This window comes from Shewanella sp. SM69 (assembly GCF_025653985.1).
In the GTDB taxonomy this organism is placed as follows: domain Bacteria; phylum Pseudomonadota; class Gammaproteobacteria; order Enterobacterales; family Shewanellaceae; genus Shewanella; species Shewanella oncorhynchi.
Genome location: NZ_JAKKRV010000018.1, coordinates 1 through 104,556, shown reverse-complemented (window position 1 = coordinate 104,556; position 104,556 = coordinate 1). Strand labels below are relative to the sequence as shown.

Below are 104,556 nucleotides of genomic sequence, written 5' to 3'. Positions count from 1 at the left end.
ATCATCATTGAGGTCATCGGCACAGATCCCCGGGCCAATCAGGCGTTCTACAGGCTTGTTGGCAAAGAATTGCGGGAACATGTGCAAGGTCGAACTATGAAAGCCAAGACCGTTCAGTATCATCGCCACCAACGCTTCACCATGTGAGACTTTGTAGGGCGGCGTTTTGGGTAGCACCGCATCAATCATGCGAGCAATGCCGAGTTCTTGGCAAAGTGCAGCGACCAAACCAAGGTGGTCGAGGTTACGGATAGAGATAGCGGGAGCGGCCATGATGAATTACCTGCAAAAGAGAGTAATAGATCAGAATGACCGATCGCCGTCAAGTTTTTTAAATCGAAAATTAGGTGCGGAATGACGGTTTCACGCGCCCAGTCGTAGGCTTGGCGATGATTGTCTAACGAGACTAGGCTGACTGCCAGCTCAACAAAGCCAGCCGCTCGAAGTGCTTCACATTGTTCAAGGTATTTGTCCATTTCGCTTGCGGCAGCAAGAAACGCATCCTCAATTTTTTCGTAGTCTGAAGAAGTGCAGTTGCTAACATCTGACTCGTCAGTGATTTCTTTAACAAACGCTTCTCTTGGGTCTACTGATTGAGTTTCCATCTATTTTTCCTCATTGGGTTATCTACTGTGAATAGGCTACCAATGATTGAATTTCTGGCAAATTTCAGATCTGGTGGATTAGACCTTCGGGAAAATATAGGTGCGTTCTATCTCGAAGCAGTGCAACGGTACTTTGTTAGCGCCGTACTCAGAATTAAAGTTGACCGTGGCTTCAAAATACCTGACGCGGGATACCCCAGCCTGCTTGTAAAAGTAATCAGCGGTTTGAGAGCGGTCATCGTTGTAGCCGCTCAACAAACTAAACTCTCGATGGATCCCCCCAAAAGCCTTCACGAAGGGATAGTACAATCTTGAGCGACTGCCATCATCAAAATCAGACTGATAACCGAGCTGTTTACCTACAGGCGAAGTCTCAGAGCAATCCAATTGGGTAAAGGATTTTTTCTGTTCTATTCCACCGTCTGCGTAAACACAGAGTGAACACGCTAGAGCTACTGAACACAAAAATCTGACTTTCATTTTAACCTTCCTTTTATCCACAATTTTTGTGAATAACGCTTGGATATGCTTAATACAAAATTAGGTTTCATCTGTTTCATCAGCAATTTAACACAAAATCCCCAGATAGAATCAAATCTATAGGGGCTAAATTACATCTTAGGCAGCTTCTTAGGTGCCTTGATGAAACAGAATATAGGCTGCGCCATTATCAATGGCCTCTAGGACCGCACCCCTGATTTCCTGCGGCACATCATCTATTGATACATCACCATCTTCATCGGAAATGCAGCAGGTGTTCACAACGAACTCCCAAATGCCGCAGTTATCCGCGTCATGGTTCTTGCGATGCGTATACGTCGCGATTTCTTCAATCCATGCCCAGACAGGCGTTTGCTCTGGCGTATCGTATTCAACGTATTCAGCCACATTGATGTCAGCAATATTCAGTATTTCCACTACCCTTTCCTCTCAGAATTATCGAGCCATTTGACTCATGCTCATTAACTCATATTGGGAAATTCACGCAAAAATTCGGGGTTCCCAGGCACGAATCAACTTACTCTGTTAACCTATTACTTTAATATTTTTTCGGTCACCATATATGGTTGTAAATTACGCACAAAAAACCGCTCATTGGGAGCGGAAACTCACTTGCGTGGATTGCGCCTGCAAGAGAGACTGTGATGGCCAGTGATAACATCTTGTATTTCACAGAAACATCCTTATATAGCACTATTGAAAAATTTAAGATTAATGTTTGCGGATAACATCGATTTCTTTCGAGCAAGCATAAATTCGCTTTGCCTTTCTCCCGAATCCATTAAACCCATATTTGAAAATATTTTGGCTCCGACTTATTGGGATCGGCCAGTTAAAGGCATGGCGCCGCAGGCTTTATGAGCCCCAGTGGACAGAACAAAAGCCGCTAAAAAGCGGCCATTTGAATAATCCCTACGAGTTATCGACGATAGTTATAATTCTGTTTCTGTGTATTTTGTGGGTAACCGCCCTGTGGTTGAGGCTGGTAACCGCCCTGTTGCTGTTGCTGTTGCTGTTGCTGTGGAGCATTTTGCTGGTAACCTTGCTGCTGCGGGGCATTTTGCTGGTAACCAGAGCTTTGGCCAGCACTGTCCTTTTGTGAGCTACCTAAAAGCTGTACCTGACCATCAAAGTCCACGACTACCTCTGTTGTGTAACGGTCTTGGCCGTTAGCATCTTTATATTTACGAGTCTTTTGCTTGCCTTCAATATAGACCTGACGGCCTTTACCACCGTATTGATTAATAATCTCTGCCAGCTTGCCCCAGACAACAATCTTGTGCCAATCGGTCACCTCTTGCTGAATACCCGCTTGGTCTTTCCAAGTGTCACTCGTGGCCACACTGAAATTTGCTACGCTTGAACCACTAGGAAGTGTTTTAAAATCAATATCCTGACCGATATTACCAACGATGATAACTTTATTAACTGAACCCATTTAGCTCTCTCCAAAGAAGTAATTAACGAGTATATTAAAACACAGACTCATAATCGCACAAATTTTGTATATTTAAATATTACTTGCCACCAGTTCCACACAGAACGTTGATACCGCCCTACCTACTCGCTTAGAAATCGCTTTCATTAGCAGAGTAATCTGCACGTATGCGGCAATTAGCTTGCTACGGCTCGGATCTTCTAGTCGTATCCAAAGAGAATGAAATGGATCGTTTACGTTGTTGCTTAGACAACCGTTGGCCAGCTGTAACAGATAACCCTGCACGTCCAGCCCAGTACCGGACTTCAATGACGAATACGATTTCACAGTTAATGGCTGACGATCACCAGCATGGATACACAAGCGGAAATCCTGCTTGTCGTGAGTAAGCACTGCATCGGCACCATAGAAACTAAATGCTTTACCAATTGGGTCGAGATTGCCGCTCGAAATCTCTGAATAGACAGCGTGAACAAACAACGCCTTTTGAGCGGGAGTAATATCCGGCGTTGGCTGCTCGCAAACTCTGGCACCGTGGTTAATTAACGTGTCAAACAATGAAAGCAGACTGTGTAAGGCGTTAACTTCGTTATCGGGCCACAACGAAGACAGTAAATCGGTTAACTGACTAGAGCTGGATAGTTTCATGAATGCCTCGCAATCAGGGAAAGATGGCCCGATATTCGCACCTGAATCAATTCACGCAAATTTGCTATCCCCTCCCCTGCCACGATTCACCGCAGAATTTCAATATAAATACCGTGTGACCACCAGAGTTTACTCGTCTACTCATAGATTTTTCTCGTCTGCTCTGGAGTGGCTTTCACAGTTTGATGCTAGAAATCAATACTGATACACAAATATATAGATCAAAATCTATCTGTTCCAGAAAATTACATTTAAAATCAGCAACTAACGCAAATTACAAATCATTTTTCCTCCTTGAAAAAATCTGAATCAAAAACTTAACAAAATTGCGCAAAAAAAATACAGATTTTTAATTGAAAGATCCTGTTGTTCAGCATGGAAAATAAATATATATAGAACAGCAGTTTACACTTGAATGACGAATTTTAATCACATTTTAAGACGAGTAAACTATATGGATTACACGAATAAAATATTGGTGTATTACGAGTAAAATATTGTGCAAACACGAAAACAATATTGAGAAACACGAATAAAATATAGGAGTCAACTTGTAAAAATTGGTAGGACACGAAAAAAATATGGAGTAAACACGAAAAAAATATGGAATAGCTATTTGGTGACCGTTATATTGATGCTACGGGAGGATGCCATGACAGATAAAACAAACAACACGCAGATTCAAAATGGTTCAGATGGGGTAACAACAACATCGAAAAAGGTCAAAACTGACAAATTTGATGTTCATCCTGAAGCGCAGCTGCCTCAGACTTATAGAAAGAACCACAATTTAATCTACAGTCGCATTTCAATGACGACTCATGAGCAAAATCTACTAGCTCTATTTCTGATCCAGATGCAAAAGACAGAATGGAAAGAAGATACCCAGCTCGAAATTTCTATCCCAGCTTCAAGATTGGCTGATTGGCTGGAAGTCGAATCCAAAAGCCTAGCTGCAACAATTAAACCTGTGGCACTTCGGCTTCAGAAACGAACTGTTCTAGCAGAGCACCCAACAACTCATGAATTTGAATCATCCGTGCTTTTTCCTACAGTGAAATACGCTCGAGGAAAGTTAACAATGGTTCCAAACTATGATTTGAGAGATTTCTTCCACGATGCTTCTAAGGGTTATGCTTCGGTCAACGTAGCAAGATTCCTACGACTGCGAGGTAAATACTCTAAACCGATGTATGACCTATTATCTCGGTTCAAAACACCTGACAAGCAGTTGTATAAAACAGACGTTATAACGCTCAAAGGTGTTTTCGGGTTAGTTGACGACAAAGATAACTATCTTCCAGGCAAGAAAACGATGAAGGACACATCGGTGTTCGTTAATCAGGCACTTGTAAAGTCGATTGAAGAAATAGAAGAAGCCTGTGGTGACGAATTGATGTTTTTCAACACAGATGCGTCGGGCAAAAAACGTCATGGCATTATCGAAAATAAAACTGGCAACAAAATCACGAGCATCGAGTTCGAGTACCTTTGGATAGATCAATTCATTAAATTGCATCCAATGGATCTCGAGGCGGCAGCGGAAGTCGCAATGAATGCAGAAAATCGCCTCCGTTTGAAGAAAGAAAAGATTACACAGGAAGAGACCGAGCAGCTGGCCGTCGCATACTACGTACTTTCAACACACTATGAAAAATACAGACCCCGCTGTAGAGAGTTATTTTACGATATCTACAAACACTACCGAAAAATTTCAATTGAAAAAGCGGAAAACTATACAGAATCGGAACGGCCCAAACTAAAGAGTTCAGCCCTCGATAAATTAGACTTCTTGTTAAACGTCGAAACCGACAAATAACTCCTCCCCTATCACTCCCTAGATCTATTCCAGTAGTTTACTCAATTGCGAGTAAACTACTGGGTTGCACACGAATAAAATACACAGAAAGTCACGAGTAAACTGCTGGTATATACACTAGCAAACTACATGAGTATTTAGTCAAAAATCTTAAAACCTATGTATCAAGGACTTACATTGAAAATATTACGAGTAAACTACATGTCTCGACACGTATAAACTCTATGAGTCACACGAATAAACTAATTGTTTAAGTACAAAGTTTATTCAATTTAGGGAGTCAACCCTATTTTTAGTACAATAAATAAGCTAATTTTTAGGTTGTGGATAAGTACACTAATAAACTCTATGGGTAACACGAGTAAAATCAGGGTATTACACGAGTAGACTCAAGTTTGATCACGAATTAGATCTGGGTGTAAAACGAGTTAGATCTGGGTAATCGACGAGTTAGATCTAGGAGTAAAGCGAAAAAACTATTTAAAAAACTATCTTAAGTTGCTGAAAAATTAAGGTAATACTTTCCTTATAGATCTTTATATCTTTCATAGTTCTTAATAAAAAGATCATATTTTTTTATAATCCCAAGCAAATAGATCGTTTATTTGATCTTCTTAAGATCAAAAGCATCAACCCCCTCATTAAGACCTGAACCAATGCACTAATGGGCATTACGATCATTTTAGACAATATCACTAAAAAACCCCCTACTAATCATAATGAAAATCTCTCTGGGATTATTCAGTGGATTTATCTCATGCAGTCAAAAACTAGCTACAAGGTGCGGAAAATAACTCACTCAATATGAGGTGTGTATTTTTACGCACTTACTATTGAAATCCACACCTTTTAGCAGTAGTCTTATACGCAATTGATAAATGGAGTTAAATTTCGATGAATGATCACTTCAGAGACAAAATGCAAATCACTGCTGACAGAGCACGTAAAATGCTCAATACAATGTCAGACTCTATTTCTAAGCACAAAATCGAATTTGGTTTAGACACCTTTCACCAGCGTTACTCAAAAGGCGCATTAGCCAACTTGAGAGGCCTTACACGTAAAATCGTGGAAAAGTCGATTAATGAGATGGAAGCTGCCGGTTACAAATTCGATAAAAAACTAAACGGTAGTGTTGAGGTTTATGATCTCACTGTTGAACAGGTAATCGATATTTACAAGCATCGTGGACACAAAGCGTTAAGAGAAAAATTTGAACGCGGCTATGTAGTATTCCTTTGTAACCTCAAAGGCGGTGTAAGTAAGACAGTTTCTACAGTGAACATTGCCCAAGCGTTACGTTGCCACTCTGAAATGATCCAGCATGACTTAAAAGTGTTAGTGCTGGACATTGATCCTCAAAGCTCAGCCAGTATGTTCATGAGCCATAAAAACTCTATTGGCACTATTGATAACACAGTTGTACAAGCGGTGTTTCAAGACCTGACCCGTGAAGAGCTATTAGATGAGTTTGTCATACCTACTCAAGTTCCAGGTGTAGACATCATACCTTCAAGCATCGCAGATGCGTTTATTGCTTCACAATGGGAAGCTCTATGCGTTCAGCGTTTTGGTTCGGATATTAATCCGTTTGAGGCTTTATCTCGCAACGTGTGTGAAAAGCTGATCAACGATTACGATTTTATCTTTATCGACTGCGGCCCACACTTAGACTCACTTTTAAAAAGCGCATTGTGTGCAGCTGACGTCTTAGTTACTCCGTTACCACCATCAACTGTCGATTTGCATTCAACATTGCAATATGTGACTCGTATTCCTGAAATGCTAGATCATTTAGAAGCAGAAGGCGCAGCAACAAATCTAAAAGGCCATTTGGCATTTATGTCTAAGTATTCGCAGAGCGAACAGGATATTAACAGCTCAATGATTGCTAACGCTGTTTTTGCTGAAGACATGATGATGGCTAGCATTCCTGAATTATCTGCTTTCAAGCGTTGTGCAGAAACATTTGATACCGTTGTGTCAGTACATCCTGGTAGCTACACAGGGGACTCAAAAGCCCTTAAAAAAGCTAGAGAGTCACTAGACCAATTTACCTTGGCGCTATTCCAACACATTTCAAGAATTAGAGGATCAGAATATGGTTTCTAATCCTAAAGAAGCACGTAAACGCGTACCCTTCGGAAGATCCTTAATTGACTCTGCTGGTTTAAATAGCCAATTACATCCAGAATCTGCTGAGTCTGCACTCGTTGCTAATACTGATGTACGGAACGAATCAGCCGCTGCAATTAAAATTAAATTGTCCAGTGGTCGTACTCTTACATTCACTCGTAAGCACTTAACGGCAGAAGAACTCAAAACAAAGTCTTTTGTACACCCATTTAACCCGCGTCCCGCTGCCGATGTAACTCCAAATTCATTGCTGCTCATCCGTGAAACAATAGCAAAAGTGCAATTTTCAGATGCATTGGCAACACGAGATTCTACTGGCTATCACTTGTTTGATGGTCAGCGCCGCCGCATGGCAGCAATCTTAGAGGGTTCCGGTCTAAATGTGCTGTTTACTGATTTTGAGCTCACGGAAGAAGAAGTTCACGAAATCGTTAAATACGTCCAAACCTCAGAAAAGTACAGTTACCGAGATGCTGGTTTTCAGATGAAAAAAGCACTCGCTAAAAACGAGATTGAGATTGCTAACAATGACGAAAAAGAAAAGCCTCAAAAACTCTCCCTAAGAGATCTAGCTGTTCAATTCGACGTTTCTTATTCGTATGTAACGAGAGCGCTGAAGGCCACAGAAATTCCAGATGAAATTATTGAGTTGTTCCCCTGCCCTTCTGCTTTAAGTTCGACACAGATTATGGCTCTTTATGACATTACTCAAAAGCATCAACTTTCCGTTTTATTGAACGAGCATTTACTATCGGCAATAGAAAACATTCGCATAGATGCAAATGAAAGCGGAACATCGGTAGCGGGATTATTCGATGTTGATGGCCTGAAAAACAGTCAGATACTGAAGGTGTTTGAAGATTTCGATAAGCAATTAAAACCCAAGAAGTTGGCAAATGATAAAATTGCAGAGGGTAATGACCGCAATCGTTGGGCTAGATTATCTACTCAAAACCGAAAGACAAAGGTGGAAGTGACAAGGTTGTCGGAGCAAGAGATTGAGAAGCTAAAACAATTCTTAATTGATTTAGTAGAAGCTAAAAACCAGTAGTAAAAAGAAACTGACAGGCCGACCGCCAAGCCTGACCTGTCATGCACCAACAAACATACTTATTCGGAGTATTTATGTCAGCAGAAGTGATGTTAACACTAGCCACGGCCTTAAACAACGCGATTACCAATAAACAACCATTCAGACTTCCTGCAATGAAGTTCTATGAACTGGCGGAACTTAATCGTTGTTGCGCGAAATTGAGACAGAGGGCCCATTAAGAAAATGAAGCCAGCAGTGATGCTGGTTTTTTTGAGTGATTCGGTGGAATCAAGCGTTAAAATATTGGATATATATTTTAAATACAACAACTTAAGAGATTTTTAGTTTGGTGCGTTTTTTAGATAGAACCTAAATATCTGCACCAAGCAGCCTAGCGCGTAAGGTGTTGATAGTAATATGTATTTTAATTTTTTATATCAGTGATTCCACCGAATCAAGCCCGAGTTTTCTGCCCAGCCCTGGTATAGTGTTAAGCTCTAACTGATTTCGTTCCGCCCAGTCCCGCAATATTTCAATCAATGCTGGATTGTTTAGCTTAAACGCTGCTGCATAAGCCTCCCCTTTTAGCACAAACCCGTTTGCTCCGGCATCTAGTATCGCCTTAGCAATCTCAGGCTGATTTGAAGTAATTGCCGCACGCAGCAAAACACCATTCCTAAAGTTCAATAGATTACCCGTGAGCCCTGCTGAGATGTACTTGGCCACCAAGTGAGGTTTTTTATCGTAAATGGCCTTAAGTGCTTTGAGTTGCAGATTCATGTTCCTTCTCCTCCCTATCGAGTTGCAGCCAGAGAAGATTTACGTCTTGCCAATTTGATAACAGACTTGCCTTGTTCGGTGTAGCCTCGGTACTCGTTTTTCTTAATGCTATTTTTCATATTCTCAAGAATTATTGGCAGATCTTGCTCAGCGATAGTCCAATCATCATCGTGAAGCTCAAACACTTCACAAATTGCACAATCTCCCGTTTCTACGGTAATGAGTGGGAATAGACGCTCTGCATACTCGGTTTCTTTCAAATGTGGCTTAATCACTTTTAAGTAAAACACAGCTTGCAAATCGTAGCGTAAGTCTGCGAACTGGTAGGCAGCTAATGCTGGGTTAGCACTGCGCGTGGTTTTCAAATCGCAAGGAACAATGAATTTTTTTACGGCAGTTAACCAATCCACTTTACACTTAAGCATCAATCCGGTCTCAGGATCTCTTGTAAAGAATGCGACCTCCGCCATACCGTTTTTACGATTTAAAAATTTGTTCGCGTGAGCGTTGCGTTCAATGGCTTGATTGAGTCCGATAACACTATCAAACATCTCCTTTGACACTGGCAGCTTAAGCGCCTTAAGCGCGATGTGTTGATTATCCTGAAGTAATTTAATGATTGCAGCACAGGTCACCGTAGACTGAAGTTCGGTATCGCATAACGCAAAACACTCGTCACCAATATTCGCTTTTATCCACTCCAATTGACGAGACTCGAACGGTTTTTGCGGAGCGTTGGCTTGCTCAAGACGTTTGATTAATTCGGCAATTGTGCCGCTGGTTGTTAGTTTGTTGGCTGTGCAGGCATCTTTAAGCTCGGTTAATGATTTTGGATCATCTGGGAATTGCTCTGAGTCGAGCAGAGCAAATCTGCGAGCATTAAATACATCGGCTCCCTCTAGTGTTAATTCATGGCTTAGAACACCGGACTCGCGGGATTTAGCGCTGAAATTTTTACCTTTACCGTTGATATACGCTTGTTCGTATTTCATTGGGCTATCTGCATAGCACTTAACCTGACTTGAGCTAATGGCATCTAATGAGTGATACACATCGTTTGGAATATCTGAGTAAACACCTTCGATAAGTTCACCGGTGTCAGATAAGAATTGTGCTTTGCCGTCCACATAACCAGGCTTGACTAAATGCGTCAGGCTTGCGGGGATGATGCTTGAGGTTTGCTGGCTGGTGATGGTAACCGTGCTCACGCTGGCAGGATCAAAAAATGCGTTCATAGCAGAATTTAACGCATCTAAATCAAAATCAAATGAACTCATGATACTCACTCCAAAAATCTAAATCTTCAATTGCAACCATCATTACACGGCTTCCAAATGAGGCAAATTTTTAGAAATGGAGCAAAAAAATGCCCGCAAGAGCGGGCTATTGGAGTGAGCTTTTAGCTAATAGCTATAAGTTCTAGTTGTTTTAATAATGACTGCATCATACCAATCAAATTTTATTGCGCAAGAAATTCACGAAAAATGACTTGAAAATTGACTTGTGGATGCAAAACTGCTGAAATGCACAACACACTTTTTGGATTGTAAGCGCTATGAGTATCAAGAAAAGGATAACCAAAATTGCGTTAGCAGTATCGCTTGGTTTGTGTCATCCGCTGGCTATGGCCAACAGTGGCTTAGATGCTTTGTTAGAGGCTAACAAATCAGCTAAGCAGTCACAAACACAACCAGAGAAAATGCCGGAAGGAGAGGGTAAGGAGCTTATCAAGAATGCTTTCTCGATGTTAAACGACATCGTATGGTCTCAAGCGCTTCCCGTGAAAGGTATGGTGATGATGGTCTCTCGAGATGGTACTCAAGTGCTCGCCTCCACGGATGGAAGGATTCTCGTTAAAGGCGGCGAGGTATTCGATGGCTGGAACCGTTCACCTATAGCAACTGAAGCCAACGCAAAGGCGGCATGGCTTGCCAAGATTGATAAGGTCTTAGGGGTTTCTGTGAAGGATATGGCTGCATATTACATTGGTGATTTAGCAAAAACAGAGCCCGATCTAGTTGTATTTGTAGATCCTTTATCGAAGTTAAACGCTGACCTATTTAACAAGCTCCTTTCGATTAAAGGTAAGCAAATCGCGTTACTGCTTACCCCAATAGTGAATGGTAAAGAGGCTGCGATCAGAGCTAGGGAGCTGTGGTGCGCCAAAGACCAAAGTGAATCCCTACGATTGCTAGTTAACAGTGGTTTCACCACAGCCCCAGAAACCCTCGAAAACTGCGACATTAAAAAGCTATCCACCACGATTGGGGTTACTCAATTTCTACAGATCCGTCGTTTACCCTATTTCGTTAACGGACACGGACTGCACAACGTCGGATTACCCGATTCATTAACTGATTTCATTTCCCAAACGGAGAAATAATGATTACTCGAGCATTAAAATTAGGCATGGTCGCAGTTAGTTTGGCAACTCTTTTTGGATGTCAGTCGATGTTCGAAACGGGTGAAGAACCTACGGTTTGTGTGAACACTCAAAACAGCGGATTACCCTGTACCACCACTAGAGAAATTCTGAAACTGGCTGATACACCAGGCGGCATTGAGGCAGAAAAAGCGCGGCGAGCAGCTGCAAGCGATGAAGATTGCCCTGACTGTAACGTACCTAAGAAGTCAGTGGCTACCTCCGGCGCAATGGCCAATCAATCCGGCTATGGCTTGGACGCTAACGGCCAACCAATTACCCTGAATGACGTCAGTAATGCTTACATGTTTAGGGCTGATAACAACCGTGCATTACCCGCACCAGAGCCTATCGCTGTTCGACAGGCGCCCAAAATGCTTCGTGTTGCATTTGCTCCATGGCAAGACGACAAAGGCCGTTTACAGAACGTCGGTTATGTCTATACCGAAATTGAAACCCGTAAATACACCTATGGCCGTGAAGCATTCAACATGCCTGCTCAAATCACTCCGCTTTATATTCGTCAGCAATCCATTGAAGAAGAGCGAAGGGGTAACCCAAGCGAAATTAACGGAGTTGGCATTAAGACAGGTAAACCTGGGCGTAATAATTTCAATGCTGATCTAGAAGCGGCAAAGGCCACTTTGGACCAAGCGCCAAAAGCAGTTCAAGAAGCGTTACGCGCTAACGGCAATTAACACGGGTGCGAAATGACAACTGTAAATAACTGGAAAAATAGTCAAGGCATTGAGAAATATTCCTCAATCATCCCAATCTTAGATGAATTTGTGAGTGAGGAAGGGGAGCATCTTGGTTACATCTTAGAAGGGGGTTACCTTGGCGTAACGTGGCTATGTCCACCGTCAGGTGGTTATGGTGCAAATACGATTTCCACGCTGGATTCGATTTTCAAAAAAGTCTATCCAGAAGGGACTGTGCTGCAATTCTCGCTAGTGGCTTCAGACGACTTAGTAACAGTGTTAGACAATTACCGACATTGCCGTGGCAAGCGTAATCGGTTCGATACGGTCATTGATAATGACAATATGACCGAATACATGGTTGATTATTATAAAGCGCTTGCTGATACCTCAATCCCTTCGCGAGATATGGAAGGTGTACCGCTTCGCAACTTCGAGGTATGGGCCTCAATCAAGGTGCCTATCAAGAAAGCCATGCCGACTACAGAGGAAGTCGAAGATTTTGTAGATATGGCTAACAACCATGAAGCGTCATTACAACAAATCTTTGGTGTAGCGACCAAAATGCAACCTGAGATCCTAATTAACCGATTGCAGATGATCCACAACCCATCCCCGAATGCAGTTTGGCGCCGTGGAATTAAAGTAGATGGTAGACAAGGCTGTTACCGTTCTACTCAGCCCATCCGTGCGCAGTTGCTTGAACCTGGCACTGAGGTCAAAGTCGATGGTTCTGATTATATGGCGATTAAAGCGGAAGATGGTTCTACACGATTTATTCAAAGTGTGAGCATTAAAGAGTTCCCAGATTCCATTTACCAAGGCACGTTACATTTAATGACTGGCGATTGGTTGAAAGGGGATGATGGCGCTATTCCCGGCAATTTCATGATCAACCTTGTTGTTGAAATGAGCCCTAAGAAAGTCGCTAAGGATTACTCCAAGCGCCGCCTAATGGCCAAACAGATAGGTGAAGGTCCGTGGGCTCGTTGGATTTCGTCTTTGAAATACGGCCTGCAAGATTTTGAATACTACGAGCATTATCTAGAGCGAGAAAAGGCTCAGCATTGCCGCTTTCATTTAAACTTTCAAATGTGGGGACCGACTTTAAAGTCAGTTAAGAACTGCACTAAAAAACTAATCACGCGCATGGAAGGCTTTAGTTGGTCAGCTGGCGTGGATAGCTTGATTGGCCGTTTCACTTGGCTAAATGGTCTGCCAATGTGTACCTCAAGTGAAGTCAGTAGTTTCATTGAACGCTTTGACTTTCTCCCTAGTAACTTGGTCAAGTTCTTCGTTCCTATGGTGGCATCGTGGCCAGGAAACGCAGTGCGACACCCTGTGCTGACATACATTGCCCGTGATGGTCAGTTAATCACCTTTGACCCATTAAAGTCAGACTCCAATTACAACATCTTTATAACCGCAACCTCTGGCGCTGGGAAGTCGGTCTCTGCTAACTATTTGATTGAAGGTCTACTTTCAACCGGAGAAAACCGTTATCCAGATGCACTTGGTAATATCCACGGTGATCCTGATGGTGGCCGCGTATTCATCATCGACTCAGGTCGCTCATACGTTAAAACAACAGAGTTGTACGCAGGACAGTTCGTAGAGGTTATTCCGGACAACCGCTTTGCGTTTAACCTATGTCCTTTTAAGAGTATCGACGAATCTCAAAAAGATACTGATGAAGGCGTTGTAGATAGTGACGCTAACAACTATTTAGGCGCTCAAGGTGAAATGCTGTTGAACATCCTGAAGTTGATGGCTTTCCCACTTGGAGACTGTAACAGCTATCAATACTCTGCAATGTCAGTATTGCTCATGCAACTGTGGAACGAGAAGGGTAGGGAAACCAGTATTGACGATTTCGCTGATGCTTGTGCTAAACATCCCCGAGAAGAAGTTCAACAAATCAGCGACCAATTGACTCCTTGGTGTTACTTACGCGGTGGCCAAAACAGTTGGATGTTCAACCCTAGCAAGCCGCCCATTCAGTTTGAGAAGGATTTAGTGGTGTTAGAGCTAGACGGACTTAACGGTTCAGACCAGCTCAAAGCGGTGTGTATCATGCTGTGTATTCAACGTATTCAGCAGGAAATGTTTAGGCATGATCAACTGCATATTGTGAAAGCCTTTATTCTCGATGAAGCGTGGGAGTTCTTAAAGGAAAACAAGGGTGTAGATGAGCAGACCCGTCAGGTTCTTCAAACTCTGGCAAAATTCCTCGAATCTGGTTGGCGTCGTTTCCGTAAGTACAACAGCCTGGGTGTGTGTATTTCGCAATCGATGAAGGATGCCAACGAGTCGCCTGCGGGTATCGCGATGGCCAGTAACTCGGCTCACTTATTCTACCTCATGCAAAACGGTGAGGAACTGGCCCGACTCAATAAAGAGGGTAAGTTCATTGAGCAGGATTACCTTTTACTGAGGAATATCAAGACGGTTAGGCCGTTTTTCAGTGAAGTTCTGTTATGCAGTGGCGGCACAAAATCTGTAGGCAGGCTATATCTGCCAAGGGCTAAAGCACTGACTTACTCTACCGCTCCAGACGAGAAAAAACAGATTGAAATCATGATGAAAGACAAGGGGGTCGATATGTTTACCGCTTGCCAGATGATTGCTGAAAGGGAAGGAAAAGATCTAGTCGGGACATGGCGACGTCGATTCGACGCCAAAAATGAATCTTAGGCCTGCTGCTCGCAGGCCTCGCGTTCTTACTTAAAAGAATTGATTAGCGTTGATACTGGAAACAACTTCTTCAAGCTGTCTCTCAGGGAGGCTCGAATCTACCCCAGGGAAGGGGGATAACAGATGTTTATGGGCAACAGCGGAAATCGCTAATGTGATACTCGAATGTTCATTGGCAAGATACAGCTCTATTGCTTGCAGTGTTTCTTCAGGGAATGACCAGTGTCGAATGAACACAGGAAGTAGTTCTTGGTTGAGTGCTGTGCATTCACCAATTGTGACATTAATACCCATGTGATCAGCGTAACCAGCTACCAGCATAGCTCCACCGAATAACGCAATGCCTGTGATATACGAACTGGGTTTGCGCTGAATGTAGTCGAGTGCGATGGCGGTGTCGATTGAATAGTTTATGAGTTGAGTACTGACGTCATAAGCGGAGCTAGGCAACAGTTGTCTTAGCATGTAGGTAATGATCAGATTGACACTTCTGAGCGTTCCTAGTTTGGTGATTGCACGTTTTAAATCATCAAAGTTTTTAATGACGGGTAATGCAGCTGAATTGGCTACACGAAGGAACAACGCAGCGAGAGCAGCATCATTACCAACAAGTCGGTAAAGTTCATTAATGGGATCGTCGTGCTTCAAAATTTCCCTGATCTCCGGTACGGGGACATTTTTGATAAGTAAATCAAACTGAGCGCTTTGGGTTGCGTCAGTTATTGATTTAGCCGATATGGTGTAGTTAGCCATAAATCATCCATTAATTAACCGCTTAGACGCTTAGACGCTTAGACGCTTAGACTGAAGAGTATCATGAAACACCTGTTGAGTGTAATCGTACATCAGTATCTATGCCGTACAAAAAAATTAATTAGTATAAACTACTTTAACTATGGGGGTCGCATGTTGAGAAATATAAATTGTATGGTGTTAGGTTTGATGTTGGCTGTTTTTTATTCGTTCACGGCGCCAGCATTCGCATCACCCGCGCCTAATGAGGCTGAAAGCTGTGCTGTTGCTATGGCCCAGTTTCGCTATTACGCACATGGTTATGAGACTGGGGCTAAATGGATCCCAGGCAGTTTAGAGGCACCTAAGTACGCTGAAAGCGAAGTCAATCCAGAAGGGGTGATTATTGATTATTATATTGCTAAAGAGTACACCGAGGGTAGCAATCAGATCCCTGTTGAAATTACTCGTCGATTAATTCACACGGCATATAACAACTATCAATCGGGTCATAGCGCATCGTTTGGGAGCTACTGGACGTTGGCCTCGTGTATGGGGGTTATTAATAAGCCAATCGAGTTCCTAGGACGCTGTGACGAAAGAGAAGCGCAGCCGACGAAAAGGGGATTCCAAGAATTCGTGCAGTGTGCTAGTCCCAACAGCTAATTCTCAAAATTTGCCTCAATCAAGAAGCGTGATCTAATGGAGACATAGAACACGAATCGGATTGGGGCATGACAGACACGTCTTTAGAGCAATTATCCAAGTTTGGCATAACTGAGTTATGGCAAGTTGGACTTGTAATGCCTCTGCAATACAAAGATTTACGCCTTGTTCAATATGACTTGAATCCCTATCAAGGCTTCTCTGGGATGACGCTTTTCGGCGGTCATATTCACTCCGTATCTGACATCAAGTTAGGACGCACTAAAAAACGCAGTCCCTTCATCATTGTTGAGCTGACAGACCAACAGGGGTTCCGACTGAAAACCTTCGTTTACGACACAGCTGAAAACCTAAAATCGTTGAGCAACGGGCTCGCGATGGCTAATCAGCATCACCCTATCTATGTCTATGGCTTACCGGAATATCAAAACCAACAACTGATTTTAAAAAATCAGGAGTTTATTGCCCCCGATGATTTAGGGCGGTTGCATGTGTGCTATGAACTGGCCAAGGGAAGGAGCAAAGCGGAACCCAAGGTAATCGATTTCCTCAGCCGCTTACTGTCAGAACGTGATGTTATCAAGGAGTGTGCTGACAAGATTAGAGAGCTGCTTTCAGCTACCGCTGTAAGTAACAAACGACTAAAGCAATTTCTGGGTGCAGCCCCGAGTGACAACATCGAGCAGATGTTACAGGAGATCCATTTCCCCGATTGTGTTCAACGAGGTTACGCACGGATTCGGCAAGTTAGTAAGTTAGCAGCAGTCCTCATTGGTGCAGAGGCAAAGAAATTGGCGTCACAGTGGGGAGTAAAGCGTGTCCCGTTGCAGTTTGAGTCAGAGGCGATAGATAACCGCATTAAATCGTTACCATTCCAAATGACCGAGGAACAAAAATCCGCGGCATTAAGTATGGTCGCGCAAATGACCACGGCAGTATCTCAACACATGATGTTAATTGGTGACGTTGGCACCGGAAAAAGCTGTGTGATTGGCACCTGTGCCGCCTCAGTTGTGGATGCTGGTGGGCGAGTGGCCATTATGCTGCCTACTTCGAATTTAGCGCGTCAGTTACATCGAGAGTTCTCTGAGTATTACCCTGACATCAGCCCGACGTTAGTCATTGAAGGGGAGATCATTGAAGAGATTTCCCAATGTCGAATGTTGATTGGTACAACGGCGATTATACACAAACAGTGGCCATTCACATTTGATCTGGCCGTCGTGGATGAGCAGCACAAGTTTTCAGTAGAACAGCGTGAGCTTTTTTGCGCTGACGGGGCGCATTTACTGGAATCGACAGCAACCCCAGTACCGCGAACAGCGGCTTTGCTGAAACATGGAGTGCTGAAGGTATACGAGCTAAAGCATTGCTTCGTAGATAAGCGTATTGAGAGTCGTTTGTTAGAGCATTACGCAGGTCGAGACTTGGCAATAAGAGCGTTAAAAACGCTTCAAAGCGGCCAAAAGTTATTGATCGTTTGCGCCCTTAAAGATGAAAGCAAGTGTGAGGCATTTGCGGATATTCAGAATGCGACAGAGGCATACGAGAAATGGTGCCGATTCATCCATAGTAATCGTCACGTCCTGCCGGATGGTAGCGGGGTAGTTCTGGCGCATGGAGGGCTAACAAACGAAGAAAATGCTGCGGCAATCGATGCGCTCAATACGGGTGATGCAAACGTGCTGGTAGCGACGACATTAGTTGAAACTGGGCTGACGATTAAAGGGTTAACCCACTGCATTGTGATGAATCCAGACAGGCTAGGTCTCGTCCAACTCCATCAGCTTAGAGGGCGCTTAGCAAGGCACGGAGGGGTAGGGTACTTTGATTTACTGTTACCCCTTGAAATAAGCCCAAAATCAAAGGATAGGCTTGAATTAATTTCTCAAATTTCACATGGCGTGACGCTAGCGATTGAGGACATGAAACTGAGAGGATTTGGCGATTTAACCAAATCAGGTCGCTCGCAAACGGGAGTTAATCAGCGATATTTGTTCGGTTACAAAATCAATCTTGATGATTTAAACGATGCAATTGAGTTGATTGATACCTCAAGTTAGGTCAGAATCAACACAATTTTATTAACTCAAGAGCTTTATGGTTTATGGGTAAGGTATGAAACTACAATCGTTAAGTAAAAAATCGTTCATCGCATTTATTGTTATCTTGGCTCTTGCCCTTCTCGTTTGGGTAGTGAGCCAGTTCAACAGCTATAAAACATCACTACCAACGGGTGTCGCCAAAGATGGCCCTCCGGCCCTAGCAACTTTGTTAAGCAGTAACGCCAATAACAAAGTGATCCAGAAATGGAGTGTCACCGACGGTTCGCAAAATATCACGGGTTGGCTGGTGGATCTGAGTGGTCAAAAACAAATTTATTGGAGCACGGGCGACTTTGTTATTGCTGGTGGTCTGGTGGATGCGAATGGCGTCAACTTAACGGAGCAGTGGGCGACGACGCTGGGCATCTCCGAAGCCGATAGGAATCAGCCACAACAAGCAGGTCGAGCACAACGCGCACCTGTTGCTCAGCAAACTTACACTGAGCAGGATTGGCAAAGTCTCACTGCGGCGAAATACATTCAACTGGGCTATGAACAAGCGTCAGCTGAGAAAGCGATTTATGTATTCTTTGAACCCTTCTGTAGTGCTTGCAGTAGCTTACTCGCACGTTTGAAACCCGAGATTGAAAGCAAACAGTTGGATGTGCGCTTGGTGCCGTTAGCGTGGATCAGCGCCAACTCTGTCCCAGCAATCCAAGCCATGATTGATGGCGGTAAGGAGGCGGTGTGGAAGCACGAAGAGGCGAAGCAAACTAAAGCTGCTTATGCCACTGCAACACCAACCCCAGAAACTAAGATGGCCATCATCCAAAACTCTGAGCTCATGGGTACACTGGGCATCCAAGGTACGCCAACGCTGTTTTATCGCAATGGTGGTGAAATGGTCAAAGTTGTGAATAACTTTGCCGCAATCTCCCAAGCCATAAACTCGCTACAACTCTCCGCATCAGTCAATTAATTTCCCATCTCCATAAGGAGATCCCAATATGGGATCTCCTTGGTATCATAAACTCATTTGATTAATTTAATGTGCATTTATTCATCGCAAAATTCCCGTTAATTGCTTAAAAAATGGGTAAATAAATATATCCATTTATATAATTCTGATAACCTATGTAATCATAAAAAAATGTTGGATTCAGAATGAGCGACTTAATTTTCAGTAAATCCGCCATAGCGCTACTTATACTAGCGCAATCGGCGTGGTCATTTAACGCTTTAGCTGTATCCGGTGTAACCATCACTGGTGAACTGTCTGCAAAAATGCCCGAAATCGTCTTGACCCCACCTTCAGGAGTGGTGGCTAACGTCCAGCAGGTGCAAATCAAACCAACTCAAGGAACCGGTGCGGGTTGTAGCTTAACGACGGATGTAGCGGCGGCAAAAGCCTTTACGCAGTCCCAAGGTAACATGCTCTGTTTACTGGAGTGGAGCTTGCCATCAGGGTTAAGCACTTACAGCGATGGTATTCAGGGTTACTTTAATAACTCTGGCAATAACATCATCGGGTATACCGTAAGTATTTATTCTGGCAGTGGCAGTGAAAAAGTGCTGGTTGAAACAGGCTCGATGACTGTGGAAGCGGCGCAAGCTATTTCCCCAAACATCGTTGAAATCGTAAGTGACTTAACCACTGGTATCCAGTTAGGCTCGGACGTAACCAGCAACAGCAAGGGAAACATCCTCAAAACCGTCCAAGTTAAGACCGATTCAAGGCCATATACCCAAGTAGTTAATGCGCCGAGTCTCGGGGCGTGTACCATCCCGATTGGCAGCACATCATGTACCATGTCCACAGCTGGCACGACTATTGTCACCGACACAAGCAGTTCGACGGGCTCAACCAACTACAGCATGAGCGTGGATTCGGATAATGGTTATTTCAAAACCATCAATGGCCAATATCAGTCGCAATACAATCTCGCGTGGGACTTCAGGACCGCGACACTCGACGATTATATGATGCAAGCGGTGGCCTCGGGTAACGAGGTGCCAATCACTAAAACATTTACAGACGGCACGACACTAACTATCGAGAACGAAAAAGCGCTATTAACAGTAGCTACCCCTCACGCGGGTAAATCCGGTACGTGGTGGCATCCACAGGCGACTATTACGTTAAAACCAGATCCACAGTATTCAATCAAACAACCAAGCTATAACCTGGCAGGAAATGACATTCTCTCTACCGATGTTATTACCTTACCTACGGGAGAACTTAAGCTGAGCCCTAAGCTCGTTGAGCAGCATTCCGATGTATGGGCATTCGAGTTTAACCTGTCTTCGCTTCCAGATGGCGTTTACATCCCATACGCGACGTTGACGGACGCTTACAGCAACACCTGGGAAGGTGTCGTAGGTGAGTCCAGTAACATCGATAGAAATCCTCCAACTATCAGGATTTACAACACTAACGGCGGCATTGTTAACGCTGCCGACCCTATTTATTTCTTTGATGATATTCTCGTTGCGGCTGTTGATTCCATGTCTGGTGGGGGGAAGGTGATTGCTGCGTCAGTGGATGGCCAATCAGTTCTTGGAGATGGTATTGATGAAGGGATTGAGTATTTAAAAATGCTCAAAACTCCAGATACTCCATTAGAGCCCAATACTGATAAATTACTATCTGTGGTAGTCCAGGATAATGCTGGTAACACATCAGTACAGGAAGTCTCAATTCGATATATGCCAGTAAAATGGCAGATAGATGACAGAAGCCAGACCTATCGAAGAGGTGTTCAAGCGGTCTCTATGCCACTCAAAAACACCGAGGGGGTTGGTTGTCGCATGTATGCGTCAGCTGAGCAGGCACGTAAAGCTGGTGGTCAGTTAAATTATCGCTGTTTTATTGAATGGCTACAATTCCCTGATGGCACAGGCTCTCAATGGTCTAACTCTCAGCAAGTGCTCGCGGGTACGTTCCAAAAAGCGACCAGTACATCCTCACTTAACGAGGCTAAGTACAAGGTTTGGATGATCAACCGAAAAAACTCAGAAGCGCTCAGCTTTGTGGGTTCGCAAGCATTTAAAGTGACTGAGCCGGAGCCGCCAGTAGTAACTGTTGCTAAATACCGTGAATTTAAACCTGACATTTTTACGACGACAGTTGATGGTGGGGTGATTACCACCACGTCAGCTGAGTTTATTAACGGTGATTTAACTTTTTCAATCACTAGCAGTGATGGCACTCAGGTGTTATACCCTTACACACAATCAGGCTCAGCTCAGTCTAAAAAGCGAATTGGTAAAGTTTTAAGTGTGGGGGCATCTGCCTTGTGGACCACAAGAGATATTGAGCTAAAAGCTCAGTACACTGGGGACAAAACCGCGTTAGGCACTAAGAAGGTTAAAGTTCTGACTGTGCCAGCTAATACTATTGTAGCGAAGCTAGAAACCCCCGAGGTACTTCAAAACACTCAGTCTACGATCACTGCTAAAGTGAGTATTGGCTCTCTGGACTTCTTAACTCGAAAAATGACTTACGATAAAGAGACTATGGGTGATTGGTCTGCGGTCATTGCATTGGAGTCGCGAAACAAAGAAGGTACTAGCTATCAAAACCTAACAGAGCCATTAAAGCTTAACAGTGAAGGTGTGGCATCTGCGGAAATCCCATTCAAGGACTTTTCTATCGGCAGTTCTCGCTTAGTGGCTCTGGTGACTGTGGACAGTAAACTGGCTGATTACCAAAAAACGATTAAGAGTAATTCTGCATTTTTCCAGATTTATAAAGGTGAGGCTATTGACGGAGATATCCAGATAAAGCGCATGGCGGGTAAAGCGCCATTCGCGGCTCAACTGCTATACGTACCTAATACACTAAATGACCGTCGTGCTAAAGGCGACGTGACTTGGGAAATGTCGAAAGATAGTGGCGGTACGTGGGAAGAAATTGCCACTAACAAAGACTTTGTTCAACTCCTATTATCAACAAAAGGGATCTACCAATTTAGAGCGCAGATTGCGAACAAATACAGTGGAATTAGAACAACCACTGATTTTCAAGAGGTGTTGGTGTACGAGCAACCTGATCTGAAGATTGAAGGGGTTAGTGCATTGCATAGTGGGGAAACTGGTGAGTACAAACTTCTGGATAATGACGAATCTATCGACTTGACTTCAACGGAGGTCCAATGGTCTTTAGATGGTGTGAACTGGGTTAATGGTGATGATAGTTTTACATTAACAATGGACAACGATACTCGCTACAACGTTTATGCACGCGCTGCTTACGTGAATACTGAGCTGGCTGGTGATGCTAGATTCTCGAAGGCTACTAAGATTGTACGTGCTGCACGATTACAACCTGTGAGAATGTCGTTGCCAGTAATCAAAGCGATGGAAGAAGGTGTACCCTACACACTAGATGTGACAACTACCTTAGCTGATACTGCCGCAGGTACTCCAATCATTACTGAATGGACTTTGCCGGACGGTACTAAAACTCTATCACCATCTATTACTTACACCCCAACAGCGGCAGATGTCACTAATAAGCTGGTTACACTACAAGTCAGAGCATGGGCAGAGGGGTATCAGGCTGAGACTGAAAACCTGAAACGGTTAACGCCTGCTGCATGGAGATATACTTTCCCATCTTTTGAGATCATCAGCAAAACGAACAGTAGTTATGCCCCAACTTCTGGTTCAATGTTGATTAACACACCGACAGATCTCCCTCCTTACTATTCAGGAGTGACTTTCTCAGTAGAATGGAAAATCCCTGAGACATTTGAAGTGGTTCGTAAGTCAGATAAGCAAGTGGTTTTCAATGTGACGGAAGCGGGAACCGAGAATGTTCAAGCTACGGTCACCGATAACAGAGGAAACGCTAAGGTGGTTTCAAGCTATATTGGCACCAACCAAGCGCCGGAGCCCCAGTTGAGCATTGAGCCACGTTATAGCAACACTATGATGCGCGAGCCATTAACCGTGATAGCAAACTTGTCAGGCAAAATGGGACATCCATTAGACAGAATCAACACGGTTAGTTGGTATCTAGATGGCAAGCTGGTGGAGCCTACCAATCTGAGGGTGATGGTAAGTGGTGTTGAAGCGGGTGTTCACAAACTAAAAGCGGTTATGACATCCGTATTCAACATCCAACGGGAGTACGAAATGGAAATCCCCGTTGCCAAAAACGTAGAACCCAAATGTAACGTGAAGGAAAGCAATTATTCCAACATTCTCCGACTCGATCTGATATGTACTGACGAAGATGGTAAGATGGCGAAATACGAGTGGAACATTAACGGTGAAGTATCACCCTACATTGGATCTTATATTTACGTAAGTAAGTCAACTGGTTATAGTGCTGTGATTATCGCTAGAGGCGTGGATGACTCTGGCGCTTACTCAAATTCTATTGAGAAACATTACACATATTAAACCGTTCAAATAAAGAATCCCGCAAGTGCGGGATTTTTTATAAATGCTAATTTCATGTGAGACATTAAAATTTGTCAAATGAGACGTATAGTGCGATAATTAATCATAATTTTGGAATGCAGGAGTCATTGATATGGCTGTTCAACAATTACGTGAGTTCAGATTAAAACCTAAAGCACATCAATCTATCTGGGCTAAAGTGGGGTTGCCTGCTGGCGAAGGCCCTGTGCTAAGTGACGCAATAAATCATGGGTTTAGTATTGATGTTGTGAATCGCTTTGCCGAAGCCGTTTCCATGCCCGTTACGAACCTTGTTCAGTATGCCGGTTTAAGCCGGGCAACCTTCGCCCGTCGGGTAAAGGATAAAGAACATCGACTGAAACCTAGTGAAAGCGAAGCGTTTGCAAGGATGATACGAATGTATGAAGCAGCAACTTTGATGCTTGGTGGAAACAAGGCTGATGCTATTCAATGGCTCAATGAACCCGCAATTGGATTGAACGGTAAAAGACCAATTGAGTTAATGGGCTCTGAGTCGGGCACATTAGATGTCATTCGTCTAATTAATAGATTAATGCACGGAGTTTACATGTGAAGCTCTATCGCATTGTATCAAAGCAGTACGTGGATTCTGCATGGAATGGACAAGGGGCTGCAATGTATGGGGGGCGCTGGAACTCATTGGGAGTACCGATGGTGTATACCTCTCCTACACTATCTCTAGCAATCCTAGAAGTCTTAGTGCATCTCAATTCACCCCGAAGATTCGATAACTTCGTCACGCTTGAACTGGAATTGCCCGAAAGTGAATTGATGATGTTGCCACAAAGCGAATTGGCCGAGGGGTGGCGATACAACGACATAATGTCCAGAGGGCTTGGAGATTCGTTTATAGAGTCTGAATCGGCGGCTGGACTGATGGTGCCCTCGTTTATTGTGCCCTTGGAGCACAATGTGTTGGTCAACCCTTCCAATCCAGTTGTAATTGAGTCGGTTAAGAATGCCGTTGATTTAAAATATCAAATCGATCCAAGACTAATTTAAGTTGTTGATTAGCTAGCATAGACAACTCGGTTAAGCGGGTTCTCATTTTATTTATGACAAGTAAAATCTAACCCAAACCAAAAAAAACCGAGGTGGTTGAGGCCTCGGTTAAATGGGTCTAAACGGAAGATGGTTGTTCACTATTGAGCTAGTTTGCTTAATGAATCGATCGAAATATCGGATATTGAATCATTAGCAGCATTTGCGGTTGCAACTTCAATTTGCATAAAGTAGCTAAGAACATAGGTATCATTAGGGCTGCTGGTGCTGTTGAATAAACTAAATGTGGGGTCTAAATAGTAGTCGCCACGCTTTAACCATCGATGATCTAGCGCGATTAAATTATCACCTATCGCGACAATCACGATCCCTTGCACTATAAGTTCAGCATTCAATATGCTCTGAGTTCTACAGCAATTCACAAAACTCTTCCCACATTCTACGTGTGCGGAAATGCGGTCCAACTCTTCAATTGTAAGACCTGTAATATTCACTGGGATCAGTGTTGTCGGGTCAATTCCTAGTTGATTCAAAATTAGCTCTAAGTCATTCACAGTAGATTTCATCGCCGCTCTCGTTGTTGCTGAACTGCATTCCGTCTAGTAATATACATGAACTGTATACTAATAGAAATGTGTAGATGATCAAATTCGACAAGGCTCACTGGCGTCACACGTATTTACTTCCATTTTGTATTGCTGCCGTCATTACAGCTGCTACTACGTGGTTTAGTCATAGCTATAAACTGATATTGGTACTCAACAGCGATAAATGCATTCCAGGTTCAGTATTCGTGGTAGACACACGACAAAAACACGTTAATAGCGGCGAGCTGGTGATGTTCATGTCTCCTCAAACCGACATTCTTCCGTCAGGGATCAACATCATAAAGTTAGTGGCAGGTGTCGAAGGAGACCTCGTAGAAATAGGGAGGTTTAGTGTGACCAACAAAAAACACAGGTTCCCAGCACCTATCGACAATGCGGCGAATGCGCTGAATATCGATGTACAAAAGCTCATTGGTACTCGGACTGTAGAGAATGGCGGGATCTTTGTGTTAGGCACAGAACCTGGCAGTTATGACAGTCGTTTCTTTGGTTCAATCAAAACTCAGCAGGTGATTGGTCGTGCTTACCTCATTATCTAATAGACAGTTTCTTGTTAGCTTGTTTGTGGCGGTAACGATGTCTGCCATTTATTTCGATGCAATGGCTACAGACGATAACCAGCAGTTTATTCTGGATGCAAAACGACAGATGGATGAAGTCCGTAGCCAAATCGAGGCTATGAGGCAGAACAATACCCAGCAGCCCCAAGGTGGCCTCCCCGCTGCTTGGGGGCAGCAATCTTACATTTCACAAGCACAAATGCTCACCCAGCAGGCCGATGCGATCAGGCATCAAGTGCTGCCAAAGCCAGAACCTGTCACGCCTGTTGTGCAGCAAGAGATAGCCGCAAACGGAGAGGTATTCATTTTCGCTTCATTCGGTATGCCAGCATACACGCTGAAATCAGCGCTGAGAGCAGCATCTCAAAGCCAAGTTAAAACAACAGTCGTATTTAGAGGCCTGAAAGATGAATCTGAAAGTCTGCGTGATGCCTCCAACGCCATTCATAGAGTGATAGATGAAGCAGATTTAGATGTGACTCCAAGAGTTATCATAGACCCTCGTTTGTTTAATACCTATGCAGTCGAAGTAGCGCCAACAATGGTGTATCGCAACGGTGGCAAAGTGGTTACCGCGACAGGGCTACAGTCATTAGAAGATTTCGTTAAGCAGTCCGAAGGCTTGTTGCAAAGCGGCTCGCTCGGGAAGTTGTCAGACACTTACGACATTACTGAGATGGACATGCTCGAACTTATCCAACAGAAGCTCAAAAAAGTAGATTGGGAAGAGAAAAAGCACGAGGCCGTTAGCCGATTCGTTAACCGTAAAGAGGTTCAGTTGACAGAGAGCCTTAAAGACGAGGATGTGCGTTACAAAATTGACCCGCGTGTTCGCTTTACCCAAGACCAAACAACGCCGGATGGCCAGTATTTTGCCAAGGCCGGTGATGTTGTAGATCCTACAGCATTACTCCAAATGGAAACCCGCTTATTCATGATTGACCCAACCAGTGAACGTCAGCTGGCGTGGATGAATGATGTACTTTCCGTGACTGAGCACAAGCAAGTTTACGTGCTGCTATCTGCGCTGCCGGCCGGTAGCGATTTAACCGAATTTAACCGGTTGCAGACAAAACTAGGCCGTCGCTTGTACTTGATGCAACCGACGATGGTGTCTCGTTTTCAGCTTGAGCATTTACCCGCATTGGTTGATTTGTTTAAGGGAGAAATCCGCGTCACTGAGATTGGTCAACGAACTCTGAGTAATGCGGGATTACCGACACTATTAGTAGCTCCAAATGGCGGTGCCAAATGATGAAGAAGTTCGCAAAAGTAGCTGTTTTTCTGGCTTCCATGATGTCCGTAAATGTGAGTGCGAACAGTAAGCCGGACTCGGTTTGCCCCGATGCTGGCTATTTCTCAAACCTGATTAACTCTTTTTGCTGGTCATGTACGCTACCTTTTAACCTCGCCGGATTCTCGGACAATGTGCCTAAAGGGGCTAATTCGAGTCGTTTATGCTCATGCTCGGATGCTCTGGGTGTGCCGGAGCTTGGGGTATCTCTGGGTTACTGGTCACCTGATCATTTAGTTGAAGTCTCTGCAACGCCATGGTGCAGTCCAACGCTGGGTGGAACCTTGCTACAAAATGACATGACGATGCGGGGGAGGGCATCCAACCCAGAAACTCAATCTGCCGAAACGGTATCGTTCTTACATTACAACTACATCATCAATCCGGTTTTCAAGATGTTAGGTCTTTTCTTGTTGCCTGAGTGCGACACATCCCCTGGTTACTTTGACCTCGATATTGCGTACATGTCAATCCTCGATGTCACCTACGAAAACTCGGCGCTATCATTTCTGTTCACTCCTGACGCAATTCCGATTGCGAATCCAGTTGGCCGCGCCATTTGTGTTGCCGATGGGATGATCACTGCTAGTAGCGGCAGTGCTAACGAGGCACTGTGGTTCTGCGCTGGTTTAGATGGTCCCTTGTATCCATTAACCGGCTTTATTGGGGCCGACAATGATTTTATCCGCAATACTCAGTTAATCACGACTCGTTCACTTGCTGCGCTACATCGCAGGGGGTTAGCGCGAAAAACTTACGGTAAAGAGGCGATGTGTAACGCCGAGTACAGTCCAATGATCCCTAAGGCGCAGTACAAAATTTCTATGATGTATCCGTCTCCTGAAGCTAATCCTGCAGCAGCATCAGCTGTGAAACCCACGAAGGCTTTTAATATTGAGGATCTACAAAATCCTGAAACTGGCAATTACGACAACAGCGAAGATAAAAATAAATCAACCCTAGATGGTTCATGGGATGAATGTTGTCACCCTCTCGGTTGGCCTACGATTTGGTGGGGTTCAGGTAGAAAGTCTCCTGGTAATGGAAAAGACCAACACGCGGTTTATTCAATTTTCAGATACACCGATTGCTGTGTGAGGGTTCAATAACAATGGAAGATAAACTGGTTACGTGGTGGGAAAAGGCAATCTCTTACGGAATAGGAAGCATTTACTTATTCAATATTTTAACTATGAGTTTTCTGGCGCTATTTCTCACAAGTAGCCCTGCATTTGCAGATCTCCCATTGCCAGTATCTCTTCAGTATTCCTGCCCAACAGGGTGGAGCTATTCAAATGGCACTTGTGTTAAGTACACCTATGCAGCGCCAGTAGTGACATGCCCTACAGCTGGTTATTCCGTCACCACTGTTGATGGCTTACAAACATGCGCCAAAAATGAGTCCCGGACAACGATTAACAGTTGCCCCACTGGGACTAACTGGCTCGATATCCAGCAATCGTGGAATTATCAAGACCCACTGTATCCCAATTATTGCTCTGCAAGGCAAAGCGCATCCTCATTAGCGAATTGCCCCAGTGGGTACACGACATATAGCAATGGGATCTGTTTTAAGCTACAAACTCCATTGGGAAAAACGTGTCCAAATGAGGGCGGAGCCTCTGAAAAGGTTGAGCAAATCTGTCCCCAGACCTATGTAGACCTCGGACTCTGTAAAAAAGACGAGACAGTCACTGTGTCACTGCCTGACCAAAGCTGGCAAAAGCAGAATGAATCTACTTGTAAGCGCACTCTTTACGAAGGTACGGTCTCCACCTGTCCAACGGGTTACACCCCTGCCGGTGATGACAACTGTGTGAAAGTGCAAACAACCCCGTCTACGGTAAGTTGTCCGTCCGGCTATTACCAAGATGGCGGTCAGTGTTCACCTGGGACGGCCCCGAGCTGCCCAGCAGGAACGTCGTATAAGAATGGCTCATGCGTGAGCACGTCAGGTACAGTAACCAGCTGCCCAGCAGGAAAAGAGTTAGATCCCTACAGCAATACCTGTATTACGGCGAAGGGAAACTTATCAGATCCTGATTACTTTATGCAGATGGGCCGCGATTTTGGCAAATCCGCGGTAGGCGCCATTGAGCTGCCAGGAGGTACAACTAACAATATTAAGCTTAATTACCGGAATGTTGGTCAAACAGATATGACCACATCTAATATGACCAATGCTGATATGCTCGGGCTTGACTCCAATAACGGTTACAACGTATCTGCAACAGGTACTTATCAGGACGAAAAGGCGCAACAAAAATCGATTAAAGAGGCCGTTGAGCGAAACACGGCTTATGGAAAGTCAGAGCCCGTTGTTGGGGCAAATCAAGATGAAACGAATGATGCGCAAGATCATAGTGCCAATGCTTATCTAACCTTGCTTGATGCTCAAAACAAGAACCCGCCACACACTATTGGAAAGGATGCTTCATTCCTTAAATCTGGATCACAGGAACAGCAAAACATTCTTAATGGTAGTGGAGGACAATTTTTCGGAGATTGTTCGACTGATACTGTCACCAAAACTACTATCGATGACTCACTGGTTAAAAATACGATTCAAGAATGCTTCAAGCCAAACAGAAACAATCTTTCAAGCTGTAATAGAGAACGAATCTTAACGCCACCTAACGAGAATAAAATTTTTGGAAGTGGGTTTGGCTATTGCGGTAAGCGCTGTATTTCAATAATTTTGGGTGATGAAACTAATAATGCTCTGCCGGACAATGAAGACGGTACGTGTAAAGTTTATCGCAATGCAACATCGTTCAGATTGCTTGACGGAATAAACATTGTTTCCGCGACTATCGGAAAATCGAGGTACGACGATTATTTTAAATTGTCAGTTAACGACACAATTCTGAATCAATCTTCGACGTTCCCACTCGATGGGCAGTCTTGTTCCGATGTGGGTAATACCATCGCCGCGACCCCCATTGATGTGACTGTGCCGTTTCAAAAAGCATTGGCAAAGAATCGCACACTGACAGTCGAGCAGATGCTATCCGTAAAACATCTGGGGGAAGGATATACCAGTATCACTCTCAATTTTGATCAGGATTTGCTTGCTAACTGGGTTGAGGACATTGTTGAGTCGCCTGAAGGATGCGAGGCTTCGTTGTCAACGCCTGACAGTTTTTGTACGGCTTCTGATTGGAAATGCGATGCTCGGTTAGATTCAGAGTTAATCAACAACGGTGGTGTTCTGAATCTATCGGATATTGAAGGAGCTCCGGGTGTTCAGGCAGTTTCCGGGGCAAATGACGTAGTATTAATGGTTATGCGTAGGGATTTTGAACCAAGTTTGGCAAATGGGACTAATTCAAACTGCGGTAACATAGTTGGCACCACTGACTCCGAGGGCGATAATAAAAACGATGACGGTCTATGGGTGTGTAAAGAAGGCATCGGATTCCAAACCCACAGTATCTATAGTGGCCCAGGAATGTACGGGACAGAGTTTGTAAACGTCTTACCCAAGAGGAACAAATGGTCTGTCTTCGCTGTAAAAATTAACAATGGTCTGACATCTCGGTTTTACAATGAAAATGGTCAGATATTTAACGCTAAGCAGATGTATGGTGGAAGCTTTGACTCATTAAAGCAGCGTCGAATTATCATTGGTCGAGGGAATACCTCACAGGATTGGACCAAACGTGCGAATGCGCCACTCTATCTGGCTCATTGGGAAGTGCTTCGTGATATTACCTCGGATCAACAAGTGCTCGACGCACTAGAAAAAACCAAGGATATGTTTGCACTGGTCAACTTAGACCCCTTATATGAGGGTGATGATGGTCTTACCCCTTGCATGTACGCACATATGGAAGATTATGTGTGTGATCCTCTCAAGGGAAATCGATTACCGCTTAATGGTGGTTCAGTTGGTTATTCTGACATTCGCACAATGGGTGACCAATGTACCCAGTACACTTCAGATGAAAAGTGCAGTATTGAATCCTCTACGTGTGCGGAAGGTTGGCTAGATTCAGCAACGAATACCTGTTTTGGTTGGGATGTCACGTATCGCTGCGAAAGCGGTTCGGTCATAACTAAAACCGAAACCGTGGAGAATAATACTTGTTTCACTGATGCATCTTGCGTTGATGGAAATTGCGAGACAAAAGCTAAAGAGACCAATACAGACTTTGTTCAAACCGCGGCGATGTATGCGGCGATTAACGAGTTAGATAACGGATCATCATGTACTGACCCAACTAATCCTGATACCTGCCAAGTGTTCGTCGGCAGTGTTGAGCAATGTAGTTGGGATCAACTCAAGGTAAATGACTGCTGCTCCACCAAAGGCACCGATACCACATCCAACTTATTTAAACTGTCATTAATGACCTTTAAAGCTGGGCAAAACGCAGTGTCCAGTGAGAACGCGTGGGTGAATGAGTATTTAGGCGGGGAATATGCCAAAAAAGGCTGGAGCATGGTAAAAAGTGGTTGGAATGATGCCGTCGATTGGGTATCTGACTCAACTAAACCAGCGACGGAGGCTGCAAAAGGTGCATGGGATTATCTAGGTAAATCCTTTTCGTCTGAAGCTACTGCTACAGCAGGTAATGCGACAACTACCGTATCAGGAGAAGCTGGATCCGTTGTTACTGACTTTTTTACGGATTTGGCTACCTCAATCGATACGGTAAAAACTCAAATCTACCAGTGGGTTTATGATGTCATGCCGCAGGCGATGCAGGAAGCTATAGTTTCTGGGGCTGAAGCGCTAGGGGTTGAAGTAGCCAAAGAGCAATCAGGTGCTTTAGCAGAAGGTGCTGGCGCACAGGCTATGGAAGGTGTTGTAAGTAACCTCATAGCAGCGCTTTCTTTCGTGATGATGCTTTACACCATTTATAACATGCTCAAATTGCTTTATACGATTCTAACGGCATGTGACGAGGAAGAGCTGAAAATGGGGACCGAGCTGAAAGAGCGCAAGTGCTTCTTTGTCCGCAAGGTCCCTTGTAAAAAGACATTAGGGATATGTACTGATAAGGCGCACAACGAGTATTGCTGTTTCAAGAGTACCTTAGCTCGAATTATCATGGAGCAGGTGATAGTTCAACTTGGCCATAATCCAGTGTCATGGCATGACAACGAAATGTGTCGTGGATTAACCCTAGACGAATTATCGAATATCGACCTAGGAAAAGTAGACTTCAGTGAGTGGGTGGGGTTAATGACTGAATCTGGTATGTTCCCTGAGCCTGACATGGAAAAAACGGGTGAAGATGCCATAGTTAACCCCGATGCGCGAGACAGCGCCGATGACAGGATTAAAAATCAGTTAGGGGTGGATACTGGTGTAAAAGTTAGAGAAGCGTTTGAAAACGCTTCCCCTGCTACTAACCTAGATTGTTCTGGTTTCCCAAGACCACCATCTTGCCCAATCTAAAGTGACAAAACCCCGCAAGTATTTTGTTAAATGGTTGCGGGGATAAGATTACATTTTGACGAAGAAGCGCTGAGTTTTGGTATTAACGTCAATGATATATGGATAATCAGTCAATGATTTATCAACAGACTCACAGGTTTTGCGTGAATTAGGTGCCTTTGGTGGCATATAAAAGTAGGATGGATATTCAAAGGTCTGAGCTAATAACTTGCTGCTCTCAACTTGGTAACAAGAACCAATGCCTAACTTTAAAATCGCATAACTACCGCTTCCATCACCAATATTCAGCAATGATTTCAATTCAGCCCCACTAAGCAAGGTAGTTGTAGAAATGCTCAATGCCGCAAATTTACCTTTGAATTGGGGTAATGGTAAATCTGAATAATTCGAATCAACCAGCACTACAGTTCTGCCATCAACTCCAGCTGTGAGTTCAAATTTCTGACCATCTGGCAAGTAGGCTTTGATTAAGTCACCTTTTGCTTGTTCCATCTGTTCTGCTGGCACAATTTGATAAAACATAAATGTTGGTAAAGGTGGGATCTCCCCTGAACCTAAGAAAAATAGACCCGCATTTAATAGGCCACCAGATAGGCCGGAACCAGAAATCACACCTAAGCCAGCTGCGCCAGCTGCCGCGTTCATTGCGACAACCGAGCCGCTAGAACCGTTAATTTTCTCCCATTCAGCATCAGAAACAATTTTGTCTTTGATGTTTCCATGCCCCCCATGACCCAACTTGAAAACTTTAAATGCAAAAGAATCATCAGATTTAATATCGAGTTGAGAGACTGTTTTAGGTGCTGATTTGTCAGTTGGTGTTGACGCGCAACCAGAGAACAATGCGGTGCAAGCAAGAACAGCGGCAAGTGAGTAGGTCTTTTTCATGGTGAACTCCTGATAGAATTACCAACAATGTTAACACAGGCTTAATACTTGGCAAATTTCTTGAAATATAATATGAGTGGTTAAAGGTTGATTGTTTTGCCTGTGAAAATTATCATTCGGACAACACATAAATTTAATGGTGAAGTTTAAATGGGCTCAACAAAAGATCAGGGGTTAGTCATCGAGCGTGACGACAATACCCTTGTTTGTGCATTACCTGGAAGCGGCAAAACCTATGTTTTGGTAGAGCTGACTAAGCGTTTACTGTCCAGAGATGGCGCCTATTCTGTCCATTTACTCACCTTCACGGATGCGGCTCGTGTTGAGCTCACTGAGCGAATGCTTCACGCCCTTACCCCACGAGCTATGGAACGGGTAACTATCAGTACCTTTCATTCAACTGCGTTAGCGATGACTCGCGGCAAACTTAATCGCCGGTTATTAATGGCCAATGAGTTAATGCTGTTCGTTAAGTCGGTGCTCAATGAAGCTGACCATTTAGACCTCATTGATAAGTTCAGATTTAAGGTGCCGGACGTTGTTAGGCTGTTTGATGAAATGGGCCGAAGCCAAGACCTGTCAAAAGAGTATAGTGACACAGAAGTTGCTTTGTACGAGCTTTACAAAGATATGCTTATTAAGCAGGGCAAGACGGATTTTAACGTCGTATGCCAACTGTCCGTGAGCTGGCTGGCGCAAAGGGAAATCCCCCCTGTGTCGGCTACGCATATTCTGGTAGACGAATTTCAAGATACCGATGCACTGCAATACATGTGGCTACGTGAACACGCGCTGCTTGGTAAAAAGCTGGTGGTCGTTGGTGATGACGATCAAGCTATCTACTCGTTCAGGGGTGGTCAAGGATACGACAATATGGTGGCCTTTCAGTCAGAGTTTAACGCAGATGCTTACGTGCTGAGAGACTGCTTTAGATGCTCAAAGGAAATCCTGAATCGAGCGGGGATGCTGATTAAGTTCAATAACCCCGATAGGATTGATAAGCCGATGAATGCGGTTAGGGAAGAGCAAGGGACTGTCAAAATCATTAAGTCTGGCACGATGGATAACCAGCTCAACAGGATTTTAGATGCGGTGAGCAAAGAGCCTCATACGTGGGCAGTAATTGCGAGGAACAATGCCATCCTTGACCGCGTTGAAACGGTTATTCAGGGTCATGGCATTGAGTACAATCGACGCGGCGGTAAGTCGTTTTTTGATGGCGTTGCACCCTACAGCTTGATTCAAATTGCCTCTGTGATTTCAGGCAAACATGATGACCATACCCTACATCGGGCTTTGGCGGCTTTGTCAGTGCCAGAGGCGGAAACGGCAAGAATTATAGGTTTATGCCGGACGGCGAAAACGACCTTTGGCGGCCTTAAACATGCGGAGATTGGTCATCATGCTGACCTGCAAAAGTTCCACTCATTAGCTGAAGGCTGGCATGACATACCAGCAGGGCGTGAGGATGCGAAGCGAACCTACATGCAATCTATCGTTAAATTGTTAGTCATACACCTCGATAAGCGCGACCAAAAACATGCTCAAGTCGTCGGTGATGTCATTGCTGGACGTCACTGGGAGAGCCTGGGCGAAAGTATTGCGCATCTGAAGTCTTCGTTAGACAGCAAAAAGCGCAAAGACCAATCAGAAGAGGCCGCACCTAAGCTGTCATTGATCACTATGCACTCTTCAAAAGGTTTGCAGTTCGACAACGTGTGGATAGTGGGGAGCGACACAGGAACCATCCCGAGCAAAGAGGCGTTAGCAGGGGGTAAGATAGCGGAAGAACGTCGATTAATGTATGTGGCCATGACTCGCGCTATCTCGTCGCTCACTATGAGTTACACCAGTGAGCCCAGTGAGTTTCTGTACGAGGTTAACAATGAAAGGGTTGTAGAGCTGGAGTCTGGATATGAAGACGATGACGACGATTTTGACGCCGCATAAGGTGGAAAAGTCTAATTGTTGTAACACCGATAAACACAGATTGACAAGCTTACGAAATTAAAATAATGTGTAAGCAGGCGGATGACCTTCGCCTTTCTAAGTGTTCTACTTTTCAGTAGGCATTCTTTTCAGGGCCATGATGTACACACCTGTTCATGGCTTTCGTATCGGTGGCTTTAGCTATTTCTGATTTACCTCCAGTTTCACTAGGAAATAACGATTTCCTAGTGCAATTGCGCAACCGAACCTCCCACCTAAACGTCTGGCTCGCTGAATATCAGCTTTCCATTTCTTTACGAAAAATCTATCACTGAAAAATTCAGTTAGATAGATTCGGCGTTTAGTTCAAAAGGTGTTGCTACGCAGCAACCAAAAGTCTCCGTTAGCCTCGGACTCAGACTCAATTCAGATTAGCGACCTGAAACCAGATGTTTAGATTTTCTAAATATCTTCCCTTGTGGGTGAATATTCCCCCACAGGGATTGTTCACCCAATTTTTAATTATTGGAGTGAACTATGAATAGTATTTTTTCGGCCGAGAGTGTTCTGCATCAGATCACCCTTAATCAAAAAATCACACTTTGTGACGCTGAAGGCGAGATTCAAACTGCTTCAGCTCAGATTGCCTTGCTTAACGATTCTCCGTTTCGTGATGTCAATTCAAAAATTCAAAAAAACGCCAAATTCCATGCTGATTTAGCTGGTGAGTTGTGTGGGACCCTTTATTTATCTGCGGCTGAATCTTTGAAATCAGAGATGGTTGCGACATTTAAAGAACTAATGAATCGACTCCCTTTAGAGCTTCAAGACAGTTTTACGTATGCCTTGCTTGACTCTGGCGCACGTACACGCTTGGCCAAACGGAATCTATTCAACTTGTTACATTGATTAACAAACCTACCTTTTTGGGGTGATGAATTGCCCTAAAAGGCGTTCTCACCCCTTTTCTTTTTTATTTTATTAAAACTGGAGTGAGACTATGGACGCTATCGTATTTGCGGCAATCTTTATGGGTTTTATGACTATCTATCTGTTTTTAGTTAGACCTGTATTAGAGAGATTGGGCCTAGTTTGGTAATGCCAAATTAACCACTGTAAATCGACATCACTTAAGCGTCCTCTAGGACTGTTTATGGGGTGTCACTAATGCTCTTTCGCAATAGACAGCACTAGCGACACTCTATAAACAGGAATTTTACTTATGTCTACACTATCTGCGATTTTCTACTCTGATCTGAATGTGCTCGTTACCGCGTCTGAAAAATGTGTTGCTATTACATCAAGCAAGGTTGGTTTTGATGTGAGCAGCAGTGATCATGGCGAACTGGCTGAGCGTTTATCAGTTTGGGCAAAATCTCAAAACATTCTGTCACCAGAGGAAACTCTAGGTGTTATCTAACCGGCTAGTAAGACCGTCTTACGGACGTGTCAGCCAATCAGTGCCGGTGCTGATTGGCACAACTAACCAAAGTGGGTTTTTTCAAGCCTATTTTGCTTAGTACCACTCCATGCTTCCTCACAACAACTCCCAATTAAGCGCTGAACATCAGTATTCCAATCGCCTACGCGAAACTGGAATTTAATTGCCGAGTTGTTGTTTGGTTGTGGTGCGTCTACTAGAGCATCTAGTTTGACCATCACAATCTCCCGAAAGGGCGCTTTGATGCTGCGTTAAGCATTTTTTCCCTTGTGGGTTCTGCCCACTAAAGGGCCGTACCCGCAACTTATTTATTTGGAGTGGGTATGGCTAAAAAATATCAAACCCGCGAGAAATCGTTGGGTGAATTAGGCATTCATGAATCTGTTGATTGGAGCGCTGAACAATGTCGCGCTTTTTGGGACGGAATCATTTCTGCAAATCTGGAGTTACTGAGAGATTCGGTGACTGAAGCGGAAGACATTCTTGACTGGGTGTTTTCAGAGCAGTTTCTAGTTGCTTGTCGTTATGCTGGTTTAGATTGTGATTTACTGAGGGATGGTGTCTTAGACGTCGTTGACCCAGTTGAAATCGTCAATGCCAGAATAAAGCTCAACAACGAAACTTGGTCTAAAAAACGCACTAAGCAGCAATCGCAATTGCGAAATGGCGAAGGCGTTTGGCAGACTATTTCTTGGGGCGAATCATTGGCACTATTTTGAGTCAGTATCGCTCCAGCATATCCAATTGCATCAGTAGAATCCGAGCCATAAAACGCTAACGGAGTTTGACTGCTGCAGCTGGTGAACAAATCAATTTATTAACCCTTGGGGTGAGTTTTGTCCCCCCGGGGCAGACTCACCCTTTTTTTATGCCTAACGGGCATATTTGGAGTGAGTCATGAAATTTAATACCGCAGGTAACATCGCTGCACGTCAGGCCAAAATTGCTTCATTGCAAGGCCAAAAAGGTCTCCATCTGTCTTTAGATTTCTCGTCCTTTTCGGGCAAGAAGTCAGAGAAATCATCAAAGGTATTTGATGATCAAGGTGGGGACGTGTCAGAAGTCACAGAGAAGCCTCGTAAGTTCTTGGTTGATAAATCAGCCCTCAAATTCGTCAGTAAATATTACATGAGAGCTAAGCGACTCATGGATACTGCTGGCATTCCTGTTTGGGGTGGGTGGTTAGTCCCTGAGAGTGAGTTCGATACCTTAAAAATTCGCTTTGAAGCAATTCAGCGTGCTTTTAATGAGGAAGCAGAAGCCTTCGTGAAAGATTACGAAGAGCTGCTGGATAACCAGTGTGCGGCACATCCTGAAGCGGCAAGATTCATTCGCCGTGATGCGCCTACTGTCAGTGACGTGGAATCACGCTTCTATATGAGCATGAGCCCACCAATGTCTATCGTTATCGGTTCTATGTCCGATGATGAATCGGCTGCTGCTGATACTCACTTGGATAAAAAGCTGCTTCAAGAATTTGCGGATTTGTCAGAGGATGTGTTGAATAAGATTGGTCGCGGCGACGTGATTGGTCAAAAGGCAATTTCATTCCTTGCTGATATGGAAGCAAAGGCGGCGAACTTCAGTTTTCTTTCTGATACTTGGGTCGGACTTGCGGCATGTCTCAATGAGATGCGCAACTCGTTCCCTAAGAATGGGCAACTGGATAGCAAATCGTTAGGTTTGTTACGGCTGTTACTAACGTCATTAAGCAACAAAACCGCGCTTGAAACTCTGTTAACGTCATACGACGAACTAGGCTTGGAAGCGATGGTTGAGCCTGAAATTGTTAACGAGCCTATGGCTGAGATTGATGAAGATGTCGCTCAGTTGCTACATGCGTTACGCGGATCCACAGAAGACAGTGGTGAAACGGAAGTTACAACGGCAAAAGTGACTGAAGAAGTGGAGCACTCGGAATTAAGTGCCGAGTTAGATGCCGCTTTTGCTGCGTTTTTTAATTAATTTTTAAACCCTTGGGGGTGAGTTTTGTCCCCATGGGGCAGACTCACCCTTTTATTTTAATGCCTTACGGGCATTTCTAAAATTTTGGAGTGAGTTATGTCTATTAAAGCTAAACAAGTATCCGGTGCAACAGTATTCCCATTATGCCCAACTTTAAGCGGTAAAATGGTCGCTGTTTTTGAAGGTATGGCTAACGTGCCAAAAGTGAACCCCAAGTACAGACCAAACGAGCGTAATTTGCTCATTGCGCTGACTTGGATGTTCGGAAAGAGTCGTAACATGTCACTGGCTTGTTATGGCGAAACAGGTACGGGTAAAACGGAGTTTGTCGCGTTTCTTGCGGCTTCTCTTGGCTTATCTCTGCACCGAGTATCCGTGAGTGAAACCATGCGCCCCGAAACGCTGAAGGGCAACATTGGTATCAAAAATGGTGAAACCGTTTTTGAAGAGAGCGTGGTGGTCAAAGCGTATCGCGAAGGCGGTATTCTGTTGCTGGACGAGCTGGATAAAGGCTCATTCGACCTGCTAGCTAGTCTTCACCCAATCCTCGAGGGCAAACCTCTTGCGATTGAGAAAACTGGCGAGGTGGTAAATCCTCACCCGCTCTTTAGAGTAATTGCAACGTGTCAGACCCCAGGTATAGCCGACATGTCTGGCCGTTACGGTTCTATTTCATCCGATATGGACGAGGCGGTTAAACGTCGCTTCCTTTGGATTGGCTTTGAATATCCAGCAATTTCTGTGGATACAGATATTCTCGGTGATATGACTAAGCTGTCTTATCGTATTCGTCTTGCTATGGCGAAATTTGCCAAAACGGTACGTGATGCGATGAACACCGATGCTGTCAACGGCAATTCTCAGCACTGCATTCAATCAGCACTATCAACTCGTGTTTTAGTTGATTGGGCGGTAATGTGGGAGTTGTTGCCTGACTTCACGATGCAGGAGGTGTTTGAGATTGTGTTTACAGCCGCTTCAACTCCTGAAGAGCGTCTAGCGCTTAATGAGTTGGGCAAGCTGCATTTAGCTGAAATGTTTACGCAATCGCTAACAGCTGCGAATGCTTAATTTAACCCTTGGGGGTGAGTACGCCCCCAAGGGCTTTCTCACCCCATTTTTTTGTACCTTACGGGTGCAATTGGAGTGAGAAATGAAAAGAAATACTGAACAAGCGTCATTCTCGATGCTGTCGAATGCGTTAACTCGCAAAGGCGTTAACGTCACGATTGCTGGTGGCAGTTCTTACACCAACGGTAAAAGAATTGTCATTGGGGTTGGCCCGTGGGATCAGATGGTTTGCTCGTTACTTCACGAGTCGGCCCATCTCAATCACACCAACTTCAGTGCAATCGGAAACGTCATGCAGCAGACCAGTACAGCGTTGAAAAACGCAATCAACGTGCTTGAGGACATAAGAATCGACTTGCGCAATATCAGGGAATTTCCTGGCGCAATACAGTCTTATCAATCAAGCCGAAGAATATTGGTAGACATCATTACCAAGCGTGAGTTTACAAACTGTCTCGACGACATTTTGTATTACGTACTTCTAGTCGGAAACCTTGAAAACGGGATTACTGCGATCAAACCAGCATTAGCTGGATTTGATTGGGTAACACTGGAGCTTGATAAGTTGTGTTTGAAATACGCACAGCTTGCACAAACGGCGAAAGACACCTTAGAAGTGCGTGAGTTGGCAGAAAACCTTCTGTTAGAGCTTGCGGCAATGCAACAGGCTAATCAGCAAGAAGCTGAAGCTGAAGCTGAAGGTGAAGCTGAAGGTGAAGCTGAAGGTGATGCTGAAGCTAAAGCTGAAGGTGATGCTGAAGGTGATGCTGAAGGTGATGCTGAAGGTGATGCTGAAGGTGATGCTGAAGGTGATGCTGAAGGTGATGCTGAAGGTGATGCTGAAGGTGATGCTGAAGGTGACGCTGAAGGTGACGCTGAAGGTGACGCTGAAGGTAAAAGCAACGGCAATACTAGCGGGAAGGCTCTTAGCAATAGCAAAGGGTTCAATGAAATCGATTTGGAGCAATCCTTCGAGGACTTGGACGTTGGCAAACTGTTAGAGGCTCACCGATATCAGCAAGATATGAGTAACTATTCTCGTGTTCCTGAACCAATCAAAGTCGTTCCTTACACAGTGCAGGAGTTGCTGCGTGGTAATCCAAGCAATGTTTTCCCTGCGGCAAATCTGCAGGTGAATGGCGCTGTCGCCAATGCTGTTAAGGTCATGTTCCGACAACGAAACATGAAATTATCCGGCGTGACGCAGTTTGGGGAGTTAGACGAGGATCGGTTGGTCGATGCTTTTCTGGGGAATCCTGGCGCTAAAAATATCCGTCGTGATATTGCGGCAAACCTTTCAGTTGGTGTGTTGCTTGATGCTTCAGGTTCTATGGGGTATCCGTGGGACGACACATACCGCTCTTATGTAGCAACAAAGGCGGCAATGGCAATGACACAGGCTCTTGAAAAACAGAGTGGTGTTTTGACGTCATTATCGTTGTTTGGTGATTTTTATCTGGAGCTAAAAGGTTTTGCTCTGAAGAAGACACCTTCGGTTTTGCCATATGTAGAGCTCGGCGGCACAAGTACAGGAAGTGCGATGATGGAAATGGGCAGCAAGCTCATTTTACAGTCATCGCAAAAAAAGGTGATGTTTGTGATTACCGATGGTCAACCGGACGTTCCGCAGGAAGTGGTTGGTTCTCTCGATTGGTTAGCTCAGCATGGCGTTGTGGTTTTGCCTGTCATCATTGGTCAGGTGGACGTAAGGTTTACTGGTTTTAAAGACCTTAAAGTAGCCTGTATCGACCACGTCAACGAGTTACCGAAACAGTTAATGCAGTTGCTTAAGCAACACATTTAACACTTTAAATCCCTAGAGGGGCGTACTTCCCCTCTAGGGAGAAGTGCGCCATTTAGCGCATGAATACGCAGTTTGATTGCTTCCCTGCAATCGCTCTCTCTGTGTGTTCGTCCTAGATTTCCCTCGGGGGATCTTTGATGCGTTCTCTAGTTAGTGGGTATCAAAGATCCCCTGAGTAAAGGAGCATTTATGGACGCAATACAAAAAATCCAAGCTATTCGGTCTAGCGTTAATCCGTTAGATATTTACGGCAAAATTCCGGCGCTCAGCGAAGCGCTACGCAAGAAACCATCTCAAGTACCTGATCCTCGGACGGGGAGTGGGACAACCGTGTTTCGAATTGCATCCAATGGTTCAACTTACCTCAACGGGGTTGGTTACATGGATGTGATAGATACGGTGGCATACGTACTTGATCTACCGAAGATGAAGGCCTGCGATGAAATCAGTCGTTTGGCTAATCTGAAATTAGATTCTGAGTACGTGGCATCGGGTTCTAGCAAACCTGCCGAGTACACATTACCTCCGGAAGATGTTGCAAAACGTACCGAGTCATTACGCAAGGTGTGGTCAAAATCCGTTCACGCAATGGAAGCTGATTATGTGAAGGCTTATCTGTCTAAACGCGGTTTAGATGTATCTGACTTACCCAATACACTGCGCGGAATTAAATCGTGTCTGAACGTCAGCAATGTCGATGGGAAATTGGTGAAAAGCTGGACTCCAGCGATGTTAGGCGTTTATTTCGATAAAGAAGGCAAGCCCCTGACATTGCACCGGATCTACCTGACACCCGAAGGTAATAAGGCCAATGTGGAAGACGTAAAAAAAATTATGTCGCCACCAGGTGATATAAGAGGTGGAGCTATCCGCCTTGATTATCATCCTGGGGAACACTTGGCTGTTGCTGAAGGCATTGAGACTGCTCTGGCAGTGCGAGAGATGTCCGGTTTACCGACGTGGGCGTGTTACAGCGATAGATTGTTAGAAGCTGTTCACATTCCATCGAGTGTAAAACGAGTCAGCATTTTTGCTGATAAAGACGTTTCTGGCGCAGGTCAGGCGGCAGCGGAAAATCTCAGGAAGCGGTTAGAATCGCATGGTGTTGAGGCTCGGGTATTTTTCCCCAAGCAAGCAATACCAGCGGGTTCGAAAGGCATTGATTGGCTTGATGAATACAATCAACTATCAAAACCGACAGCGGCTTGAGTCGTAAATGAATACCTTACAAAAGGTGTTCATTTTAAAGTGGATTAATAACAGTCTACTTTGAGATGAACACCTAAATACCACACACAGCGAGGGCGAAAGCCCTCAATGGGAAGCCCTCACTCTATAAACTAATGGAGTGAATATGAGTCAAAACGGCTTTCCAAACTGCCCAACGAACTACGTTGATGAAGTGAGCTTTTTCCTTGAGTTTCAGCCGAAACCGAGCAAGAAATCTACAGGAGAAGAAATCCACATCAACGGAAAAAACTACCTGCACCCCAGCGTGAAAAAGGAGGAATCCTGTAGCGTATGGCGGTTCATTGAGACAGACGGTGAGCGAATGATCACAAGCTCTCACACCGATTGCGGTGAAGTGCTTGGATACGTTCTTAGCCGGAAGTCACCCCCCGCAGGTATCACTATCAGGGTTCCCTTTGATAGTTAATTCCAAAGCCCTGCCAACGCGGGGCCGTTACCGAGTGGCCAACTTTGATGGCTACTCGGTAACGGCCTCAGTGCTAACCGAGCAACCCTTCCAACCTTGTTTAAGACCGTCGTAAATCGACTACTTTAAATACAGTTGGATTTTGCATGACTAATGTACTTGATGATTCTTGTACTGCGGTCATGTATTGGCGAAAGCCCGTCGAACCTACGTTAAGGTCTAACAATGCTTTAAGTACCGCTTAAAGCCAAAACCCTTGAGGTGTGCATAGCCTCAAGGCCTGCGCACCATTTTACTTTTTTACTAATTAATTTTTAGGAGTGAGTTATGGGCGCAGGTCATTTTTGTCTAGCAAACGCAAGTACCGTACATATCGAATTACCATTTGATGAAGCTTGGGAACCTTGGGAGTTGCACGACGAGACTCAGTGGTTTATTGAGAACGTAAAAAAGACAGTTCAGTCTCTTTTACCGAAATCATTCACTGAGCCAACATTTAATGTTCGCACTAGAGATGGAGAAATTATCGCTGAAAACGGCTTTTATAAAGTGCTGTTAACCAGCTGGTGTAGCTACATCGCTATCAGCGTACAAATCAAAGAAGCGAATTGGTCAGAACCTTGGGAATTTAATCCTTTGGCTCTTTTCCATCATGCTTCTGCAAGTACAAAACTTTTCGATGAGTTAAGTGAGCAATATGAAGTCCGAATCGCGACAAGCGCTTGGACTTCTGGTGCTTACATTCGAGAAGCCGCATAAATATAAATCAACATAGATTAACCATCCCTAGGGAATTTTGCCCTAGGGCGGATTCCCTTTAATTAACTTTATAGGTATCCGCTATGAAAAAATTCATTTGTGATGGTGAGAACTCAGCAAGGGTGATTGATGCCACTTCACTGAAAATGGCTCAAGAATCTTTTGAGTTAGCTAATTATGTTTAGTTGTTCCACAGGAGAATATTCATGTTACAACAGAACGTGCTACGATGCTCAAGTAAACTTTTTATACGAGTATCTAACATGCCATCAATCACAATTCGATTTGATGATCGTGACACTCTTCTTGCAGAATTGGAGGCCAAAGCTTCTCAGCTCGGTATTACAACTGAGCAATTGGTTCTACGTTTCGTTTCAGCAGGAATGCAGAGTGACTGTTCGCCATCGATCGCAGGAGAGTCCATTGAGGATTTCTTAGCGAGAAATGGGGTATTCAGCAAACCATAATTCAATCAAATTATTTCCTACAACTAGGTCGAGGTTCCTATGAGTAACCCTACGGCCCTAGTTGGGGTCATTCTATTTGCCTGGTTCCCTTCGGATGAACATCCTAATCGGCCAGGCCCCAAATTCCGTCCTGTTATAGTTGTTGATGCAGACCCGTCTGGTACACAGTTGCGCTTGGCTTACGGCACAAGTCAACGAGTGGACGAAAACCACCGGGGAGAGCTCACTTTTAGAAGTCACGAGATGGAAAAATTAGACAAAGATACAAAATTTTGCCTCGGAAGAACTCGCTGGGTTCCTGTGACACCGGAATACTTTGTCAAAGATGGCAAACAAGTGATCATCGGTACCATACCTAAAAATCGCGTTAGAGACCTCTATTTGCGAGTACAGGAAGTGCTGTAACCTTATCGAATTTGATTTTTAAACCCTTGGGGGTGAGTTTTGTCCCCATGGGGCAGACTCACCCTTTTATTTTAATGCCTTACGGGCATTTCTAAAATTTTGGAGTGAGTCATGCAATTACAGAAAATCAGTTTCAAAGAAGCAAAACAACTTGTGGCTTTGACGGCACCACATTTGGACGTATTGATAAACCAAAAGCGTCAAACAATCGTGCTGTTTTACAAGGGGATGGAAGACATCCTTTATGTAAAAGGGTCTCAAGTCATCGTTGTAGATGATATAGAAAACCTGACAGGTTTTGGATTAGTTAATTCAATCCAGAACCTGAACAACATCATAATGAGAGCAGACTTTGATGATTACATATCCCTTATGAATTGGGCATCTTCGGAGCATCTTCAAGATGCAGAGAAGGTGGTCAATCAAGACAGGATATTGGAGTTTCATCAGAATGCCTCCCGCACTGCATTATTAGCCGCTTCGATTTATGAAAATCTTAAATTGATTCAAGCCGAAATGCGTAAATTCGAAACAACAATGGTTTGACACCTTTCAAGCGAGCCCAGCGCCGCTTAGTGAAAGAGCCTTTGTAGTCGATATTTAACCCCCAAGGGTACACAAGTGCCTTTGGGCTGCGTGTACCTTTAATCAGTAGTGAGGACACGCTATGAGTAAATTAGAAGGTGGCAGTAAAAGCGAGATTATAGATCGTCGAGAGCAGCGTTTTTTTGCGATTCTCGATGCTTCTTTTTTAATAACTGGGCTTTTTGGATATGTACTGCTTTTTAATGCGACCAAAGAGGATTTAATCGTTTTAATTGGGGTCGTTAATTCGTATGTGCTATTGAATCAGCTTGTTAAGGCAAGTTTCAACTTCAATTACATCCTCAAAGTGGCAGTTATATCTATCGTCTTTAGCGCGATATACCGCTTTTTAGCTTCACTAGCAATTTAACCTAGACAGTTAATGCTGCCATTGCAGCTTAACATCAAAATTTAACCCTTGGGGTGAGTAATGTCCCCTAGGGCCATAGCTCACCCTTTTTTGTTTTATGCCTTACGGGCATTTATGGAGTGAGTCACATGGCAACAATCATTAATACTAAAATTGGAGATTCCAAAGGCCGCGCTCGCGTGTGGGTCGAGGGTTCCAAGCTATCACGAGAAGGGTGGGATGCAGGTCGAAATTACACTATTCACGCAAACGGAAATGAAATCCGCTTAGCGGCAGATGAACAGGGTAAGTACACCGTAAGCCGTCGCAGTAAAAACGGTAATATCACACCCATTATCGATTTAACCTGTAAAGCGATTACAGAGGTTTTTGAAGGCATTAGCAAACTCAGAGTGTTGATTAAAGCAGGGGTAATCATTATCTCAGCGCATCATCAATCTGAGCGGGTTAAGAGTCGGGAATCACGATTAATGTCACGCCTGCAAAATGGTGAGTCATTGAAAGTGGCCTCGTTATTCCATGGCGGTGGCGTGTTAGATAAGGCTGTCCATCATGGATTAGAGTCGGCGGGGATCTCCAGCAAAATAGCTGTCGCTGTTGAGCTAGAGTCCCAGTACCTCGATTCGAGCCTGACCAACAATCCAGAGTTGTGGGATAGCAGTTCTATTGTGATTGAGTCTCCGGTTCAAGATGTGAACTTGCAGCAATGCAATATGGAGGTCGATGTGCTAGTAGGAGGTATCCCTTGCGTCGGCGCATCAAAAAGCGGTCGAAGTAAACTGAAGCTCCAGTTCGCAGAATCTCACGATTCGGCAGGCGCTTTGTTCTTCTCGTTTCTTCAGTTCGCGCAAGTGTTAAATCCGGCGATTATCTTGATAGAAAATGTGGTCGAATACGCCAATACTTCATCAATGACAGTCATCAGGTCTGTGCTGGGTTCGTTGGGGTACAACCTCCACGAAACCACATTAGATGGTGGCCGCTGGGTTTTAGAACGTCGTAAACGCTTAGCCGTTGTCGCTCTGTCGTCGGGAATTGATATGTCAGAGTTTGACATCTATTCACTTATGCCTTCTCGCTTTCCAGAGCCCAGTCTAGGGCATATTTTGGATGCGGTGCCGGACGATAGCGACAGGTACAAGCCGTTTGATTATCTGGCGGCGAAGGAAGAGCGCGATAAAGCGGCAGGTAAGGGGTTTGCTCATCAGTTATTGACAGCAGATTCCGATGGCTGTGGTGTGATAGGCAAGGACTACGCGAAATGCCGTAGCACTGAGCCATTCATCATCAATCCAGTTGACTCCGCGTTATCAAGATTGTTCACACCGGTTGAGCATTGCCGCGTGAAGGGGATCCCCGTTGAAGTCATTCAGGGATTGTCTGACACACTGGCGCATCAAATCCTTGGGCAATCGGTGATATACCCTGCTTTTAAAGACTTGATGCAATCAGTAGGAACAACGCTTTTAACCAATACCGTTAATACTGCAGTTGCAGCTTAACATCAAAATTTAACCCTTGGGGGTGAGTTTGCCCCTCCGGGCCATAACTCCCCCTTTTTTTGTTTATGCCTTACGGGCATTTTTTAAATTTGGAGTGAGATATGGAAAATTTAGTAGTAGGTGCCTGGGAAACAAGCACTAAAAAAATCGTGGCCTATGCCACTTTACAGGGGATTGAAATTGACCGTCGCCCTAAGCTCTATGTTTATCACATTGGTTTATATGTGATAAAACAATCAGGCGACGTGAGACTTGCAGCTGTTGAGACCGTGAAACTCGAAGGGAACCTACTTCCGTTTGAGATTCAGGATGAACTAGAACTCATGAATTTGTGCTTCTGGGGCTTCCGTATTGCGAAAGCAAAACCAACGTCATTGAAGTCAATTAGCCGTGATGACATCGGGCTTATTGAGTTCTGCTATGCAATGTCTTCGAAACCTCAAGCCATTCCATTGCCACTCACTGAAGAAGTTAGCTGGAACGGGATTGTGAGCTTCGGTCAAAACGCAGGGAGATTAGCACATGTTTAATAACTCTCATGCAAACAAGAAAACGTCATTGTTAAACATTAACGAACTGAATGAGTCGTTAAAAAGTATCGATGGCGACCTGTATTGGTTCAGAAAAACAGGTCAGAAATATATCTCAAGTAAGGAGATTGCTCAGAAACGATGGTTACGCCGACTCATTAAGAAGCGTATCCAAAAGGGCAGAGCAAAACCGGAGTTAAGTATGTATGGGTCTACGATGGTCAGAGATTTCTGGCCGTTCGGCGGCTCATTAAACTTTGAGTCCTCACTTAAGAGTGGATGGGAGCGGAAGTATTGCGACGAGTACCAAGGATTATGGGTTAACCCTCAATCTCTCATGTTATGCACTTACACCGAAGGGGACGTGGTTTACGTCAACGCCCCTGACGAGCTTACGTACCAATCGGAATACAACCGGCACATCTGTTTCATCAACGATCTTTAGTCACGATTAATAACTATCGGGTAAGACCTTACCCGACGGGTGTGGCTTACTTTAAAAGGAGCAAGTCATGCTTATATCAATTGAGTCAGATAATAACTCCACTCTTCTTTTGCAGCTTGAAGTTAAAGGTATTTCTGTTTTTACTGAATGCCGAAGCGGTTACTGCGGGGCTTGCAGCACCAAATTAGTTAATGGAGTTGTAAGCTATAAAGAAGAGCCAGTTAGCGTCAAAGCCGGTCATGTGCTTGTGTGTTGTGCAATAGCACATACTGACGTGACCTTAGAAGTTTAATTTCTATTACCCCTTGGGTGAGCAATCACCCTTGTGGGTTGCTCACTCTTAATCCATTCGGAGTGAGTTATGCAAGTAGATAAAGTTATTCGATTAACAGAGGAAGACGAAGGTGGTATGGGGATTGTTCGAATGTGCAATTATAACATCGTCAGTAGTCCTTCTCGCCGTCAAGTGCTTACTAAGCGATTTATGCGTAAAAAGCCAGTTACGATCCAAAACCTCGACAATGGGTTCTGGATCCTGCGCTATGCAATGGGTAATTCGGGAAATCTTTCACTAACGAAGAATCAGATAGCGATAGATTACGACGGGATTCAGCAGTTGGGATTAAAGCTGCATACTAATCCTGTCAATTTAAAGGTGACTGATTCGACGCAGTTAGAGATTTTCAAACATTTTTGGGATCATCAAGACTTAAACATTCGTATTTCTATGCGAATGGGCGCAATAGGTCTTGTTCTTGGCACCATAGGTTTTGCAATCTCGATAATCTCGATTTTTTAACTTAACAATGTAAAACGGTTACGCCGTTACAAAGACCCTAGGGTGAAACGACCCTAGGGCGTTCACCCATTTAAATTTTGGAGTGAGCACCATGAATTACGAATCAGAAATTAATACTGTTTTCGCTTCTATGACATCTGAATCGAATCGATTAAACCTGCCGATTGTCTATAAAGATGATTTAAAGGTCGATCTCGAAACGCTTACAAGGTTTGCTGACAAAGGTATCAAGCAGTTCTTGTGGCAGCTGCGCGAAGGCGGTTCGGTGTTAATCCCTGTGGGACTTGGCGTAAACCCTGTATATGTGAGCTTTTGGCACAATGCAGGTTACCCCACAAGCCCTTATTTAATCTCAATTGATGACGGGAAATCATCGATAGAACCGATCTCAATTGAAAAAATGCTTAATATTGTTCACCGGAAACCGCACGGTCAGTTGGAGGATATTATTAAGCGTGGATGCGATTTAAATATCTGGGGACTATGGAACACTCCCAGTTTTGAATCGTTTTCAGTGGCAGGTTGGCTCGATTATTTTCAGTATGCAGGCAATAAACTGATGGTGGATTTAATCAAGCAAGATCTGCACTAAAGTGTAAAACGACGTTGGAATGCTAAGGCATCCCTTCGTCGTTTTTTTTTGGATTTTTTGGCTAGTTAATTTGAATAAACGGTCTTTAACGCGGCTCTTGCCATCGAAAACCAACCCGCAAAGGCGCTGGTGGCGGGTGACATTTTAAATGCACGATTGACCTTGAATAAGCGATTAAACGCGAGGCCTGCGCCGACTTCTGCCAACGACAAACTGCAGCGGTGGAATCGGTGGAGCACATCTTCTACTTCATCCACTGAAATAACCCCCGTTAACAGCAGATTGCTATTATCACTGTACACGGCGGCAAACCCTTCCAGTTCCGCATTGTGCGCAACGTGATATTGCTCAGGCTTGCTCATGGCATCAATGTTAGCTGTAGTGAACTCTTCCCCTTTGGAAATGGCTTTGACGCGGAATTCCCCAGCTTTATCCGATTTATACAACCGGTTGTAGCCTCGGGCAGTGAGTATTGGGTATGGCTCTGCAATGCCTGGTATTGAGACTAAGGCCAAGTCTGAATGATGAGGGTGCAGGTTAATCTCTTCGTCAAATAGGAGCTTAATCAGTTGCTTTAAATGCTCTTTATTGACCTGTTCTGGCGCGAGACCAATTAATCTTAAATGTACCTCCAAGAACACCAAACGACTCGGCGCACTGTTGCAGCCTAACTCCACTGCCAATTCGGAAAATAGTGGGTGAATCGAAATGCGCGACATGCTTACCTCAAGATGTAAATTTGTTATGTGAACTTTATCTCACAGAAAATTTTTTTCGCAAATTTAGGAGCTCAGACCAAGTTTTAAAAAAAAATATCTACCCAATTTTTTGTTATCCTGTATTATTCTCGTTATTGGGTAGATATTTTTGAGAAGCACGTCACCAAGTTTGTTAAAATAATATTATAACCAACTGATTTAGCAAGATAATGCAGCAAATTTGCCACGTTTTAGAACTGTGATGAAATGATTCTGGTCGTAAACTTTAACAAACAAGGAATTACTAGATGAAAACTCAACACAAATTAACAACCGTAGCATTATCTGTTTTAGCTCTGTCTGCTTGCAGCTCAAACCCTGTTTCTGATTATGTCGAAGCACAACAAGAGCTAGTAGAACAAAAAAATGAACAAATGAACGACGCTATTGAAGAGGCGCCTGAGTGGTTCTTAAACCCTCCTGCTTCGAATGGTGATGGCGTTTACGCGACGGCAATGGGCCGTGCTGATAACTTGATGGCCGCTCGCAATATTGCGAACTTAAATGCGGAATACGCGATTGCTAAGACAGTATCGCAGGAAGTTTCTGGTCGTGAGCGTCAAAACACTGAAGTGCGCAATGGTCGCACTAATCAGTTGAATGATGAAACAATTGTTAAGCTAGTAAATCGTGCAAAAGTCGTTGGCTATAACCACGTTAACACCCAAGTTCGCGTCGATAACGGGCTGTACGTAGTGTATATGCTGTTACACCTGCCTTACGACAAGCTGGAGCGTATGATTGAACTAAACGAGCGCAGCTTTGACGAGCGCTCGCAAAAGGCCTATTCAGAAGTTGAAGCGTTAGTGAAACCTTCTCCGACTGTGGGAAATGTGACAGCTGCGGAAGTTGTGACCCAATGAGATATGCTGCTCATGTGGGCCTAGGAGTGGGTTGTTGGGGCGTTTACGCTGCTATCGTCAACTCCTATGCCCCTGAGACAGTAATCGGTGTTGTAGATGCGTGTTTGATGTTACCCGTGGTGGCGATAGCGTCGTTATTACCTGACATAGATCATCCTGAGTCGAAATTGGGAAGAAGGATTAAACCAATATCAACGATTCTTTCGCTCTTCTCACATCGTGGTATCACTCACTCATTGTGGGCTGTTGGGCTAATGGTCTGGCTTTTAGCCAGCCATCAAGCTGACTCTATCGCATCGCAAGCCCTAGTCATTGGCTATTTAAGTCATTTACTTGGGGACGCGGTGACTCCGGCCGGAATTAGACCATTTTGGCCATTGGGTAGAGCGCAACGAATTGGGCTAAATCATGCAGTAGTAGCAAGTGTTGGTATTATTTTATTTTTAAGATGGATGTATTGAAGATGGGAAGTTCTGGTGCGCAAAACGTAGTGATGATGTTTAGAGCTCGCGAAGAGAAAACTCTCAGAGATTCAAGATTTTCTGAGATTGTTGATTCTGCGACGCCAAAAGATGTTAAAGCTATGATCACTGTTGTGTTGGAGCAACTACTGAATCGCTCAGTCTTTGTAATTCAGCACGACTCGCATCTTGAGTTTGTCGCCGGTGACACTAGATTAGAAGTCGGGGTTAACGGTAATTACTTCAACGATAAATTTTGGAACGATGAAAACCCTGCGGCTGAGCTACGTTTAGCGTTAATGTTTAGCTCGGATTCGGTGAAATGTACGCCGGAATGGAATGCAATGGTGAATTTCAAAGCTAAGCACATTCGTGATTCTATTCGTGTATCACTCGCCACTGGTGTCGTAACGTGCGCAAGTTGTGCTGATTTCTGGGGGGGGGCAAGTCTGCTAAAATTGAAATTTTTAATAACTAACTTAGTAAATAGCCTGCATCACATCACGTCTTCAGTCTAAATTATTTAACGAAATCTCGCGAAATTCTCCATCTATAGCGAGCATCGCTTAGGTGGAGATGGATAGCGAACCAGCCGTTAGGTTGGCCTATCTTGGTTTTGGATATATTGCTTTAAGATCTCTTACTTTCATTTAGCGCTCTGATTCTCTATTACTCCAAGTAAAGAAGTGCTTTTGCTTGTGGGTAATGGTCATCCAAGGACGATATTCAGTCCCCTTGTTCTGTGAAAGTCTGGTATAAATCTGCATTACATTCTGTAAGTATTGGATTTTTACCGTGGCAGTTTTAGAGTTGTAATGACCAACCGCCTCCCACACCGACTGACCTACGTTCAATTCTGACATACGGCGCAGCAATACGTCAGCGGCAGCAGCAACGCCAGTACACGTATCCTGGGCCACTTGACGCCAATCAGGGTAGCGCGACTTAAACCATGTCTCCGTATACTGAATCGTGTTGATTTGACCAACGCCCAGATCAAACGAACCATTCTTATTCTGAACAATCGCCCCACGTCTGCCGCCCTCAGCAACCAGTACCGCGAGTAATAAGTCTGGGTCGATAGGCCGAGCAGCTTTAGCAATACAAAACTCAAGTTCCTGCTGGGGTACTCGATAGCCATTACTTAAGTAAGTGTCGTTCAAATCTGCAATAGTTGACATGTTGTTTGTGTTTAAAAAAGTGTGTAATATCGGCGAGTATAACACGAGATATTTATTAGAGAAGCATTCGAATGGCATTCAGCGGCGCAACGATTTTGGAATCATTGGTTAAGAATATTAAAGCCAACAAATTCAGTTTTTTAGATTCGCTTAAAAACAAGCTAAAAAACAAATCGCTTGCGGATAACTCTCGAAAACGGAGAGGTCTTGATCCGGTAATTGTCTCCGTGGTGTCGGTATCTGTCCTTGCGTATTTTATGTATTCCGGCGGTGTCGATAGATTTATCTTGTGGTACAAACTGGCGAGTAATGCAGACAACGCGTTGTTAACTGATCCTGTCAATGTTTCTATTCGCTCACTCGACACATTGGCTGCAGCCAATCCTGTGGCCAAGTCGAATTTGACTGTGCAATTCGATGGGGTGACCACTTACCTTGCCGACGATACAAAATTTAAAATCAGCCTCGTGTTTACTGATTACCCTGACTGCGCTGTCGTTATTGACGGGTATATGGCTGAGACCACTGGCGGAATTAAAGAGGACAGCAAGGCTCACGTAAGCTGCTTATTCTACGAAAGAGAGTCAATTTTTGGCACTATTCCACTCACGAGCATTACCACTATACAGAAGCCAGGCCAAGACAATGAAGTGAACTCCGAACAACGTAATCAGCGTAAGTATCTCGTAGATGCAGAGCCCCTTCCCATGGCCAAAATGATAGGTTGGAACCAACTGACATCCTCCGAGAAAATCAAATTTGGCAGAGAGTAGTTAAGGAGTACCTATGCTGTCAGTTTTGCATATCAATGACCTTTACATCGTTTTAGAAAATCTAACGTCCAACCGAATCCCTGCGACCTATATCTCAGAATTTTTGCCGGAAGCGAAAATACCAGCAATTGTGTACCTAATTGACCGAGGACGACTGGTGAAATTATGTCGTGAAAGAGGTCAGATTGTGGGATTTGAAGCCTGTTCAGTCAGCCAGTTTTCATGGATGCACACCATGATCGCCGCGACAACCACAAATCAAGTGGCTTGTTTATAAAGAAATATTCCAAAAATTTGCCAGAAAAAAAGTGTGTGGCTTAATACTCATAACAGTAAAAACAAAGCGATTACGTTATGAAAGCGAGTCAGTACATACAGTTAGCTATAGCCAACAATCGGCAAGTGACCGTTCCTGAGATAAACATCGAAAAAATGCATATTCAGTATGTTATCGATGAATCGGGTTTTGACCTTCCCAGAGACCAGTTAGAAGCCTACATGCTCAGTGTTTACGCTGCGACAGGCTTGTCATGGAGCCCAGGTGAAAATCTGCTGTATTTGGCGCTGAATGACGAAGGTCAGATTGAAACCAAACTGACCTATATCGGCGGTCTGGATTTAGCGCTGCAATCGGGTGAAATTCAAGCATATCAGGCATGGGCCATTCGAGAAGGGGACTCTATTCGAGTTTTTAACGACAGAATGCCACTGGTCAGCTTGGTTGGCTTATCACCTAAACGTGGCGAATTGCGTGGCGGTATTGCTTCAGCGCTATTGCCATCAGGCGAATACGTGTCCTTTGAGATTGACCAAATTGAACTGGAATCTGTAGCTGAGAACGGCTCAGAGGTTTGGCAATCAATCTACGTCGATGAAATGGTAAAGAAGCAAGCGCTTTGGCGCCTATTAAACCATGTCGCGATCACTGCATTTGACGGCTTTTATAACACCCTTACGGCGCATTGTGAGGCGTTAAGGCCAATCCGCAAAATTGAAGCACCGACCAAGAAAACAAAGTTTATGGCTGCTGGCGTGGTAGAAACATCAGCATGTCGTTTCGATGCACTATTTGACTAAACCAGAGGTTTTTATGAGTACCAGATACACCTCGGCAGATGCCGCACACTACGTTCAACATCTCTGTGTCGAATTTGATACTGCATACCCTAATAACAATTTTCCGTACTCGGAGCTAAACATTTTATTTGCTCAGTTGCAGCGCCTGTTAATGCTCAATCCATCCCAAATTGGCTGGGTAAATATTCATAGCGTTTTTGATGTCATGACTGAGTTGACACAAGCACAAATCAGCCTCAATCCGAACCGCAAGCAGGCATCTATTCTGTTAGGGGCTTACTACGATAGTGGTTGGTTAGGGGTGCAACTGTGCTGGACATACCGTGGTTACCGTGACGCGGCGGCAAAGGCGGGGATCATCCGTTCTGCACGACCTGTGATTGTGTATGAAGCCGATGATTTTCAGTGGATTGACTCTTTTACTCCACCTCGCCACCAATATGACCCATTTAGCAAGAATCGTGGAAATATCCGCGGTGCCTATTGTGTAGCAGAGCTCGCTGGTGGCGGTGTGTGCGTAACACATTTCACCTTTGATGATCTCATGACGACCTTTGAACATCGTCAGGTGGCCACAAGAGCTTGGAATGAATTTTTTGTAGGGATGATCTTAGCTAAAACAGTGAGACTTTCCGAAAAAGCATGGTCAGAAGCGGCTTAAGAGGCGAAAAATGGAATTACAAGTAAAGCCGACAACCCGTTTAAAAACACCCTTCACGATTGCGTCTAACGTGACATCTACTTTCACCGTTGAGGCGTATGTTGAACATGACTCGATAACCATTGCCACTAATTCGGTTAATCAAGGCGTGAAAGCGCTAGAAGTGATCCTGCGTGACAACAACTCCGTGTGGGAGGTCATTCAAAATCGATTCGCGGTGTGGACTCAGCATTTTATTCAGTTAGGGGCTTACTTCTTACAAGAAGGGACGTTGCCGCTCCCAGCGACTAAAGTGAGTGAGCCATTAGAGATACTGAAGTCGATGCCGGAAATCTGTGCCGGTGATTGGATTGTAGAAAGCGGTACTAGCCAGATTTTTACGCTGGTTAAAGATCAGGGAAAGTTAAGTGTATTAACCACGCATCACTGTGAGAGCTTCCATGTTTGCACCAAATTGATTGCATGGTTTGTGGGCCAAGAGCAAGTCACGTCTGCGATGTTTGAGGAATCAAATAGCGGTTATCTCATTTTGGACGTGGCAGAGGATGGGGAGCCATTATCGCCCAAGTTAACCCCAAGTCTGAATGCGCGTAAAGCATCTGCAGGGCGATCACTCGCTGCACTGCGTCATTTGCCCTCGGTTGATATTCGGGTGCCGGTGATGGCTCCTTTGCCAAATATCGACGTGCTGGCCAAGATGCCGACAGCCTATGAAGTGCTGAGCAAAGTTAGCGCCTTACAGCGCAGAGTCGTGGCGATTGGGACTGTGGTGAAATCGAACCAGACAAAAGAAATTATGGGGAACACGTTACAGGGTTTGGCGGGTTTAAGAGACTCTGGTTTGTACGATGTAGAACTCATTCTAAAAGGTAAAAAATTGCTTCGTTGGAAGTATCTGTCAGAGTGATTGGACATCAAGAGAGGTCAACGTGAACGCAAAGCAAATCAAAGTGTATATGGGGCAGCATCAGCCATTTGCGAGCCAATTCCCGCTAACGCTAGGCAGTGGAAAGATTGTCAGTGAGTTTAAGATGGAGTGTAAGTGTGGTGAAGAATTTAAGGATGAATTAGTTAGGGGCAGTATTCATCTCGTAGAGAGTGACATTCTCTATCGTGGAATCGGTATCTGCGATTCATGCCACAAAATCGTGTGCCTAAGCGGCACGGCTACCATGAAGGGGGATGATTTTGAGCTTGAGCCGGACCCATTTGTTGTTCAATCACTGTTTAACCAATAAGGCGCCTAGTATGACCAGGCTGAGTTCACTCGCATTACTTATGCTTTCCTTGTCCATTACTAACGGTTTGGCTGCGGCCGACCTGAAGTATCACCGTGAAGATTACCCGCATTGGAGTGATCTGGATGGCAATGGTCTCAATACGCGCCACGACTTACTCGCTACACAATCCACGGTTAAACCAAGTTTTAGCCGTGATGGTAAAACCGTGACTCGGGGAAGATGGGTGTCACCTTGGACGGGGCAAATCTATCTCGATCCCTTTGCGCTCGATGTGGATCACACTGTACCGCTTGGCTATGCCCATGCCCGAGGCGGTAAATATTGGGATCGCTATCAGCGTGAGATGTTCGCAAACGATGTGAGAAATCTGCAGGTAGTCGAAAAGGGATTGAATAAAGAAAAAGGATCTGCGGGGATCACCGAGTGGTTACCGCCCACCAATCAGTGTCAGTATATCTTGCGATTTTACCGGATCATGAAAACGTATCATCTAAAATATTTCACTAAAGAAGAACCACGGGCGCTGGCGCTGGTAGCTCAGTGTCAAAGGGGGGAAACGTGGTCAAACTTGTTGGAGAGTAATACTTTTCACCAAGTTAAGTTTGATACTGAGTATTAAAGGATCATACTGAAAGGCAGCGCTCACATCGCTGTACTGCCTTTTCTAAATCGTTTATGCCCCAAAGCTTGCTAGCTCTTTTCACTCAGTGTTCGCAGAATGCTCCGATTAGGCTTACTTTTCGTAATGCGGTTTTTACTTCAAGCACCTCTTTTGACGGTGTTTTACGCCTCGCCTAAGGAGGTGTTGCCCTTAATCGCCAACGAGCCTTGCACCGTACGGATACGGTTGACACAACGCAGCCGGAGTGCCTGCGCCTGTTCAATACGCGCACTTAAACGACCGATCGTTTCACTGATCTCTGCAACCTGCTTAAGTGTGATTGGGTAATACTAAAGGCCGGATTGTAAGGCATTAAATCATCTCAGTAACATCTTCATAAATTTCATTTAAAAGATCATCTGCCTGAGCAAAAATAAACTGTTTTAGAAACTGATCGATTCGGATATTGAGCTTAAAAGGTGGAATGGTTACGCCATCTAATTTTTCAAAATAAACTTTGGCTTTTGCCTTATCAACAGTGTCTTTAAGCGCATCAAAGCGACCGAAATTATTAAGGTTTTTCTCATTGACACTATCGTTTAATAAGCTAATAAGCTGGCTTTTATCTAAACCTAACGCATTAACAATGGCATTAATCTGGGCGTTTTCAGCATTGTCTTTGTAGGTGTTGATGTAATCTCTGAAAGTATGGCCTTCTATTAACTTTGCATCGCCACGCTGTAAATCATGTAAGAAAAGCTTGGCGTATTTTTGTTCAGCTTGCGTCAGTGAAGAAAATGACTTGTGCAGTTCGTTAAGCGTAAGTTCAATGCTGGCTTGATCATTATGCTGATTTAGCTCTTTTAAATATTTATCGAAGCGACTATTCATATAGTCGGCATCAATCTTTCCTGTGTCGATTTCCGTCAAATAGCCACTAATATCAAAAGGCACATCTCCGCCACCCGCACCACCACCATCACCTTTTGATGCGAGCTCTTTATAACGCAGCGCAAGGCTCAGGTAGGTTTGTTCATTAATGGCGAGAGTAACCTCATGTTCAGTGCCATTTTCGCCTGTTGAAGCGTCCGTCGTGAATGTATAAACCGACTGCTCCCAATGTAAACCTTGTACCTTCGCGGCTTCTAGATGCTGGTTAAATACTTTAAATAGTTCAGCAAACTTTGCGCACGCCTCAACATCTTCTGGCAGCTTTTCAAAATTCGCCACACCGGCACTAATGAACAACTCGGTAATATCACCGAATAGTTCATTCATTGCTTCTAAGTTACTTTCTAGCCTATCAACAAATAACCCAATGGGTCTGTCGCCAGAGTATAGTTTTACCGCATCGTTAATATGTTGCTCCATCGTATGCGGGTAACGATAGTAACGGATAACACCATGAGGCTTATCGGGGCCAAACAATCGATTGGTACGAGAGAAGGCTTGGATGATGTTTTGGTATTTAATTACCTTATCTAAATACAAGACATTCAGCCACTTGGAGTCAAAACCGGTGAGCATTTGGTCTACAACAATCAATAAATCCAACTGTTTTGTAGGATCGGTATGAATACGCTCATAAGGTTTTTTGTGAGCAAGGCGTGCGGCTAGATCTTTCTTAAATGCTGCATGACGGGCAAAATCAAAATCGTGGCCATAACGCGCATTATAGTCACGGATAATTTCATCCAAACCATCACCTTTAAACGTTGGCCCACGGTCGCCACTGCCATCATTATCAATGTTGGGATCAAACAGTGCTGATACTTTTAAATCAGGCTTAGCAGCCTTTAGCAGACGGTAATAATCAATGGCTTCAGCAATACTGTTAGTAGCCAAAATCGCATGAAACTTATTGCCTTGGCTTAGCACATCCCATTTGAGCAGAATATCTTCTACCACTTTGGCTTGGTGAGTCTCGCTTAGGTACTGACTTTTAGGCACATAATCTTCAATACCTTTGTGGTATTTACCTGTGGCGTCTTTGTAGCCAGCCATAGGCACTTCATTCATAAAATAATTAAATTTTTTCTTTTTGGCGGGATTATCCATGGCTTCCGCTACCGATCCAGCCTTAGCTTGCTCTAGGGCGACAGCCTGCCTTAAGTCACCATCCCTAAAAGTAGGCACTTTATAGGGATCAAAGCCGAGTACGTTACCATCGCGAATACCATCGGCTATGCTGTAGCGGTGCAGCTCGTTACCAAATACTGTCGCAGTGGTATTACCGCTTTTTTCGTTTTCTTCCTGAATCGGTGTACCGGTAAAGCCAAAAAACAAGGCGCGGGGAAAGGTGCGTTTAATAACAATCAGCATATCGCCAAACGTTGAACGATGCGCCTCATCAATAATAAATACCAAGCGTTTAGCGCGGATTTTTTCAATATCTGCCGAGTTAGTTGCAGTGCCTTCATCATCCACTTCTTCAAAAATATTACTCATTTTTTGAATAGAACTAACAATGAGGGTATCGGCTGGGGACGTGCTTTTTAACTTGGTTACCAATACATGGGTATTTTCGGTGGCTTGTACATCTTCACCATCGCTTGCAAAATTACGGTATTCCGCCAGCGACTGGGTGCCAAGCTCAATTCTGTCCATCAAAAAAATGACTTTATCGGCATCTTTTGATTGGGCAATCAGCTGCGCCGATTTAAAGCTGGTCATGGTTTTTCCAGAGCCCGTGGTATGCCATACATAGCCGCCCAAACGGTCTGGATTATTGGGGCCGCCCAATTGTTGCCAGTTGGTTTTGGCTACCTTATCCGATATCGCATTGGCAGCGTAATACTGATAACTGCGCATTACTTTAAGCACACCATCGGTATCATCGGCAACGGTGTAAAAACCAATCAACTGGTGTGCCATGGGGATGGATAACAGTGTCGAGGCAATGTCTTTCCAATGGTTCATGGGCTCGTTATTAAAATCGGCCCAATTGAATTGGTAATCTGGGTTAAATTTGCCATCTAGCCCAGGGTTAGCAAAGTATTTGGCCTCATTAGGCTCCATAGCGACAAACACTTGGATCAGTGAAAATAGTCCGCTAAAAATACCTTCTTTGGAATACTTTTCAATTTGGTTAACCGCTTGGCTTACTGGCACGCCACTGCGTTTAAGTTCAACATGAATTACCGGCATACCATTGATCAGTAACAACACATCCCCACGTCTGTCATTACGAAGTGGGCTACCACGTTCAAACTTAGGTTGTTGCACAATTTGGTAACGGCTTTGGCCTGCCGCAATTTCTTGGCGGTCATAGATTTTTAGGCTGACTTCTTTGCCAAGATGCAAACTATCGGCGGGGTTATCGCGTTTAATGGCCACGGTTTTGCCGTTGATTAAACCATTGAGCTTGAGCGGGGTTTTCAGCTCTTTTATCTGCTCAATAATCTGCTGCATTTCCGTTGCCGTCAGTGGCACATCGTTTAAGCGATCTTGCTGGCGATTGTTCTCAAATAAAATGTTCGCCCAGTTATGCAGTAAATCCGCTTCGGTTTTGTTTTTAAGTATCTCGCTTTCCCAGCCCTTGTGGGTAAGCACTTCGATAAAGGCCTGCTCAAATTGCGCTTCGGTTTTAAAGGTGGTCATGGTTGTGCTCCCTGCTAAACAAACATTTTGCTCAAGCAGGCCTGCTTGATGTTATTAAGTTTGGTGATTTGTTGTTGGTGATGCTTGATTAGCACATCAAGTTTTTGGAAGTAGTTGCCGATGGCGGTTTGCTCTTCTCGTTCTGGAATGCAAGAATAAAAACTCTCAACAGATCCTTTCGAGATATTAAGCTGAGACATTCCTGCACCTTGTTTTTTAAAATAGGTTTGATGAGCATTAATGTTATATAAGAGAAATAATGGGCAAACATTTCCGTAAGGCCTTAACAACGCAACACGTTGATTTAACACATAAGCATTGGATTTTGGTATCAAAGCAACCCTACCCAATAGGTCTCCATGACCAACATCACTCAGCACCATCACTAAGTCGTTCTTTTCTAGTGTACTGTTAGTCTCATCTATAAATTTCCCTGATGGCTTCAATCCACCACCGATGGAAATTGAATTTAAATTTATTAATTCATATTTTCCTGATGTTTTTTGTTTGTCTTCATGCCCTTTTCCATTTGCATAGTCAGTCAACTCAGAAAGCTCCTTCTCCTCCCACTCCCCACTAAACCCTTTAAAGCGGATTTCTGGGATGGTTCCGCCTTGTTTGGGAAACATCTTTTCCAGCATGGCTTTTTTGATGCTGCTGAGCTTGTCATGTTTTTGTTGGTGTTGGTTGATTAGGCTGTCGAGCTTTTGGAAGGTGTTGCCGATGGCGGTTTGTTCCGTTTCGCTCGTTACTCGAACCGGAATATTATTAATCGCGACCTTAGATAAACTTGGTACACCTGTAGATTCATCATGTTTTTTCCAATCTATTTTCTGAAAAAGACAATACAAGTAATCCAACTTAAATTTCGGCTTAGGCACGGCATAAAAAAGAGTATCCACCGTCCAAAAAGGTGCTCGTAATAAGTACGGTTTATCAATAGTGCCTTTTCGGCCAATTCCGATTGCATCTTCATCATTTGACAATGCACTATCCACACTAAGCATGTAGCCACCTGTTCCATAAACAGGAATATTACCCTTGCCTAAATGTTTGTAGTCTTTTCCGCTTCGCACATCTATGACATCTGATAAAGTAGTGTCTAACCACTCCCCAGCAAAGTCCTTAAAGCGAATCTGTGGCACATTCTTTTCAACACTCATCTTATTCGCCCTTCAACAAGCTAGTGAGCTCATTCAAGCCTTGCTGATCAAACTCATTGCCGGTGAGTTCGCCCATCATGTCTGCCAGTTCTTGCTCGGTAGTTTTAATCTCATTCGCCACTTGCGAATAGGTCGCCGCGTATTTATCGGCAAGGGCTAGAACTTTACTGGTGAGCTGAGTAATCACGGCGCTTGGCATGGCGGCGAGTTCAAGACTTAATGGCGCTATCCATTTTAAGTTCAGCAATTCATTGACTTGCTCGTCGGTTAACTCTTCGATGGTGGTTTTCGTTTTTAAGTGCAGTGCGATTTGAGCTTCTTTGACTGTTTTTTTAAGGGCTTTTTCTTCATCGATGAGTTTATTAGCCTTAATGATTTTTGCTTTATAACTTTCTTCTGGCTCGGGGCTGTCGGCTGAGAACTTGGTTTTGGTCTCTTTTTGCTCTTTTAGGAAGGCTTTGGCGGCTTTGGCGACTTCAGCATTGGCAAAGCCGTCTTTACTCTCTTTTACAGTGTCTTGCTCTTTTTCTTCTTCGCTGAGGGATTCGAGTATTTCTTCAAGTAGGCTTGCGATTTCGGCCAAACGAGTTTCTTGTTTTTCTAACGCGAGCAAGTCATCAGCCAACAGAGTTTTTTGCACAAGTTCAAACGGCAAGATATGGCCTTTCCAACCATCTTGTACTTCGGTGTCTTTACCGTCTTTCTTTTTGATAACGATATTGGGGTCAACTTGCTTAGTAGCGGTAAAGCCTTCGGTTTGTATCATTTCTAAATCGCTACTTATCACCTGCCATTGGTTGTTTAAATATTGATAGGATTGGTATTTGTCGATAAGGGCAATGGGCGCTAAGCGATTAAATAGCTCTGCGCTCAACAGCGGCTCTTGCTGGTTGCGATTAACCGCTTGCCAACCTTGAATAAGCGTAGTGTTTAAATAGTCATCAAAACCGGCGAAAGCTTGGTTATAAGCGCTGATAAATTCGATGACTTGTGGGTGCTGAGTAATGGTGGCGTTCACCGCAGCGTTGTCTATCGCTAATTCACTGTAGGCGGCAGACTTGGCCACAAACAGCGCATTATGCAATTGCGGGAATGCTTGCCAATATTGGTGTAACTGCGCAATTTCGCTATTTGGGATGCCGCCGAGCATAGTGGCGTGTAAATCCCAGCTTTCAGCGGCCGGTGACGAGTCTACATAACGCGGTATGTTTAAGTTGTAGCCGTTGTCGCGCAGGGTTTGTTTGCTGACTACTTGCGAGAATTTTTCGATGCTTTCGCGATTGATGACGGAATCAACAATGCGCTTGATGTCACTGGCTTGCAGTTTATTGTTTTTGCCTTCTTTAACATAGTGCTTGGAGGCATCCACAATCAACACATCGGTATTTTGACGCTTTTGTTTGAGCACCAAAATAACGGTAGGAATACCAGTACCAAAAAAGATGTTAGCTGGTAAGCCGATAATGGCATCAATGTGGTTTTGCTCAATCAGTTGCTTGCGAATTTCGCCTTCTTCACCACCTCTAAAGAGTACGCCGTGGGGCAAGACAATGGTCATAATGCCATCGGGTTTTAGGTGGTAAAGGTCGTGCAATAAAAAGGCAAAATCGGCTTTGGTTTTGGGCGCAAGACCAAAACGCGAATAACGTGGATCGCTGTCTTTAAAACTTGGGTCCCAGGCTTGTGAGTAAGGCGGGTTGGAGACGACCGCATCCACATACAGCGCATGATAAGTACCTTGCGGATCATTTTCATCAAAGTATGGCCAATCGTCTTCTAAGGTGTCACCGTTACGGGTTTTGATATTGCTGGCTTTAATGCCGCGCATGATCAGGTTCATACGGGTCAAGTTATAGGTATTGGCTTTCAGCTCTTGGGCATAATAGGTAATGCTGTCTTTGCTTTTGGCGTATTTTTCGACCGCTTCACCAATATTGATCAGTAACGAACCCGAGCCCGACGTTGGGTCGTAAATCTCGATGGTGTCTTTGTGTTTTAGCTCGTGTGCGATGATGTGCGACATCAGTACCGAGACTTCATGCGGCGTATAGAACTCACCGGCTTTTTTACCGGCATTAGCGGCAAATTTTTCAATCAGGTATTCGTAGATGTAACCCAGAACGTCATAGCCTTGCTTACCGTTCATTGGGATACTTTTGATTAAATGTAGTAGGTCACTAATGGCTTTTGTGCGCTTACCCGCGCTTTCACCCAGTTTGCTAAGACCCGTTTCGAGTGTGGTGAAAATTCCTTCAAACAATTTTTTGTAGGTAGGCGAAATCAAACGGCTAAAGGCGGATAGCGCATCGCGCACGTTAGACTCGTCAAAGTCGAATGCAGGATCAACCCAAGTAGCAAACAAATTATCGTAAGCGATGAAATAACCTAGATTGTCTTGAATGTACTTGACCGTGTCCGCGTCTTCTTCGTTGAGGGCTTTAATATCTTCAGGTGTCATGCCCTCTTTGGTGACAAACTGAACTAACTGGTCGCTCAGGTACTTGTAAAAAATGAAACCTAAGATGTAATCTTTGTATTCGTTAGCTTCGATTTTTGAGCGCATCTGGTTTGCTGATTCCCAGATTTTTGCGGCCAGTTGTTGTTTGTTCATGTTTGCTCTAAATAGTCAGAATGAGTGAGGTCGCAATATGTTTAAAGGACATAAAGCACGTATCAAAATTGGGGGGTTGCGAGTTAAACACCATGGGTTTAACAAAATCATTAAAGCGTTGCCTGAAGAGTGGGTTGCTTTCTATCTCCTGTAAGCCAAGGCGTAACTCATTGGCTGGGTCCATGACGAATTCGGCATGTTGGTTGCCAAAGCGAGCAATATCTTCTGCTAATATGGCGCGAAAAAGGGGCGCAAGTAATTCATTATCAAGGGCCTGTGCTGCATGAATACAGTGTACGTCGTAAATATGCCTAACTAAAGTGACGTCATCGCTTCGGGCTGCATCACGCTTAACAGACATTGTGCGGCGTAACATGGAAAGCACTTTCTCTACCAAGGTGGTATTTACTGATACGCAGATGAATCCGTTCACTTCTTGTGGCAGCTTATAAAGCTCTGCGACTAACGATTGGATGCCCCGCGTTTCCAGCGCAAGCAGTGGAATGGTTTCCATCAGTTCTAACTTGATGATTGGGCGTAGACAAGGAGCCTGGCTAAATTGTTGCGGATATTTAAGCTCATATTCCACATAGCGATATTCATCCTGAACTAATCTAGCTTCGATAGAAAATGTGTTCGATGCAATAATCGCTGTTTCAATTTTTACTGCTAACGCTTTTCGGTACTGTTTCTTCCTGCCGCGACTAAGGTGTTGAAATTGCGGCGTGGGGATCAGCTTTATGTCCACGTCTTCAGACATTCTAAGTATTTTAACATTGGACTTAGCCAGTGAGGTGCCGCCGGAAAACACCATTTGATGAGTTTCAAACGTTAACTGTTCAAGCTCAGAAAGTAGAGCAACCACCCAATAATCTTTTTCAATAATGGCGGGGTTTCCGAGCGCTAATGCATCGGAAACCTCTAAGAACTGTTGTTTCAGTTTTTTCATGGTCTACTTGCTGGCGTTAATAGTCTGTTACCAACAACCAATTTGCGATTGAACTGTTTTTGATCCCATGAGTAATGAACGGATGAGGGGATTTGGGTGTTTTTACCGGAAAGACTTTGTAAGGACAGATTATCTATCTCGAAATCGATGTCTTTCATTTTTAATATTTCACGCATAAGTGCATCGCTACCACCTGGACACGACGGCATTAAACGTCCTGTCAGGCTGTTTACTCGCGCTTTCGTGTATAAGCCATAGCCAAGCTTCATTATCTCGCCTCTATCCATTAACTGATTAAGCGATCGGCCAATTTGGTCATAGCTAGCAATGCCGTCAAAGTCTTTGCGTTCGAAAACGTAGCGTCTAGAACGCTTTATCTTTTGAAAGATACTGTCAACAGCGGCCATTTAAACCTCCTTACTCTACAATAGCGCGAGTATAGCTTAATGTGAGAGTAATAGGAATAAATACGGCATCCTATTAACATTTAATACGGCACTTATATTTACCTAAGTTTATGATTAATAAATTAGAATACTTATTATATTCATATCCACCTATAAGTTACTGCGACTCTCACCTACTTTGGGATACAGCAGCTAACATCTATAAAAAAATTGTGGCTACCCAAGCCCGCTCAACTTGGCCGCTTTAGCAATGGTCGAACGATTGCATTTAAGCAGGCTTTGCACGTGTGACGAGCTTGTCCCTTAATCGAACCGCTTATTTTTCCTTAATTGATGAACAAGCAAACGTCCAAGGCATTTACCTAAGGTTTGGGCCTTTTCGATGCATTGCGTTTGTCCATCCCATTTATTAAATAACAATCTCACTTTCTGAGGATATTCATTACTAATGGTAATGCTAAAATCGAATTTTAGAGCCTAAGCACTAACTGATTCTTGTCCAAAAATGAGCCAGTGAATCACTCTAGGGTAGTCTAATTCACGTGCCAAAACCTTGCCATTTTGCGCTGGCTTTGGGCTAACGCGCATTTGCCCCAAAGTTTGTTTTCGTCGCTCAACGATAAATAGAACAAGTAAGGCTTTGGCAATAAAAAAGGAATACGCAAGGGTTTTGCATAGTTTAGAAGTTATGTCTGTCATTTTTTATTTCACTATATTCACTGTCAATATAGTTTTAAGTTCATAAGTATAATGCCATTTACAAAGAATTTTCACTCTCTCTTTTTTCAATACTAGCTAGTGCATTTTTACACCAACGGTGCCCTTTATCAGCGCCTTCCTTATAATACTTCAATGAAGCAGCTCTACCGTTAGGTGTTCCACCTAGATAATCAGGCATGTCACCTAATCTGCCAAGCTCGTAACAAGCTCTTTTGGCACCTAACTTATACGCCTGATGAATAAGGTTTAAACCCTCATAACTTTTATCATCAATTTCTTTTAAAAAGGAACCGTAAGCTGCCATTGATTCAGCACAGCCTTGGTCAGCAGCACTTTTATAAAAACTAGCTGCCATGTAACAAGGCCAGTTTATATTTTCCATAAAATTGCCCATATAAAGCTGAGCCTTTAAATTACCTAATGATGCAGAAACAACAATCCAATATAAGGCTTGTTCAGAATTACGTTCTACCCCCTCGCCTTTTAAATATGCATTAGCAAGAATATTTGAGGAATCAACACAGGCAAAGTTCAAAGCATCTGATTTTAAATCAGCGAGCTTTTCACTACAAAAAAAATCCATAACAACACTCCATATGTATAAATTTAATTCAATATTGGTATTAATCTATGTTTTAGTTATTCCTAGAAAATTGATTTAGGCACTTAATTAGAATATTTGCCGAGTGCCTAAAATTTTCTAACTGACCTTGAACACCATAAGCCCATTTGAGCCCATGGAAAAAATTATTTCTAAAACGATAAACTATAATAAGGCATGATATTAACTGACTTTTACTTTCATTATTTTCACCAGTCAAAACTGATTTAACTAGTTCTGAATTATCATTTTTTCGAAAGTTAAGATGTTCGAAATGGTCGTTAGTTGTGCGGTTTTCGACATATCGTCCTTGGAAGTAATTTAATTCCTCACTGATATCAACTGGCTGGTTTTCATTCTGTTCAATTAGGTCCTTAATTTTATTTACGGATGCTTTATTATCAAGTGCTTGAGCTTCAAACAATGTCCAAAGTAACGTAAACCATTGTACCGCATCCAGCTCAGCAGGAGAAAGATTGGCCACGTCAGGCGCGAAAATGCTTATATCGTCTAATTGAATCACTAAATATTCTCCGACATATGGAATCTAATACAATTCTAAAACTCTCTGTATAAAATTAAACTTACCATTCAAACTATCCGTACGGAAGGCTAACAAGCAATAATTGAGATATGGCAACGCATAAACTCACAGCTTCGGATTAAAATTCAACCTAAGATGGAAAAAATAAAGCACAAAGAAAAGGACAGCCACCCGGCGCAATATCACCACCGGCACTTCACAGCTGCCACTGCGCCTAATGGAAAATGATAAGGTCGATTTAAACCAATGGCTCGAAGCCTTAAAGGCGGAATCAGGGAAAAATATCACCGCGGCCTGATCAGCATGCGCGATAAGATCAACACCAAAGCGTTGATCCGTTAGATTAATGTGTTGCTTGATGCTGCGTGAATCAGACTTGCCTAGTCTGTTTCATGCGCAACACGCTAGCATTTTGCGTGAGCTTCATGCTCACGCGCTTTGATCAAAACTCGTGTCAGGCCAGATCAGTTCTGGCACGTTTATGCCCCATTCCCATTTAGGATAGCTAGTTGTATCAGTTTAGCTCGAAGAAGTTTGCCCTATATTTACTAATGCGAATTATTTGATCATCAAACTTCTGTATTCGGTAATTCTCTATAAGAAAATCATATAAGTTCAAGCGCTTGAATTAATTAGATTATTCTATCGATAAATTCGCTGATCAATCATATAAATACACTGGCATTTGTATTGTGTAGCGTTACACGCTACAGTTTAATGGTGATGTGTACAGGCCTTTGTGGAGTTTATTATGAAAAGTAGCGAAATTGTTCCTCATTTAGGAATCCACATTAGACAAAATATAATCCCACAAGGGATGTCGGTAACCAAAGCTGCTGAGCATTTAGGGGTTGGGCGACCAGCCCTTTCAAATCTATTAAATGGGAAAGCATCGCTATCCCCTGAGATGGCAAGACGATTAGAGAAGGCGTTTAGTTGCTCAAGTAAAGATTTACTCGCCATGCAGACAAATTACAGCGAGACTCAGGCCGCAGATAAAGAAGCGCCATCGAATATTAAAGCATACGTGCCAACGTTCTTGGCGCTGAAAGCCAACGATATTGAGCTCTGGGCATCACAGAACATCTCTGCTCGCACGAGGTTTCCTGTTTTCTTGAGGACTCTTGTTAATTCTACAGGGTTAAACCTAACTAAAGTGGACTTCCCAGGTAATGATGATGGAGAACGTCCAGGCTGGGATGGCTTCATTATCTCAGATGAAGGTACTCCATGGATTCCGAGAGGTAAATCGGGTTGGGAGTTTGGTGTCAACAGTAATGTAAAAGGCAAGGCAGATGGAGACTTTGAGAAAAGCGTAAAAGCTATCAGTGATACTGACAGAGCTGATATGACTTTCGTATTTGTAACGCCGCGTCGATGGTCAGGCAAGGCCAAGTGGACTGATGCCAAAAAGAAGGAGCATCTTTGGAAAGATGTACGTGCATATGATGCTAGCGACTTAGAACAATGGCTAGAGCAATCTCTCGCAGGACAAGCTTGGTTCGCAAATGAAACTCACAATGTAAATAATGGTGTTCGCTCCTTAGACAAATGCTGGAATGACTGGGCTGATGTTTCAGAGCCACCATTAACAGGAAAACTATTCACCTCAGCAATTCAAGCAGCCAAGCGGAAAATTTTATCAAGATTATCAAAATGTAGTGAAGGTCCTACTATTGTAGCTGCCGACTCAAAAGAGGAAGCTCTAGCATTCGTGTCTCAACTACTAAGCCAAACTGCTGAGCCAGAATTAGCTTATTTTCGAGATAGGGTATTAGTCTTTGATGAACCTGGCGCGCTAGCAAAGCTTGCTGAAAGTACTCAAACATTCATACCGGTAGTACATAGCCGTGAAGTAGAAAAAGAGTTAGCACCATATGCTAAAAAGTTAAATTCAATTGTCATTTACCCTCGCAATGCTTTTGGTATAGAACCACATATTGTTCTGGAACCTGCAAGTTATGAGACTTTCAATAACTCTATGGAGGACATGGGAAAGAGTCGCGATGATATACAGCGCCTTGCAAATGAGTCAGGTAGGTCTCTGACCGTCCTGCGGCGTAGATTAGCTCAGGTGCCCTCTGTGCGAACTCCTGAGTGGGCAAGTGAGCATGACATAAAAGTTAGCTTGATACCTTTCCTACTCGTCGGCGCATGGCAATACAAAAATGAAGCTGATAGATGTGGAATAGAATTGCTGGCAGGGGAGCGGAGCTATTCTCAGTTAGAAAGGGAGTTTCAAAGATTAGCGCAGCTTAATGACTCTCCCGTTTGGATGACTGATGGATATCAAGGTGTTGTATCTAAAACTGACTTGTTATTTGCTGTTGGTGATGCTCTAACAGAAGATGACTTAACTCGTTTTTTTGATGTTGCTCGAATGGTTTTAGCAGAAGACAATCCAGCACTAGATCTCGAAGAGGATCAACGCTGGGCTGCTTCAATGTATGGAAAAACTAGGGAATTTTCAGAGGTGTTCCGAGAAGGGCTTTCTGAAACGTTAGTTTTATTATCTTTGCATGGAGATGCTCTGTTTAAAGGCCGTTTCTCTTTAAATGCGGAAGTTGAAGTTAGTAAGTTAGTAAGCAGTTTACTACCTTCTCCTCTAACAACTCGAACACTTGAAGCTAATGATCGTGATCTTCCTACCTACGCTGAAGCCACACCAGAAGCATTCTTATCGATACTCGAAGCTGACTTAAAAAGTGAGAACCCTGGAGTTTTTGGCTTACTTAAACCCGCCAGTATAGGGCCTTTCAGCCATCCTAGCCGTACGGGATTATTATGGGCATTAGAAGGACTTTGCTGGAATCCAATTACGGTATTACGAGCTGTGATGATCCTAGCTCAATTAGCACAGATAGAGATAGATGATAACTGGGCAAATAAACCAATTAAATCATTATTAGCTGTGTTCAGGTCTTGGATGCCGCAAACATCAGCAAACCTTGAAACGAGAATTACGTTGGTCAAACGTATCCTTGTTAAATATCCTGATATTGGTTGGAAGCTGTGCATAGAGCAATTTGACACGCGAGGTCGAATAGGTGATTACAGCCATAAACCCAAATGGCGTACAGATGGGTATGGGTATGGAGAACCACTTCAAAATAAAATTCAAGTAAAGACATTTATTGATGAAATGGTCGGTTTGGCTTTAAATCGCGAATATTACTCTATAAATATGCTCATTGACTTGCTCGACAGGTTTGACTGTCTCAATGAACATGACCAAGAGATGATTTGGTCGATTATTGAAAAATGGGCAGGAGCAAAGGCTACAGATGCGGAAAAAGCACAGCTACGTGAAAAAATCAGAGTCACTGTATTTTCTCGGCGTGCCTTAAAGCACTCTTCTATTTCTGCTGTTCAAAAGAAATTAGCAAAATCAGCTTATGATTCATTAGAACCATCAGACTTATTGTTCAAACATAGTTGGCTTTTTAAAGAGAGTTGGGTAGAACCATCCGCCGATGAAGTTGATGACGTAGATAACTTTGATTTCGAAGCACGTAATGAAAAGATAACACGCTTACGCATTAGTGCACTGAGCAAAATCGTTGAGGAGATGGGGAATGAAGGACTCTTAGCCTTTTCAAAATCGGGAAATGCTGCATGGGATATTGGATCGTTATGCGCTAAGTTTTTGATGAATAGAAAGGAACTTATAGGGTTACTGAAGCTTGCTTTTAAGCAAGTTTTGAATGAGCGTGGAGAAGTTCGCCCTCTTCGTAGTCTAATATCTGGAGCTATATTTGCCCTTTCAAAGGAGCCAAAAAGTAAGCCTATTCTGAAAGAGGTTGCGGCTGACTCATCAGATGTAGACTTAGTAGAGCTACTTTTACTCGCCCCTTTTAGGAAATCTACTTGGATTATGGTCGATGCTTTAAGTCTAGATGCCCAGAAAAAATATTGGGAAAAGGTAGAGCCCTCGTGGATCCACGAATGTGATGAAGAAAACAACGAAGGTACAGAAAGGTTGATGGCAGCTAATAGGCCACGCGCAGCCTTTTCTTGCATCCAGCATCACCCAGAAAAGCTAGGGGTAAAAATCTTGTATCGCCTGCTCTCAAGTATTGCAACAGAGGGCAATGAGAAATCAGATCAGTATATGCTAGATAGCTACCATATAACGGAAGCATTCAAACATATCGATGCTAGCCATGAGCTATCTCTAGAAGATAAAGCAGGCCTAGAATATGCGTATATGGAGTTGCTGTCTTCTAGATTGGGAGGTGAAAAGGACAACTCGATTCCTAATTTGGAACGGTATATTGAGCTTCACCCAGAATTGTATGTACAAGCGATCACTTGGATAGCCAAACGACAGGATGGAAGACTTGAACCGAATGAAGTACAAGTGTCTGAAAATCTGGCTAAACGTGGTTACCACTTACTTGAAGCTGTCAAAATTATCCCTGGTCATAACGACTTAGGTGAATTGGAAACCGAAAGACTTAGAAAGTGGGTGACAATTGTCCGCGAATCATGTGAAGAACTTAACCGTTCAGAAGTTGGTGATTTATGTATCGGGACACTACTATCAGCATCTGCTATCGGAAAAGACGAAATTTGGCCGTGTGAAGAAGTAAGAGAGATCCTTGAAGACTTTCAGTCTGAAGGCATCATGAGAGGAATGCGCACAGGTGTTTATAATTCTCGAGAAGTCACAACGCGTATGCCTAGTGATGGTGGCGACCAAGAAAGAAACCTAGCAGAAAAATACAGGGAGTTTGGTCAGAAAATGCTGTCATCTTACCCTTATGTTGCCGCGAAACTTCTGTTTGCTATCGCAGAGTCTTATGAGCATGATGCGAAACGGTATGATGCTGATGCTAGCGCAAGGTTGAGATTAGGTAGGTAAGATAAGTCATATGCACTTTTGTAATTAAGTTTACTTTTTCTCATCTGAATGAAGCAAGTTAGATCTGTTACTCTAACTTGCTTTTGTCCAGAAGTAAGCCACAAGGAGTATGAAAGTTATTCCTCTCCAACACGAACATCCTTCGAAATATCTTATTTTTTCTCGGTCTGACTGCCCGCCACACGGTTGGCAGCTAGAGCTTGGGATAATATCTCCCGTTCACGCTCGGATTGAGATAGATCTAATTTCACCTGATTCAGTTGTTTTTCGACGCTAATAAGCTCAGCTTGGACGCTTCCGAGTTGGTTTGCTTGCTGACGATAACTATTGAGATCTGTATTAAGTCTTTGCGTATCACGCTCAAATGCCAACTTTTCTGCATTAACCTCGGCTAGTTTTGCTCGAGAGTCTGCTAATTCATTGCGCACCGATACTAAGGTTGCCGTTAAATTTTCCGCAGTCTTACCTAGCTTGGCTTCTGTAGCCTTTAATTCTGTTCGGTCCTGCGTCAATCGCTCAAGGTTCGCTGTGGTGTATGAGATCTGGTCTTGCTGCTTTGATAGTGTGGCCTGCAGAGTTGCAATGGTGGCCTTCGCTTGCTCTAACTCTCGCTGTTCTAGTTCACGCTTCGCAAAATCGATGCTGAGTAATTTAATTTGCTCTCGAGATGCCCTTAATTCGGTCTCTGCTTGTGCAACGCGCCCATTCGCTGCGTCTACTAATGCTTCTGCTTTTAATACTTCGGCTTTTGCGTGATTTCTTGCGTCATCAATGGCCTTTTCGCTGGTGGCCTTTAACTCTCGCAGTTGTTGCTCTATCAGGCTTACAGCGGATTGGGCCTTTTCGACCTTGGCTGCGGTGCTGGTTTCAATCTCCGCAACTTGAGCCGCCGTAGTATTCAAGACGCTTTCTAACTTATCTTCACTGTCACTTAACAGCGATAGCGTTTCATCAAGGTTTCGCGTCAACTGGGCAACTTGCTCGGTCAGCGATTCGTTACGACGGTCAATCATGAGCAACAGTTCTTGAGACAGCAACTTAGCTACGGCAAGGCTTCCAACCTCTTCCGCGATAGCATTTTTTCTATGCTCAAGATTATTTTTGTACTCAATCAAGAACCCTTGGATCGACGATGTTCTGCCCTGCAGATGAACGCTCAAGTTACGTGTCGTTGGCTCGACACCGTTTTTAAGCATTTCATTCGCGAGCTTAGTCACTTCCTCAAGAGTTGCCTTCGGTTTCACTGCCAATTGTTCCATTTGCTTGCCTCAAACATCTTCAAAGTTAATGACTTACATCGATAAATCACAGTGTAGCCAGTTATTCAACACTCTGCAATGGAAACGATTTTTTTACGGAAACATCGTTTCCCGTTTCCCGTGGTGATTTGCGTCATTCTTGTCTTGTATGGTGCTGATATAGAAGGGTAAATCCTGAAATTGGCCAGAATCGGCCGCCGTAATAGAATGTTCCTACATCAACTGAATGGGACAGAAAAAATGACCGAACTAGCAACTACGCCAACTGCACCGCGCAACCATGCAGAGGTCGCTATGTACCACTACTATCTGACCAATGCCGTGTTGACGACGAGCCCCAACGAGCAAGTCATTGGTGATGTGTTGGGGATGGGGGAAGATGACTTTGTGATGGAGCTGTTTGCGCTGTCTGAAGCGTTTTGGCTAAAAGGTGAAGATCTCTATGCCGAGGGTAAAGCGTTCTCAGGGCTTGCGGTATTCGACGTTGTGGCTGAGCTGGCTGAGTTCTTCTGGGGGTATGTAGAGCATACTGGAGAAATGCCTGACCTTGATGCGTTCAAGCTGGATATTGACCGAGTGTTTGAGACTTACACGCGATAAATCACCTGTCTAATACTCTTCAAAACAGTGAGGCCTACAACCCCGATGGTAGTAGGCCCAACTTCCAAGCAGTAGTTTCTAACCCTGTAATGGAGTGCTTATCTTTTTAATATTTGTTCCCTCCATGTATTCTTTACGCAAAAAATCATCTTCGGGATTTTCGATGTTTCAATAATTAGTTATACTGTATTAATGTACAGTATTTGTGATTTGTCCTATGAACGTCATCATTGGTTTGGCATCGGCAGGCATACACGGCTTTGAGAGCCCCGCCGCTGGATACCAAGAGAAGGCGCTAAGCCTCAATAATCTTATTGTCTCACACCCATCAGCAACGGTATTTGCAGAGGTTACCGACGATGCTATGACGGGTCTTGGGCTATTTACCGGAGATCTACTTGTCGTTGATAAGTCATTGACTGCGACGCGGGGAGATGTCGTTTTGGCGCTGGTGGACGGCGAAACCGTTTGTCGGCAGCTAGACCATGACCATCATAAACTTCATGCCAATACCAATGCTCATTATTCCGAAATATCAGTCACAGACGGGATAGAGATTCAGGGCGTGGCCATTTGTGCCGTGCGCTTTCATCGACGAAAGCGCGATCCTCTAGTGTTGAAAAGCCTTGATGACCTTCTGGTTGAATCGACGTTTGTGGGCCGTGCAAGAGGTGACTCGATGACGGGGGTGGGCATTCACTCCGGTGACATCCTGATAGTGTCACGTCAACTCACCGCAGGTTCAGGCGATGTCATTATTGCCATGTACGAAAACGAATTTGTCTGTAAAGTCCTCGATCTCACCAATAGCAGGCTGTTATCGGCTAACGACTATTTTGAGCCGGTGTTAATCAAGCCGGATGATAGATTTTGGTGTGAGGGTGTTGTGCCAGCATCAATTAGGCTACTAAAACAGCCGAGTTTATTGCTATGAGCAGTATTATCGCGCTTTGCGACGGGAATAAATTTTATAGCTCATGCGAACAGATTTTTAACCCTCTGTATCGTGGTAAGGCACTAATCGTGGTCTCGAACAATGACGGGATGATCGTGACGTTAAGCCCAGAAGCGGCCGCGTTGGGACTTAAAAAATTCACGCCTTACTTTCAAGTGGCCGAGTTCTGTCGGGCGAATGGGGTGGTCATTTGCTCGAGCAATTATGCGTTGTATTCAACAATCAGCACCCAGTTCATGAGGGTCGCGTCGAGAGAGTGCTATTCGTATTTTCCCTATTCTATTGACGAAATTTTTGCTGAATTTGGCAACGACACACCACAAAACCTATCAAAATTAGGCCGTAAGCTAAGGCATGATGTGTGGCGCGAGGTTAGATTGCCTATCGGTGTCGGGCTAGGGGATTCCTTGACGCTGGCGAAGGCCGCAAATCATGCTGCGAAGCGCTTAGGCTATCGCGGTGTTTGCGTGATTAAAGCGCATAATCGCGAAGCCATCTTAGGGGCGATGTTGACTACCGATGTGTGGGGGGTGGGTAAACGAATTGGTCAGTGGCTAAGTTCGATGGGGATTCACACGGCGCTGCAGTTGGCCCAGATGAAGACTAAGACCGCGAGGAAAATGTTTGGCGTTAACATCGAAAGAACGGTTTTCGAGCTGAATGGGACAAAGGCGTTTAGCTGGGACGATATGCCCGTTAATAAGCGACAGATATTCTCTACACGCTCGGTTGGCCAGCGAATAACGACGATAGCAGGGTTAAAGGAGGCGTTGTCATTCCATGCGTGTGAAGCGGCTCGAAAGCTAAGGGGTCAAAAATCGGTAGCACGTTGCTTGGTATTTTTTGCTCAAACATCCGCGTATGACAAGCATGGTGTTAGTGGTTTCAGTCGGACAATTCATTTACCAGCTCCCACCAGTGACAGCATGATCATCAGTCAGCAAATTACCTCTGCGGTTGAGTCATGTTATGCCGCAGTGCCGTACTATCGCGTTGGGGTAGGGCTATTAGATATAGAACCAGGCTTGCAGCTCGATATGTTCAACGACAACCTGGGAAAACCAGCGTTGATGTCAGTCATGGACAGATTAAACGAGCAAATGGGCAAAGGTGCCGTGTTCGTCGCCGCCAATGGCATTGAGAAAAATTGGCAGATGCGCCGTGAGTTTTTGAGCCCGTCCTATCTAACCAACTGGAATGACATCCCTAATATCAAGTGTTAGGACTTGATTAAGGAATACTAGCGTATTAGTACATTAGCATTTAGCAAAACCTACCTCAGAATGACCAAAATTTGCCTCATTGTGACTTTATGGGATGATTTTCTTAATGAATACAGGAGAAAATCATCATGATACCTAAGACACAGCGGGAGCGACAAATTGATGATTGGCAATGCAGTACCACCGGTGATGGCTAAAGAAGTGATCAGTGCTGTACTCAAAGCCGCATGAGTTGGAGTGTAATTAAGTCTCACTCTGAGTATTCGTTCGTTACTGAGTAATAATGATTCATACTCGCTTAGTGGTAAACCATTTCAATTGAGTGGTAAATATGCCGCATTCTTGTTGGTAAGTATTTGCAGAATATCCGCTTGTTGTTGCAGCAAACTGGTAAACCAAAGAGGATTCTTTACCGCTAGTTGCAGGAAAATGTTAAGGAATGGAGCTGGAAAGCGGCTTAACCGTAGGATAGTTGTCGCGAGAGGTAGCCCAATGACAATGCCGCCGCAAACAGCAAGACCACAAACAAGCACATCGCCATTATCGGGGTAAGCAAGTCCAAAAGCGGGGCGTAGCTGAAAGGCAGCGCCCCGATCATAAAGCAGATGCAATACAGCGCAATGTAGCTGTTGTTCAAATCGACTTTGCTGGGAACTGCATTCGCCACCACGGAGGATGTTAGATACAGCCAAATTCCAAACCGCACCGGTTCAACAGCAGCGTAATCGTAAAGCGCTGACCAATCAGTGAGTGTAGGCGCCTGACACAGCCAATTCAGTAAGCACACAACGAATAAACCACCGAATAGCGGCGCAATACCAACGAAGAGGCGCAGTAAAGGGCTGATAATAGAAGGTCGATACTTGTACTGCACAAAACCGAGGGTGCCGTCCGGCTGAGGGGAAAAGAATGAGATGTGGGTGATGTTAAATCCGACCAAAATGGCGGTCAGCGCATGACTGAGTTCATGGATAAATACACCTGGAGCCGCATAGACGCGAAATAGCCATCCTCGACCAAGTAAGGAAAAGAACCTGTCCCGCATCAGTGACAACAGTGTCAGAGTTACCCCTAAGCTGAGTACAACTAACCAACCTTCAACCATTAACGCTATCCAACGCTATTAGCAATTTCCAACTCTCGAATACAGTAAGCCGTGGCGATGTCGGCGCGTTCAACGGCGTTTTTCGCATCGGCCTCAAGGCGCTCAACCATCAGTTCTAATGTTTCCATTTGCTTGGCACGGCGTAAGCGCAATACATAGGTTTTCACTGTGTCACTAGCACTATTGAAGTTGAACATCTCACGTAACATTGTTTAGTCCCGAGCAAAAGATTTCCAAATGTAATTCTGGGGAAGACATTAACACCAAATGATAATTCCCAATATAACCGATGCCAAAATAATTCAATTTAGACCATCATGCAAACTAGGGGGAAGGAATAAGCAAGAGCACGGAGTACACCTGATAATTCCGTTAAACTCTGACGCGCTTATTCTGGCGTTTCCTTGGATATAACTTGTTTAACTCGCTTCACCGTCGAGGTGCTATTGAGTGTTAATCTGGCGATTTTCTCTTGAGTGAGATTGCCTGCCTCCAACAGATCAATCACATATTGATACTGCTTGCGCCATTCCTCGCCACCGACTTTGATGGTTCCCTTGGGGCGCCCAAAACTGCTGCCGCTTTGAATCGTCTGGCGAATCCCTTTACGCACAGCATCTAATCGCTTGGGTTCGTAACGCCAACGCCCTGTGGCAATAAAGCGCTCGTCCTTATCGAAGGGGGCTAAGTCATTGGCTACGCGTGTGAATGCGGCCTTAAGCTGCTTCAATGCTGACGCATCGAGGCTCAGATATTCTTGATGCTTTCCTATCTCTCTCTTTGATAGCCGGTATCGATACAATACATACTGCTCCAGATAACCGCCGTAAGGGATTAACCGCAATACTTTGGTGGAGATGTCCTGGTTAAAGTGGGCTTTCATCTCTGACATGACTTCAGCTAACCTTACGTTCACTTCACGACGTGTCCGGCCCACCTTATAAATGACTTCACCACTGTCTAGGGTTAACTCAAATAAATAGGTGGTAGCCATCATCAGCTGCTGTTGGCGCCAAGCCTCAATCTCAAAGTGTGCTCGATGTAGTTCGTTGTTAGCCACTAACTGCGATTTTCTATGTATCCGGGCTGTGAGTTGGCGGCGAAACCAGTTGCTGAATTTACTCAGCGATAGTTGGCCGGTGATGATTAACGCGGCATCGGTCAGTCGATATTTACCCGTGTAACTGTCGGTCTCAATAAGATTGTGCTTTAACAGATCACGAACATGCTTAGGTTCATACCAAAATACTTCCCCAGGATGGGCTTCGGCGTAATTCTGTAAGACATTAACAAGGAAATCAGGCGCGCAAAGGTGAAAGTGATCCCAGCCTGGTATTTGTGGCAGCTGTTGCAGTGACTCATGGCAGGTTTCGCCGTCATGTCGAAAGTGATGAATATTGACTAGCCCCTTTGCGGCGATCAACGGCACGGCACAAAAGGGGCAGGAGAGGTCGGTTTTACCACTATTTACCACATCGATAGCGATTAACTCTCCGTCTGTGGCTTTTCCGAGTGTTAAAAAGGCATTGGAAGTCATACTTAATTGACCCTGTTAAATGTCGAATAAATGTAGCTCAAATAAGTATGGGGAAGAACGTAAGTTATATCAACCGGTCAGGTCATCAGGTCATCAGGGCGGCTAGGGTATTCTAATCTCAATTCAATGGCTAAAGTCGATTATTTGCAAAATCTGCCATAATCTTGTCGTCACTAAGATTATCTAAATTTCTCTTCCACTTTCTCAAATATGGCCATCGCCACTTTATTGAGCACTATTAATTATCTATCCAGATACTCAAGAGGTAGGGGTGTACACCTATCTTTGTTAGCCCACATCATTGCATGATGGTCTAAATAAGGTTACAGTAAGACAACAACAAAAATACTTTAAGGTGATAGCTTTGTGTATAATATCGGATAGCTATGAAGTGATCCAATCCTCATTGCGGGAGCTCAATCACCTGCTTGATTCGAATACCCCTATCCGTGCCAGCGTGACACCTGTACCGCCCGTCATAAAATCGGCTGAGAAAGTGCGCGAGCCGGTGACGGTGATTTCGGTACGCGAAACACTGGGTCTTGCAGCAGTAACGAAAGCCAAACTCGCTTACGGTGATTTACACATTCATCCTGATTACTCGCAGCGCTCAGCTCGTAGAACGCCTGGGGTGCTTTGGTACTCCACATCGCCGTTAGTCACTCACAAAGTTATGGATGTCATTGCCCGGATTAACTTGGCTAAAGCGGCCATCGAGAAGGAAATCACCACCAAGTACAGCGCCCGTGCAGACAGATTTGAGAAACTACGAGAGGTTTGCCCTGGTGTCATGGCGTTACATCTCTATCGCCAAATCCGATGCTTTGACGAACCCATGACCTCGGCGCGGCTCAGCTGGTTATGCAAGGATGTGGTGTCGAAGGTCGATAAAGACAAATTGCTACAGCAACTGAACGCGGATATTAAGCGCCTTGGCGATGAATGCCCAAGTCAGCTATTGCTGTTAAAGCAGAACATCTTGAACACCCCCGAAGCGATGATTCGGGCGCGTCGGGATATTCAGCCGCAGCCCGTGGCCAATCTCATGATTAACGGGAAGGTGAAAACGGTTACCGCTACGATGCCGCTTATTGTATTGCAAAGTGAGCCGTTAGAGATCAAGCCACTCACTACGTTTGACGCTTCAGTTAAGCGCGGTACTCGTGCCGATAAGCAAGCAGCTACGCCACTGGGCTCCTTTAATGGCTCCAGCTATGAAGCAAGGAATTAAAGACCGCAAACGGAGAGTAATTAGGTCAATTTTTGCGTAATTCCCATGACGTAATACAGTGCGTAAAGCAATGTAATTTGAAGGCTTATGAATGAACAGTTACGAAGAGCAGCTTAAATCCGTCTTTCACACATCGCAGATGCACTTGTATATGACTTGTGCTGAGTCAGACCGATTTGTGCCAATGCAACGCCGCAATGAGATCCTGATAAAAAGGTTAAAGCCTTTTGTGGATGACAAGTCATATCGTGAAATCAAGAGTCATATTAAGCGTGTTATCCAGCTTGGTCGCAAAGGGCAGGATATGGAGGCCTGCATCAATCAAATGCTATCAGTAATCAATAGCTCCAGCGTGAAATACGATAGGATGATGGCGTTGGCTGAATGGTTAGTTACTACGATTGAGGTTATCGAAACGCCGATTCAATTCCGAACCAGCGAGCAACCAGTAACAGTGGACCACAATGTCTGTGAGATCCGCTTTAATCGCTTAGAGATTGAAAATTGCTTTAATGAAGACGGCCAACAAATTGCTCCGATGATAATTAACTATCGCTACACTTCAGAGGACAATTTAATTGCACTTAAGAAGGTGTTTAACTCAGATTATCAATTGATTGAATGTAAGGTGTTAACAAACAACACTGCCAACTTATTTATCATCGATAGCGCTCATTGGTTGGATGCTCAATAGTGCTCAAATAGCTGAAAGGAACTCTCGGTATGATTCAATTACCCTCTCTCACCTTACATGATGTTGTACGCAACTTATCCGGCTTAGGCTTCTTTTGGGCGTTGTGGATGATATTCCCTTATCGACATAATCACGCAATACCTCTACTTCGGTCTGGTGCCGCTATCGCTTTGATGGCGGCTGGGTTGTATAGGCTAAGTGATACAGGGCTTGTTGAGTTTAACACCCCTGCATTTCTGGCGCTGGCCACATTACTGGTCACTACTAAAATGGATAATACCAATACATTTCCGGCGATGGTTATTCAGAACGTGTTTCTTGGTAGCACGTTAATTTCGTTATTTATTTATGGCATTGGAACCGTAGTTATCACCTGCACTTCGGCTGCGATTTTCTTGTATATCCTCAACAAAGCAATGCCGGAAGACATTCACAATTAATATAGCGAGTGATATTGTCCATCCGTGTACTGCATTGGACGTAACTCTATGAATCCTTTTATCCTGCCAAACAGAGCCCTTAACGCGAGCGAGCTGTTTAATCAACGAGTCCTGAACGACCCCTCTACGTCGAAATGGGTTAGGGAACAGTGGGGGAACCTGTCGAAGCGTGATGTTGTTGATGCGCTGAATGACTTGGAAATTCTACAGTTGATGCTGACCAAAAAATTGCATGGACTAAGCCAATGATTATCGCGAATAAAATTGGCTGACTCATACCCGCAGAGCTCAACGTTGAGACTCCGAAATACTGGGATGTTAAGCCTTATGATGAACCAAACACCCGTAGAATATGGAAAACCTATAGAAATGTCAGGTATTTACAGACGTAAAAGCCGCGGAAGCATTGGTGCTTTCCTTCCTGAACCACTTTAATCGCTGGCAATACCTGCAAGGAAATGAAAATTGAAGATAAATCTCAGAGAGCTTAATGCTCTTCAACCCGCCCCTCTCAGCGATGCGGTTTTAGTAAACCTAACTGAATTAGCATTGGCAAGAGGCTGGGTTATCGATAAGGGCCACATTACCTATGAAACGGTGCCATACGACCTTATTGTTGGACACGAACAAGGGATGATTCCTTCGGTTTCCTGGGGAAACCTGTTAAATGGCCACCATACTTCTATGGGGCATTATTTGGGGATTTTAGAAGATAGCCCAAATTTTTTTACAGACCAATTTTGGCCCAAAGTAGGCGTTACACTCGCAAAGCTGGAAGGTAAGTATTACTTGGTTGGTGGTAAACACCGAGTCACTATCAATTACTTCCTCCGCCATTTCAACCCCGAGACATTCAACCATTCAATCGTGATCCCGAATGTCAAAGTCCAGCATTACACACTTAAATAAAATGAGGCAGCAACATGCAAATCGGCCAAAAATATATAGCGGTGTCTCCAGCTACATCCTTCGATGACGTTGATGGCAGTTTAGTGGAATTTCCCGAGAAACGGCTCCAATTAGAGGTACTTCCAAAGCCAGAGAAAGTGCTGGTGGATGACGGTGAAATCTCCACGATTGAGTCCCTACCAGCACACCTAAAGTCGGAAGATTGGTATTTTGTTCGCAATTTAGACACGGGCCGTAGGCATTGGTTTACACCGCTTGACTATAAGTTGACGTTACTTGAATAAATCATAGAGTCATCGATACCGATACTTGCCTTTAGGTGGATGTGGAGCTTGAGCCGCAATCTCCGATTTTCTTTTCACACTTAGATGGTCATTACACTTAGGGCAGTAGTTGAGTAACGCACTGCCTTCAAAGTCCAACTGACAAAAAACGCAGCGATATATAGCGACTACGTTCAACCTGTCCATTTTGGCAATCTGCTCTTTAATCCGATCACGGGTAGTCTTGGTTTGTTCCAGAACTTGTTGCTGTTCCTGAACAGCTGGAGCTTTAGTCTGTTGATGCTCAAACCACGCATTGCGCCTTGGATTGTAAATCCAAGGCTTGCCCTTAATGGACGTTTCAAGCCATTCGCGCAGTAGTGTTTGAGCTGATTTTAGTTTGTAAAACTCATTAAATATCTTTGAGAAAGGAATCAAATCAAGTCCTAGTACCGCCGTGTGCTGATCTCTTGAGAGGTTGTTATATATCGGCGCAGGGCGACCAGGATGGCTAATGTATAGGCATAGCTTGCGACCTGAGACTGTAAAGATTAAGTCAAACATAATATCCTGCTCATAAATATCAAGCGTTATGTTCTTGGGTTCCACCGTGATTAGAAAACTTTTGGTAATGACGTGCTTTTGGCCGTGATGGTCAATCTCGAGAGGTGGCAACATTAACAAGCCTGTCCCCTGTAGCAGCTGCTTCAGCATGTAGCGTACTGAGACATAAAACGAGTATTTGCAGGCCTCTATCTCTTCCTTACTCGCACCTTTGGAGTCATGGGCAAAGTGGGACGCATTAACGTCACCCTGCCGTGCGATTAAGGCAATACCGCATGATGGGCAAGTACAATCACAGGACTTACCCCGCGTTGCGTCATCTGCATCTATATACACGCCATCATTACGAAGGCCGAAGGGGATTAGATTCATAAGGTAAGCTACTTACAAAGTTTTAAGCCTTCTTGAAGGATCGGTCCGATATTAACGCGGGATACACCCATTTCATCCTGAACTTGTCGAAGAGTTTTATTTTCCTTTTTAGCTATTGCCTTTTGGTATTCCAATTAAGAACTATCCTCTTTCCAAATTGGCTCAATAGCATCATAACCCTTGCTTTGGGCAACACCGTTTACCGCATATTCTTTATCATTTGCGATAAAAAACACGGCCTGTTCGTAGCAGCCAAGTTCTCCGCTTTCGACAGTAAACGGCCAACTTTCCCCATAACTACTTTGATGAATTTCTTTAGCGTTTAAAGTTGGGCTCAATGCAAGTAGTGAGATAATAATCGCTTTCTTCACAGTTCACTTCCCTGTTTTAAATTGTTTAACTTACTGATATTAAGTCAATAATTGTCAGGTTCATATAGAAATGCAGGTAGAATCAGACTACCGTCTTTCTGCCAACATCTTGGCCATCGCACTTTCCTTTGCCTTAATGTCTTTGCCGTACCGCAATACCATCATTGGGCTTTTCCAACGGCCGTTCTCTTGGATTTGGGCTATCGAATAGCCTGCGGCAAGTAAGTCCTGTGCGGCGCCAATCCTGGCACTATGCCCAGACCAAGCAGAATGAAGGTCGATTGCTAAGCTCTCGAATGCCCACAGAAATACTCGGTCCACTGTACGGGTGTTCATCGGCTTGGCTTGAACCGAGACTTTATTGCTCCGGCCAATCGGCTGAAACAAGTAGTCTTCCTTAGTCAGCCCAGCACCTTGGATGTACCGCTGAATCAATTTGAAGCCTAGCGGCGTAATGTTCACAACCTCTTCTTCACCCGAGTCATTGGTTTTGGTGTAAGGCACTGACAACACATAATCGCCTTCAAAGGTGGACTTGAGATGGCCCACTTTGATCCGAAGCAGCTCGGATTCACGAAGCAACGATTCATAGGCGATGTTCAGCAACGCCAAATTGCGCTTGTCTAATAACCTCTCACTTTCGCCATACGATTCTATGAGCATCTGCAGGTGATGAAGTCTAAAAGGCGTTGCCTGCTCTTGCGCTAAGCCGCCTGACTCGAGCTTTACTATTCTGATTTCATTCTGCTTGTCTTGCACGGTCTTACTGCTCACAGGGGACAGCAAACCACACTCCACATGGAAACTGTTAATCGCCCAAGCATATTGAGATAAGGTAGTGTATGACGACGCCTGGTGGTACTCAATAAATGTGGCCACTACCTCGGGGCTCGCAGGCAACGGGGTAAGGTTATTTGTAAGACACCAACTTTCAAACTTAGCCCACCGGCTCATTAGTGCTCGCCATGTATTAGCCCTGCGGGTACGGTGGCCATTCTCAAGAAAGTGCTTGAGTTTTGCCTGAGTAATCTCCCGAATGCGGAGCTTGTCTGCATCGGTTAAGTGAGCCAGAGGCTTTGACAATAGCGCCTGTAGCTCGTCAGTAGAGCGCTGATAGCTGTCTTTTAACGAATCGTTAAGCGTTGACGGAGGTTCGCCGTAGGACAGTGCAACGCTGTGATTATTCGTGGTTAACAAGCTCACCTAATGCCTCCCTGTCTGCTGAAAAAGCGGGGTGTTCGTCCTTGTAAAAACTCAGTAATTCATCAATCGCAGCATCCACGGATTTGGCGCCAATCGTATCCTTGAAAAGAACTAGCTTGTCGTATTGGGTCTTGCTGATCACAGGTCGAGTCGTTTTTTGAAGCCGCTCGATTTGAGAGATGCGCCGACGTACCAGCTTCCAACCTGAATCCGAGAAAATGGAATTAAGACAGACATTCAATGAATGCAGCGCGGTTTCCTGTGGTAACGGCTTGGATTTGGTGGGTTCGGTTTCTCGCATTAACTGACGGAATGTCACAGTGAGGGTCGGAGTGCCATTTAAGAACTGCGAAGTAAACCACTCGGTTTTCTCTATCTGGTTGTAAGTGTTACCGATCATGCGCGAGAGTAAATCACGTACTTGTGGGCTTGCAGCTTCACTTGCCGCTAACAGTCTTAATGTGCGTCCCTTGGGTCGCGAACTGACGTCAGAGGGGAGGGCGTGATACGTCCAAGCTGGGCCTAATGAGTCAGATTTGAGTGGGGAGGTAGTGTCATTCATTTTAGTATGGCGTCTCTACACTAATAATTATGTTTTTAGTATAAAGACACACACTAACTAAATCAAACAAGTTTAGTTAGATTTCTGAGCTGCCTACCCATTGAGGTAATACACCGTAAAGTAGATACGCATTCCATGCTTGACCACCTGCCAATGCATCACAGTCCAGCGCTTCAAGGCTGTCATGAGTCCATCCTCCTTGCGGCGCAGGTACTATAGTTATTTGTGTGCCATCTAAGTCCTGAATTTGGAGATCACATTCAACAAGTGCCCCTGTCAAAAAATCTGGTTCATTCGGGCTTGATGGGCGGGTGATGATGCCAGAGACGATTTTTGATAGCTGTTGGCTCACCACCTTCCAGACCAGTGGATTGCTTTGCAAGGCACTAACAATCTTATTCAGCATAGGGATGGCCCCTTGAAGAAGAGCTAATTCAACCGAGTTAATCGGTTCGAAGTCGCCAGACTTGATAGCCTCGATGTCCTCGACGTAGAAATTGGCACCATCCTCAATACCGTTACCTTGGCCAAGGTTAATGCCGTAGGTGAACACGATGGGGGCATGGTCGCTATCGGTCAGCACCTCGGCATTGACCATGACTGCGAGTTCCAGTTTAACCAGCGGGTTAGGCGTATCGACGTAAAAGCTGTATTCCTGATAGTAGCTATCCGCGTCGCCGTTGTCCTCTAGGAACGGCAGGGGAGCTAACAAACTGGTCGCTTGGTCAAGGTAAATACTTGGGCTAATTTGCATCTTATTTCTCTCAGTTATTAATGTAAGATCATCATTGCATAGGTTCAATTTCTGGCAAATTTTGAGTAAATTCTACAGGATTTTAATATTACAAACTTGCTTCAATCATGCCGTAACGGGCATTGCTTCACCGCTAAGGCCAAACCGTTTAATCCCCGCGCTAATGCTATACCTGCTCCATTGCTTGCCGTTTGTATCCCAGAAAGCGACGCAGCCGGAGGGTGAGCACTCTATAAACGCAATCTCGCATGGCTCGGCAAATGTGGCATCCTGACACGCACCAGCAAGTCAAGGGCGCACCCAACCCCCAACGCTAACGACATGATGCAGTTCTTGCATTGGGGGAGAATCGGTAAACGTCCTCACAACCGTTTGGAGCAATCTTGAGCGCTGCCTAGCTAAATCAATTTCATTTACGAGAAGCCTCTTTAACTGGCCACGCTGACTTAATATCCCGCCTGTAGCTGGGACGATTTGGCTAAATCTGCCAGTTGCTTGATCAGCTAACTCAGAAAAGGCCTTTTGATACCGTTTTGGTAGCATGAGGTATAGAGGGCATCGTAGTTCATGGATTGGATATGGCGCTGGGCTTTGCTAACCAGAACTTTGTTAGCGCCTAACGTCGATACCCGTTCATCAGTCATTACCTGTTCGTAGGGCTCAATCAGCTCCGATGCGTGGATTAACCCATGCTTGGCGCTAAGGAAAAATAGGTTAAAAACCTGCGATAACTCTACTTGTGACCATTGCTTCACGATACTCAGATACCCCGTGCCTTGGTAAAAATCAAAGGCGAGGGCGTGGTGGGGCAGCTTCTTCTCACTACAGAGCAAAATTAGCGTCGGCTTCAACGAAACCAGCTCTTGCTGTAACGCATAGAATTGGCCTGCAACCGCTTGAGTAGTCCACAATAATTCTATTAAAAATCACTCCCCAAATGATTCATACCAAAGTCATGATCAAAGTCGTGACCGCTATCGATGCCTGAATGAGTCAAGTCAGCTCCTAAAGGATTACCTGCCACATCCAAAGCGCCGTTCAGCGTAAGCAACCCTGTAGCTGGATTGATAAGATAATCATGGTAAGCGCCCGTTCTACGATTAAAACCAGCCTAATCATCACATCCATATTGGTATTGATTAGCCACACATGGGATCGTACTTGGGATGATATTAAGCGGTGCTGCACGAGGAATTGCCGCAGGTAATGGGTTACCTTTGTTGAGCAAAACAATTAGGCCCGCGACGAACCCAAACACACCTATAACCAAATATGCAGCAAACATAGTCACCTCTAACAACTGAATTTCTTATCTGAGTAAAGGATCTCACAAATGCAAAACGGCGCAAAAATTGTACTTTGCGCCGTCTGAATAGGAGGGATTAAGCCGCCATCAAAAGGTTTTGATAGTTATGCGTTAACGATAACGAATGGCCAAACATTTCAGTAACTTCCACGACCTGAGATGCTGGAACCTCCATTTCATCCGCCGCTTCTTCTGCGCTACGAACCCAGCCAAACAACTTACCAGCCACTACATTTAACTTTAGCGCCAACTTAGGGTTCATCTTAATATGTAGGTTACCGTTAAGGTACGCACGAACTGAGAACAGTACCTCGCTAGAGCCGTTAGATTGTATGTATCTAAAATCGTGGGCTTTGTTGCTGGCCCATTTGAACTCATAAGCCTTTGGTGTGCCGCGTGTATCGAAACCAAGATTACCAGCGATGGTGACCAAATCAGTGATAAATTCGATTGCACGACAAGACAGACCGCATTGGTTGTAATAGCTGTTATAGTCGTAACCATTAACGATGCCGCCTACATTTTCCATTACACAGCGGTAGTCCAATTTGAAATGGGAGATGTGACCATTCTTGACCAGCTCACGATATCGCCAGCCGTCGTATTTGAAGGTGCGTTGGTTCGAAACATAATTCACCACGTTTGCCGCTTGGCACATAGATAGGTAGAAATCCTTGAACTGATCATCTTGAAGAGCATCAGCATGTTTTATTGCCCATTGAGCTATCGCATAGGCGTTTTCGGCAGTGAAATCGACGCTTACATGACGCTCCAATAGCTCTAGTAACGCTTTGCGATTAGATGATGTCAGGCGAGAAGTCAGCGCATCAAATTTAGAGAATAATTCCTTCCAAAACAGACTCTTGAGGCTCTTGATTTTGAGCTTGAGACTTTCCAGAACCGAAGATTTAGATACTTCCAGTTCTCTCAGTAAATCAGGGTCAATTTCAGCGAGTGCGGAATAAGTACCCATTAGCTTGGCCATCTGGTGATCGTAAAGCGATTGCATAGCCTTAACCATGTCACCACCTGGCACCAATTCATTGAGCTTTTGTTGAGTAGAATCGGATGGCCCTCTGAATTTTGCAGAATAATCACTTTCAGCCAAATCTAGGTCAAAGTTAGCGTCAAAGAACGCTTTGAAGGGGTCTACCTTGCATTGACGATGGTTTTTATACCCTAAATTCACCCGAATAATGTCAACCGGCACTGAATGACGGGTTTCGCGATCACAATCATTTTGGAAATCGAATGTGCCAATGACCTCAGCTTCGGCTTCACGTACTTTAATCGCGTTTTCAATATCTCGACTGCCAGACCAACGCTGTGGCAATACCAGATAGCACACCTCGGCATTAGCCTCAGTGATGACGCGGGTTGCCCATTGCTCAAAGGCAGAATAAGGAGGGTTACAGAAAATGACGCCAACTGGCTTATCAACAAGGGTTTGTTGATTAAAGTCAGTGCCAATAACCAGCACTTTTTTATCGAGCTGGCTGCAATGGACTAGGCTCTTTTCAATGGCGTACAGGTTGTAAAATGGTGGGCTCATTTCGCCGCGACGATCTTCAAGTGGCATGTTAAGGAGGTCCGGCCGGTAAAAGTGTTGGAATTAGCCACTTCGAGTATAACTAACTGAATAATAAAGATTTAATCAACCAGCAACTCAAATGACATTGGTTTAACCTGCTTGGTCAAATCCAGCTCAAAGCTTCCCAATCTGCCCAAGTGCTCGGTATGGTACGGCGAGAATGCGGCCATGAGGTCGCGGGTGATATTGTGGCCCTCCGACTTCAACTGGTTAAACACTTCCGTCATCGCGTTCACGTTGTATAGGATTGTGAAGTTCGCCAGCAAATGATTGTATTTCACGATTTTGCTTTGCTCATGCTTTAGGTTAGCGGGAATTTTTCCGGCATTCGCAAAAAACAACCAACGTGCAAACTCGTTGAACTCCTCACTCTTACAGGTCGCTGCCTGGATCGTTTTGCGTAGATCAACATCGGTGATGTATTCCAAAAGGAACATAGTTCTGACCACTCGCCCGAGTTCGCGGAACGCAAAATACAGCTTGTTTTTCCGGTTCTTGGTGCCGAACCGGCGCAGGATTGTCGAGGCGGTAATTTTTCCTGCTTTAACGGACATAGCTGTTCGCATCATATCCGCATAGTGCTTTTCAATAAGGTCCCACTTGATAGGCTCTTTGAACAAGGACTGAATATGCTTAAGCACCATAGCGCGGTCAGGCTTGTAGAAGCTGAGATCTTTGATATTTCGGATACGCGGCATGAGCTTGATGCCCAGTAGGTACGCCAGGCCAAATACCGGTGTTGATTGCGCCTGCGTATCCCCGTGAACGGTGTCTGGATTAAAATCTGATTCGTCGTTGAGCAGACCGTCCAGGATATAAATCGCCTCGTAGACACCACAGGGGATAAACCGGCTGAACAACGCAATGTAGGTATCTGAGACGTGGTAATAGGCAATGCCGCCATAGCTGCCGTAACGAATATGGTATTCCGATAGTAAATTATCTTCGTAGAGATCCCAGAGCTTGCCATCAGCGGACACACTGTTGCCCGAACCCCAACACTCAATGAGCCGGTATTTCTTGTACTCGCTGTTGATCTTAGCAATCGCTTTATCGAGACGGGCTTCCGTAGTGCGCTTTAAGTTAAGCCATGCAACTTGCTTGCGCGACACACCCTGCACGGATCGCACGGTTTCGGTAGGGCCAATATTGGTGCCGTAACAAAACACCGTCAGAACAAAACGTAACACCGGGTCGCTGATACGTGACTCGAAACCCGACAACGGGCCAAAATGTTTGTTCAAGTTCAACCATTTTTCGACATTAATGATTACATCGAGCAGGTTGATCTTGTCCAAGCGATCGCGCAAGAGCGCTCCAATTTCTTCGACCTCTGGCGAAGGTTGATCCGGTTTTGGTTTACCGATAATCAGGTTCCCGTTTTCTATACGGACCAGTTCATCCTCTGGAAATTGGCTATCAGCTTTCTGGCAGCTCGCCTCCATGGACTCCTTCAGTGTTCTTGCAAATTCAGTATCACCGGCGATAAGTCCTACCTCCTCGCAATAGGTAGGCAGCTGCGCCTCGTATTCTTCCCAGGTGATCATTTGCTCCCGGTAATCATCGAAGGTTTCACTGTAGGGAATGAACAAGTCACCGGTACTCAGTTCTTCGGCGATCCGTTCAAACACACACAGCTCAAAACAGGTTTTATTGACCTCGGTGACTTGCGCTGATTTAGTCGATTTTCCTGTGACCAGTTTCCACCAGCTTTCGCGAATCCAGCGAATGTTGATGACATTTTTGGAGGATGGATCGTTTGGATCACTTTGAATGGACAGGAACTCGGCGCGCCGTTGTTTGTATTTCAAAATAAATTGAAATGCATTCAGCAGATCCTTGTCTTCCGTGGACGAAGCCAGATTGAGTATTTCAATCGTGCGAAACAACGTTGATCGCTGCTTTTTGTAGAGTTGAACCATGAACGGCAAGTAGTTGTTACCCGCGAACGCCATGTAGTGTTCACACATTTGCAGCAACTGATCGCTGTTCTTTCCTAGGACAGGATCAAAAGCTGACACCGATTCGGGTTTATCCAAATAAACCTTGACCGTTCCAGTCAGCACAGAAATCAAATGATCAGTTTGCTTTTGATGGTCTGCAAGGTATTTCTCCAACAGTTTCTGCGCCGAGCGATCCATTTTTAACAGCAGTTTGATAAAAATATCGGCGGCATTATCCAGAGTTCGTGCGTATTGGTGTCGGATTAAAACGATGACCAGAGCGAGTCGCTTGTTCAGCTTTAGCTTCATCAATTCGGCGTAATCCAGGGCCTTGGCCTCGTCGATAAACTGCTGGTGTTTCACCGGTGGCAACCCCAAATCCGCAGGCAGTAGTGTTTGCAGGGAGGTCAGCCATTCCAGGTAGTGGATGTACGCATGGATATTGCGAGGAGTTGGGCGTTTCGGTTCATTTTTCAGCGTGCTCCAGCCAAAACCATTCGGCCCGGTGCTGGAACGGAGAATATCCGTGATGCACTGGCGACTTTCAGCCGTCAAAAATTCACACAGTTGACCGTAATACCGGGTGTTGACTTCCGCTCTGGCTGTTTGGCAGATTCGCTCAAGCACGCTGAACGCTGGCAACTCGTATCGCTCCTTGACCAAGTATTCCAACGTGACATTGATGATATCCGGCAGGGCTTCTTTAGTTGTTGCCGCCTCTTGCGCCCAACTCTTTGTTAATCCGGAGGTCTTGGCTGCATCGTAGGGTTTTATATCGAGATAACGTCGAATCAGTTTTACATGACGATCCTTTGCCCCTGACACGTAATAGGTTTGAAGATCCTTGAATGATGCTCTTGAACGACACTGGCTTTTGATGTGTGCGATGATGACGTTTGGAATTTCACCCAATGTGACAAATCTGCCTAATCGTTGGGTCGTCTTTAACTGGATTAGTAATCCCAGAAAGGAAGTGCTCGCCCGTTTGCAATGTTTCACAGCAAACTGCTGCTCTTCCGGTGTCGGTGTGTAGACATCCCCTAACTCGACATGCGTGATATCTGACTTGATCCGCGGATAGGCTGTCTGGTAAATGGCCGCCATCGATCCGCTACTTTGTTAATGGCAGTTTCAGTTGGGACAGTTTTCGCAGGTGGGCTAGTTGCAGGTTTCTGGTCGCCATTTGGTTTTCTCTTAATTTAGTCACACGTCACTCAGCGCCGGATCAATAACGTCCGTGTCCTTGATTGGTTGCGCCGAAGCGAATGGTATGCCCCCTAAGAGAAGGCATACCAATAGCGTTTTTAGGATGTTGTCTTCGTGTGAGTGGCTTGGAGCCGATGAGCAACCTCATCCCAATTAATATTATTGAAAAAAGCATCAATATATTTACCGGCAGCCGCGCCAAAGTCCATGTGATAAGAATGTTCATACATATCCATGACCAACAACGGAACTGTGCCTACCGGGAAATGTGCGTGATCACCCATCCAATAATTTTCCAGCTTATTGAAATGCGTGTTATACCCCAGAACAACCCACCCGGAACCACCGCCCAAGCCTTGAGCGATTTTGCGGAATTCGGTTTCCCAGCGATCAAAAGTACCAAATTGTTTGGCGAAAGCTGAGCGTAATTCACCATCGGCTTTGCCATTACCGCCCAGGTTATCAAAATATAATTCGTGCAAAATGACCGAGCCTGTGCGAATCAAATGCTCCCGCTTGAGATCATTGTAGAGAAACGCTGGCGTGTCGGGGTTTGCGAGTGCCTGACTCAACTGATCATTCACCGCATTCAATGTTTTTACCGAACCGCTGTAATTGTTAGTCCAATGCGACTCGATCAAATTGGCAGAAAGGCCTTTTAATTTTGCGGCATTGAAGGATAAAGGTTTTGGTTTTATTTCGGTGATCATCCAATTTGCTCCTTTAGGTGCTGCCTGAGACGACGATTCAGCTGTGCTAACATTTGATGCCGATGCAATAAGCAACCCTGCGGCAGCGGTCGCACTGGTAGCCAGGAAATCACGTTTGTTTTGGTTAAAATCATTCATTGGTTTTCCTCCGTTAAGTGTAAGCAATGAGTTCGAGCAGATCGAAAGATGACTTAATTAATCCCCATTAACGACACCGCAAGCCCAACAAGCGCCGACATGCCAATCACCTTCATCACATTCATTTTGTAACGAAATAATGCGATACCCGCTGCAACAGCAATTACCGCTGATATCCATTCAAACCGCCCATCAAAGCCTTCTGGCCACAAAATGTGGTAACAGAAAAACAGGGCGAGATTCAAGATCACACCTACCACCGCCGCCGTGATGGCCGTGAGTGGCGCAGTGAATTTCAAATCATTGTGCGTCGTTTCAATAAAGGGGGCACCCGCAAAAATAAAAATAAACGAGGGCAAGAAGGTAAACCAGGTGACAATGGTGGCGGCTACTGCGCCCGCGAGAAATACCATGTCGGTGCCAAATACGGCTTGTACATATCCCCCAATAAAACCGACAAAGGCCACCACCATAATCAGCGGCCCTGGTGTGGTTTCACCGAGCGCGAGGCCATCGATCATTTGCGTGGGCGTGAGCCAACCATAGTGGCCGACCGCACCCTGATAAACATAGGGCAATACCGCATAGGCACCACCGAAAGTGAGTAGTGCCGCTTTGGTAAAGAACCAGGCCATTTGTGTCAGTGTGTGATCCCAACCGAAATAACTCCAAAGTGCAAACAGCGGAACAGCCCAGAGTAATGCACCGGAGATCAAGATCATGCTGAAACGCGACCAGCGGAACATGGCGTGCGCGGGCGTGGGTGTGTGATCATCGAATAACGCGGTGCCGAAGGATTTATCAGCCTTGCCATGGCCACCGCCGCTGTTGAAGTAGTCAGGTAGAAACCGCCCACCCAAATAACCAATCAGTGCCGCTGCAATCACGATGTAAGGGAATGGGATATTGAGTGCAAAAATGGCCACAAACGCGGCGGCAGCAATCGCCCACATCACATTATTTTTCAACGCGCGTGAACCAATGCGATGGGCGGCATGCACGACGATGGCAGTCACCGCCGGTTTGATACCGTAGAACAAACCGGCTACCCAACTTACGTCGCCGTAAGCGATATATACCCACGAGAGTCCAATCAAAATGAAGAGTGATGGCAACAAAAACAGCACACCCGCCACTATACCGCCCCAGGTACGATGCATTAACCAGCCAATGTAAGTGGCAAGTTGTTGCGCCTCCGGACCAGGCAACACCATGCAGTAATTGAGCGCATGCAAAAACCGTTTTTCGCTGATCCAGCGCCGGCGCTCCACCAGCTCCTGGTGCATGATGGCTATTTGGCCTGCCGGGCCACCAAAGCTGACAAACCCGAGCTTTAACCAGAAACGGAAGGCTTCCCAAAAACTGACCGGCGCAGGCGCTTCAACCGGCTGGTGAGCTATTAATTCGGTGGTGTTACTCATGGTGTGTTTCCTTATTTGTAAAAGCAGCCAGTAAGGCATCGAAGACACCATTAGCCGTGGCGATGAGTTGATCGTCGTCATGAATACTGTTGCGCAATCCCCACAGGATTTGCTCCAGCCCACTGGCTTCACTGGGCTGGATACCCCCTACGTCCAGAAAATGCACCAAGGCCCCCAAGCGCGTTAAGCCGGGGTGATCGAGCCTAAAACTGTCAAGCAGAACCTCAAAAGTGACCTTGCCATTCAGGTGAGTGAAACTGGCTCCGTCAAAATCAAAGCCCAGCGCATCGGCGGGACAATCCTTCGGTGCTTGCAACCACACAAAGCGAGCCTCCGGATCGATAAAACGGCGGATTAGCCAGGCACAGGCAAGGCGATCCACCCAGGGACGTTGACGGGTTGCCCATAACCGCCCGCGATAGAGGCTGATATCCAACCGTGGGATTTCACCGGTGTGCTCATGGGGTTCGTTGGGCGATAACTGGCGATTGAGCTGAAGTTCAAGCTGTTGCAGCGCCTGCTGGGTTTGTGCCTGCGCTTCACCGGGGAAAAAATCCGTTGCGGCGATAGCGGTGAAGTTTTTGCGCAGTTTACGCAGCTGTCTGGTTGCTTCTTGCAGGGAACTACTGGCCAATTCTTTTATTGGGGGCAGCTCGTGTAAAAGATGGGCGTAATCATCCTGACGATCAAACAGGCCGCTGAATTGGCCAGCATCTTCGGTATCGACCAGGAGCACATAGGCTGAGCCTTCACTTGCCTCTACTTCTTGCAGCAAGCCATCGAACAATTGCTGATGTTCTGGTCGATGGGGAAGCAGATAAACGCCGTCACGCAATACTGCTGCACCGGAGGACTTGAGGGTTCGCCATACCCGCATACGCACTGTCGCGTTTTGGGTGGGCAGGGATAAGATCAGTAATACCCATTTCATATATTGTAGATTTAGTTACACAAAGGTAGGAAAGTCTACAATATTTTATCGATGGTGTACAGCGGCCAGAATGATCCATGATCGTGGCGGTAACATTACCAGCTTTGGTATTTGGGTTTGGCCCGATACATTGATTCTGCCCCGAATGTTGACCGAATCATTCAGCATCCATCAGGGTTGCCATCTTCTCCATTAAGATAATTGACGCATTATTGCTGAGCTGCTGGCCTTCCTCGATATACTCCCAGACGGTGGCATCGCTCTTCCAGCCGCCTTGTTTCTTGATCAACTCAAAATCCACTCGCTCACGCGCTGCCGATGTGGATAACCCTCTACGGAAACTGTGGCTACTGAGTTCAGGCACAAAATCAAACTCACAGGCTTGCCCCAGCGTTTTGAGCAAAGCATTGACCGCACCTGGAGCCAGCGCTTTTTCCTGAATGTGATCCCAGCGGTTGGTGGGACGAAACACCGGACCGCTGGTGATGCCCGCTGCATCTAACCAAGTTTTCACGGCGGTAGCCGGACAACAAGCGGCCTTTCCGTAAGGTAAAGCTCGCATTAAACCCATGCCTTGCTGGTCGGTCTTGGAGCGCGGCAACCGGATGAGCAGCCCCTCCGGCTCCCAAACCAGATCATTGACCTGAAGAGCAACCAGCTCACTGCGACGCAAGGCGCCGAAGAACCCGGTGAGTACCAAGGCAATATCCCGGTATTTCTTTTTGTTGTCCGGTAAGTGCCGCAAGTAATTTACTAGTTGGGCGATGTGCTCCAAGCGCAACGCCTTGGCCTTGCGCTTGGGCTGTCCATGGGTGCGGCGAATGCCCTCCATGGTTTTACATACCAGCGGATCACGAACCGGGTCAGTCAACCCTTGGTAGTGGTGCCATTGGCTAACGGCCGTGAGGTGAAGGGCGAGAGTCCGGCTATTCAGCACATCGGCCTTGGCCACCAGGTAACGCACCAGGGTATCCCGATCCGTGGGCAACCGCCCGCCCCATTTTTCGAACTGCCGAATCGCTGAACGGTAGGCTGTTCGCGTGTTATTGGAGGTCGCCGCTTGCAGATAGTGGCGCAGTGAGTCGGATTCTGCCAGCGACGGCAAAACTGATTGCTCACTACGTAATGGCGAATCCGATGTGAGTTTGGGTGTGTAGTTATCCATGGTTATCCCTTTTCTGTGGGTCGCTGGAAGGCACCAATGTACTGGTGTTACAAACATCAATTTTTCATTTCTCACTCATAACCCACGATAACATTCATTATCGAAGGTTACTATTTAATTTTTATTGGCTGCATAAAAGTCAATATATTATGTTATATTACGTGCTATGTAATACGTTACTAAATAATCACCGAGGGAAACTGTCATGGCTCGCGCCGGAATCACTTACTACGATGTCTCGAAAGCCGCAGAGGCTATCAAAATCCAGAACCAGGAGCCTACCGTAGATCGTGTCCGCGAGCATTTGGGAACCGGCAGCAAAAGCACCATTGCACCACTACTCAAGCGCTGGCGGTCAGATAATGGGGAGGTGGTCGATGTGAGCGGGTTGCCGAATGATCTCGTCGAGGTAGTAAAAGCCTTACATGAACGGGTTCAGCAGATGGCCGACCAGCGCATCGCGCAATCCCGCGACGAATTCAAGGCATCGAATGATCAACTCCGGAAAGAATTGACTGAGGCCCGTAACAGCATCGCGCAGCTTACCGACCGCCAACAGGATCTGAACGCCCAGCTATCGCAAATTACCGAAGCAAAAGCCCTGCAAAGCAAGTCCCTGGAAGATGTACGCATTAAGCTAGCAACGGCAGAGGCTCAACGCGACGAAGCCCTTTCACGAACTGCTGAATTAAAGGAAAGCGTTGCAGAACTCAAGCAGGAAAATAAGGATATTCGTGATCACTTTGAACACTACCAGCAACGCACCGCCGAAGATCGGCAGCAGGAACGCGAGCAATTCCACGTGGTTAACCAGGGCCTGAAAGACCAGATTCAAGACCTGCAACACCGGCTCATCCAAGCCGAGTCAAGCGCGTCCGAACTGATAGACACTAATGCGCACTTACAACGACAAACGCATGAGCTCGAACAGGCCAATGCGATGAACAAAAGCACCTTGGATAGACAAGTGGTCGATATCGAGAACTTGGAGCATCGACTTAACGACGCCTCGGCAAAAAGCCGGGAGCAGCAACATAAAAGTGAACAACTGGCGGATAATATTGCCGCACTTACCAGCCAGAAAGCAGATGCCGATAAGCAAGTGGCCGTACTATCCCAAGCATTGGAGGCCACTAAAACGGATCTGATAGTCTCTCAGAATAGAGTGGAAGCTCTGTCCGATGAGAACAGGTTGATTCTTCAGGAAAAAGCGGTGATTCAGGGACAGTTTAAGCAGCTTCAGGATTCGCTATCTCGGTAAGGATTTTATCCAGCCTTTGTCAGAAAAGCTAAATGAATCAATGTCTTATTTGCAAAGTGGCTAATTCCAACGCTTTTACCGGCCGGACCTCTTAAGGGCGCTTAAAACTCGGCCATCTCCGGCGCCAATATCAAGCAAGGATGACTCTCTGTTGTAAGACTCTAAGAACTTAGACTCAACCAAGTCGCGTCGAACTACATCAATGATATGCTCAGACGAAGGATACCACTCAAAATCCTGCTCTTCCGCCTTCAAGTGCCTTACACGTTGTGCGGTTGAAAAGTTTAACTCACCTTGTTCGGCTAACATGACGGAATGAGACATTTGGAACACCCTCTTAAGTTTCGATGTTCAAACTATCTCACGCTTTAAAAATCACGCAAATTTTGACATTAATATAGTGTCACCATACTAAATATTTATGGTTTAGTGTGTCCCACGCACTAATCAATCATGAAAAATCACGGTTAACGCCTGACAAACATACAAGGTCCGAGTCAAATGGGGTTATACTCGGCAAAGCGAGCGCAAAATCATCCATCCCACCCAGTTTAATATAGTGACACCACACTAATGCATCATGGCACCAACGCCACGCAAACCCTTCAGTATTGTTTAGTATAATGACATCACACTAATATGGTTTTCGGCTGGTGGGTACTCGTGTCCGATAACTGTAATTATCGGACGCGAGTAAAAACAGACGGGCAGGGGCAAGCATTGACTCCGCGGGTGTACTGGAATCGATTGCTGAGCTTCAGATCCCACATCATGAAACAGAGAGCGCTTATTGTCTTTTAGCTGTATTGAAAAGACGAATCTAATAAAAAAGTAATAAATCAGTGACGGAACAGAAAAATGCTTAATTATAAGGAACATCGTCAAGAACTATTGACCGTAACTATTTATTTTGGCATCTTAGCACTGGGATTCAGCAACCATTTCCATGCCACGCGGACAAAAGCTGTAGTGTTAAATAACGTCTAATCATGCATACATGCATTGACTGACGTGAGTGGCGCGTCAGTTAAATCCAATTATTATGGAGTATGTATTCATGCATCAAAATATATTAAAAGTACGCAGAAAATTTCTTTCTCAAGCAATTAATTATACTGTCGGAGAAAAAATTGTTAGCGGCAGAGTTGCTGCTGATATTTACGCACAAATTCTTGGGTTTGATAATAATAACACCCTAAATTATTTGCTTGGTCAGAACGATTTTAGAGCTAGAATGCTGGTTGAAAATGATTGGAATTATAACAATCAAAGAGCATTCAAAGTTATATCACAGCATATTCCAAATTTAACTTCTAGCATGTTATACGCCATAGAACAAATGTCGAAGCCTTGGTATACAAATGATTTAGAATGGCGCCCTACGCTTATTTCACTATTGAAAGGCGTAGAACATGTTGAGTATTTACGCTTTCGAAATAAATATGACTTATGTGACGGTTTATCATATCTTTTCATTTATCTAGCAAGCGACCAAGCCTATAATAACAAAGCAAAAAATAGAATTTACATGATTTGCTGCCTACTTAGTGATCTTATTGAGTCTGGGAGAATATCAGCGATAAGATGGTCTGATATTGCTGCTCTATATAATGAAGAACATTTCGATTTAATGGTTGAGTGGGTATTACACTCACGCGAAAAACGTATTCGAGATATAGAGTTGTTAGAGCGATTTGAAAATTATGCGTTCAAAGATTTTTCGAATTTCAGCACAAATAGTATCGGAGTAGAACCGTTCCAAAATCTTTTCCGTGAATTAGGTGTTGATATTGATAATTTATGCTTACCACATTATTTAGAGATAGATTGGGTTTGAGTCGAAATTCGTATCACCTTGGCAAAGTATGACAGCAATGTATATTAATGGAGATGGGGATGATTTTGATGACCGATTTAAATTTCTAGTCCCAAATAAGGAGGATCTTGACTTTTCTGGACAACATTCATAGAGAATTGTAAACGTTTAGGGTTTGCATTTGTTTGAAGCGTCAATAGTGCAATTTAACCAACTGCAAAATTGGTTGAAAATTATCATACGAAGCTGAGTACGAGAAAAATTATGAAAAAATTTATAGAAGATACACTTTTGATGTTGCTAGGTGCTCTTATCACGATGCTGATCATAGGGCTAGGTGAGCTACCTACATTAAGTTTTGAAACACTCATTCAGCTTTCGTTAGCAGTGGGTCTGGGATTCTTTATCCGCTTTGTGGTTAACAAAACACGTAAGCCAAAGCTTGTTCTGAATAAATTGGATAGTATTTCTGAGTGGGGGGAGTTGTCGAAATATGAGGATTACCAAAACCAGCATCCACCGTTTGATCTGAATAAATTGGATATTTATTTTGAGCCGAGTGAGATGGTGAAATATGCTGTTAAGTTTGAAGATACAACAATTAACCCCGATAGAGGCAATAATGGAAAAACCTCATTAGGGTTGCCGATTGAGTTACTACCGCCAGAATTGGAAATATATGAAAAGCAATTTTTCGATAAATCATGCAAACATCTATCGGGAGTTCTTGTTGATTTTAATACTGCCCTTAAGTTGCGTTACATTGCTGGAATGAATGGAACTAACGCAATGATCCGTGACTGCAAAGAAAGTTATTGGCAGGATAAGATAACGTTAAGCGGTACGCTAGCCTATACGCCTTCAAGTGATTGTTAGGGAAAAAATATGTATCAAAGTAAATTGGTTACTTGCGTCATTCGTTGTTCATAGATTGGTTTGCAACAAAGCAAATGGAAGCTAAGCAACGTGTATATGTCCCATACGAGACATTCATAATTTCGTTAGGCGCTTACAAACAAGTGCATATTAAACTGGATATTAGTACGAGTATCTGAATTGCAATTGACACACCGACAGAGGAATTGGCAGGTGATTTTGTTCACTATTTTAATGCCTGATATGAATAATTGACGTTAAGGGGCAAGCAGCCCCTTAAACAAAGAGTTTATCTAATATCCCTGTTATTGATTGCTGTATTTAAACGGTTAGTTGGTTAGCTTTAATCAGAAGTCTCAGTAATAGCCTTAATAATATTAATCGCCCCGACAATTATCATTATCATCGTTATTATGAGACCGAAAGGCGCCAATTCATGCGTTATCAAAAGGAAAGCTATCGGCAAAACCATCCCTAGCAGTATTAAGGCTAAACCGTTTTTAACCTTGGGGTGATTTTCTTTACCTTTAATGGAGTTTTTGAAAGTGTAAATCATACCCAATATCGCTAATGGGTACGCCATTGCCGACCAATTTAGATCCGCCATTGCATAAACTGCTAGAACAATCATCAAAATAGACAGAGTGCCTAACGTCTTTTCTACCATTTCACCCCCTAAGCTGTTGTTAATCCAGCATAGCAAGTCCCTGAATTAATTGAATAGGGCTTTGAGGATATTTTTAATTTTATCGGGTATTGGGCGACTGGTGCAGTCCAATAGCGCGTCTAAATCCAACGCCTGAGTAAAGCGTTTATTCGACCACGAATCGCCATACATTGATTCGGCCCAAGTGAGAGCCTGAGCCAGCGAGTGAAATTGGCGCCTTCCGGTGTAGCCTAAGCGGTGATCTACAGTCACGCCTACAAAGTGGATGCGGTAACTTGGAGGGATGCGGTTCGCTAGCCGGATAAAGGGCGTTTGCCATACTTGCGGCTTTTCCGCCAAACGTGGATTGAGAGGGTCTTTAAAATCGAATCTGGGCATGGCAAGGCTCCTGTTTAATTAAATACAGGATCTCACCAAGTCCAAATCACGCAAATTTTGCCTTACGCTGCCTTCTGCTTCAATGCCGCCAAGCGTGCCCCCAGAGTCATCTTGTTAGCTGCCTGCGGCATTGCTAGGCGCAGTACTCGTTGTAACGATTGGTTAAGTGACTCAATAAAGCTCAAGTTCTCTTCCATTGTTTCTAACGCTTTTCCCAGCAACAATTTGAAGTTGTCAGGGTTTGGCTTCCACCACTCCAAAATGGATTGGTCGTACACGTCGGCTGGCACCAGGGAGCCGACGGCGACCTTGTACTCTTCCCGCGTTAAGCCTTTACATAATTGCTGTTTGAGCGTTGATATAGCGTCGCTCCAATCATGGGTTGCTCGGTTAATTTCAGCGACAATCAAATTCAACGACTTGGCCATGAGTCTGCTGACATTGAGGTAGTCGCTCGGATGCTCTTTGAGTTGAACTAGCTGAGCAGGCGATAGCAGCTGTTTCAGTAAATCATCAATCTGGGTCACGCCGCCGAACATCAGTGCCAGCCACAATTTAGACACTCCAGCTTTCTGGGTTACCCCTACGTCTGAGGTATCAAATCTTATATGGAGTAAATGGCTATTAAGACCATCTATCATTTCCCTTACTGCCCAACCTGCTTCCTGAATAACGCGCTCGATATTAAGTCCTAGGCGCTCTACTGTGTCATCGTTGGTTAGGGCGGTTTTAACCCCGTGGCGCTGGGCATTTCGCTCCGCTCTAATGATATTAAGGATTTCTGTCTTATCCCTGCGATGCTGGGTCATATCGATGGCGCGGGGATGGTTCGCAACATCGATGTAAGGCATAGACTGAAAGCTGAACATTCCGAGCTGCTGAAATATCTGTGTGCGCTTTAAAATGGCTTGCAGCTGGCCCCAATAGCTCGTTTTAATGGTGATCACGCCTTCAGCTAACAAGGTTTCACTAACAAAGAAGAAGTCTGTTGGTGTGCCTCATGTAATCTGCAGTCCAATTTTGGTTTGTAAAACACCATCCTAGAATTGCCCTTCTCAATACCCTGTTTGCTGATTTTAACGACACGGCGGGAGAACTGGTTTGCGCTTTCGGTCTTACGAGCTTCCGGCCTGTAGCCTGTCAGTAGACTAATGCTTTGCAGATACGGAATATTCAGCGATTGTCGTTGTTTTCCACCAAGCGCACTAGATAATGAGTCCGTAAACGCCTTACAGAGATTTTCGCAGCCGGTGTGATGGTCTTCTGGGCCGTATTGCTCACACAAYGTATTCWGCACACCACRAACYCTGCTATCTATCTGCTGCTGAATTGACGGTAGCAGCAATGCTTTGGCTACCTCGTTGACCGTCCGGCCATTYACCTTAACGCTTATCCCTTCGGCGCSATAGGCAAATCGGTATTGATTAAGGCCTGCCTTAGTCAATAACCAGCATTCTTTGACRTTGGACAAAGTGGTTTTCTGACCTTCCGGCACGAACTCAAAATTAATCGCATACTCCACCACGATATCGCCATTATGCTGAGCAAAGCGCGAGATGGTGCAGTTACGGTCTTCGTCGTAAACGTCTGACATATCATGCGGCCGCGTCCACAARTCCAACAGGTTAACCGGATGTTTTGCAAAATCCTCTGCAACCTCAGATTTGAGGATKGGCATCATTACCGCCTCGGGTAAGGTTTGATTTACCTGAGTTCTGGTATCGTCCATTTCAGAGTTGAGTTTGGGGTAAGGAATCCAGCCTTGGCCAGATTCTAATTGCTTGAAAATTGCGTAAGGACGGAATGGCGCGGCCCCGATACCGTCAATGCTCCAGCGAAAAGATAATAGCAGGCTTTGTGCTTCGTCAAATAGGTAATTCAAGCTCTTTGGGTCTTGAGCCCACTCGCGGTACATTTCCAAAAATAATCGCTTGGTCTTAGGTGGGATATTAGGGTCGTTGGCGATGTCGCGATACCCTTCATGCTCGATTTCTCGACCGTTAGCAACAAGCTCTGCGAACTCCTTAGCGATCCGAATGCTATCCAATGTCAGCTGGGCGGCGTAACGCACCATCTTCTCTAAATACTTGGGTTTAAGGGTGTTTGGCTGTAGCGCGACGCGATTGTAAGTGACCGGATCGTAAGCTCGAGCATGAAGGGCTCTGGCGTCCATATCATTGCTTAAACGCCAAAGGTAATCCCTCACTCGAAGTGCATTTTCACTGCCTAACGCATTCCAGCGGGGTAATTTTGAAAGTCCTGTAGCTGAATTATCGGTT

98 protein-coding genes and 1 pseudogene are annotated in these 104,556 nt (G+C 44.6%); 57 read left to right on the top strand and 42 right to left on the bottom strand.

Features of this window, described 5'->3' with window-relative positions:
* The 6 genes from L5M37_RS20015 to L5M37_RS19990 all read right to left on the bottom strand — a co-directional run.
* On the bottom strand, positions 1 to 273 hold a 273-nt coding region (locus tag L5M37_RS20015; RefSeq protein WP_263201694.1), incomplete at its 3' end, for a DUF4277 domain-containing protein.
* Positions 186 to 605, bottom strand: coding sequence for a hypothetical protein (locus L5M37_RS20010; RefSeq protein WP_263177134.1), 420 nt, complete (start codon positions 603 to 605; stop codon positions 186 to 188). The genes L5M37_RS20010 and L5M37_RS20015, both read right to left, overlap by 88 nt.
* A 78-nt stretch (positions 606 to 683) precedes the next feature.
* On the bottom strand, positions 684 to 1,085 hold the full coding sequence (locus tag L5M37_RS20005) for a hypothetical protein (RefSeq protein WP_259216130.1): 402 nt from the start codon (positions 1,083 to 1,085) through the stop codon (positions 684 to 686).
* A 150-nt stretch (positions 1,086 to 1,235) separates the two neighbouring features.
* Positions 1,236 to 1,523, bottom strand: a complete 288-nt coding sequence (locus L5M37_RS20000) for a hypothetical protein (protein ID WP_259216129.1) — start codon at positions 1,521 to 1,523, stop codon at positions 1,236 to 1,238.
* A gap of 502 nt (positions 1,524 to 2,025) precedes the next feature.
* Positions 2,026 to 2,544 (bottom strand): single-stranded DNA-binding protein, encoded by a 519-nt coding sequence (locus L5M37_RS19995; protein ID WP_263148828.1) that lies wholly within the window; start codon positions 2,542 to 2,544, stop codon positions 2,026 to 2,028.
* Positions 2,545 to 2,616: 72 nt separating this feature from the next.
* Entirely contained in the window at positions 2,617 to 3,192 is a 576-nt protein-coding gene (locus L5M37_RS19990; RefSeq protein WP_263177133.1) for a hypothetical protein, read from the bottom strand.
* Between the two features lie 652 nt (positions 3,193 to 3,844).
* On the opposite strand from L5M37_RS19990, the gene L5M37_RS19985 reads away from it, so the two are divergent.
* The 3 genes from L5M37_RS19985 (at position 3,845) to L5M37_RS19975 (ending at position 8,198) form a co-directional block, all read left to right on the top strand.
* Positions 3,845 to 5,011: a replication initiation protein gene (locus L5M37_RS19985; protein ID WP_259560892.1), complete on the top strand. Its 1,167-nt coding sequence runs from the start codon at positions 3,845 to 3,847 to the stop codon at positions 5,009 to 5,011.
* Between the two features lie 894 nt (positions 5,012 to 5,905).
* On the top strand, positions 5,906 to 7,123 hold the full coding sequence (locus L5M37_RS19980) for an AAA family ATPase (RefSeq protein WP_259216125.1): 1,218 nt from the start codon (positions 5,906 to 5,908) through the stop codon (positions 7,121 to 7,123).
* Entirely contained in the window at positions 7,113 to 8,198 is a 1,086-nt protein-coding gene (locus L5M37_RS19975; protein WP_259216124.1) for a hypothetical protein, read from the top strand. Before L5M37_RS19980 ends, L5M37_RS19975 begins: the two co-directional genes overlap by 11 nt.
* Before the next feature lie 414 nt (positions 8,199 to 8,612).
* Here the strand turns inward: L5M37_RS19975 and L5M37_RS19970 are convergent, their stop codons facing one another.
* Together L5M37_RS19970 and L5M37_RS19965 are read right to left on the bottom strand one after the other, a co-directional pair.
* A complete protein-coding gene (locus L5M37_RS19970) occupies positions 8,613 to 8,960 on the bottom strand; it encodes a hypothetical protein (protein WP_259216123.1) in 348 nt (115 codons plus the stop codon).
* A 14-nt stretch (positions 8,961 to 8,974) separates the two neighbouring features.
* Positions 8,975 to 10,237, bottom strand: a complete 1,263-nt coding sequence (locus tag L5M37_RS19965; protein ID WP_259216122.1) for a PD-(D/E)XK nuclease-like domain-containing protein — start codon at positions 10,235 to 10,237, stop codon at positions 8,975 to 8,977.
* 278 nt (positions 10,238 to 10,515) lie between these two features.
* Between L5M37_RS19965 and L5M37_RS19960 the strand changes: the two genes are divergently transcribed.
* The 3 genes from L5M37_RS19960 to L5M37_RS19950 are packed head-to-tail and all read left to right on the top strand — an operon-like array spanning position 10,516 to position 14,777.
* The gene (locus L5M37_RS19960; RefSeq protein WP_263201693.1) at positions 10,516 to 11,343 is read left to right on the top strand and encodes a hypothetical protein; all 828 of its coding nucleotides are present in this window, start codon (positions 10,516 to 10,518) and stop codon (positions 11,341 to 11,343) included.
* A complete protein-coding gene (locus L5M37_RS19955) occupies positions 11,343 to 12,080 on the top strand; it encodes a TraV family lipoprotein (RefSeq protein ID WP_259216118.1) in 738 nt (245 codons plus the stop codon). Before L5M37_RS19960 ends, L5M37_RS19955 begins: the two co-directional genes overlap by 1 nt.
* Positions 12,081 to 12,092: 12 nt before the next feature.
* A complete protein-coding gene (locus tag L5M37_RS19950; protein WP_259216117.1) occupies positions 12,093 to 14,777 on the top strand; it encodes a TraC family protein in 2,685 nt (894 codons plus the stop codon).
* Between the two features lie 30 nt (positions 14,778 to 14,807).
* Here the strand turns inward: L5M37_RS19950 and L5M37_RS19945 are convergent, their stop codons facing one another.
* Positions 14,808 to 15,530: an HDOD domain-containing protein gene (locus L5M37_RS19945; protein WP_259216116.1), complete on the bottom strand. Its 723-nt coding sequence runs from the start codon at positions 15,528 to 15,530 to the stop codon at positions 14,808 to 14,810.
* 153 nt (positions 15,531 to 15,683) lie between these two features.
* Between L5M37_RS19945 and L5M37_RS19940 the strand changes: the two genes are divergently transcribed.
* The 6 genes from L5M37_RS19940 to L5M37_RS19915 all read left to right on the top strand — a co-directional run bounded on the left by L5M37_RS19940 (position 15,684) and on the right by L5M37_RS19915 (position 24,673).
* Positions 15,684 to 16,175, top strand: coding sequence for a hypothetical protein (locus L5M37_RS19940; protein WP_259216115.1), 492 nt, complete (start codon positions 15,684 to 15,686; stop codon positions 16,173 to 16,175).
* Between the two features lie 68 nt (positions 16,176 to 16,243).
* Positions 16,244 to 18,238 carry a helicase-related protein gene (locus L5M37_RS19935; RefSeq protein ID WP_259563911.1) on the top strand — a complete coding sequence of 665 codons (1,995 nt, stop codon included), beginning with the start codon at positions 16,244 to 16,246 and terminating at the stop codon, positions 18,236 to 18,238.
* A 55-nt stretch (positions 18,239 to 18,293) separates the two neighbouring features.
* Positions 18,294 to 19,199: a thioredoxin fold domain-containing protein gene (locus L5M37_RS19930; RefSeq protein WP_259563910.1), complete on the top strand. Its 906-nt coding sequence runs from the start codon at positions 18,294 to 18,296 to the stop codon at positions 19,197 to 19,199.
* Between the two features lie 185 nt (positions 19,200 to 19,384).
* Positions 19,385 to 23,629, top strand: a complete 4,245-nt coding sequence (locus L5M37_RS19925; RefSeq protein WP_263201692.1) for an Ig-like domain-containing protein — start codon at positions 19,385 to 19,387, stop codon at positions 23,627 to 23,629.
* A gap of 133 nt (positions 23,630 to 23,762) precedes the next feature.
* A complete protein-coding gene (locus tag L5M37_RS19920; RefSeq protein ID WP_050991311.1) occupies positions 23,763 to 24,224 on the top strand; it encodes an antitoxin Xre/MbcA/ParS toxin-binding domain-containing protein in 462 nt (153 codons plus the stop codon).
* Entirely contained in the window at positions 24,221 to 24,673 is a 453-nt protein-coding gene (locus tag L5M37_RS19915) for an RES family NAD+ phosphorylase (RefSeq protein WP_037426858.1), read from the top strand. Before L5M37_RS19920 ends, L5M37_RS19915 begins: the two co-directional genes overlap by 4 nt.
* Before the next feature lie 140 nt (positions 24,674 to 24,813).
* On the opposite strand, the gene L5M37_RS19910 is transcribed toward L5M37_RS19915, so the two are convergent.
* A complete protein-coding gene (locus L5M37_RS19910; RefSeq protein WP_083848303.1) occupies positions 24,814 to 25,239 on the bottom strand; it encodes a hypothetical protein in 426 nt (141 codons plus the stop codon).
* A 74-nt stretch (positions 25,240 to 25,313) separates the two neighbouring features.
* On the opposite strand from L5M37_RS19910, the gene L5M37_RS19905 reads away from it, so the two are divergent.
* The 4 genes from L5M37_RS19905 to traN are packed head-to-tail and all read left to right on the top strand — an operon-like array spanning position 25,314 to position 32,542.
* Positions 25,314 to 25,820: a S26 family signal peptidase gene (locus L5M37_RS19905; RefSeq protein WP_037426844.1), complete on the top strand. Its 507-nt coding sequence runs from the start codon at positions 25,314 to 25,316 to the stop codon at positions 25,818 to 25,820.
* A gap of 37 nt (positions 25,821 to 25,857) precedes the next feature.
* The gene (locus L5M37_RS19900; RefSeq protein ID WP_239642740.1) at positions 25,858 to 27,096 is read left to right on the top strand and encodes a TrbC family F-type conjugative pilus assembly protein; all 1,239 of its coding nucleotides are present in this window, start codon (positions 25,858 to 25,860) and stop codon (positions 27,094 to 27,096) included.
* Complete coding sequence (locus tag L5M37_RS19895; protein WP_050991310.1) at positions 27,093 to 28,244, top strand: TraU family protein; 1,152 nt, start codon at positions 27,093 to 27,095, stop codon at positions 28,242 to 28,244. Before L5M37_RS19900 ends, L5M37_RS19895 begins: the two co-directional genes overlap by 4 nt.
* A gap of 2 nt (positions 28,245 to 28,246) precedes the next feature.
* Entirely contained in the window at positions 28,247 to 32,542 is a 4,296-nt protein-coding gene (gene traN, locus L5M37_RS19890) for a conjugal transfer protein TraN (RefSeq protein ID WP_263201691.1), read from the top strand.
* A 48-nt stretch (positions 32,543 to 32,590) separates the two neighbouring features.
* On the opposite strand, the gene L5M37_RS19885 is transcribed toward traN, so the two are convergent.
* Positions 32,591 to 33,430 carry a hypothetical protein gene (locus tag L5M37_RS19885; RefSeq protein WP_263201690.1) on the bottom strand — a complete coding sequence of 280 codons (840 nt, stop codon included), beginning with the start codon at positions 33,428 to 33,430 and terminating at the stop codon, positions 32,591 to 32,593.
* Between the two features lie 150 nt (positions 33,431 to 33,580).
* Between L5M37_RS19885 and L5M37_RS19880 the strand changes: the two genes are divergently transcribed.
* The 19 genes from L5M37_RS19880 to L5M37_RS19790 all read left to right on the top strand — a co-directional run bounded on the left by L5M37_RS19880 (position 33,581) and on the right by L5M37_RS19790 (position 49,751).
* Positions 33,581 to 35,380, top strand: a complete 1,800-nt coding sequence (locus L5M37_RS19880; RefSeq protein ID WP_263201689.1) for an ATP-dependent helicase — start codon at positions 33,581 to 33,583, stop codon at positions 35,378 to 35,380.
* A gap of 516 nt (positions 35,381 to 35,896) precedes the next feature.
* Positions 35,897 to 36,268: a hypothetical protein gene (locus L5M37_RS19875; RefSeq protein ID WP_037426830.1), complete on the top strand. Its 372-nt coding sequence runs from the start codon at positions 35,897 to 35,899 to the stop codon at positions 36,266 to 36,268.
* Between the two features lie 313 nt (positions 36,269 to 36,581).
* Positions 36,582 to 36,779, top strand: coding sequence for a hypothetical protein (locus L5M37_RS19870; protein ID WP_259560879.1), 198 nt, complete (start codon positions 36,582 to 36,584; stop codon positions 36,777 to 36,779).
* Between the two features lie 344 nt (positions 36,780 to 37,123).
* Complete coding sequence (locus tag L5M37_RS19865) at positions 37,124 to 37,519, top strand: hypothetical protein (protein WP_011711540.1); 396 nt, start codon at positions 37,124 to 37,126, stop codon at positions 37,517 to 37,519.
* A gap of 178 nt (positions 37,520 to 37,697) precedes the next feature.
* Positions 37,698 to 38,765 (top strand): DUF3150 domain-containing protein, encoded by a 1,068-nt coding sequence (locus L5M37_RS19860; protein ID WP_011711539.1) that lies wholly within the window; start codon positions 37,698 to 37,700, stop codon positions 38,763 to 38,765.
* Positions 38,766 to 38,861: 96 nt separating this feature from the next.
* Positions 38,862 to 39,836 (top strand): AAA family ATPase, encoded by a 975-nt coding sequence (locus L5M37_RS19855; RefSeq protein WP_011711538.1) that lies wholly within the window; start codon positions 38,862 to 38,864, stop codon positions 39,834 to 39,836.
* An 82-nt stretch (positions 39,837 to 39,918) separates the two neighbouring features.
* Positions 39,919 to 41,640, top strand: coding sequence for a hypothetical protein (locus tag L5M37_RS19850; RefSeq protein WP_263201688.1), 1,722 nt, complete (start codon positions 39,919 to 39,921; stop codon positions 41,638 to 41,640).
* A 189-nt stretch (positions 41,641 to 41,829) separates the two neighbouring features.
* Positions 41,830 to 42,849 (top strand): toprim domain-containing protein, encoded by a 1,020-nt coding sequence (locus L5M37_RS19845; protein WP_086904913.1) that lies wholly within the window; start codon positions 41,830 to 41,832, stop codon positions 42,847 to 42,849.
* A 145-nt stretch (positions 42,850 to 42,994) separates the two neighbouring features.
* Positions 42,995 to 43,297 carry a hypothetical protein gene (locus tag L5M37_RS19840; RefSeq protein ID WP_140907539.1) on the top strand — a complete coding sequence of 101 codons (303 nt, stop codon included), beginning with the start codon at positions 42,995 to 42,997 and terminating at the stop codon, positions 43,295 to 43,297.
* A 327-nt stretch (positions 43,298 to 43,624) separates the two neighbouring features.
* The gene (locus tag L5M37_RS19835; protein ID WP_088212894.1) at positions 43,625 to 44,056 is read left to right on the top strand and encodes a hypothetical protein; all 432 of its coding nucleotides are present in this window, start codon (positions 43,625 to 43,627) and stop codon (positions 44,054 to 44,056) included.
* A gap of 263 nt (positions 44,057 to 44,319) precedes the next feature.
* Positions 44,320 to 44,523, top strand: coding sequence for a hypothetical protein (locus tag L5M37_RS19830; protein ID WP_263149195.1), 204 nt, complete (start codon positions 44,320 to 44,322; stop codon positions 44,521 to 44,523).
* A 39-nt stretch (positions 44,524 to 44,562) separates the two neighbouring features.
* Positions 44,563 to 44,928, top strand: coding sequence for a toxin of addiction system (locus L5M37_RS19825; protein ID WP_259216095.1), 366 nt, complete (start codon positions 44,563 to 44,565; stop codon positions 44,926 to 44,928).
* A gap of 111 nt (positions 44,929 to 45,039) precedes the next feature.
* Positions 45,040 to 45,474, top strand: a complete 435-nt coding sequence (locus L5M37_RS19820) for a hypothetical protein (protein ID WP_011711533.1) — start codon at positions 45,040 to 45,042, stop codon at positions 45,472 to 45,474.
* Positions 45,475 to 45,595: 121 nt separating this feature from the next.
* The gene (locus tag L5M37_RS19815) at positions 45,596 to 45,883 is read left to right on the top strand and encodes a hypothetical protein (protein WP_140907540.1); all 288 of its coding nucleotides are present in this window, start codon (positions 45,596 to 45,598) and stop codon (positions 45,881 to 45,883) included.
* Between the two features lie 128 nt (positions 45,884 to 46,011).
* The gene (locus L5M37_RS19810; RefSeq protein WP_263201687.1) at positions 46,012 to 47,385 is read left to right on the top strand and encodes a DNA cytosine methyltransferase; all 1,374 of its coding nucleotides are present in this window, start codon (positions 46,012 to 46,014) and stop codon (positions 47,383 to 47,385) included.
* A gap of 101 nt (positions 47,386 to 47,486) precedes the next feature.
* Positions 47,487 to 47,915, top strand: coding sequence for a hypothetical protein (locus tag L5M37_RS19805; RefSeq protein WP_088212897.1), 429 nt, complete (start codon positions 47,487 to 47,489; stop codon positions 47,913 to 47,915).
* Positions 47,916 to 48,427: 512 nt separating this feature from the next.
* Positions 48,428 to 48,652, top strand: a complete 225-nt coding sequence (locus tag L5M37_RS19800; RefSeq protein WP_037429954.1) for a 2Fe-2S iron-sulfur cluster-binding protein — start codon at positions 48,428 to 48,430, stop codon at positions 48,650 to 48,652.
* 69 nt (positions 48,653 to 48,721) lie between these two features.
* Positions 48,722 to 49,159, top strand: a complete 438-nt coding sequence (locus tag L5M37_RS19795; protein WP_037429953.1) for a hypothetical protein — start codon at positions 48,722 to 48,724, stop codon at positions 49,157 to 49,159.
* Between the two features lie 91 nt (positions 49,160 to 49,250).
* Positions 49,251 to 49,751, top strand: coding sequence for a hypothetical protein (locus tag L5M37_RS19790; protein ID WP_226060185.1), 501 nt, complete (start codon positions 49,251 to 49,253; stop codon positions 49,749 to 49,751).
* Between the two features lie 65 nt (positions 49,752 to 49,816).
* Here L5M37_RS19790 and L5M37_RS19785 read toward each other — a convergent pair whose 3' ends face one another.
* Positions 49,817 to 50,470, bottom strand: a complete 654-nt coding sequence (locus L5M37_RS19785) for a hypothetical protein (protein WP_140907542.1) — start codon at positions 50,468 to 50,470, stop codon at positions 49,817 to 49,819.
* 287 nt (positions 50,471 to 50,757) lie between these two features.
* Between L5M37_RS19785 and L5M37_RS19780 the strand changes: the two genes are divergently transcribed.
* Genes L5M37_RS19780 through L5M37_RS19770 form a run of 3 tightly spaced genes read left to right on the top strand, consistent with a single transcriptional unit; the run spans position 50,758 to position 52,351 of the window.
* The gene (locus tag L5M37_RS19780) at positions 50,758 to 51,372 is read left to right on the top strand and encodes a hypothetical protein (RefSeq protein ID WP_259216092.1); all 615 of its coding nucleotides are present in this window, start codon (positions 50,758 to 50,760) and stop codon (positions 51,370 to 51,372) included.
* Positions 51,369 to 51,833: a metal-dependent hydrolase gene (locus tag L5M37_RS19775; protein ID WP_037429945.1), complete on the top strand. Its 465-nt coding sequence runs from the start codon at positions 51,369 to 51,371 to the stop codon at positions 51,831 to 51,833. Before L5M37_RS19780 ends, L5M37_RS19775 begins: the two co-directional genes overlap by 4 nt.
* Before the next feature lie 2 nt (positions 51,834 to 51,835).
* Entirely contained in the window at positions 51,836 to 52,351 is a 516-nt protein-coding gene (locus tag L5M37_RS19770) for a hypothetical protein (RefSeq protein WP_263201686.1), read from the top strand.
* Positions 52,352 to 52,483: 132 nt separating this feature from the next.
* On the opposite strand, the gene L5M37_RS19765 is transcribed toward L5M37_RS19770, so the two are convergent.
* Entirely contained in the window at positions 52,484 to 53,014 is a 531-nt protein-coding gene (locus L5M37_RS19765; RefSeq protein ID WP_086903608.1) for a lytic transglycosylase domain-containing protein, read from the bottom strand.
* Positions 53,015 to 53,085: 71 nt separating this feature from the next.
* On the opposite strand from L5M37_RS19765, the gene L5M37_RS19760 reads away from it, so the two are divergent.
* From L5M37_RS19760 to L5M37_RS19730, 7 genes are all read left to right on the top strand, one after another.
* A complete protein-coding gene (locus L5M37_RS19760; protein WP_259563903.1) occupies positions 53,086 to 53,787 on the top strand; it encodes a hypothetical protein in 702 nt (233 codons plus the stop codon).
* 13 nt (positions 53,788 to 53,800) lie between these two features.
* Complete coding sequence (locus tag L5M37_RS19755; protein ID WP_259563902.1) at positions 53,801 to 54,064, top strand: hypothetical protein; 264 nt, start codon at positions 53,801 to 53,803, stop codon at positions 54,062 to 54,064.
* 77 nt (positions 54,065 to 54,141) lie between these two features.
* A complete protein-coding gene (locus tag L5M37_RS19750) occupies positions 54,142 to 54,864 on the top strand; it encodes a recombinase RecT (RefSeq protein WP_011711518.1) in 723 nt (240 codons plus the stop codon).
* 13 nt (positions 54,865 to 54,877) lie between these two features.
* Positions 54,878 to 55,525 carry a recombinase RecT gene (locus L5M37_RS19745; protein WP_259483845.1) on the top strand — a complete coding sequence of 216 codons (648 nt, stop codon included), beginning with the start codon at positions 54,878 to 54,880 and terminating at the stop codon, positions 55,523 to 55,525.
* A gap of 10 nt (positions 55,526 to 55,535) precedes the next feature.
* Positions 55,536 to 56,432: a hypothetical protein gene (locus L5M37_RS19740; protein WP_208660758.1), complete on the top strand. Its 897-nt coding sequence runs from the start codon at positions 55,536 to 55,538 to the stop codon at positions 56,430 to 56,432.
* Positions 56,433 to 56,454: 22 nt separating this feature from the next.
* Entirely contained in the window at positions 56,455 to 56,763 is a 309-nt protein-coding gene (locus L5M37_RS19735) for a hypothetical protein (RefSeq protein ID WP_208660757.1), read from the top strand.
* A gap of 10 nt (positions 56,764 to 56,773) precedes the next feature.
* The gene (locus L5M37_RS19730; RefSeq protein WP_254803683.1) at positions 56,774 to 57,385 is read left to right on the top strand and encodes a DUF1524 domain-containing protein; all 612 of its coding nucleotides are present in this window, start codon (positions 56,774 to 56,776) and stop codon (positions 57,383 to 57,385) included.
* Positions 57,386 to 57,739: 354 nt separating this feature from the next.
* On the opposite strand, the gene L5M37_RS19725 is transcribed toward L5M37_RS19730, so the two are convergent.
* From L5M37_RS19725 to L5M37_RS19695, 7 genes are all read right to left on the bottom strand, one after another.
* Entirely contained in the window at positions 57,740 to 60,967 is a 3,228-nt protein-coding gene (locus tag L5M37_RS19725) for a type I restriction endonuclease subunit R (protein ID WP_263201685.1), read from the bottom strand.
* A 14-nt stretch (positions 60,968 to 60,981) separates the two neighbouring features.
* Complete coding sequence (locus L5M37_RS19720) at positions 60,982 to 62,130, bottom strand: restriction endonuclease subunit S (RefSeq protein ID WP_263201684.1); 1,149 nt, start codon at positions 62,128 to 62,130, stop codon at positions 60,982 to 60,984.
* A gap of 1 nt (position 62,131) precedes the next feature.
* Positions 62,132 to 64,741, bottom strand: coding sequence for a type I restriction-modification system subunit M (locus L5M37_RS19715; protein ID WP_263201683.1), 2,610 nt, complete (start codon positions 64,739 to 64,741; stop codon positions 62,132 to 62,134).
* Between the two features lie 7 nt (positions 64,742 to 64,748).
* Positions 64,749 to 65,690, bottom strand: coding sequence for a nucleotidyl transferase AbiEii/AbiGii toxin family protein (locus L5M37_RS19710; protein WP_263201682.1), 942 nt, complete (start codon positions 65,688 to 65,690; stop codon positions 64,749 to 64,751).
* Positions 65,687 to 66,097, bottom strand: a complete 411-nt coding sequence (locus L5M37_RS19705; RefSeq protein WP_011711497.1) for a DUF6088 family protein — start codon at positions 66,095 to 66,097, stop codon at positions 65,687 to 65,689. The genes L5M37_RS19710 and L5M37_RS19705 overlap by 4 nt, the downstream gene beginning before the upstream one ends.
* Positions 66,098 to 66,854: 757 nt before the next feature.
* Positions 66,855 to 67,400, bottom strand: a complete 546-nt coding sequence (locus tag L5M37_RS19700; protein ID WP_263201681.1) for a tetratricopeptide repeat protein — start codon at positions 67,398 to 67,400, stop codon at positions 66,855 to 66,857.
* Between the two features lie 52 nt (positions 67,401 to 67,452).
* Positions 67,453 to 67,941 (bottom strand): hypothetical protein, encoded by a 489-nt coding sequence (locus L5M37_RS19695; protein WP_263201680.1) that lies wholly within the window; start codon positions 67,939 to 67,941, stop codon positions 67,453 to 67,455.
* 772 nt (positions 67,942 to 68,713) lie between these two features.
* Between L5M37_RS19695 and L5M37_RS19690 the strand changes: the two genes are divergently transcribed.
* Positions 68,714 to 72,826 carry a HigA family addiction module antitoxin gene (locus L5M37_RS19690; RefSeq protein WP_012197948.1) on the top strand — a complete coding sequence of 1,371 codons (4,113 nt, stop codon included), beginning with the start codon at positions 68,714 to 68,716 and terminating at the stop codon, positions 72,824 to 72,826.
* Positions 72,827 to 72,978: 152 nt separating this feature from the next.
* Here the strand turns inward: L5M37_RS19690 and L5M37_RS19685 are convergent, their stop codons facing one another.
* Positions 72,979 to 74,085: a hypothetical protein gene (locus L5M37_RS19685; RefSeq protein ID WP_140907554.1), complete on the bottom strand. Its 1,107-nt coding sequence runs from the start codon at positions 74,083 to 74,085 to the stop codon at positions 72,979 to 72,981.
* Between the two features lie 240 nt (positions 74,086 to 74,325).
* On the opposite strand from L5M37_RS19685, the gene L5M37_RS19680 reads away from it, so the two are divergent.
* The 3 genes from L5M37_RS19680 (at position 74,326) to L5M37_RS19670 (ending at position 76,863) form a co-directional block, all read left to right on the top strand.
* A complete protein-coding gene (locus L5M37_RS19680; protein ID WP_011711511.1) occupies positions 74,326 to 74,685 on the top strand; it encodes a hypothetical protein in 360 nt (119 codons plus the stop codon).
* Positions 74,686 to 74,902: 217 nt separating this feature from the next.
* The gene (locus tag L5M37_RS19675; RefSeq protein WP_263176862.1) at positions 74,903 to 75,619 is read left to right on the top strand and encodes a S24 family peptidase; all 717 of its coding nucleotides are present in this window, start codon (positions 74,903 to 74,905) and stop codon (positions 75,617 to 75,619) included.
* Entirely contained in the window at positions 75,616 to 76,863 is a 1,248-nt protein-coding gene (locus L5M37_RS19670) for a Y-family DNA polymerase (RefSeq protein ID WP_263201679.1), read from the top strand. Before L5M37_RS19675 ends, L5M37_RS19670 begins: the two co-directional genes overlap by 4 nt.
* 457 nt (positions 76,864 to 77,320) lie before the next feature.
* On the opposite strand, the gene L5M37_RS19665 is transcribed toward L5M37_RS19670, so the two are convergent.
* From L5M37_RS19665 to L5M37_RS19655, 3 genes are all read right to left on the bottom strand, one after another.
* Positions 77,321 to 77,968, bottom strand: coding sequence for a M50 family metallopeptidase (locus L5M37_RS19665; protein ID WP_208660721.1), 648 nt, complete (start codon positions 77,966 to 77,968; stop codon positions 77,321 to 77,323).
* A 5-nt stretch (positions 77,969 to 77,973) separates the two neighbouring features.
* Positions 77,974 to 78,177, bottom strand: coding sequence for a hypothetical protein (locus L5M37_RS19660; RefSeq protein ID WP_208660719.1), 204 nt, complete (start codon positions 78,175 to 78,177; stop codon positions 77,974 to 77,976).
* Between the two features lie 179 nt (positions 78,178 to 78,356).
* A complete protein-coding gene (locus L5M37_RS19655; protein WP_263149232.1) occupies positions 78,357 to 79,505 on the bottom strand; it encodes a GIY-YIG nuclease family protein in 1,149 nt (382 codons plus the stop codon).
* A gap of 355 nt (positions 79,506 to 79,860) precedes the next feature.
* Here L5M37_RS19655 and L5M37_RS19650 point away from each other — a divergent pair, with 355 nt between their 5' ends.
* The 5 genes from L5M37_RS19650 to L5M37_RS19630 all read left to right on the top strand — a co-directional run bounded on the left by L5M37_RS19650 (position 79,861) and on the right by L5M37_RS19630 (position 83,063).
* Entirely contained in the window at positions 79,861 to 80,736 is an 876-nt protein-coding gene (locus L5M37_RS19650; protein WP_263149230.1) for a DNA replication terminus site-binding protein, read from the top strand.
* A 91-nt stretch (positions 80,737 to 80,827) separates the two neighbouring features.
* Entirely contained in the window at positions 80,828 to 81,430 is a 603-nt protein-coding gene (locus tag L5M37_RS19645; RefSeq protein WP_263176859.1) for a DUF2913 family protein, read from the top strand.
* Positions 81,431 to 81,459: 29 nt separating this feature from the next.
* A complete protein-coding gene (locus L5M37_RS19640) occupies positions 81,460 to 81,870 on the top strand; it encodes a hypothetical protein (protein ID WP_263149226.1) in 411 nt (136 codons plus the stop codon).
* Between the two features lie 465 nt (positions 81,871 to 82,335).
* Positions 82,336 to 82,779 (top strand): hypothetical protein, encoded by a 444-nt coding sequence (locus L5M37_RS19635; RefSeq protein ID WP_263170084.1) that lies wholly within the window; start codon positions 82,336 to 82,338, stop codon positions 82,777 to 82,779.
* A gap of 14 nt (positions 82,780 to 82,793) precedes the next feature.
* Complete coding sequence (locus L5M37_RS19630; protein WP_263170082.1) at positions 82,794 to 83,063, top strand: hypothetical protein; 270 nt, start codon at positions 82,794 to 82,796, stop codon at positions 83,061 to 83,063.
* A gap of 9 nt (positions 83,064 to 83,072) precedes the next feature.
* Here L5M37_RS19630 and L5M37_RS19625 read toward each other — a convergent pair whose 3' ends face one another.
* The 13 genes from L5M37_RS19625 to L5M37_RS19565 form a co-directional block, all read right to left on the bottom strand.
* Positions 83,073 to 83,978 carry a hypothetical protein gene (locus L5M37_RS19625; RefSeq protein WP_263170080.1) on the bottom strand — a complete coding sequence of 302 codons (906 nt, stop codon included), beginning with the start codon at positions 83,976 to 83,978 and terminating at the stop codon, positions 83,073 to 83,075.
* Positions 83,979 to 84,112: 134 nt separating this feature from the next.
* The gene (locus L5M37_RS19620) at positions 84,113 to 84,349 is read right to left on the bottom strand and encodes a YebY family protein (RefSeq protein WP_263201678.1); all 237 of its coding nucleotides are present in this window, start codon (positions 84,347 to 84,349) and stop codon (positions 84,113 to 84,115) included.
* An 87-nt stretch (positions 84,350 to 84,436) separates the two neighbouring features.
* Positions 84,437 to 85,123, bottom strand: coding sequence for a tyrosine-type recombinase/integrase (locus tag L5M37_RS19615; protein WP_263201677.1), 687 nt, complete (start codon positions 85,121 to 85,123; stop codon positions 84,437 to 84,439).
* 406 nt (positions 85,124 to 85,529) lie between these two features.
* Positions 85,530 to 86,114 (bottom strand): hypothetical protein, encoded by a 585-nt coding sequence (locus tag L5M37_RS19610; RefSeq protein WP_259484411.1) that lies wholly within the window; start codon positions 86,112 to 86,114, stop codon positions 85,530 to 85,532.
* 76 nt (positions 86,115 to 86,190) lie between these two features.
* Positions 86,191 to 86,868: a hypothetical protein gene (locus L5M37_RS19605; RefSeq protein ID WP_259560947.1), complete on the bottom strand. Its 678-nt coding sequence runs from the start codon at positions 86,866 to 86,868 to the stop codon at positions 86,191 to 86,193.
* 503 nt (positions 86,869 to 87,371) lie between these two features.
* Entirely contained in the window at positions 87,372 to 87,779 is a 408-nt protein-coding gene (locus tag L5M37_RS19600) for a DUF6884 domain-containing protein (RefSeq protein WP_259560945.1), read from the bottom strand.
* A gap of 200 nt (positions 87,780 to 87,979) precedes the next feature.
* Complete coding sequence (locus L5M37_RS19595; protein WP_263201676.1) at positions 87,980 to 88,153, bottom strand: hypothetical protein; 174 nt, start codon at positions 88,151 to 88,153, stop codon at positions 87,980 to 87,982.
* A 97-nt stretch (positions 88,154 to 88,250) separates the two neighbouring features.
* Positions 88,251 to 89,753, bottom strand: a complete 1,503-nt coding sequence (locus L5M37_RS19590) for a DUF4942 domain-containing protein (protein ID WP_263170074.1) — start codon at positions 89,751 to 89,753, stop codon at positions 88,251 to 88,253.
* Positions 89,754 to 89,824: 71 nt separating this feature from the next.
* Positions 89,825 to 92,812 carry a Tn3 family transposase gene (locus L5M37_RS19585; RefSeq protein WP_011711676.1) on the bottom strand — a complete coding sequence of 996 codons (2,988 nt, stop codon included), beginning with the start codon at positions 92,810 to 92,812 and terminating at the stop codon, positions 89,825 to 89,827.
* Between the two features lie 200 nt (positions 92,813 to 93,012).
* Positions 93,013 to 93,762, bottom strand: coding sequence for a superoxide dismutase (locus L5M37_RS19580; protein WP_263170072.1), 750 nt, complete (start codon positions 93,760 to 93,762; stop codon positions 93,013 to 93,015).
* A 53-nt stretch (positions 93,763 to 93,815) separates the two neighbouring features.
* Positions 93,816 to 95,183, bottom strand: a complete 1,368-nt coding sequence (chrA, locus tag L5M37_RS19575; protein ID WP_007645338.1) for a chromate efflux transporter — start codon at positions 95,181 to 95,183, stop codon at positions 93,816 to 93,818.
* Positions 95,176 to 96,114, bottom strand: a complete 939-nt coding sequence (locus tag L5M37_RS19570) for a chromate resistance protein ChrB domain-containing protein (RefSeq protein WP_011711678.1) — start codon at positions 96,112 to 96,114, stop codon at positions 95,176 to 95,178. Before L5M37_RS19570 ends, chrA begins: the two co-directional genes overlap by 8 nt.
* Positions 96,115 to 96,271: 157 nt before the next feature.
* Positions 96,272 to 97,279, bottom strand: a complete 1,008-nt coding sequence (locus L5M37_RS19565; RefSeq protein ID WP_011711679.1) for a site-specific integrase — start codon at positions 97,277 to 97,279, stop codon at positions 96,272 to 96,274.
* A gap of 205 nt (positions 97,280 to 97,484) precedes the next feature.
* Here L5M37_RS19565 and L5M37_RS19560 point away from each other — a divergent pair, with 205 nt between their 5' ends.
* Positions 97,485 to 98,540, top strand: a complete 1,056-nt coding sequence (locus L5M37_RS19560; RefSeq protein WP_007645345.1) for a DNA-binding protein — start codon at positions 97,485 to 97,487, stop codon at positions 98,538 to 98,540.
* 75 nt (positions 98,541 to 98,615) lie between these two features.
* On the opposite strand, the gene L5M37_RS19555 is transcribed toward L5M37_RS19560, so the two are convergent.
* A complete protein-coding gene (locus tag L5M37_RS19555) occupies positions 98,616 to 98,864 on the bottom strand; it encodes a hypothetical protein (RefSeq protein ID WP_263170070.1) in 249 nt (82 codons plus the stop codon).
* Positions 98,865 to 99,597: 733 nt separating this feature from the next.
* Here L5M37_RS19555 and L5M37_RS19550 point away from each other — a divergent pair.
* Both L5M37_RS19550 and L5M37_RS19545 read left to right on the top strand, forming a co-directional pair.
* Positions 99,598 to 100,377, top strand: a complete 780-nt coding sequence (locus L5M37_RS19550) for a hypothetical protein (RefSeq protein ID WP_088213021.1) — start codon at positions 99,598 to 99,600, stop codon at positions 100,375 to 100,377.
* A gap of 243 nt (positions 100,378 to 100,620) precedes the next feature.
* Positions 100,621 to 101,232, top strand: coding sequence for a hypothetical protein (locus tag L5M37_RS19545; RefSeq protein WP_218737387.1), 612 nt, complete (start codon positions 100,621 to 100,623; stop codon positions 101,230 to 101,232).
* A gap of 343 nt (positions 101,233 to 101,575) precedes the next feature.
* Here the strand turns inward: L5M37_RS19545 and L5M37_RS19540 are convergent, their stop codons facing one another.
* The 4 genes and pseudogenes from L5M37_RS19540 to L5M37_RS19525 form a co-directional block, all read right to left on the bottom strand.
* Entirely contained in the window at positions 101,576 to 101,899 is a 324-nt protein-coding gene (locus L5M37_RS19540; RefSeq protein ID WP_088213179.1) for a hypothetical protein, read from the bottom strand.
* 45 nt (positions 101,900 to 101,944) lie between these two features.
* Positions 101,945 to 102,277 carry a hypothetical protein gene (locus L5M37_RS19535; protein WP_088213178.1) on the bottom strand — a complete coding sequence of 111 codons (333 nt, stop codon included), beginning with the start codon at positions 102,275 to 102,277 and terminating at the stop codon, positions 101,945 to 101,947.
* Between the two features lie 62 nt (positions 102,278 to 102,339).
* On the bottom strand, positions 102,340 to 103,146 hold the full coding sequence (locus L5M37_RS19530; protein ID WP_263201675.1) for a hypothetical protein: 807 nt from the start codon (positions 103,144 to 103,146) through the stop codon (positions 102,340 to 102,342).
* 86 nt (positions 103,147 to 103,232) lie between these two features.
* Positions 103,233 to 104,556, bottom strand: a pseudogene (locus L5M37_RS19525) (hypothetical protein); the annotation flags it as partial.

Excerpts from the sequence above, each read along its gene's own strand:
- L5M37_RS20010 (WP_263177134.1), bottom strand. The coding sequence starts at position 605 with ATGGAAACTCAATCAGTAGACCCAAGAGAAGCGTTTGTTAAAGAAATC.
- L5M37_RS20005 (WP_259216130.1), bottom strand. The coding sequence starts at position 1,085 with ATGAAAGTCAGATTTTTGTGTTCAGTAGCTCTAGCGTGTTCACTCTGT.
- L5M37_RS19995 (WP_263148828.1), bottom strand. The coding sequence starts at position 2,544 with ATGGGTTCAGTTAATAAAGTTATCATCGTTGGTAATATCGGTCAGGAT.
- L5M37_RS19990 (WP_263177133.1), bottom strand. The coding sequence starts at position 3,192 with ATGAAACTATCCAGCTCTAGTCAGTTAACCGATTTACTGTCTTCGTTG.
- L5M37_RS19985 (WP_259560892.1), top strand. The coding sequence starts at position 3,845 with ATGACAGATAAAACAAACAACACGCAGATTCAAAATGGTTCAGATGGG.
- L5M37_RS19980 (WP_259216125.1), top strand. The coding sequence starts at position 5,906 with ATGAATGATCACTTCAGAGACAAAATGCAAATCACTGCTGACAGAGCA.
- L5M37_RS19975 (WP_259216124.1), top strand. The coding sequence starts at position 7,113 with ATGGTTTCTAATCCTAAAGAAGCACGTAAACGCGTACCCTTCGGAAGA.
- L5M37_RS19970 (WP_259216123.1), bottom strand. The coding sequence starts at position 8,960 with ATGAATCTGCAACTCAAAGCACTTAAGGCCATTTACGATAAAAAACCT.
- L5M37_RS19965 (WP_259216122.1), bottom strand. The coding sequence starts at position 10,237 with ATGAGTTCATTTGATTTTGATTTAGATGCGTTAAATTCTGCTATGAAC.
- L5M37_RS19960 (WP_263201693.1), top strand. The coding sequence starts at position 10,516 with ATGAGTATCAAGAAAAGGATAACCAAAATTGCGTTAGCAGTATCGCTT.
- L5M37_RS19955 (WP_259216118.1), top strand. The coding sequence starts at position 11,343 with ATGATTACTCGAGCATTAAAATTAGGCATGGTCGCAGTTAGTTTGGCA.
- L5M37_RS19950 (WP_259216117.1), top strand. The coding sequence starts at position 12,093 with ATGACAACTGTAAATAACTGGAAAAATAGTCAAGGCATTGAGAAATAT.
- L5M37_RS19945 (WP_259216116.1), bottom strand. The coding sequence starts at position 15,530 with ATGGCTAACTACACCATATCGGCTAAATCAATAACTGACGCAACCCAA.
- L5M37_RS19940 (WP_259216115.1), top strand. The coding sequence starts at position 15,684 with ATGTTGAGAAATATAAATTGTATGGTGTTAGGTTTGATGTTGGCTGTT.
- L5M37_RS19935 (WP_259563911.1), top strand. The coding sequence starts at position 16,244 with ATGACAGACACGTCTTTAGAGCAATTATCCAAGTTTGGCATAACTGAG.
- L5M37_RS19930 (WP_259563910.1), top strand. The coding sequence starts at position 18,294 with ATGAAACTACAATCGTTAAGTAAAAAATCGTTCATCGCATTTATTGTT.
- L5M37_RS19925 (WP_263201692.1), top strand. The coding sequence starts at position 19,385 with ATGAGCGACTTAATTTTCAGTAAATCCGCCATAGCGCTACTTATACTA.
- L5M37_RS19920 (WP_050991311.1), top strand. The coding sequence starts at position 23,763 with ATGGCTGTTCAACAATTACGTGAGTTCAGATTAAAACCTAAAGCACAT.
- L5M37_RS19910 (WP_083848303.1), bottom strand. The coding sequence starts at position 25,239 with ATGAAATCTACTGTGAATGACTTAGAGCTAATTTTGAATCAACTAGGA.
- L5M37_RS19905 (WP_037426844.1), top strand. The coding sequence starts at position 25,314 with ATGATCAAATTCGACAAGGCTCACTGGCGTCACACGTATTTACTTCCA.
- L5M37_RS19900 (WP_239642740.1), top strand. The coding sequence starts at position 25,858 with ATGTCTGCCATTTATTTCGATGCAATGGCTACAGACGATAACCAGCAG.
- L5M37_RS19895 (WP_050991310.1), top strand. The coding sequence starts at position 27,093 with ATGATGAAGAAGTTCGCAAAAGTAGCTGTTTTTCTGGCTTCCATGATG.
- traN (WP_263201691.1), top strand. The coding sequence starts at position 28,247 with ATGGAAGATAAACTGGTTACGTGGTGGGAAAAGGCAATCTCTTACGGA.
- L5M37_RS19885 (WP_263201690.1), bottom strand. The coding sequence starts at position 33,430 with ATGAAAAAGACCTACTCACTTGCCGCTGTTCTTGCTTGCACCGCATTG.
- L5M37_RS19880 (WP_263201689.1), top strand. The coding sequence starts at position 33,581 with ATGGGCTCAACAAAAGATCAGGGGTTAGTCATCGAGCGTGACGACAAT.
- L5M37_RS19875 (WP_037426830.1), top strand. The coding sequence starts at position 35,897 with ATGAATAGTATTTTTTCGGCCGAGAGTGTTCTGCATCAGATCACCCTT.
- L5M37_RS19870 (WP_259560879.1), top strand. The coding sequence starts at position 36,582 with ATGTCTACACTATCTGCGATTTTCTACTCTGATCTGAATGTGCTCGTT.
- L5M37_RS19865 (WP_011711540.1), top strand. The coding sequence starts at position 37,124 with ATGGCTAAAAAATATCAAACCCGCGAGAAATCGTTGGGTGAATTAGGC.
- L5M37_RS19860 (WP_011711539.1), top strand. The coding sequence starts at position 37,698 with ATGAAATTTAATACCGCAGGTAACATCGCTGCACGTCAGGCCAAAATT.
- L5M37_RS19855 (WP_011711538.1), top strand. The coding sequence starts at position 38,862 with ATGTCTATTAAAGCTAAACAAGTATCCGGTGCAACAGTATTCCCATTA.
- L5M37_RS19850 (WP_263201688.1), top strand. The coding sequence starts at position 39,919 with ATGAAAAGAAATACTGAACAAGCGTCATTCTCGATGCTGTCGAATGCG.
- L5M37_RS19845 (WP_086904913.1), top strand. The coding sequence starts at position 41,830 with ATGGACGCAATACAAAAAATCCAAGCTATTCGGTCTAGCGTTAATCCG.
- L5M37_RS19840 (WP_140907539.1), top strand. The coding sequence starts at position 42,995 with ATGAGTCAAAACGGCTTTCCAAACTGCCCAACGAACTACGTTGATGAA.
- L5M37_RS19835 (WP_088212894.1), top strand. The coding sequence starts at position 43,625 with ATGGGCGCAGGTCATTTTTGTCTAGCAAACGCAAGTACCGTACATATC.
- L5M37_RS19830 (WP_263149195.1), top strand. The coding sequence starts at position 44,320 with ATGCCATCAATCACAATTCGATTTGATGATCGTGACACTCTTCTTGCA.
- L5M37_RS19825 (WP_259216095.1), top strand. The coding sequence starts at position 44,563 with ATGAGTAACCCTACGGCCCTAGTTGGGGTCATTCTATTTGCCTGGTTC.
- L5M37_RS19820 (WP_011711533.1), top strand. The coding sequence starts at position 45,040 with ATGCAATTACAGAAAATCAGTTTCAAAGAAGCAAAACAACTTGTGGCT.
- L5M37_RS19815 (WP_140907540.1), top strand. The coding sequence starts at position 45,596 with ATGAGTAAATTAGAAGGTGGCAGTAAAAGCGAGATTATAGATCGTCGA.
- L5M37_RS19810 (WP_263201687.1), top strand. The coding sequence starts at position 46,012 with ATGGCAACAATCATTAATACTAAAATTGGAGATTCCAAAGGCCGCGCT.
- L5M37_RS19805 (WP_088212897.1), top strand. The coding sequence starts at position 47,487 with ATGGAAAATTTAGTAGTAGGTGCCTGGGAAACAAGCACTAAAAAAATC.
- L5M37_RS19800 (WP_037429954.1), top strand. The coding sequence starts at position 48,428 with ATGCTTATATCAATTGAGTCAGATAATAACTCCACTCTTCTTTTGCAG.
- L5M37_RS19795 (WP_037429953.1), top strand. The coding sequence starts at position 48,722 with ATGCAAGTAGATAAAGTTATTCGATTAACAGAGGAAGACGAAGGTGGT.
- L5M37_RS19790 (WP_226060185.1), top strand. The coding sequence starts at position 49,251 with ATGAATTACGAATCAGAAATTAATACTGTTTTCGCTTCTATGACATCT.
- L5M37_RS19785 (WP_140907542.1), bottom strand. The coding sequence starts at position 50,470 with ATGTCGCGCATTTCGATTCACCCACTATTTTCCGAATTGGCAGTGGAG.
- L5M37_RS19780 (WP_259216092.1), top strand. The coding sequence starts at position 50,758 with ATGAAAACTCAACACAAATTAACAACCGTAGCATTATCTGTTTTAGCT.
- L5M37_RS19775 (WP_037429945.1), top strand. The coding sequence starts at position 51,369 with ATGAGATATGCTGCTCATGTGGGCCTAGGAGTGGGTTGTTGGGGCGTT.
- L5M37_RS19770 (WP_263201686.1), top strand. The coding sequence starts at position 51,836 with ATGGGAAGTTCTGGTGCGCAAAACGTAGTGATGATGTTTAGAGCTCGC.
- L5M37_RS19765 (WP_086903608.1), bottom strand. The coding sequence starts at position 53,014 with ATGTCAACTATTGCAGATTTGAACGACACTTACTTAAGTAATGGCTAT.
- L5M37_RS19760 (WP_259563903.1), top strand. The coding sequence starts at position 53,086 with ATGGCATTCAGCGGCGCAACGATTTTGGAATCATTGGTTAAGAATATT.
- L5M37_RS19755 (WP_259563902.1), top strand. The coding sequence starts at position 53,801 with ATGCTGTCAGTTTTGCATATCAATGACCTTTACATCGTTTTAGAAAAT.
- L5M37_RS19750 (WP_011711518.1), top strand. The coding sequence starts at position 54,142 with ATGAAAGCGAGTCAGTACATACAGTTAGCTATAGCCAACAATCGGCAA.
- L5M37_RS19745 (WP_259483845.1), top strand. The coding sequence starts at position 54,878 with ATGAGTACCAGATACACCTCGGCAGATGCCGCACACTACGTTCAACAT.
- L5M37_RS19740 (WP_208660758.1), top strand. The coding sequence starts at position 55,536 with ATGGAATTACAAGTAAAGCCGACAACCCGTTTAAAAACACCCTTCACG.
- L5M37_RS19730 (WP_254803683.1), top strand. The coding sequence starts at position 56,774 with ATGACCAGGCTGAGTTCACTCGCATTACTTATGCTTTCCTTGTCCATT.
- L5M37_RS19725 (WP_263201685.1), bottom strand. The coding sequence starts at position 60,967 with ATGACCACCTTTAAAACCGAAGCGCAATTTGAGCAGGCCTTTATCGAA.
- L5M37_RS19720 (WP_263201684.1), bottom strand. The coding sequence starts at position 62,130 with ATGAGTGTTGAAAAGAATGTGCCACAGATTCGCTTTAAGGACTTTGCT.
- L5M37_RS19715 (WP_263201683.1), bottom strand. The coding sequence starts at position 64,741 with ATGAACAAACAACAACTGGCCGCAAAAATCTGGGAATCAGCAAACCAG.
- L5M37_RS19710 (WP_263201682.1), bottom strand. The coding sequence starts at position 65,690 with ATGAAAAAACTGAAACAACAGTTCTTAGAGGTTTCCGATGCATTAGCG.
- L5M37_RS19705 (WP_011711497.1), bottom strand. The coding sequence starts at position 66,097 with ATGGCCGCTGTTGACAGTATCTTTCAAAAGATAAAGCGTTCTAGACGC.
- L5M37_RS19700 (WP_263201681.1), bottom strand. The coding sequence starts at position 67,400 with ATGGATTTTTTTTGTAGTGAAAAGCTCGCTGATTTAAAATCAGATGCT.
- L5M37_RS19690 (WP_012197948.1), top strand. The coding sequence starts at position 68,714 with ATGAAAAGTAGCGAAATTGTTCCTCATTTAGGAATCCACATTAGACAA.
- L5M37_RS19685 (WP_140907554.1), bottom strand. The coding sequence starts at position 74,085 with ATGGAACAATTGGCAGTGAAACCGAAGGCAACTCTTGAGGAAGTGACT.
- L5M37_RS19680 (WP_011711511.1), top strand. The coding sequence starts at position 74,326 with ATGACCGAACTAGCAACTACGCCAACTGCACCGCGCAACCATGCAGAG.
- L5M37_RS19675 (WP_263176862.1), top strand. The coding sequence starts at position 74,903 with ATGAACGTCATCATTGGTTTGGCATCGGCAGGCATACACGGCTTTGAG.
- L5M37_RS19670 (WP_263201679.1), top strand. The coding sequence starts at position 75,616 with ATGAGCAGTATTATCGCGCTTTGCGACGGGAATAAATTTTATAGCTCA.
- L5M37_RS19665 (WP_208660721.1), bottom strand. The coding sequence starts at position 77,968 with ATGGTTGAAGGTTGGTTAGTTGTACTCAGCTTAGGGGTAACTCTGACA.
- L5M37_RS19660 (WP_208660719.1), bottom strand. The coding sequence starts at position 78,177 with ATGTTACGTGAGATGTTCAACTTCAATAGTGCTAGTGACACAGTGAAA.
- L5M37_RS19655 (WP_263149232.1), bottom strand. The coding sequence starts at position 79,505 with ATGACTTCCAATGCCTTTTTAACACTCGGAAAAGCCACAGACGGAGAG.
- L5M37_RS19645 (WP_263176859.1), top strand. The coding sequence starts at position 80,828 with ATGAACAGTTACGAAGAGCAGCTTAAATCCGTCTTTCACACATCGCAG.
- L5M37_RS19640 (WP_263149226.1), top strand. The coding sequence starts at position 81,460 with ATGATTCAATTACCCTCTCTCACCTTACATGATGTTGTACGCAACTTA.
- L5M37_RS19630 (WP_263170082.1), top strand. The coding sequence starts at position 82,794 with ATGCAAATCGGCCAAAAATATATAGCGGTGTCTCCAGCTACATCCTTC.
- L5M37_RS19625 (WP_263170080.1), bottom strand. The coding sequence starts at position 83,978 with ATGAATCTAATCCCCTTCGGCCTTCGTAATGATGGCGTGTATATAGAT.
- L5M37_RS19610 (WP_259484411.1), bottom strand. The coding sequence starts at position 86,114 with ATGAATGACACTACCTCCCCACTCAAATCTGACTCATTAGGCCCAGCT.
- L5M37_RS19605 (WP_259560947.1), bottom strand. The coding sequence starts at position 86,868 with ATGCAAATTAGCCCAAGTATTTACCTTGACCAAGCGACCAGTTTGTTA.
- L5M37_RS19595 (WP_263201676.1), bottom strand. The coding sequence starts at position 88,153 with ATGTTTGCTGCATATTTGGTTATAGGTGTGTTTGGGTTCGTCGCGGGC.
- L5M37_RS19590 (WP_263170074.1), bottom strand. The coding sequence starts at position 89,753 with ATGCCACTTGAAGATCGTCGCGGCGAAATGAGCCCACCATTTTACAAC.
- L5M37_RS19585 (WP_011711676.1), bottom strand. The coding sequence starts at position 92,812 with ATGGCGGCCATTTACCAGACAGCCTATCCGCGGATCAAGTCAGATATC.
- L5M37_RS19580 (WP_263170072.1), bottom strand. The coding sequence starts at position 93,762 with ATGAATGATTTTAACCAAAACAAACGTGATTTCCTGGCTACCAGTGCG.
- chrA (WP_007645338.1), bottom strand. The coding sequence starts at position 95,183 with ATGAGTAACACCACCGAATTAATAGCTCACCAGCCGGTTGAAGCGCCT.
- L5M37_RS19570 (WP_011711678.1), bottom strand. The coding sequence starts at position 96,114 with ATGAAATGGGTATTACTGATCTTATCCCTGCCCACCCAAAACGCGACA.
- L5M37_RS19565 (WP_011711679.1), bottom strand. The coding sequence starts at position 97,279 with ATGGATAACTACACACCCAAACTCACATCGGATTCGCCATTACGTAGT.
- L5M37_RS19560 (WP_007645345.1), top strand. The coding sequence starts at position 97,485 with ATGGCTCGCGCCGGAATCACTTACTACGATGTCTCGAAAGCCGCAGAG.
- L5M37_RS19555 (WP_263170070.1), bottom strand. The coding sequence starts at position 98,864 with ATGTCTCATTCCGTCATGTTAGCCGAACAAGGTGAGTTAAACTTTTCA.
- L5M37_RS19550 (WP_088213021.1), top strand. The coding sequence starts at position 99,598 with ATGCATCAAAATATATTAAAAGTACGCAGAAAATTTCTTTCTCAAGCA.
- L5M37_RS19545 (WP_218737387.1), top strand. The coding sequence starts at position 100,621 with ATGAAAAAATTTATAGAAGATACACTTTTGATGTTGCTAGGTGCTCTT.
- L5M37_RS19540 (WP_088213179.1), bottom strand. The coding sequence starts at position 101,899 with ATGGTAGAAAAGACGTTAGGCACTCTGTCTATTTTGATGATTGTTCTA.
- L5M37_RS19535 (WP_088213178.1), bottom strand. The coding sequence starts at position 102,277 with ATGCCCAGATTCGATTTTAAAGACCCTCTCAATCCACGTTTGGCGGAA.
- L5M37_RS19530 (WP_263201675.1), bottom strand. The coding sequence starts at position 103,146 with ATGTTCAGCTTTCAGTCTATGCCTTACATCGATGTTGCGAACCATCCC.